This window comes from Streptomyces sp. AV19 (assembly GCF_015999245.1).
GTDB lineage: Bacteria > Actinomycetota > Actinomycetes > Streptomycetales > Streptomycetaceae > Streptomyces.
Window position 1 is genome coordinate 69,156 of the sequence record NZ_JAEAMR010000020.1, and the last position, 114,337, is coordinate 183,492.

Consider the following 114,337-nt stretch of genomic DNA (forward strand, 5'->3'; position numbering starts at 1 on the left):
GGGGGGCCCCCCGCGGGGGGGCGCCCCCCCCCCCGCGGGGGGGGGGGGGGGGGGGGGGGGGGCCCCCCCCCCGGGGGGGGCGGCCCCCCCCCCCCCCCCCCCCCCCACCGCGCGGAGCGCGGTGCCGGGCCCCGGGGCGAAGCCCCGGAGGAAACGGTGAAAGGGAGGGACCGGGGCAAACCCCCTACACCAACCGCCCCGCCACCTCCTCGACCACCGCCCGCTGATGCCGCGTCAGATAGAAGTGCCCCCCGTCGAAGACCCTGAGGTCGAACGACGACTCCGTATGCCGCCCCCACGCCGCCACGTCATCCACCCCCACCTTCGGATCCGCGTCCCCCGCCAGCCCCACCACCGGGCACCGCAGCGCCGGCCCCGGCTCGTACCGGTACGTCTCCGCCGCCCGGTAATCGGCCCGGATCGCCGGCAGGACCATCCGCAGGATCTCCTCGTCGCCCAGCAGCTGCGCGTCCGTCCCGCTCAGCCGCTGCATCTCGCGGACGATGCCGTCGTCGTCCCGCTCGTGGACGTTCTCGGCGCGGACCACCGACGGCGCCCGGCGGGCGGAGGCGAACAGGGCGGTCAGGACGATGTCCTTCTCCCGCTCCAGGCGCCGGGCCACCTCGAAGGCGAGCGTGGCGCCCATGCTGTGGCCGAAGAAGGCGAGCGGCCGGTCGGCCCAGGGCAGCAGGGCCGCGTACACCCGGTCGGCGAGGTCGGGGATGTTGTCGATCAGCGGCTCGGCGCGGCGGTCCTGGCGCCCGGGGTACTGGACGCACAGGACGTCGACGCCGTCGGGCATCGCCTTCGCCATGGGGAAGAAGAAGCTGGCCGAGCCGCCGGCGTGCGGCAGGCAGACCAGCCGGACGCCGGCGTCCGGGCGCGGCTGGAACCGGCGTATCCACAGACCGTTGTCGTCGATGCCACGGTTGTCGTTCACGAGCGGTGTTTCCTTCCCGATGGGGTCACGCATTCGATGACCGCGTGTCAGCCGTGCCCCGGGAAGCGCCGCCTCACACGCGATGCGACGGGCATCACGTCCGGCCGCGCAGGACGTCCTGCCGCAGGACGCGCTCGATGTTGCGCTCGGCGAGGGCGGTGATCGTCACGAAGGGGTTGACGCCGAGCGATCCGGGGACGAGCGCGCCGTCGGTGACGTACAAGCCGCGGTACCCCTTCACGCGCCCGAAGTCGTCCGTGGCCCGGCCGAGGACGCAGCCGCCGAGCGGGTGGTAGGTGAAGTCGTCGGCGAACGCCCGGGGTTCGGGGCCGAAGAGGTCGTAGCGGTAGTCGGTGCCGTTGGCCCGGTTCATCCGGTCGAAGAACGCCCGCGCCGAGCGGACCGCCGGCGCGCTCTGCCCGCGGTCCCAGCGCAGCCCCATCCGGCCCGTGGCCCGGTCGTAGGTGAACGTGCCGCGCTCGGGGTTGCGGGTGATCGCCAGGTAGAGGCTGATCCAGGTCTCGATGCCGGCCGGCACGGGGGTCACCTCCGCGAAGACCGGGTGCCGCGGGTCGTCCCAGGCGTCGATGCCGAGGACGGGGACGGTCGACTGGTGGCAGCCGGTGGGGTGCGGGGGCCGGTTGGCGCGCGCGGTCATCACATTGCCGTTGGGCCCCCAGCCCTCGCCGATCTCCCGGCCGAGCCGGGGCAGGGTGCCCGTCTCCCGCGCCCGCAGCAGCAGTTCGGTGGTGCCGAGGCTGCCGCCGCCGAGGAACAGGTGGCGGCAGGCGATCTCCTTGGTGCCGAGCGGCCGGCCGAGGGCGTCCGACCGCTCGACGGTCACCACGTAACCGCCGGCGTGCGGACGGATCGCGGTGGCGCGGTGCAGGGCGGCGACGGTGACGCGGCCGGTGCCGAGCGCGGCGGCGAGGTAGGTCTTGTCCAGGGACATCCGGCCGTGGTTGTTGCCGTAGATCAGCTCACCGGCCAGCGCGGACTTCGGGGCCGTCCCGGCCGCCTCCCGGCGCATGTGCCGGAAGTCGTAGATGTTGTCGAGGAAGACCGTGCCGTGCCCCGCCCGTCCCGCCTGCTCGCGCGCGACGCGGGAGTAGCGGTACCACTCGGTGGCCTCGAACCAGCCCCGGTCGACGCCGTTGACCCCGAGGCCGGCCCGGGCCCGGGGGAAGTGGCGCCGGTACATCTCCCCGGCGTCCACCCGCGGCAGCACCTCCCGGAAGTACGAGCGGCGCGGCGTCACCGCCATCCCGCCGTTGACGAGCGAGCCGCCGCCGACGCCCCGGCCCGCGTACACCGCCATCGCGCCGAAGTCGACGCGGTCCAGGATCCCGGCGTACGGCTGGACGGGCCGGTTGACGACGTCGAGCCAGAGGAACGACTCCACGGGCGCCGCGGTGCGCCGGCGGAACCAGGTGGACCGCCGGTCGGGGGTGAGCATCTTGCAGAACACCTCGCCGTCCGGCCCCGGGCGCGTCCACAGCTGCCCCGCCTCCAGCATCAGGGTGCGGACCCCGGCCTCCGCGAGGCGCAGCGCCGTCACGGCGGCGCCGTAGCCGGTGCCGACGACGAGGGCGGGGACGTACGCCCCGTCGCGGGCCCGGTCGGCGGCGTCCGCGCGGCCGGCGGGTCCGACGACGGTCTCCCCGGCGAGCGCCGCCGCCCCCAGGGCGAGGGCGCCGAGCACCCGGCGGCGGGACGGGGGGTGATGTGCTGACATGGTCTGCCTGGCCTCTCCGGGCCCCTTGCGGTGGGACGGTCTCCGGGGCCCGGCGGCCATGGAAACAGAAGTGGCGGGCGGGGAGGCCGAGTTCACCCTTCACTTCCCGGGTTTCCCCCGTATCGCTTGACGCGGATCAATCCGTTGCGATACGGCGCGGGACGTCACGTCAGAACGTCCCGTGGTGCGCCATGCCCTCCAGCGTCCGCACCAGGGTGCCGCCGAGCGCGGCCTTGGTGCGGCGGGCCTCGGGGGTGTCCGCGTAGAGGGAGTTCATGTAGAGCCCGGTGTCGTTGCGGTGGAACCAGAAGCAGATGCCGTTGGTCCGCGACGACCAGATGTGCTTGCGCGCCCGCCGGGCGGCGTGGTGCCGCGCCCCCGGCACCTTCCGGAAGTCGAGGTAGGAGAAGAAGTTCACCGCGAACGGCCAGGTGCGCAAGGAGAAGTGCTCCGGCGCCAGCAGGCTCCACGCCTTGACGAACGGCACGTCGACGTGGCGCCACATCTCGTCGATCGCGGCCGAGACCCCGGCCATCGTCTCGTCGAGGCCGCGGTCCTCCGCGACGGAGAACTCGACGGGCAGGGTGTTGATGAACCAGCCCATGGTGTGCGCGTAGGCGCCGCGGCCGCGTTCGTTGACGGGCATCAGCCCGCGGTAGACGTCGGGGCCGCCCTCCTTCCGCAGGGAGACCCCGACGGCCGCCAGCAGGCCCATGAACAGCCTGCCCTCCGCCTTGCGGCAGCTGGCCTCCAGCGCCTCCGTCCCGTCCGCGGTCAGCAGCGGGTCCAGCTCGTTGACCGTCGGGTACAGGCGGCCGGGTTCGAGGCCGAGGTCCAGGGGGAACGGCGGGAAGAAGTCGCCGTTGCGCGCCATGAACCCCTTCCAGTGGTCGAGCCGGCCGTCGTCGGCGTCCATCTCCCGGTAGCGCAGCCGCTGTTCGCGGCTGTAGCCGAGGTAGCTGCCCACCTCGGGCAGGTCGGGCCGCCGGCCGCGGGACAGTGCCGCGTAGACGGTGGCGATGTCGTGCACGGCGATCGGCGTCGACAGGCCGTCGGAGACGAGGTGGTCGCAGGAGAAGAACACCGTCGTGGAGTCGTCCCTGACCACGGCGCCCATGCCGATGAGCGGCCAGGAGAGCGTGTCGATGCCCCGGAAGAACTCGTGCAGGTACGACCGGACGCGCGCCGGGCTGTCGATGTGCCCCACCTCGACCATCCTGAGCCCGACCGCGTCCGGGTCCAGCGGCCCGCAGGAGACGTCGCCGGCGAGCTCCCCGAAGGTGCAGCGCAGCACTTCGTGGCGGCGCACGACGTGCAGGAGCGCGGACTCCAGGGCGCGCAGGTCCACCCGGCCGGGGATCTCGAACGTCCCGGCCACGTAGGAGGAGAACGCGTCGTCCGTCTCCCGGGCGTCCCGGGCGACGGTGAAGTGCCGCACCTGGTTGTACGTGGTGGCCTCGCGCGGTCGCGGGACCGGCCCCGCCGGGCCGTTCGTCCTCGTGGAGACGAGGTTCCACACGAAGACGCGCCCGGGCGCGATCTCCGTGGCCTCGATCGGTACTTGAAACACCTTGGCCTTTCCTCCTGTTCACCACCGGCACGTGCGCTGTTCGGAGCAACGAGCCGTACGGCCGGGCGGAAACGGATCAACCCCCGGGGCATCCGCGGGAGTCCGTGCAAGGGGCCGGGTATGCGCGCTCCGAGGAACCGGGCGTTCCAGAAGGATCGGAGGGCGGACGTGAACGACGAATGCGACCACGAGTGGGTGCTGTGGAGCGGGGCGAGCCGGTGCCGCAAGTGCGGCACGACGCAGTGAGGGCTCGCGCACGGCGGCGGCCGGGGGCTCGCGCCCCCGGCGCGTTGCGCTCGAGGCGGCGCGCGCTGCCTCGCCCTCCGCCAGGGGGCGGGGCACGAGGGCCGGCGGGGTGACACCCCGGGGCCCGGTGGTGGCCGGACGGGAGCCCGGGCCAACTGCGTCTGCTTCGCACGGCGGGCGCATGGACGGCCGGCCGGGGCCGCGCATCCGGCTGCCGCACGCGGACGGCCCGGGCGGGTCGGCACCGGTGGCGGTGCCGGTGGAGTGTGGCGGTGGCAGCCGGCCGGGAATCCGGGCCAACTGCGCCCGGCCCGCACGGCGTATGGACAGCGGACGCTTGGATGGCGGGCGAGCCTGGGCGGCGGGCTTTTGGACGGCGGGCCGGGGCCGCGCGCCCGGCTGCCGCGCACGGGCGCAAGCAGGAGCCGCACCGTGGCCGAGAACGCCCGGCTGCCTCACGCGGACGGGCATGGGCGGGCGAGTGCGCCGCTCAGGGCACCTCCGGGGGCAACAGCAGGAGACGGCAGGAGACTCCGATCCCCCGCCCGCTTGCCGCAACTCCCCTCCCCATGGCCGGACTCGGCCACGCCCCGGCGGAAAACCCCTCGACCGGGCGGACGGTCACAGGGCACGCTGCTGCCCTCGGCGCACCGCCGGGAGCGTGCGTCCACCCGCTACGGGGGTACGGGTGGACGCCCGCACCGGGCGCGCCGGGCGGCACCGCGCCCCATAAGGGGCGCGGGGAACTGCGCGACCGGCCACCGACGGCCCGCGGCCGCATGACCTCGCGTCCGGCCGAGCGCCTAGCGAATCGGCATTCCCGAGACCGCCCGCGCGATCACCAGCCGCTGGATCTCGCTCGTCCCCTCGAAGATCGTGTAGATGGCGGCGTCGCGGTGCATCCGCTCCACCGGGTACTCCCGGGTGTAGCCGTTGCCGCCGAGGATCTGCATGGCCTGGGCGGTGACGTCGCGGGCCGTCTCGCCCGCGAAGAGTTTGGACATGGAGCCCTCGGCCGCGGTGAAGGGCCTGCCCGTGGCGGCCATCCAGGAGGCGCGCCACACCAGCAGACGGGCGGCGTCGATGCGGGTGCGCATGTCGGCGAGCTGGAAGGCGACGCCCTGGTTGTCGACGATCGGGCGGCCGAACTGCACGCGGGTGCGGGCGTAGTCGAGCGCCGTCTCGTAGGCGGCGCGGGCGACGCCGACCGCCTGGGCGCCGACGGCGGGGCGGGACGCCTCGAAGGTGGCCATCGCGGCGTTCCCCGAACTCCTGCCGCCCTCGCGGGCGCGGGCCAGGCGTTCGTCGAGCTTCTCCTTGCCGCCGAGCAGGCAGTGGCCCGGCACGCGGACGCCGTCCAGGACGACCTCGGCGGTGTGCGAGGCGCGGATGCCGTGCTTCTTGAACTTCTGACCCTGGGAGAGCCCGGGGGTGCCGGGCGGGACGACGAAGGAGGCGTGCCCCCGGGCGCCGAGGCCGGGCTCGACGACGGCGACGACGACGTGGACGTCGGCGATGCCGCCGTTGGTGGCCCAGGTCTTGGTGCCGTCGATGACCCACTCGTCCTTGGCCCCGTCGTACACGGCGCGGGTGCGCATGGCGGAGACGTCGGAGCCGGCGTCGGGCTCGGAGGAGCAGAAGGCGGCGACCTTGACGTCCTGTGCGTCGCCGTACATCTGCGGGATCCACGTCCCGACCTGCTCCTGCGTGCCGTTGGTGAGGACGCCGACGGCGGCGAGCCCGGTGCCGGTGATGGCCAGGCCCAGTCCGGCGTCGCCCCAGAAGAGCTCCTCGACGGCCATGGGGATGCCGAGCCCGGTGGGGTCGAAGAACTGTTTCGCGTAGAAGTCCAGCGAATACAGGCCGATTTTCGCCGCTTCCTGGACGACCGGCCAGGGGAACTCCTCGCGCTCGTCCCACTCCGCCGCGGCGGGCCGCATGACGTCGGCCGCGAAGCCGTGGATCCAGTCCCGTACGGCCTTCTGTTCGTCGTCGAGCTCCATCGTGAACTCCGCCATGGTCCCCTCCCGGCGCGGCTTACTTGCGGTAACACGAGTCTGTTACCGGCCAGTAAGAGGTGTCAACTCCCTTCGCCCCGCCCCTCCGGTGCGTACCCCGGGTGTTACGTTGCGCGGGCATTACGCACAACGAAGGGCGGGGAGGCCCAGTCATGACGACCAGTCAGCGGGAAGACCAGCAGCGCGCCGCCGAACAGCGGCGCCGGGAACTGCTGGAGGCCGCGGACCGGGTGGTGCTCAGGGACGGGCCGCAGGCGTCGATGAACGCCATCGCGGCCGAGGCGGGGATCACGAAGCCCATCCTCTACCGGCATTTCGGCGACAAGGGGGGTCTCTACCGGGCGCTCGCCGCCCGGCACACGGACGCGCTGCTGGAGGGACTGCGGGCCGCCCTGGACGCGCCGTCCGAGCGGCGCGAGCGCGTCGAGCGGACGCTGGGCACCTACCTCGCCGCCATAGAGGCCCGGCCCCAGGTCTACCGGTTCCTGATGCACCCCGCCGAGGAGAACGGCCCCTCCGAGCAGGGCTCCGAGCGCGGCTTCGACGTGGGGCTGCACTCGGCCCCTCTGCTGCGGCGCCTCGGCGAGGAGCTGGCCGTCGTGGTGGCCGAGCGGGTCGAACTCGGGCCGGAGGGCACCGAACTGGCCCGGGCCTGGGGGCACGGCATCGTCGGGATGATGCACGCCGCGGGCGACTGGTGGCTGCGCGAGCGCCCGTTCCCCCGCGAGCACCTGGTCCGCCACCTCGCGGACCTGCTGTGGGGCCGGCTGGCCACCGCGGGCGACCGGGCCGACGGCCCCGGCTTCTGACCGTCCCCGCCGGGGACTTGACAACGAACGCGGACAAACCTGTCCCGACCCTCCCCCACGGCGTACCGTGCGCTGATCACACACGGCGGGCTGCGCGGGAGGACGGATGATTCCGGTACTGGCCAGGGTCTGGGCGGCAGGCTGGGCGGCGTCCCGCGGCACGCCCCCGCCGGCCGAGAAGCCCTGGGGGCTGTACATCGAAGTGGGCCTGCCGGGCCACGCGGGGCGGCACGTGGTGCCGCACGCCGCCGAGGCCGCGGTCCGGGCCGCCGCCGCGTCGGCGACCGTGCCGGACACCTGGCTCAAGGTGCCCGGAGATCCGGACACGGTCGGGAGCTGGCTCCCCGTCGGCTGGTCCGTCGACAAGGAGGACACGGGCCATCTCATGGCCGCGGTCCTGCACGTCACGGGCCCGGAAGCGCCCTCGGGCTACACCGTGTCCGTGACGGAGTCCGGCGGGGTCACCCGCGTCGACGTCGCGGGCCCGGCGGGCGAACCGGCCGCCCGGGGGCAGCTGGCGGTCGTCGGGGACGCGGCCGTCTTCGACCGCGTCGGGACCGAGGAGGCGCACCGCCGCCGCGGCCTGGGCACCCTGGTGACGCGCACCCTCGCCGACCGCGCCGTGGCCGACGGCGCCTCCTTCGGCGTCCTGGGTGCGACCGACGACGGGCGGGCACTGTACGAGACGCTGGGCTGGCGGGCGTACGCGCCGCTCGTGGCCTGCGTGTACCGGCCTTGACGCGAGGGCGCCGGTGCGGGTCCGGCGGTGGCCGGGGAGCGCACCCGTGTACCGGACGTATCCGGGTGACGCGACGACGCGGCGAGGTGCCGCCCCGCCCTACGGCGCCGTGCGCACCCCCGCGCCCGCCCACGGCGCCCGCCGGGCCGCGCGCAGCAGCCGCCGGCGGCCGAAGCCGGTCACCCGGTCCACGTACAGACCGCCGTCGAGGTGGGCGCACTCGTGCTGGAGACAGCGGGCGAAGAAGCCGGTGCCGGCGACCCGGACCGGGCTGCCGTCCACCCGGTGGCCCTCGACGACGGCCTCGTCGAAGCGCGGGGTGGGGGCCTCCAGGCCGGGCAGGGACAGGCATCCCTCCGGCCCGCGGATCTCGACGCCGTCGGTCTCCACGAGCCGGGGGTTGACGATGTGGCCGAGGTGCCGGACGTCCTCGTCGTCGGGGCAGTCGTAGACGAAGACCCGCAGCGGGACGCCGATCTGGTTGGCGGCCAGGCCCACCCCGTCGAAGGCGTACATGGTGGCGAACATCGACTCGACCAGCCCGGCGAGATCGGTGCATCCTCCGTCAAGCTCCACCGGGGCGGAGAAATCCGTGACCTCGGCGCACGGCGCCGCCAGGACGGGGTCACCGAGCAGCCGCACGGGCCGCACGCGTCCAGAACTTCCGGGAATGACACCTCTGCGCATGTGCCCAGCGTACGGGGCCCACGACGACGGGTTTCGGGCCCACGGGCGGATCTCGATAGGCTGATCCCCGACCGTAGCCTCCTGGCCGGCGACCCGGCACGGAGGGGGCGTTCCACCGGCGGACCAGGGCGACAGGCGACGGCGCCGGAACAAGGAGGATCTAGGACGATGGCAGGCAACTCGGGGCCGCTGTCCCCACGGGCCAAGCTGGCCGTGACGGCGGGCAAGGCCGCGGCGGCGGTGTCGCGGGCCGCGGGGCGTGGCAGCGGATCGGTGATCGGCGGCAAGGTCGCGCTCAGGCTCGACCCTGACCTGCTGGCCCGGCTGGCGACCCACCTCGACGTGGTCCTCGTCTCCGCCACCAACGGCAAGACGACCACGACGCGGCTGATCGCGGAGGCACTGCGCGCCAGCGGCCCGGTGGTGTCGAACGCGCTGGGCGCCAACATGCCCGCGGGCATCACCTCCGCCCTGGCCGGCGGCTCGGACGCCCGCTACGGCGTGATCGAGGTGGACGAGAAGTACCTGGCGATGGTCGCCCGGGACGTCGCTCCCAAGGCGATAGCGCTGCTCAATCTCTCGCGCGACCAGCTCGACCGCGCCGCGGAGACCCGCATGCTGGCCGAGAAGTGGCGCGAGGGCCTGGCCGGCTCCAAGGCCGTGATCATCGCCAACGCGGACGACCCGCTGATCGTGTGGGCCGCCTCCTCCTCCGCCAATGTGGTGTGGGTGGCCGCCGGCCAGGAGTGGAAGGACGACGCCTGGTCCTGCCCGTCCTGCGGCGGTGTGATGCAGCGCCCGGGCGACGACTGGTTCTGCGGCGAGTGCGGCTTCCGCCGCCCGACCCCGAGCTGGGCGCTGTCGGGCGACTACGTGCTGGACCCGCACGGCTCCGCGTGGCCGATCCGCCTCCAGCTGCCGGGCCGGGCCAACAAGGCCAACGCCACCAGCTCCGCCGCCGTGGCCGCCACCTTCGGGGTGCCGCCGCAGGTGGCGCTGGAGCGGATGTACCAGGTCCAGGCGGTCGCCGGCCGCTATGACGTGATCACGTATCTGAACCGTGAGATGCGGCTGCTGCTGGCGAAGAACCCGGCCGGCTGGCTGGAGACCTTCTCCCTGATCGACGGCCCGCCGGCGCCCGTGCTGCTGTCGGTCAACGCCCGCGGCGCGGACGGCACGGACACCTCCTGGCTGTGGGACGTGGACTACACCCGCCTCACCGGCCACCCGATCTTCGTCATCGGCGACCGCAAGCTCGACCTGGCGGTCCGCCTGGAGGTCGCCGGCCAGAACTTCCAGGTCTGCGAGTCGGTGGACGAGGTCGTGCAGAAGGCCCCGCCCGGCCGGATCGAGGTCATCGCCAACTACACCGCGTTCCAGGACCTCCGCCGCCGCGTCGGCAACTGACCCACGAAGGACCATCAGCATGAGCCAGAACAGTCTGCGTGTGGTGTGGGTCTACCCCGACCTGCTCAGCACCTACGGGGACCAGGGCAACGTCCTGGTCCTGGAGCGGCGCGCCCACCAGCGCCGCCTGGACGTCCAGCGCCTGGACGTCCGCTCCGACCAGCAGATCCCCACCTCCGGTGACATCTACCTGATCGGCGGCGGCGAGGACCGGCCGCAGCGGCTGGCCGCCGAGCGGCTGCGCCGCGACGGCGGTCTCAACCGGGCCGTGGCCAACGGCGCCATCGTCTTCTCGGTCTGCGCCGGGTACCAGATCCTGGGCCACGAGTTCGTCAACGACCTCGGGCAGCGCGAGCAGGGCCTGGGCCTGCTGGACGTGATCAGCACCCGCGGCGAGGGCGAGCGCTGCGTCGGCGACGTGCTCGGCGACATCGACCCCCAGCTCGGGCTGCCGCCGCTGACCGGTTTCGAGAACCACCAGGGCGTCACCCATCTCGGCCCGACCGCCCGCCCGTTCGCCCGGGTCCGCTTCGGCAAGGGCAACGGCACCGGCGACGGCACCGAGGGCGCGTTCAACGAGACCGTCTTCGGCACCTACATGCACGGCCCGGTCATGGCCCGCAACCCGCACATCGCGGACCTGCTGATCAAGCTGGCGCTGGACGTCAACGCCCTGCCGCCGGTGGACGACCGCTGGTACGAGGCGCTGCGCAACGAGCGGATCGCGGCGGCGTCCCAGCCCGCCTGAGCGCTCCGCTGGAAGTGCCGCGGTGGGTCGTCGATCGGCTGCGGCACCGTCGTGGCCGGTCGCGCCCACGCGGCGGAGCCGCACGGCGAAAGGGCCCCGCGCCCCTTCGAGGCGCTGCCGAACCGCAGCGGGCTTCACCCGACCCGCCTGGCATCCGCGCCGTCAACATCAAGTCGTCAACGTCAAGTACGGCTTTTCGGACGCCGGTGTTCCCCGTCACCCCCCATGGGTAGGGTGACGGGGAGTCCGCCGGACGACGGGGTCCGGTTCCCTGCCCTGTTGTAAGGCGGCCCCTGTCATGCGCATCGGTGTCCTCACCTCCGGCGGCGACTGCCCCGGTCTCAACGCCGTCATCCGCTCCGTCGTGCACCGCGCCGTCGCCGACCACGGCGACGAGGTCATAGGTTTCCGCGATGGCTGGCGCGGCCTGCTCGAGGGCGACCACCGTCCCCTCGACCTCGACGCGGTGGCCGGCATCCTCGCCGCCGGCGGCACGATCCTCGGCTCCTCGCGCGTCCGCCCCGAGCAGCTGCGGGACGGCGTCGGGCGCGCCCGCGAGCACGTCGCGGAGCTCGGGCTGGACGCGGTGATCCCGATCGGCGGCGAGGGCACCCTGAAGGCGGCCCGGCTGCTGTCGGACGCCGGGCTGCCGATCGTGGGCGTGCCCAAGACGATCGACAACGACATCGCCGCCACGGATGTGACCTTCGGGTTCGACACGGCGGTCGGCGTGGCCACCGAGGCCCTGGACCGGCTCAAGACCACCGCCGAGTCCCACCAGCGGGTCCTGATCGTCGAGGTCATGGGCCGGCACACCGGCTGGATCGCCCTGCACGCGGGCATGGCCGCCGGCGCCCACGCGATCGTGGTCCCCGAGCGCCCCTTCGACATCGACGAACTGACGGCGGTGGTCGGCAAGCGCTTCGGGGCGGGCAAGCGCTTCGCGATCGTGGTGGTCGCGGAGGGCGCCAAGCCGAGGAAGGACTCGATGACCTTCGAGACCGGAGGCACGGACGTCTACGGGCACGAGCGCTTCGCCGGGGTGGCCCGCCAGCTCGCCGTCGAACTGGAGCGGCGCCTCGGCAAGGAGGCGCGCCCGGTGATCCTGGGCCACGTCCAGCGCGGCGGCACGCCCACCGCGTACGACCGGGTGCTGGCCACCCGCTTCGGCCGGCACGCCGTGGAGGCCGCGCACCGCGGGGAGTTCGGGATGATGACCGCGCTGCGCGGGACGGAGGTCACGCTGGTGCCGCTGGCCGAGGCCGTGGCGCGGCTCAAGACCGTGCCGCACGAGCGCTACGCCGAGAGCGAGTGCGTGCTCTGAGCACATCGCCGTCCTCTGAGCACATCGCCGCCCGGCACCGGCACCCGCCCCGACCGTAACCGGAAACCCCGGCGCCTCTACTCTTGTCCCGGCGCTATTGGTGCGATATGGGAGAGACCGGATGGATCATCACGGCGGGCATGACATGGGCGGCATGCATGGCATGCACGGCATGGATATGAACATGCCACCGTTCACGCTGGGCCGGGGTCTGGAGTTCAGCGGCGACCCGTTCTTCGTGACCGGCTGTCTGGTGGCCCTGGCGCTCTACGGCTGGGGCGTGGTGCGGCTGCGGCGCCGGGGCGACCGGTGGCCCGTCGGCCGGACGGTGGCGTTCGTCCTCGGCGTCGCCACCGTGTGGCTGGTGATGAACACCAAGCTGAACGACTACGGCATGGTCATGTTCAGCGTGCACATGGTGCAGCACATGGTGATCAGCATGCTCTCCCCCATCCTGGTCCTCCTCGGCGCCCCGGTGACACTGACCCTGCGCGCCCTCCCCGCCGCCGGACGCGGGCGCAAGGGCCCGCGCGAGTGGCTGGTCGCGCTGCTGCACAGCCGCTACATGCGGATCATCACGCACCCGGTGTTCACCATCCCGATGTTCATCGCGAGCCTGTACGCCCTGTACTTCACCCCGCTCTTCGACTTCCTGATGGAGACCCGGACCGGCCACATCGCGATGATGGTCCACTTCCTCGCGGTGGGCCTGGTGTTCTTCTGGCCGATCATGGGCGTCGACCCGGGCCCGCACCGGCCGGGCTATGTGATGCGGATGCTGGAGCTGTTCGCGGGCATGCCGTTCCACGCGTTCTTCGGCATCGCGCTGATGATGTCGTCGGAGCCGATGATCGAGACGTACAGGAACCCGATGGCCTCGCTGGGCATCGACGCGCTGGACGACCAGAAGGCGGGCGGCGGCATCGCCTGGGCCTTCAGCGAGATCCCGTCGGTCGTGGTGCTGCTGGCGCTGGCGTACCAGTGGTACCGCTCGGAGCAGCGCCAGGCACGGCGCAGCGACCGCCAGGCGGAGCGCGACGGCGACAAGGAGCTCGCCGACTACAACGCCTACCTGGCCTCGCTCCAGGCGCGCGGACACTAGTTCCTTTCCTCCTCACAGCGCTGTGGCACCCGGGCCGCGACCGGGAGACGATGGTCTCCGGTCGCGGCCCGCGCATATGTACGCCTCGTCGGGGTGACGGGCCGCCGTGAGGAGGTGCGGGGTGCCCGGATCGACGAAGACGATGGCATGGCTCACCGTGGGCGGTCTGGTGGCCGTGACCGCTTACACAGTGGCGCTGGGCAGCAACGGCTGGCTGTGGTTCGCGTGGGTGGTGCTGGGGCTGGCGACGATAGGGGCCGTGGTGGCGAAGGGGACGTAGCGGCCACGGCTTCGCCACCGCGACGGACGGGCTGATTCGCGCGCCCTGGCTTGATACCCGGTGCGGGCCGCGCACTTCAGCCCGTCTGGGGGTTGCCCCCTCCGGGGAGTTTGAGGACGAGCGGCGAAGCCGCGATACGGGGTCCGGGGCGGAGCCCCGATCCAGCCCGTCTGGGGGTCGCCCCCTCCGGGGAGCTTGAGGACAACCGCGCGGAGCGCGGTTACGGGGTCCGGGGCAGAGCCCCGAAGCGGGTCCGGGCGGAACCCCGAACGGGGTCCAGGGGCGGAGCCCCGGTGGAGGTGTGGAGGGCGAAGCCCCCGCCCACCCGCATGGAGCGCGGTCGCGGGTCCGGGGCGAAGCCCCCAAGCGGGTCCGGGCGGAACCCCGAACGGGGTCCAGGGGCGGAGCCCCGGTGGGGGTGCAGGGGGCGCAGCCCCCGCTCACCGCACGGAGCCGCGGCCGCGGGTCCGGGGCTTGCCCCGGGAAACGGTGAAAGGGCGGGGCGGGGCGAACTCCGCAACCGACAACCACCAGTTGCCGGCGCTCAGAACCGGAACACCGCCCCCGTAGCCGCATCCAGCGCACACGCCCCGGCAAACGTCCGCTTCCAACGCACGGACGCCCCACCCCACTCCCCCTCCGCCGCCGCCTCGACCGGCTCGTCCTCCGCCGGGCACAGCCGTTCCGCGCGCGGCAGGGCATCGGGCCGTCCCCCCACCGCCGCCAGGCTCGCGCACGCCTCCGCGGCGTGCGGATGCTGCCGGCCGCCGGGCGCGGGGCACACCAGCCGCACGCCGCGGATCCAGGTGTGCTCCGCCCCGGACAGGGTGAGCAGGAGCCGTCCGCGCTGCGCCGGAGCGGCGGCAGCCGTCGGGGCGAACGGCGGGGCGAGCAGGGCGGTGGCGGCCGCCGCCGCGGCCACGGTGGTGCGTACGGACATCGCTGGGCCTCCTGAGACACGTGGGTGCGCGGTGCGCCGGTCAGGGCACCGCGCCCGGCCCTCTCCCGCAAGGGGCCGCACCGCCCGTGTCGCCCGGCCGGCCGCGCCCGGCCACCCGCCCGGCCCGCGCCCGCGGCCGATCCGCGGCCGACCCGCGAGCCGTGCGGAACGTCCCCCGCCGGCCGGGAAAACCGCTGGCCGCAGGCGCGCGAGCGACCTAGAGTCTCGCGCCATGACCAGCATGACCAGGACGGACGTATGAGCGCACGACTGCGCGGGATCGCGCGCGAGACGGAACGGATCGTCGCGGAGGGCGGCTACCGGACGCCCGGCGGCGCCACGGCGGACATCGCCGCGGCCGTGGCCGAGGCCCGCGCCGGGACGCGGCTGTACGGACCGGCGCCCGTCGCCGTCCCCGGGCAACGGGCCGAAGAGGCCGCGGAGGCCACGGTGTTCGAGGTGACCGCCGAGGGAAGCCTGGACGCGGCCCGCCGGCTGGCGGTCGCGGGCCCGGAGCAGCCGGTCGCCGTGCTCGACTTCGCCTCCGCCCGCAATCCCGGCGGCGGTTACCTCAACGGGGCGCAGGCGCAGGAGGAGGCGCTGTGCCGCGGCTCGGCGCTGTACGCCTGTCTGCGCGAGGTCCCGGAGTTCTACGCCGCCCACCGGGCGGACCCGAGCCCCTTCTACAGCGACCGGGTCGTCCACGCCCCCGGCGTTCCGGTCTTCCGCGACGACCGCGGCACACTGCTCGACACCCCGTACCGCGCGGGGTTCCTGGCCGCGGCGGCCCCCAACGCCGGTGTGATCGCGCGGCGGACGCCGGAGGAGGTCCCGCGCGTCGCGGCCGCGCTCACATCGCGCGCGGAGCGGGTGCTCCAGGTCGCGGCGGCGCACGGCTACCGCCAACTGGTGCTGGGCGCCTGGGGTTGCGGGGTCTTCCGCAACGAACCGCGCGACGTCGCCGGGGCCTTCGCGGACCACCTGACCGGAACGGGCCGTTTCGCGGGCCGGTTCGGCCGTGTCGTCTTCGCGGTCCTGGACCGCCGTGCGGACTCCCCGACCCGTGCCGCGTTCGCCGAGCGGTTCGCGGCGGGGACGTGACCGCCGGAGCCTGGATCAGCCCCGGGTCAGTCCTGGGGCTGCCTGCGCGACGGCGCGGAGCAGCCGGGGCACCAGTAGCCCTCGCCGCCCTGGATGAACACCCACCCGAGGTCGTCGATGTATCCGATGGCCTGGTGGGCCTCGTGGAGCAGGTGGCCGAGGAAGTCCGTCTCCCGGTCCGGTGGCGGCTCGGCGATGACCAGGTCGAAGCTCACCCGCTCCGTGCAGCCGCCGCGGTCGCAGGCGAGGCGGTACCGCACGGGGCCGGGTGCGCGCCCCTCGGTAGTCAGGCTCATGGGGGCATGTTCGCCGAGCCGGCGGCCGGCGACAAGGCTCCTGCTGCGGAGGGCGGTTTCCCGCCGCGACCCGAGTGAAACCGGACCGTCCGAGAGGCGGTCGGCGTTCCCGGGGTCACCGCTCGGAGGGGCCCCACTCCTCGACGACCACCTCGTCGCCGACGGAGAGCTTCCCGCACCGCACGACGGAGAACTTCGCGCCGAAGACGACGCCCCCGCCCCCGGCCCGCCGGTAGGCGGCCAGCGTGCGCAGCGGCTCGGGCCCCGCCTTGGCCCCGGCCTCCTGGTCGACCGTCGTCACGGCGCAGCGGACGGCGAGCTTGGTGTAGCCCAGCGCGGCGTCCCCGACGGTGACCCGGCGCAGCCGGTCCTCGGTGTGCGGCTCGTCCCAGCCGTCCACGACGGCGTTGGGCCGGAACCGGCTCATGGGCAGCGGCTCCGCGCCGCCCTCGGCGAGCTTGCGGGCCAGCAGGTCCAGGCTGGAGCGGGAGAGGAGGTGCAGGGCGGAGCTGTCGGCCCAGCCGGAGGTGCCGGGGGTCAGGCCGTCGGTCACGCGGTCGTGCTCCGGCGGGACGCGGACGAGGCGGCTCGGCGCGCCGAGCACCTCGGTGAGCCAGGCGGCGGCCGCGTCGCCCTGGTCGATGCCCCGGTACGGGTTCTTGAACAGCTCCACCGCGCGCCGCGGGCCGGTCGTGTCCACGGCGACGTCCAGCGCGTCCGCGCCGGGCGCGCGGAGGGTGATCACCGTGCCGTCGGCGCCGACGGCGGGCCGGATCAGCGCCAGCCGCGGATCGCGGCGTTGGGAGCGGAAGACGCCCTGCTCGTCGGTGACCATGAAGGTGCGGTCGTGCGCGAGCCCGGCGGGCGTCAGCTCGGCCGCGGCGACGGACGTCCCGGCGCACCCCTTGATGGGGTAGTACAGCAACTCGACGACCCTGGCCATGCGTTCCCCCCGTCATGATCGATTCCCACCGTACAGCAGGGGCCCGGCACTCGGCCGGGCCCCTGCTGTCCATCTCGGATGGTTCGCCTAGAAGTTCACACACCCGTCGATGGTGTTGGACTCCTTGACCGCCACCTCCCGTCCGCTGTTGTCGTAGGCGGCGACCACGGTCTTGTACCAGCCGACCTTGACCACGGCGAACTGGCAGGACGCGCGGTGGTCCGGGAAGCTGAACTCGCCGCTCTGTCCGGCGACGGTGTCCCGGCACTCGATCTTGCGTACGCCCCAGTCCCCGCGGACCGGCATGAACCCGGTGAACCGGAGGTAATCCTTCTGGTACAAGGCGACACAAACCGTGGCGTAGTCACCGCCGTTGGTGAAGCTCCCCGAGCCCTTGACGATGTTGTAGTCCAGCGTCATGCCGCTCAGGTGGTCGAAGTAGCTGTCGTCCTCGATGACGGTCACCCCGACATCGATGCGGCTGGCAGGCTTGCTCACGCCGCCCTTTCCGTCGTCGCGCAGGTCTCCACCGCCGGACGAACCGCTGCCGGTCCACGTGCCTCCGCCGGGAGCACCGCCGTCGTCGCGCAGGTCTCCACCGCCGGACGAGCCACTGCCGGTCCACGTGCCCCCGCCGGACGAGCCGCCGCCGGGCTTGTCCGTCCCACCGCCACCGCCGGTGGCGAACTCGGCGGGGTTACGGAGATGCCACCACTGGGCGGGCGACGCCTCGCAGCTCCGGATCGCCAGGTCGCCATCACGGTCGGCCGCCGTCAGACAGCCTCCGCCGGCTGCCGAGATCACCCGGTACCAGCCTCTCGGCCCTTCCCGGAACCGCCACAGCTGATTGGCGTTGCCGTCCTGCGACTTGATGAGATGCGCACGGTGGGTGTCCGGGTTGTGGTCCATGACCATCCCCCCGCCCAGCTTCGTCTCGATCAGCCACTGACCGTCCGGCTTCTCCCAGAACACCCAGCGCTGCGCGTCGTTGGCGTTGACGCCCAGCGCCTTGATCCGCGTACCACTGGCGGTCGACGCGCTGTCCACATCCGCCACCAGCTCGTTCCTGCCCGACATCAGCACGGCCGACAGCCCGTGCTTCGGGCTGTCACCGCCGGGAGCCTGGGGGTACCCCCCGTCGGGCACGTTGCCGCCGCCGTCTCCGGAGCCGCCCCCGGTGGGCTTGTCGGGCCCACCACCACCGGTGCCGGCCTCGGCGGAGTCAGTGAGCTTCCACCACTGGCCGGCCGACTCCTCGCACCTCCGGACCTCCAGGTCCGCACCGCCGTTGACCGCCGTCAGACAGCCTCCGTCGGCCGCCGAGATCACCCGGTACCAGCCCACCGCGCCCTCGTGCAGCCTCCAGAGCTGATTGGCGTTGCCGTCCTGCGACTTGATGAGATGCGCGCGATGGGTGTTCGGGTTGTGGTCCACGACCATCCCCCCGCCCAGCTTCGTCTCGATCAGCCACTGACCGTTCGGCTTCTCCCACAGCGCCCAGCGCTGCGCGTCGTGACCGTTGCGGCCCAACGCCTTGATCCGCGTACCCGAGTTGGTGGAGGCACTGTCCAGATCCGCCACCAGGCCGTCCTTGCCCGACTGCAGCACCGAGGACCGTCCGTGCTTCGGACTGTCCCCGCCGGGGGCCTGGGGCCGCCCCGAACCGGCGTCGGTACCGCCTCCGCCCGTCGGCTTGTCCGTCCCTCCGGTGCCGGTGCCGGTGTCGGGGACGTCCGGCAGGACGGGGTCCGGGTTGTCGGCGACGTCGGTCAGACGCCACTTCTGACCGCGGTCACCCGCGTCACAGGACCGGACCTCCAGATCGTTCTGGGCGCCGGTGGCGGTCAGGCAGCCGTTTCCTGCACTGCTCGTGATCGTGTACCAGCCCGCTCCCGCGTCCCGGAAGCGCCACAACTGGTTGGCGTTGCCGCTCATCGCCGGTATGAGGTGGGTGCGATGGGTGTCCGGGTTGTGGTCCATGACCTTGCCGCCGCCGAGCCTCGTCTCGATCAGCCACTGGCCGTCGGGCTTCTCCCACAGCACCCATCGCTGCGCGTCGTGACCGTTGCGGCCCAACGCCTTGATCCGCGTACCGCCGGCGTTCGACCCGCCGTCGACGTCGGAGACGAGGCGGTCCCTGCCGGACTGGAGGACCACCGTGCGATTGTGCTTCGGCCGTTCTCCCCCTTCGCCCAGCGGCGGTTGGTCTCCGCCGCCCTGTCCACCACCGTCGCCGGCGTCCGGCTTGATGCCCGACAGCTTCCACTTCTGCTGTTCGCTGCCGTCACAGCCGCGCACGGCCAGCGGCCGGCCCGCGCCGTCGAGGGTCAGGCAGCCCCCGCCGTCGCCGTTGACGAGGGTGGACCAGCCGCCTCCGGCGTCCTTGAACCGCCACAGCTGGTCGGTCCGTTCGGCCGTCGCGGACCGGAGCACCGTGTGGTGACGCCCGGTGTCATGGGTGACGGCCATCCGTTCCCCGGCCGCGCTCCGGCCGTAGGTCAGCCGGGTCTCGATCAGCCAGTTGCCGTTGCCACGGTCCCAGAAGACCCATTTCTGCGAGTCGGTGTCGTTCGGCTCGTAGCCCTGGACGGCGGTGTCGCTCGCCGTGTTCCCGCCGCGTACGTCGGGGACGAGCTTGTTGTCGCGGGCCGATTGGACGTAGACGCCATGCGAGGGGTCGGTCTTACCGCCGCCTCCGGGACCGCCGACGCTCGCGGGGAATGCGGGAAACGAGGGGAAGTCGGGCAGACGGATGCCGGGGAGAGCCGGGAACGACGGTCCACCGCCTCCTCCGCTGCTGCCACCGGAAGAGCTCCCTCCCGGCCCGCTTCCTCCCGAGCTGCTGCCGCCGGAGGTGCCGCCGGTGCTGCCACCGGAGGTGCCGCCCGTGGAGCCGCCGGAGGTCGGACCTCCGGTTCCGGAACCACCGCTCGCGGTCCCGCCGTCGGGGCCGGAGCCGTCCGGTTCCTTGGATCCATCGGGCTCATGGGGCTCATCGGGCTCATCAGGTTCCTCAGAACCGTCGTCCCCGTCACCGGAATCCGGTTCGTCCCGGCTGCAGCCGGCCCCGCCTTCCGGCTCCTCCGGCCCCCCGGTGTCCTTGCCGCCGTCGGATCCGCCACTCGTCTGACCACCGGTCTCTCCGGTCCCTCCGGAGCCGGAACCACCGGAGGCACCCGAGTCCTTGCCGTCGTCCTCGGCCTCCGGCAGCCGCCACTTCTGGCCGTCACTGCCGTCGCAGGGCGTGACCGTCAGCTCGGCGCCCGGGCTCGCCGCCGTCAGGCAACCGCGGTTGGCGGAGCTGACGAGCGTGTACCAGGGCCCGCCCGCCACCTCCTTGATCTCCCACTGCTGGTTGGCGTTCCCGTTGAGCTGCCCCGCCTCGTCCTTCGCCACGTGCCACAGGTGGGTGCGGCGGATGTCCGGGTCGTGGTCGAGGACCATGCCGTCGTCGGGCTGCCGGACCCCGTTCGTCAGCTGGGTCTCGATGAGCCACTTGTTCCCCGGCTTTTCCCACAGGACCCACTTCTGGGCAGGAGTTCCGTTGGGCCAGTACGCCTGGATCGGGGTGTCGTTGCGCACGTCCGAGGAGCGCAGGTCGGCGACGAGGTTCCCGTTCGGCGAGGTGATCGCCGACTGGAGGGCCGTCACCATGCCGTGCCGGGGCCCCTGGCCGCCACCGGCCGGGGGCGCGGCGGCCGTACGCGGCCTGCCGGCGGACTCGGCGCTCAGCGCGCGGCGCGCCGGTGCGACGGGCGTCCCGGGCTCCGGCGGCGGGCATTTCTTGTCCTCGCGGTCCTTCTTTTTGTCACCATCCTTGACCGGACGGAACACCACCGGGTAATGGTCCGACGTCTTGAGCCAGCTCTGGCGGAATCCGGTGTATTTGTCGGCCCCTTGCACATTGCGCGCAACCATGAAGTCGTATTGCTTAGTAGGGCGCTTCATGGTGTTACCCACTTTTTTCCACACATGATAGGTGGGCATGTCGGTCTGCACCACCCGCTCCCCGGGATCCAGTTCAATGGGGCCGTATTCTTTCCTCTTCCTCTTCTTGCCCTTGGACCCGGCCCCGGATTGCGGCTCGGATTCGGATTCGGATTCGGATTCGGGATCGCCCTCCGGAACGAGCACAGAGGGCTCACAGTTGAAGTCGCCCATCACCGCCCAGTGATCGGCGTCCCGGTGTGCCTCGTCGACAGCTACGACGAGATCTCCCGCATCTCCTTCGACCTTGCCCTTGTCGCACTTACCCGAGTCCGCATGGATGTTGTAGAACCAAGTGCTCCCGATACGGACACCGAAGGCCGGCCTCGGCGACTCACGGGAGGCACCGGAAGCCCTCAGCGCCAACTCGTCGGCCGGCACCTTGGTGACCATGGCCAGTCGCCGGTTATTGACGCCGGTGGCGAGGATGTAGACCTTGCGCTCGAACCCGTCGGCACACCTCCAGGTGAACTGCTTGATTTCATAGTTGTAACGGCCGGCCGGGAGGGCCGTGGTTTTCTCCAGTGTCAGGTGCTTCGGATCAGGATCGTTGTTCCCGACTTCCTGCAGGGCCAGGACGTCCAGATCCTGAGAGCGGATCAACCTCGGAACATCCTCATTCCAAACCACACCCTTGTACTGCGTGTTCCACGTCGCCGCACGGTATTCGTGCACGGCGGCGGACGCGGGCGGCGCCCCGACAGTCACGCCCGTGAGGAGCGCGGCCGTCAGCGTCCCCGCCACCGGGGCGGCCAGTCGCGCGGCGCGCCGTCTTCGTCTTGCAAACGCTATATAACCCATCAACACTTCCGGTCCTGGCGATGACGATCCCCGCAGCCACCCGGGCACCGCTCGAACCGGTTGAGAACCCGCCCCCACGGCCATCCCGGGGGTACGGGCCGTACGCGATTAAACGATCTTTATCCGGATTCGCGCAACCGTTCGCACGACTCCGCCCGCACAACGCACGGTGCCCCGGACCCATGAGGTCCGGGGCACCGCGTCGAACAGGGGTTGTGCGACGGCCTACTTGGCGGCCTTCGGCTGCGGGACGGCGTGCGGGGCGCACGTGACGTCCTTGGCGTCGACCTTGCCGGAGAGCAGGTAGGCGTCCACGCGATTGTTGATGCAGGGGTTGACCAGGCCGGTGACGCCATGCGAGCCGGCGTTCTTCTCGACGATCAGGCGGGAGCCCTTGAAGCGCTTGTGCAGCTCGACAGCGCCCTCGAAGGGGGTGGCCGCGTCACGGGTGGACTGCACGATCAGGGTCTGGGGCAGGCCCTTGTGGGTCTTGACCTCGAGCGGGGTGCCCTGGGGGCCCTTCCAGGTGGCGCAGGGGAGGTTCATCCAGGCGTTGGCCCAGGTCATGAAGGGGGCCTTCCGGTGGACGCGGGTGTTGTCCCGGTTCCACTTCGCCCAGCTGGTGGGCCACTTGGCGTCGGCGCACTCGACGGCGGTGTAGACGGCGTTGCCGTTCTCGGCCTCGACGGCACCGGCCACGTCCGGGCCGGCGGCCTCGACGAGGGCCTTCTTGTCACCGGCGCGGTACTTCGCCCAGGTCTCGGCGACCGGGACCCAGGAGCGGTCGTAGTACGCGGCGCTCTGGAAGAAGTTGATGAGCTCGGCCGGGCCGACGAGGCCGCCGATCGGCTTCTTCTTGGCCTCGGCGCGCAGTTTCAGCCACTGGGCGTGCACCTTGGCCTGCGAGTTGCCGAGGTGGTAGACGGAGTCGTGCTTGGCGACCCAGGTCTCCCAGTCCTTGAAGCGGCCCTCGAAGGCGATGTCCTGGTCCAGGTTGGCCTGGTACCAGACGTTCTCCTGCGCCGGGTTGACGACGCTGTCCACGACCATGCGGCGGACGTGGTTCGGGAAGAGCGTGCCGTAGACGGCGCCGAGGTAGGTGCCGTAGGAGACGCCCAGGTAGTTGAGCTTCTTCTCGCCGAGGGCGGCGCGCACCACGTCGACGTCACGGGCGGTGTTCATCGTCGTGAGGTACGGCAGCAGCTTGCCGCTGCGCTTGGCGCAGCCGTCCGCGTACTTCTTGGCGAGCTTGCGCTGGGCGCGCTTCTCGGCCTCGTTGGCCGGGACCGGGTCGGCCTTGGGGGCCGACACGAACTGCTTGGGATCCACGCAGGAGATGGGGGCGGACTTGCCCACGCCGCGCGGGTCGAACCCGACGAAGTCGTACGCCTTGGCGATCTTCGTGTAGAGGGGGTTCTTGGTGGTGACCCGGCGCGGGAACGGCAGGCCGGAGCCGCCGGGGCCGCCCGGGTTGTAGACCAGGGAGCCCTGGCGCTCCTTGGCGGTGCCGGTGGAGTGCACCCGGCTGACGGCGATCTTGATGGTCGGCCCGTTGGGCTTGGCGTAGTCGATCGGGACGATCACCGAGCCGCACTGGATGGGCTTCTCCAGGCCCCAGTCGGCGGGACAGTCCCGCCACTTGACGCCCGTCTTCGCCGCCCGCTCGGCGGCGACCTTCACACCCTTGGCCTCGGCCGCGCCACCGGGCACGCGCTCGGTGGCCCCGGCCGACGGGGCGGCCAGGACGCTCGCGACGAGCGCACCGGTCATCAGGGTGCCGGTCGCCGCACCGAGTATCGCTTTAGGTCTCACGTGGGAATCCCCCTGCTGGGAACGCCGCCTCGGTCGGGGCGGCGATGATCACAGAGCTGCTGGGTGGATACTTCCGTCTCTCCTGCTGTCATGGACAGGCTGTGCGAGTACTTCTTTACTAATCCGTAAGGATGCCGATATGCGCGGACCGTCTTTGTCCTCCTTCGTCCGGCTCACCCGGTTTTCCTCCGCTCGGAGCAGTCTGCGCAGTTCCAGGGCGTCGGGCGCCACGGCCGTGACGACCGTCGCCGGGCCGGCCAGCGCCAGGACGGCCGCGGTCGGCCCGATCCGCCGGGGCTCCTCCGGAGCTCCGGCCAAGTCTGGGTCCACGACGAGGAGTTGCCCGACGGCCCGGTGGCCGCCGAGGACGGCGCCGCCGTCCCAGCCCGGCGCCCCCGGTCCGTAGCGCAGCTCCTGGTCGTAGAGCGGGCGGCCCGCGCGGCACACGGTCAGCCGGGTCGTCAGCCGGCCCGGCCGCTCGCCCGCACGGCCCAGGACCTGCTCCTCGCGCAGCACCAGCCGGGCGGTGGGGGCGAGTTCGACCCGCGTCGTCATGCGCAGGTCGCTGCCGCGCGCGGAGATCAGCGGCTCGGGCAACCAGTGGAGGACGGCGCCCTCGCCGACGGTGATGCGGGTGTCGTACGTGGCCGGCGCGCCCGTCCGGCCGGGCAGTGCGAGGGTGGCGGCGGTGGTGCCGAAGCGCAGCGCGGCGCCGGCCTCGACCGTCACGGTGAGCGTGAGCCGGTCCCCGCCGAGTGGGGCGCTCATCGCGCCGACGAGCGTCACGCTCGCCTCCGGGCCGCCCCGGGGGCCGGTCCTGCGCAGGGCGAACGGGCCCTCGCCGGCCAGGACCGGCAGCGCCGTGCCGCCGCGGCCGTCCGGGACGGCGACGACGCGGGCGGCGGCGCGGACGCTCACGCCGCCGCCCACTCCGCGAGACGCTCGCGCACCCAGTCGCGCACCGGTGCCACGCCGTCCTCGGCGGCGAGGGACGTGAACGCCACCGGCAGCTCGCCGCGTTGCGCCTTGGCGTCGCGGGCCATGCCCTCCAGGTCCACGCCGACGTACGGGGCGAGGTCCGTCTTGTTGACCACCAGCAGGTCGGCGGTGGTGATGCCCGGGCCGCCCTTGCGCGGAATGTCGTCCCCGCCCGCCACGTCGATGACGAAGATCTGGGCGTCGACCAGCCCCCTGGAGAAGGTGGCGGTCAGGTTGTCCCCGCCGGACTCGACGAGGACGAGGTCGAGCGGCCCGACACCGTCCTCCAGATCCTCGATCGCCTCGAGGTTGGCGGAGATGTCGTCCCGGATCGCGGTGTGCGGGCAGGCGCCGGTCTCGACGGCGGTGATCCGCTCCGGCGGCAGAACGGCGTTCCGCAGCAGGAACTCGGCGTCCTCCCGGGTGTAGATGTCGTTGGTCACGACCGCGATCGACAACTCGTCGCGCAGGGCCCGGCAGAGGGCGGCGACGGTCGCGGTCTTCCCGGATCCGACGGGCCCGCCGAGCCCGATCCGGAGGGCTCGGCGGATGCCGTCGGGGCGGTGGGGGGAGGTGGGGGTGGTGGTGTAGGTGTGGCGGTGGGGGAAGGGGTTGGTTGAGTGGTCGAGGTGCATCGGTATCTCCTGGGGGTTGTTGGGTTGCTGTGGGGGTTTGGGTGTGCCCCGGACCCTCCCCCAGAGGGGGCACCCCCACTTTCACCGTTTCTTCCGGGGCTCCGCCCCGGGGGCCCGGCACCGCGCTGCGCGCTGCGCGCGGTGGGCGGTGGGCGGTGGGCAGTGGGCAGTGGGCAGTGGGCAGTGGGCAGTGGGCAGTGGGCGGGGCTGGGCCCCTCGGTCTCGTTCCGGGGGGCCTGCCCCCCTGACCCCCGCCCGCGCGGCGAGCGGGGCTCTGCCCCTGCACCCCGCCGGGGGCTGCGCCCCCTGGACCCCGAAGTTGCGTTCCGGGCGGCAGGGCAAGGGCTTCGCCCCGGCCCCCGCAACGCAGCTGCGCCGCGCACACCTCCGGCTCCGGCTCCGGCTCCGGCTCCGGCTCCGGCTCCGGCTCCGGCTCCGGCCAAGAACGGCACGTACGAGATCGTCCAGGGCCTGGAGATCAACGAGTTCTCCCGCACCCGCATCGACGCGACAGTGCAGGAGCTCGCTCAGGAACGCGAAGCGGTCCGCGCGCTCGGCCTCATCTGATCCGCTCTCCGCAAGCCGCCTCACCAGGGCTCCGGCTCCGGATGCACCCGCAGCAGAATGTGCAGGTCCAGCAAGCGCGGCGGTTCCCGCCATCCGGAGCCCAGACATTGGTCCAGGACGGCGAGTCGCTGATAGAGCGTGTTGGTGTGGATCCCCAGGGCCCTGGCCGCGGGTGCGGCGCGACATCCATGGTCCAGGAATGCCTTGACGGTTGCCAGCAACGGTACGCTGCGCCGCTTCTGTTCCCGTACCACAGGTCCCAGCAGTTCCTCGAACTGCGTCTGAAGCTCTTTCCGCCCTGTGTGCCGAAGGAGTACTCGGTAAATGCCCAGCTGATCAGCTGTGGCCGCGGCGCCGGTCCGGCTCAGGGTCAGCAGCGCGTCCAGGGTATGGACTGCGTCGCGGTAGCAGCGGTGGAGATCGGCCGGCCCCTTACTGGGTCCTGAGACACCGAGCGTCGTCGTGGGGGAACCGCCGCGGGCGCGCCATGCCCGCACGAGTGCCTCCGGATCACCGGTCGGCACCACCGCCAGAAGTCTCGCCCCGTCGACCGCGACCACAGTGCCCGTCGGCAATGTCAGCCCGTTGAGCCCCTGTCGTGCCTTCTGCAAGCCTTGGCCCGGTTGAGCGGCGATCAAGCAGTACGGCGCCGAAGGATCGAGACCGACACTGCGCATTCTCCGGCGCAGGATGACCGGATCGGGCTCCGGACGGTTCAGCAGGTTCAGCAGCAGGGCGTCCCGGTCCGCCCGGGTCGCCTGGACGACCGCTCGTTCGGCGAGAACAGTACGTGCAAGAACCGGTACGGCCCGTTCCAGGAACAGCTCGTGATCGTCACCGTGATCGCCCACGAGCACCAGGGCTCCAAGGACCGTCTGCCCGGCGGCCACCGTCCTCACCTGAACGGTTCCCTCGCCGGCCCGGAAGACATGGCACTCGTCCGACGGGTCGTCGGACCATGTCTCCAGCAGGGGCGGCAACCACGGTAGCCGTTCGGCCAGTTCGACCGGCAAGCCGCCCGCGGCGTCGACAAACGTCGCGTCTCCCGTGGTCGCCCCCGCGATCTCACTCACCAACTCGGCCACACCGCCGCCCCGCAGGACGACCGCGTTCAGTCGCTGGTCCCACTCCAGGGCGCGTTCCAGCTGCGTCTTCACCAGGAGGAGTTGCTCGGTCGCCGACCGGTACCGCTCCAGAGTCGTCGCAGTGTCCATGCTGACGGAGGCGTGCGAGGCCAGTGCCGACAGCAGGACGACCTCGTCATCGGCGAAGCGGCGTTCATGCCTCCTGCAGACGATCAACGCGCCCGCTGCCCGCCCCGGACCGGCCAGCGGAACGCCCAGCATGGAGCGGAACTGCTCAGCGTCGGCCAGCGCGTCGTAGGGCTGGTGCACGAACGCGGATTCCATGAAGTAGTCGCTGGTCCGCACCGGCTCGCCTCGGTGGACGACTGCGCCGAGCATGCCGGTGGTGCAAGGCACTCGCAGTCCGCGCAGTTGCGGGGTGCGGGCACCGCTCGCGACTTCCACCACCACCTCGTCCCTGCGCACCAGCCCGATGTAGGCGAGATCGGCCCCGAGGATTCTGCGCGCCTGCTCCGTGATCTCCCGCAGCAGGCGGTCGGGACTGCGTACGCCCGCCAGCTGTGTGGCCATGTCGTTCAGCAGGAGCAGCCCGGACGCCCAGTTGCGCTGCCGGTCGAGGAGTGATTTCAGACGCAGGGCGGCGCCGGCCTGCCGCTCCACGTGCAAGGCGTCCACGCCGTCATGTATCAGCGCATCCCGGTGCCGGCTGATCGCATCGGCCGACGCATCCGCCAACAGCAGCTCCAGCCAAGGCTCGGTCATCATGCCTCCTCACCCCCCAGGGTGAATGTATAGAACACACATTAAATGACTCCAAGTGGGATGGTTCATCCATGCCTTCCCTGCGCAGACGCCCATAGCGTGAAGTCATGAACGAAACACAGAGCGCACCCCAGAAGCAGCACGGCAAGTTCGGAGAAGTGAACGTCTTCCAGCCGGGGGCGAATGGTCTTCCCTGCCCGCCGCAGAACTTGCCCGTAGAGGAGGAGCGGGAGCTGCGCAAGCGTGAACTGGCGGCCACTTTCCGGCTGTTCGGAAGGTTCGGGTTCTCCGAGGGGGTCGCCGGACATGTCACGGCACGCGACCCGGAGCTGCCCGACCATTTCTGGCTCAACCCGTTCGGGATGAGCTTCAGCCAGATCAAGGTCTCCGATCTGATCCTTGTCAATGAGCAAGGTGAGGTGGTCGAAGGAAAAGGCACTGCCAACTGGGCCGCCTTCTGTATTCACTCAGAAGTTCACAAGGCCCGCCCTGACGTGGTGGCAGCCGCTCATACGCACTCTCTCTACGGCAAGGCGCTCGCGTCCCTGGGCAAGGGACTCGAACCGATCACCCAGGACGCCACGGCGTTCTACCAGGATCACGGGCTGTACGCCGAGTACGGCGGTCCGGCCGGTTACAAGGAGGAGGGAGAGCGGATCGCCACGGCTGTCGGCGGGAGCAAGGCCGCGGTCCTGCAGAACCACGGACTCATCACCGTGGGACACAGTGTCGGTGAAGCGGCATGGTGGTTCATCACCATGGAGCGTTCCTGTCAGGCACAGTTGCTCGCGATGGCCGCTGGCAAGCCCATCCACATCGATCACGAGACGGCAGAGTTCTCCCGCAAGGAGGTCGGCTCCCACTACGCCGGCTGGCTGAGCTTCCGGCCGCTGTGGGACCAGATCACCGCGGAACAGCCCGACTTGTTCGACTGAGCCCCCGGCGCTACTGAGCCCCGGTCCGCGTCCCTGAGTGCATGCCGAGAACTTCCGCACAACGAAGCTCGCCCCACGCACGGGACCGGACCGGGGCGCTTTGTCATCCGCCCTCGCCGTCCCTTCGTGGAGCGTCCTCGACGAGAACGAGGTCGAGGGTGCGCGGGCCGTGGGCACCCTCGACCCTGGTGAGTTCGATGTCGGCCGTTGCCGAGGGGCCGGCGATCCAGACCACGGGCCGGTCCGGGGTGAGCAGCGGGAGCGCCTCGGCCGGCGTGCCCACGACCTGGGACGCGAACAGCACGCAGATGTGCCGGTCCGGGACCAGGCTCAGGGCACGACGACCCTGCCGGGGGCCTGAGTTGACGGCCAGGCCGCCGGTCGTCGCCACAGCGGTGACGCATGCCGTGATCGAGCAGTCGACTTCGGCCAGCCGCTGGTACGACAGGCCGGGGCCGTCGGAGATCAGCCGGACGGCGGGTCCGAGGCCGTCGAGCCACGCGGCGGGCAGGTCGACGGGGACGGCGACCGTACGGGCTTCGTACCGCTGCGTGATCGCTGCCAGAGCGGCGGGCAGTTCCGCGGGGGCGACGCGATGGACATTGGTGTTGTACTCCCGCATGTACGCGACGAGCATGTCGAGGTCGGCGGGCCCCGTGCGCAGGTATTCGCGCGCCACCGGTGCCCCCGCGCTGCCCGGGGGCACGTCGGCGAGCGCCGCGTCGACGCGTTCGAGGATCCGGTTCCGGGCGCTCATCAGGCTTCTCCTTCGTCGGGCTGTCCGTGCTCCTTGCGCCACCAGCGGCGGAAGGAGGTGTCAGGAAGGTCGGGCAGGTCGCGGGTGCGGGTCCAGGCGGCGCTGGGCCCGGGCAGCGGCAGCGCGGCCGCTTTGTTGCCGAGGGTCCCGGCCATGCGCTGTACGGCGCCCAGTGCGTGGGGGTGCTCGAAGACGGCGCGGGACGCGCTCATGGCGACGCGTTCGGCGGCGTGTCCCTTGCCCTGTGAGGTCTTTGAACGCAGGTGAAGAAGGACCTCCGGGAAGTCGATCTTCACGGGGCAGACCTCGCTGCACGCTCCGCACAGCGTCGACGCGTACGGGAGGGACCGTTCGACCTCGTTGCTCAGTCCGCCCAGTTGGGGGGTGAGGATCGCACCGATCGGCCCCGAGTAGACGGCGCCGTAGGTCTGTCCGCCTCCGGCGTGCTCGAAGACGGGGCAGACGTTGAGGCAGGCGGAGCAGCGGATACAGCGCAGGGCCTGCCGGCCGACGGGGTCGGCGAGGGCCCGGGTGCGGCCGTTGTCGACCAGGACGAGGTGGAAATCACTGGGCCCGTCGCCCGGGGTGGGGCCGCTCCACATAGAGATGTAGGTGTTCTGCCGCTCGCCCACCGCGGACAGCGGCAGCAGTTGGAGGAAGACCTCCAGGTCCTGCCAGGTGGGCAGGAGCTTTTCGATGCCGATGACGGAGATGAGTGTGTCCGGAAGCGTGCTGCACATCCGGCCGTTGCCCTCGCCCTCGAAGATCAGGACGGTTCCCGTCTCGGCGACGGCGAAGTTGCCCCCGCTGATCCCCACCTTCGCCTTGAGGAACTTCTCCCGCAGATGCAGGCGGGCCGCCTCGGTCAGTTCCTCCGGGCTGTCCGTCAGTCCTTCGGGTGCGGGGCGCCCGTGCTTGTGCATCTCGCTGACGAACGTGTCGCGGATCTGGTCGCGGTTGAGGTGGATGGAGGGGGCGATGATGTGTGAGGGCCGGTCGCCGCGCAGCTGGTTGGCGAACGCCCCGAGGTCCGTCTCGATCGGCTCGATGCCTGCCTCGACGAGGGCCTCGTCGAGGCCGATCTCCTCGCTGACCATCGACTTGACCTTGACCACGTCGCGGGTGCCGGTGGCCTTCACCAGTTCGGTGATGATGCGGGAGGCTTCCTCACCGTCCTCGGCCCAGTGGACGTGCCCGCCCCGCGCCGTCACCGATTCTTCCAGCTGCCGCAGGTAGTGGCCGAGATGGCGGATCACGTCGTCCTTGATGGCGGCGCCGGCTTCTCTGAGCGCGGGTGCGTCGGGGACCTCGGCGAAGACCCGGGCCCGCTTGGCCCGGATCTTGCGGGTGGCGTGGGAGATGTTGTCGTGCAGGACGGTGTCGTTCTCCACCCGGTCCGCCATCTTGGCGAACTTGGGCATGCCGACGAAGGTACGGCTCATCGCGCTTCTCCTTCGGTCGCGGCGAGGATCTCGGCTATGTGCAGGGTCCGTACCGGAGCGCCCTGCTTGTGCAGGGTGCCGCCGATGTTCAGCAGGCAGGAGTTGTCGGCGCCACAGAGGAATTCCGCTCCGCTGGCGACGGCGTTGCGGGCCTTGGTGGCGGCCATCGAGGCGGAGACGGCGCGGTTCTTGACGGAGAAGGTCCCGCCGAAGCCGCAGCATTCCTGCGCGTCCAGCAGCTCGACGTACTCCAGGCCGCGCACCGCCTTGAGCAGTTGCTCCGGGCGGTCACCCAGCAGCAGCATCCGCTTGGAATGGCAGGAGGGGTGGTAGGCGACCTTGTGCGGGAAGTACGCGCCGACATCGGTCCGGCCCAGTACGTCGACGAGGAACTCCGTCAGTTCGTACACGCGTGGTGTCAGCCGGGCCACTTCCCGCGCCAGCGCGGGATCACCCTCGGCGAGCTCGGGATAGTGCTTGCGCAGAACGGTCGCGCAGGAGCCCGAGGGAGTCACGATCCTCTCGGCATCGGCGAAGTCCGCGACGAACTTGCGGGCCAGGGCGCGCGCGTCATCGGGGAAGCCGCTGTTGAGGTGCATCTGGCCGCAGCAGGTCTGGGCCACGGGGAAGTCGACCGTGTGGCCTAGGCGCTCCAGCAGGGTGACGGTGGCGCGGCCGGCGTCGGGGAAGACGGTGTCGTTGACGCAGGTCACGAAGAGTGAGACACGCATGGCGTCAGCCCCCGTAGTTGTTCTGCTCCGCGAAGCGGCGGCAGATCGCGGTCAGCAGTTCAGGGGAGTCGTCCTGGTCCAGGACCGCCTCGATCAGCACCAGCTTGTCCGGGTTGCTCCGGGCCTCGGCGAGGGCTGCGTCCAGTTCCTCGCCGTTCTGCGCCCGGACGGCGAGCGAGCGGTGGGCGGCGCCGAAGGCCGTCGGCAGCGCGGTGTAGTCCCAGGCACCGATGTCGTTGTACGAGGCGGTGGGGCCGTGAATGGCGCGCTCCACGGTGTAGCCGTCGTTGTTGACGACGATGACGACCGGGGCCGCGCCGTAGCGGGCCATCGTCCCGAGGGCCTGTGCGGTGAGCTGGAGCGAGCCGTCGCCGATCACCAGGACGCAGCGGTTCTCCGGCACGGCGAGCTGGGCACCGAGGGTCGCGGGCAGGGTGTAGCCGATCGAGCCCCACAGCGGCTGGCCGATCAGGCTGCCGTCCGGGGGCAGGGTGATCTCCTGGGCCGCGAAGAAGCTCGTGCCCTGCTCGGCCACGAGCACTTCTCCCGGCTGGAGGAAGGCTTCGACGCGCGCCCACAGCGACTGCTGTGTCAGCGGGCCCTTCGCCGGTTCCGGCCGGCGGTCCGGCGTGGCGGTCCCGTCCAGCGGTCGCAGGTCTGTGGCGCCGGAGAACAGTGCCGTGAGCCCGGCGAGCGCGTTGCCGAGAGTGACGCCCTCGTAGCGGGCGTGCCCCACCGTCGCGTACCCGTCGAAGAGCCCGATGGTGCGGCGGACGGGGAAGTCATGGGTGAAGCCGCCGGTCACCGTGTCGGTGATCTGGGCACCGGCGAGGACGAGCAGATCCGTGTCCTCGACCGCGGCCCTCGTCGCCTTGTCGCTGAACGCTCCCACGTACACACCGGTGAAGTACGGGGCGTCCTCGGCGACCGTGCCCCGCGCGCTGGACAGTACGCAGGCGCGTATCGGGGCCGACTCCAGCAGGACGCGCACGGCTCCGGCCAGGCCGTACCGGTCGATCTGGTGCCCGGCCAGCACTGTGGCACTCCCGGAGTCCGCCAGCAGCCGGGCCGCGTGCTCGAGGAAGGCACCGAGTCCGGGCCGGTCCGGCGAGTGCTCCCCCGCTTCCAGGAGCGGGGCTTCCGGCGCGGGGACGGCCAGGGCGACCAGGTCGGCGGGGAAGTTCAGGTGGACGGGGCGCTTCTCGCTCAGCATGGTGCGCAGCAGCCGGTCGATCTGCTCCGTCGGGGCCCGCGCGGTGAGCGTCTCACGGGCGGCGGTCACCTCCTGGAACATGCGGCCGAAGTGGTCGTAGTTCCCGTCGGCGAGGGTGTGGTGCAGGGGGGCTCCGGAGGCCGCGGCGGTGCTGGCCGGCATGCCCGTGATCGCCAGTACCGGCACCTGTTCCGCGAAGCTGCCCGCGATGCCGTTGACCGCGGAGAGCTCTCCGACGCCGAAGGTGGTGGCGAGGGCGGCCGCGCCACGACGACGGGCGTAACCGTCGGCCGCGTAGGCGGCGTTGAGCTCGTTGCAGTTGCCGACCCACTCGAGATCCGGGTGGTCCAGGATCCTGTCGAGGAAGCCGAGGTTGTAGTCGCCGGGAACTCCGAATATATGCCCGATTCCCAGCTCACGGAGCCGGTCGAGCAGATAGTCACCGAGCGGGACTAGGGCCATGAGTGATCACTCTCCACAATAGATAGGTCAATAATATTGACCCAAGTTGCACACTAATCCCCGTCCTGTAATATGTCAACATGGTTGACCTAAAGCGTCCGACTGCCGCCGACCGGGATCTCTGTCTGCTCTATCTCGCCTATCGCGAGTACAACGAGGAGCCCGATGCCACCCTCGCCGAGCACAGACTCAACCGGTCCCACCACCGGATCCTGTTCTTCCTCGCGCTCATGCCGGGCATGAGCGTCGGCGAGTTGCTCGGCATCCTCAAACTCAGCAAGCAGGCCATCAACGCACCATTGCGCGCCCTCTCCGACCAGGGGCTGATCGAGGCGACACCCGCCGCCGACGACCGGCGGCGCAAGGAACTCCGGCTCACACCCACCGGCGCAGAGCTGGAACGCGAACTCGCCCGGCAGCGCGGACGGTTGGGCGCAGCACTCGATGCTGTCGGCCCCGAGAAGGCCCGGGCCTGGCGCGAGGTCATGACCGTGCTCGCGGGGGAGGACTGGGCGGAGCTGGACGGCAGACTGACGGGAACGGATGAGCGGTCCGGGCCAACGGGCCCGTGACGGCTCTCCGACAGGCGCGGCGATCGCAAATTTCCGAGGCCTGAGCCCCTGTCGCCCGGTAGGCGAATCGCACGTCCGGGCCAGAGGCCGTCTTTACCGTTCTCTTGGAACTCTTCGCTATCGCTGCACCATGCGCAACAGCACCGCGAAGCCATGCATCGCGCGGCTGTCACGTCACTGCGGTCGGCACATCCTTCTGGCCTTCGCTGTGGCCACCGCTCCTCAAGGCAGGCCGGCGCAACCACCGGATCCGCCCGATCCAACCGGCATACGCCGTACCGACGGTGGCCGCGCCCTGCGGATATCGGACCGGCCGCCGACGACCCGGGCAAACCCAGCGACATCAGCGCTTCGGGCAACGGCGCACGATGGCGCCCGGGCCGGGGGCTGAAGGCCGAGGCCTGGATCGAGCACGGCCGGCTGCTCGTCCTGATCACCGCCGACCGTGACGCCGGCATGACTGGTCGCGGTACCAACCGGGCCGGCTTCGAGCTCCAGCTCCCCCGCGGCGAAGGCCCGTCTCCCCTATCGGCAACGCCTTCTGGAACTCCCGCGATGCCCAACTCTTCGGCAACGAGGGGAGCATGGCGTAGCAGCTCTCCCTGCTGATCCGGGCTTACAACCTCAGCCCCGGCCTCGGCGTCAGCAGCCAGCCTCTCATCCAAGACTGGCCGCTTGGCGGGTGTTTGTTTTCTTTGGTGAGCAGTGGTGGGCGAGGGCTGGGGGTGCAATGGGGAGGTCGGGTGCCTGTGTGCCTTTCTGTTCCGGTATTTGCAGGGGAGAGAGGGCTGGCGGGCGCCCAGGTTGTTGTTGTGATAGCCCGCCATGCTGAGCGGGGCGTTACATAGGAGTTGAGCTTGATAGTGATGCGCGCAAGCGGCACAGGTCCACGGGCGGGGATGGGCGACGGGGAGGACGCAGGGGCGCGGGAGCGTGACGGGAGCGGCCAGGTGCGGCGGTGGTCGCGTGTCGGCATGGGGGCGCTGCTGGTGGTCTCGATCATCGGCGGCGGCACTGCCGCCGCCGTGGCCGACACCCACGCCCCGCGCTCCTCCGCAGCGGCCCTTGGCGCAGGCAAGCGAACCGCGACGCTCCCCGCTCCTACGGTGACAGGGCCAACGGAGAACGTCACGGCGGCGAATGCCCGTCCGGACATCACCGGTACCAGTGAGAATGGTGCGACGGTGCAGGTGAAGATCAAGCACGGCCAGACCAGCGAACTGCTGGGCAGCGTCACAGCCGATAAAACAACGGGCAAGTGGACGCTCACCCCGAAGAATCCCCTCCCAGCCGGCAAGATCACCCTCGCCGTCACCCAGACCAAGGACAAAAAGACCTCGAAAGCGGTCAACTGGCCCTTCTCCGTACCGGCGAACCTCGCGCTTCCGGTGGTGACATCGCCGCATAAGGCGGCGAATGCCCGTCCGGACATCACCGGTACCAGTGAGAATGGTGCGACGGTGCAGGTGAAGATCAAGCACGGCCAGACCAGCGAACTGCTGGGCAGCGTCACAGCCGATAAAACAACGGGCAAGTGGACGCTCACCCCGAAGAATCCCCTCCCAGCCGGCAAGATCACCCTCGCCGTCACCCAGACCAAGGACAAAGACACCTCGAATGCGGCCAGTTGGTCCGTCACCGTACCGGCGAAGCTCAAAGAGCCCAAGGTGACGTCACCGGCGAAGGACGCCAAGGTGCCGACCGCCCGTCCGGTCATCGAGGGTACCGATGGTGTGAAGGGCGCGACGGTGCAGGTGAAGATCAAAAACGGCCAGACAGTGGGCACTGTCAAGGTCGGCAAGAAGGGCCATTGGACGCTCACCCCGAAGCATCCCCTTCCGGCCGGCAAGATCACTCTGACCGTCACCCAGACCAAGGGCAACGACACCTCGAAAGCGGTCGAGCTGCCCTTCACCGTCCCGACCAACAAGCCGGTCAACCCCTGGGACATGGACGAGGTGGTCCTGGCCGATGTCGACGGGGACCACCGCGCCGACGTCCTCGCCAAGCCCACCAGCGACAGCGGCCTGTACTGGTTCAAGGGAAACGGGAACAAGACCTACAAGCAGGGCGTAAAGATCTTCGACTCCTGGGACTACACCCAGACGGTGGCCGCGGACTTCGACGGTGACGGCAAGACCGACCTGGTCGCCGTCGACAAGAGCGGCAACCTCATGCTCTGGCGCGGCGAGGGTGGCGGGAAGTTCGCCTCCCCGACGCTCCTGACGAAGTGGGGTGGCAAGGAACAGACCACCGCCGGTGACGTCGACGGCGATGGCGTCGCCGACCTCGTCGCCCGTGACGCCAAGGACGGCGAGCTCAAGCTCTGGCGCGGCCAGAAGATCAAGGGGGGCAACCCCTTCGCCAAGCCTCTGGCCCTGACCAAGTGGTCCGGCTTCGCCCAGACCACCATCAGCGACGTCGACGGCGATGGCAAGGCCGACCTCATCGCCATGGACACCAACCACCTCCTCAAGTACTGGAAGTCCGACGGCAACGCCAAGGACAACCCCTTCCGCAAGCCCATCACCCTGACCAAGTGGGCCGGCTTCACCCACACCACCGCCGGCGACATCAACGGCGACCACAAATTCGACCTCATCGCCGTGGACACCAACAAAGGCCAGCTCAAGAACTGGACCTCCAACGGCAAAACCGAAGGCAACCCCTTCAGCAAGCCCACCGTCGTCAAGCTCACCTACTTCAAGAACTAGCACCGGCCACAGGCGAACAGTGCCCGCACACCAGTAACCCGGGCACCCTCACCCCGTGAACAAACGGGCCGGCAACACAAGGAAGGGCTGGGAACACGCACATCACACACGTGTCCCCAGCCCTTCCCGCACTCCCCACATCAACGGCCGACACGACCACCCAGGGGAGTACCGGAAAGGCGGCCCCTCCACGACGGGGAGCGCCCCGATCAACGAGCCCGGCCACTCCTGGCGACAGCCGAGAGCGATCGACAACACGCATGACCGCGACCAATGTCGCCTCCCCTGCCACCACGGCGTTTCCAGGACCCTCCCCCTCTTCACCGAGTCGGGTGGACGATGGCTACGGCGGCCTCGTGCCACATACCCCATCCGGAATACGCGTTCGCCGACCGACCCGCTGGAGGCCGCGATGTCGACCGCGTCGAGGTGTTCGGCGAGCTTGAACGACATATATCGCGTGCCCACATCCGAGTGATGTATCAGCTCGTCCGGGGCAGGGAGCCGTCCATGGCGGCCCCGCTGCCATAGCGCCATCTCCACGGCATCCATTACCAGTTGGGCCTACTTGGTGGTGGCCGCGGCCCGGCCGATGTGGTGCGCCGGAAGAAGGTGTCCACGACGAAAGCGACGCGGACGGCTCCGGACCATGCATGAGAAAAGCAGCAGGCCAAACGGGACTTGTGGGGCGCCCAGTGCTCTGTAAGAGGCACGCCGGGTGCGCAGGGCGGTCCAGGGAAACGGACTGGTTGGAAGATCAGTACCGCGCCCGGGCCGAACCGCTACACTGTCCGCGAGCACGAACGCCTCTATCCCACTCGCGACCAGCAGGGCTACGGCGCAACCGCTTCGACTTCCCTCGGAAGGAACCGCACCTCCCGCAGAACCGGCCGCAAGACGCCTGAGCATGCGCACAGGAGGAGAGTTCTTTCTGCTGTGCAGGGAACGCCTGTGCTGGATGGGCCGGCCAGCCGATGCTTCTCAGCGCCCCTTCACCTGCGCGAAAGCCTGGACCATGCGGGTCCTGAGCCAGCGCCCCGCGGGCCGCTCCACGTACCTGTGCACGAACCACGACACCACCAGCATCCCGGCAACCACCAGGGGCACGATGACGTGCGGCGGAACCCGCTCGCCCATGACATGCGTGATTTGCCAACCGATGCACTCATGCAGCAGATACAGCGGATAGGTCAACGCGCCCGCAACCGGCAGCCAGCGGCAGGTAACCCACGAAAGCCTCCCGGTCGCCAGAAACGCCATGAGAACAAACCACATGCCCACGACCACGACAACCGGCCAGTACGGGACAGTGTGCCCCAGGTAGGTCCGCAGGTGGCTCCACGTCGTATGCGCGAAGGGCAGGGAGGCGCAGAAGCACGTCAGCACCATGCCCGTCAGCAAGACGTTCGGGCGAAAACGGTACATGAGGTAGAAGGCCACCCCTGCAATGAAGTACCAGCTGCACTCGGGCATGACGAGCATCCGCAGCGGCCCGTCGCCGGCTCCCGCGCATAGGGCGCTGGCCGCCATCCACGCACCGCAGAAGATCAGCACGCGGCGATAGGTCAGTCCCCACCAGCACATCAAGGCGAACAGCAGGTAGAAGCGCAGCTCCGCGAAGAGCGTCCAGTAGACGCCGTCCACGTCCTGCACGCCCAGGGGCTCCTGCAGCATGGTGAGGTTGGTGAGCACATCCCACCACGGCCGGGGCTTCTGCGGACCAGGGATTACGGCGACCACAAGCGTCGTGGCGACAACACCGAACCAGTAAGCGGGAAAGAGACGTACGGCCCTGGACACGAAGAAGCCCCGCACGGGCTTCCCCCAGCAGCTCATGCAGATGACAAAACCGCTGATGAGGAAAAAGAGCTCGACGCCCAGCCAGCCGTACGCCGCGACGGGGAACGCCCGCGGGAACAGCTCCTTCGTATCCGTCCGCCATCCGCCGCCGAACGCGACATATTGGTACGCGATGTAGTGATACACGACCACGCAGAGCGCCGCGAACAGCCGGATGCCGTCAAGTGCGACGACGCGCCCGGGGTGGTCCTTCCCATCAGCGTCGAGGCCCTTCCGCCGGATGTTGATTTTCTGCTCGGCACAGCCAGCTTCGTCGACCATGACTCAAGGACTCCTGGTACTGGTGACATTCCTCCGGGAACGACCGTCGTCACGCGAAACGCGTCACGTCCGGTCCCGGCTGACGGGACGTAAGGAGCTTTCCCTCCGCCGTCAGCGTGGCGACCACCAGCCGGCCCTTGGCGTCCACAGCGATCGTCGGGGCACCCACGGCCTGCTCGCCGCAGACTGCCCATCTCGGGTGCGCGCCCCGGCCCAGCCCGCCGGCGCTGAGGCTTCCGGCGTCGTTCCGGCTGACGAGCACGGCCCGTTCGCCTCCCTCCGGATCCGCCGCGACGGCCATCACACCGTAGCCACAGCCCACGAGGCCCGGACCCAGTTCCTCCCACTGCCCGTCCTTGTCGTCCAGCCGGTAGACCAGCGGCCTGGCCGTCCTCGGCTGCCGGAACACCAACAGGAGCCCACCGTCGGGCTGGGCCACCAGCGTCGGCGGATCCGCCGGGACGGGCAGCCTGCCGTGGGCGGCCAGGGCGAAGTCACCGCCGGGACGTTCCTGCACCCAGTGGTGAACCGTGTCATGACCCGAACCGGCCACATGAATACGGCCGTCGGAACCCGTGACCGCGCTGAGGCCCTCCTGGACCTCGGCGCCGCCCAGATCCGTCCACTCCTCGCCCCAACGACCCTCCCTGTCCTGGCGCTTGGTGCTCACGCCCTTGGCCCAGGTGCGGACGAAGACCTGTGCGCTGCCGTCCGCGTTACGAGCTACCGCGGGGGCGCCCACGCGGCGGCCGCGGACCGGGTCCTCCTCGGGATTGCCCAGAGAGGTCCAGAAACCGAAGCGGCCACCAGGGCTCTCCTGCTCCAGAGCGACGATCTCACGACGGTTGCCCTCCGCGTCCGCCCCGAGCCCGGCGAATCGCTCGGCGAACAACTGCCAACGGCCGTCCTTGGTCTGCGAGATGGCGAGGGCGGGCGCGAGCATGCCGCCGCCGAGCAGCCGGGGCGCGTCGAAGCGGCCGCTGCCGGGAGCGCTCTCGATCCACATCGCGGCCTGCTGGTCGAGCACGCCGAACGCGGTCAGCCGACCGTCGTGCCCGCGCTGCAGCCACGTGGTGGTGCCGGGGTAACGGACATTGGTGCTCTCGATCCAGCCAGTGCCGTACGAACGGTCCCTGCCGACCTCGAAGTCGCCACAACCCGCGGCGAAACCACAGCCGAGAGCGGGATCGCCGCCATAGGCGTTGATGACATCTGCCTTACCGCGCACGAGGCCCGGCGGCAGGTTGAACGGCCAGCGCTCGTTGTAGTAGCCCCGGTAGGTGGTGACTATGAAATGCCTGCCGTCCCCGGGGCCACGATAACGCTCCAGAGCCGCATGGGTGAAAAGGGCGACCGCCGTGTGATCCGGATGATCGGAGTAACCGGACTGATCATGGTGCGGACGATGCTTCGCGCCGTGGACCTGCATGTCCGGGTCCGGGTCCATGGTACGGATCAGGGTCGGCCTGAACCGGTCCAGCACACCCGCCAGCGCATCGATGAGCCCGGCGCGGGTGACGGGATGAGCGCCACGGACGGTGGAGCCGGTGGACACACGGGTGCGGGTGACCACCTTCGGGTCGGACCACAGGTCCCCCAGCCTGGTGTCCTTCCGGTGGGGTGGCTCCCCTGTCCGCCCGGTCCGCGGCGTTCGCCGGGCGCCGGTGTCCTTCCGGCGGGACGGCTCCTCCTGCGCGGCGCACCCGTTCTTCCCGGCCGACCCCTCCCCGGCGCCGAGCAGATCCGCCGTGTGCTGGCAGATTCCGAGGAAGACCAGGGTGACGCCGGGGCGCTCGACCAGACTGTCCACCTCGCACCGCAGGCCGCCGGGCAGGTCCAGGACGCCGCGCTTCCACTTGGCAAGCGGCTTGCCGGTCGCCATCAGCGCGTAGGCCTGACGCAGGCCCTGCTGACGGGAGCCGGCGTAACCCGCGAAGTCGGGCCTGGGCTTCTTCTCGCCGGGCACCCCGTTGATGCCATTGGCCTCGCCGCTGGTCACATAGACAGTCACCACACGGTGGTTGGCGTCGATGGACTGGCGGACGTCAGGGTTCATGAAGTCCAGGTCGTCGTCCGGGTGGGCGACGACCTGCATGGTGACGGCACCGCCGGTGCCGCCGTTGTCGGCCGCCATCTTGGCACGCGCAGCCGGTCCGGTTCCCGCGGCCTCGGAGACGGGCCTGCAGCCCGCCGCGGCAAGCGCCGCCATCGCGGTCACCACCAGCCTCCTGCTCGGCCCGGTCCCCTGGCGTTGCCTCACGTGATCAGTCGTCCTCTCGTGCCAGGATCCGGTTCCGCACCGAGCCCTTCTCGTACTGGGAGGCGACAGGGAAGTAGCCGTCCAGGAAGACCGCGAGCGCGTCGGTCTGCTCGTCCTCCGGGACGTCCCCGTCGTGGTAGTCGTTGACGCAGAACACGTCATAGGAGCGCAGCGCCAGCAGGCGGCGCAGGCGCGCGTGGTGTTCGCGCAGACCCACGTTGACGAAGGCGGAGCTCAGCGACCCCGGGATGCTGGTTCCGGTGAAGAGGCCGTACCAGTGGTGCAGCGACGAGGTGATGGCCAGGTCGGTGCAGCTGCGGAACTGTGCCTCGGCGGTGCGGGCCACCTCTTCGGCGAAGCGTTCCTCCAGCTCCGCCAGGACGCTGCGGCGCAGCGGGTGCGGAGTGTGCAGGAAGGTGTTGGCGATGGTCTTGCCGAACTCCCGCTCCATCAAGGCTCGGCTGTTCTTCGCGGCAGCGAAGGAGGGGTCGCTCTCCAGCGACGGGTCACCGGCCGGGATCTTGGTGGACGATATGAAGCACTTGGCCGCGCCGGAGCCGTGGAAGAAGGACTCGGGCTTCATCGGACGGCCGAGGAAGACGTCATCGTTGAAATAGAGGATGTGCTCGGCAATGCCCTCGATGCGGTGGATCCGGCTCTCGATGGCGTGCGAGTTGAACGACGGCAGGCGTCCTGTGCCGCCGAAGACCTCCCGGTGGCTGACGACGCGCACCCGCGGATGGTCGGTGTCCAGCCAGTCGGGCGTCTGGTCGTCGGTGAGGAGGTAGACGTTGCGCACCCACGGCGCGTGCAGGTCCAGTGAGCGCAGGGAGTACCGCAGTTCGTCACGGCTGCGGAAGCGCGCCGAGTTGCTCGCGGACTCGGCGATGGGCATGCCGTGCTCGGCCTGTGCGCGTGTCTTGCGCTTCAGCCAGGCCTCGTCCGTGCCGTCGACCCAGGTGTAAACGACGTCGATCGGGAAGTCGATCTCGTCGGCGAAGGTCTTGGCGAATGCCTCGACGGTGCGGTACTCGCGCTCGCCGATCGTGGCGCCGGCCGTGTGCTCCAGCTCGGTGCGCGGGAACGTGGGGCCGTAAAGAGTGCCGGCCGGGACGGTCACCGTCGTCTCGTCGTCCTCGGTGTTCTGCCAGAAGACGATGTTGCAGCCGTAGACGCCGCTGATGCGCAGCTGCCCCTGGCCGGTGAGAACCGGACGGAAGACGCGCACGATGTTGCATCTGTCCGGGACTGCCGACGGGCCGGAGAACGAGGCGAGGGACGTGCGCAGCACTGCCCCGCGGTCGTTGAGGAAACCCGCGTAGACCGGCTCGTCGCGGTAGTACCCGGCGAAGGCGGTCAGGAACTCGTCGCGCCGCGCGCCGTCCACCAGAACGCTGTACCGCAGCTGCGGGGTGGGGAAGAGGGCGTACGGAATCCCGAGCTCATTCAGCACCGCCACCGTCAGGTCGAGGTTATCCTGCATGGCCTCGAAGGGCGTGGTGTTCTCGCGGATCAGGTTGATCTGTCCGCCGGCCCGCTTGATGTCGGGGCGGGCTGCCTCGATCCGGACTTCGTGGGCCTTGTGGGCCACGTCGGAGTACGGGCGGTCGATGCCCTGCGGGACTGCGGCGCCGGTGATGCCGCCCTGGGCGTCGGCCGCGGCCTGGAGGGTGCGGCGGCGGGCCTTGTCAGCGGTGCGCTGTCCCCCGGCGTGGTAGGCGGCCAGTTCCTCCAGCAGGCGGTTCCACTCCTGGGCGACCTGGCCGTCAGTGAACCGCTCGGAGGTCTTGAGGGCAGCGGCGCCCATCTTCTTGCGCAGTTCGTCGTCGTCCATCAGCTTGGCGAGGGCCGCCGCGAGTTCGGTCTCGTCGCCGAGCGGGACGAGGAAACCGTCGTGGCCGTCGGTGAGTACCTCACTGGGGCCGTTGGGACAGTCATAGGCGATGACCGGGACGCCGGCCGCTGGGGCCTCGACGAGCACCAGGCCGAAGGCATCGACGCGGGCGGTGAGCATGACGATGGACGCCTTGGCCCACTCTTCGGTCATGTTCGGGGTGCTGCCGACCAGTTGTACCTGATCGGCGACGCCGAGCTGGCCGGCGAGGCTCTTGAGCGCCCGCATGCGGGGGCCGTCGCCGAGGATGCGCAGGGTCCAGCGGGGACGGTCCTGAGCGACGGTGGCGAAGGCGCGTACCGCGTGCTCGATCTGCTTCTCTTCGGCCAGGCGCGCACCGATCACCACGGTTCGGGTCTGCAGAGTGGACCGTGGGCGGTAGCCGCTGGGCAGGGCGTTGCCGATGGCGGCAAGGCGGGGGGCGCAGGCGCCAAGGGTCTCGGCGAACCAGTCACGGGTGCGTCCGGTGAGCGCGACCAGGGCATCGATGGCGGAACTGTACATGCGCAGCGGCTCGCCGGAGGGGCCGCGCAGCTCCGAGACGCGGTGGTCGAGGTGGACGGTGAGCACGTGCGGCGGGGCGAGCCGGGCCATGCAGGCCATCAGCGCGGGGGTGGTGGAGATCAACACGTCCGTGTCGATCGTGCGCAGGGCTTCGGTGAGCTCCACGTCGGTGAGGCGGCTGAAGTCCGACTCCCAGGAGGTGCTGACCAGTTCGCTGGGGGTGGCGGCCAGGCGTCGGTGGGCGGCGGCCATGACTTCGGTCGTCTCGGCCTCGACGGGGCGCTGCTGGTCGCCCTTCTTCTCCACGAGGTAGCGCACGGGCACGGCGCAGTTGCCGAAGAACGTCTCGCCGGTGGTGCGAAAGACGCTGAGGATTTCCACGTCGTGCTGTTTGGTGAGCAGCTCGGCGAGGGTCATCGTGGCGCGTTCGGTACCGCCCATCTCGTCGGCGTAGGTCAGCAGAAAGGTGATTTTCACGTGCGGCTTTCGTGGTCTGCGGCGGTCCGGGAGGCTGGTGCCTTCATGGGGTGACGGAGGTGCGCGGGGTACAGACGAGCTGGAGCGCGCCGCGGCGGGTGTACTGAGGCCTGACTTGAACGAAGGCGCCGTCTGCGGCGCGCACGGTGAACGCGGCTGGGGTGAGCACCTTGCGGGGCGCGCGCAGGTCGTGGTCGCGGCGACCGAGGTCCAGCGGCTTGCCACGGCCGGCCTGGCCGGGCAGGCGGAACTTCCAGACCTGGCTGGAGGCGTCGACCATCTCCGCAAGCGGGACGGTAACCCGCCAGGCGTCGTCGTCGCCGGGCAGGGGCTCGGCGGTGCGCCGCAGCACGCGGCGGTGCCGCGGCTCGACCATCTCCACGACGGGCAGGGAGCCGCGCGTGCCGGCAGCGGCCGGACCGTGGATGGCGAAGAGCAGGCCGGCCCCGGTGAAGGAGCGCTCGATGCGCAGCACTTCGGCCCGGGACGGGGCGGGGGCAACGGTGAGCCGCAGCCGACCGGAGATGGCGAGGCCGAGGTGGTGGCGCTGTCCGGTGTACGGGCAGGCGGCACGGGCCCGGGTGGGGCCGGAGAGGCCGGGCGCGCCGTCGCCGAGCAGGCGCAGGCGCACGGCCGCGGGAGAGGCGTCGAGCTCAAGGGCGAGGGTCCAGCGGCCGGTGCCAAGGGGCAGGCCGCTGATCTCGTCACCGAGCAACAGGGTCGCGCTCACGCACGGTCGGCCTGCGTCGTCGCGGTGTGCCCGGGCCTCGGCCCGCAGTTCTGTCGCACCCCGGGTGAGGACCACCCGGGCGGGGGTGTCGACGGGGGTGTCGGCCGGGAGTTCGGCGTGCAGGTTCAGGGTGTGGCCGTCCAGGACCGCGGCATAGCGGACGCGGGCGGCGGAACCGTGGGCCGCAGGCATGAGGGCGGAGTCCACGAGGATGTCACGGCCGGTTGCGACTCCGGCGCGGACACTGTTGCGGACGGCGGCGCCGACCTTCAAAACCGGACTGCGGCGAAGGGCGATGTGCGCGGATTTCTTGATCACGCGGAGGGCGTGGCGAGGAGCGGTCACGGGCGTACTCCGTGCAGGCTCGGCCGGTGCTCGGGAGTCATGATCGGGAAGTGCACCCCGACAGGGTAACCAGACCTTCGATTGGAAAAGGAGTGGTTCCGACTGACGATCAGGATCCATTACGGGACAACAGGCAAAGGAAAGATCAAACTTTGCGGCAGGCGTTGCGGTCTGCGAATTCTCGCCGTAATGCGTCCACAGTTCCGTGGCAACTCGGCGTCATTTCACGGCCGTTTCTACGGGCCCCTGGTGATCTCAATGAACATTGCGCCCGGTTGAGCTTCTCTGATACTTGATTAGACACACCTTTCGCTGGCACAGACCGCTTCGGCATGCCGGGAAGTGAGAGAGCGCCCCTCCGTAGCGCACGGCCGCGGCTCACCACGGGAAGATCTGGAACAGCCATGACATCGGAAGCCAAGTCACCACCGCCCGGACGTGGTGCAGCTCTCGCCCCCGCGGCCTCTGCGAATCCCGAAAAGTCCGGCTTGGTCAGGGCCTACCGCCGCTTGCTGCCCGAGCGCGCCCGGCGCGCGATAGCCCAGCGGATCTCCGTAGAGACCCGTGGCGCCCTCATGCAGCACATGGCCAACTCGCTCGACTTCCAACAGCGCGGCCAGAAGCTCCGCGGAAAGGTCCTCCAACGCCGCTACGCCGCCCACTTCGACGAGGCCCTGCTCCGCGTGGTCCTCGTCGACGGCAAGGCCCGCATCGCCCTGGTCGCCCCGGCCCCTACCCCGCAGGCCGCCCGCGCCGACGCGCTCTCACTCATCTGCACTGCCCTCGAGCACATCGGCATCGCCTACTTCTGCGTCCGCACAGAGCCGGGCGAGGCCCCCTCCATCGCGGTCTCCGCCGCCGATCGCAGTCGGATCCAGCAGCAGTTGACCCGCTTGTGCCGTCGCATACCCGGTTACGCTGCCCCGGTCGACCGCGAGGGTGTCCCCGGCGCTCCGCACCCCGGCTTCGTCCACCACACCTGGCGCCGGCTCCGGTCCGCCTCCGTGACGCGGGTCACCTGGTACCGCACCGTCGCCGACGGCGAGCTGATCCTGGGTCAGGAGCACGGCGTCGACATCGAGTACTGGAAGCCCGAGGACGGCCCTGAGGGCGCCGTGCTCGCCGCCCCGCGCCGCAACGTCGTCACCACCGAGGTCACCGCGGACGCCACCCCCGTGGACACGCCCATCGAGCTCTTCACCGGGCCGCTCGCACCCGGCGACGAGGCCACGGCCGCGCCCTGCCGCACGGTGCGCACCCGCCCCGAGTTCACCATCCGGCTGCCGCAGGACATCCACTTCCCCATCGACGTCGTCTACACCTGGGTCGATGGCGCCGACCCCGCCTGGGCCGAGCGCCGCGCCCGTGCCCTGCACGAGGCCGGCAGCACCCGATCCCATCACGTCGAGGCGGTGAACGCCGCCCGCTTCCTCAGCCGCGACGAGCTCAAGTACTCCCTGCGCTCACTGCACCAGTATGCCCCCTGGGTGCGCACGGTCTTCCTGGTCACCGATGACCAGACCCCCGCCTGGCTGGACACCTCCCACCCGGGCATCCACGTGGTCAGCCACAAGGAGATCTTCTCCGACCCCAAGGTGTTGCCAACCTTCAACTCGCACGCCATCGAGAGCCAACTGCACCACATCGAAGGTCTGTCGGAGCACTTCCTCTACTTCAACGACGATGTCTTTCTCGGTAACCCGCTGACCCCGCGGATGTTCTTCTTCTCCAACGGCCTGACGAAGTTCTTCCTCTCCCCCGCCCTCGTGTCGCTGGGCGACCGCAGCCCGGCAGACGCGCCGGTGGCGGCGGCCGCCAAGAACAACCGGGCCCTGGTGGAGAAACGCTTCGCTACCACGCTCACGCAGAAGATGTGCCACGTCCCGCACGCGCTGCGGCGCTCCGTGCTGGATGAGATCGAGGAGCGCTACGCCGAGGCCCACGCGGCCACCGCCGCGGCCCGCTTCCGCAGCCCCGACGACCTGTCGGTCGTTTCCTCACTGCACCACTACTGCGCGTACCACCAAGGCCGGGCCATACCGTCCGACCTGCGCTACAAGTACATGGACCTGGCCCACCCCAGCACGTCCCGCCGCCTCAACCGGCTGCTGGCCAACCGGGACCTGGACATCTTCTGCATCAACGACACGGTGTCCACGGAGAAGGACCTGGAGCGCACGAACGCGCTCATCATCCCCTTCTTGGAGGGCTACTTCCCGGTGCCGAGTCCGTTCGAGAAGCGGGGCTGACAACTCACCCGACGGCTGACGGTACAGCCCGGTTCTGCTCAGTCATGGCTTCGCTCCGCGTTCCTCGCGATGTGGTGCCCTCTGCTTTCCGGAGGACACCACACGCGGTTCTACCGGCCCAGGAGTCCGCTCGCCGCAGCGACTTCCGCTCCGGACAGCGGCACGCCGTCCAGCGGCCCGTCCTCCTCCGCCCTCGCCAGGATCTCGACCACGTGCAGGTTCCGCATGGCGCGGCCGTCCCTCGCCGACCAGGTGCCGGTGTGCAGCAGACAGGAGCTCTCGACGGCGACCACGACATGCGCCCCGGTGTCCAGCGCGCGAGAGCCGTCGTCCCCTCCCCCGGGCGTAGGGAAGTCGCCGCACTCTCCATGAGCCGAGAACTCGACGAGATCGATACCTTTCACCTGCCGCAGCAGCTCGTACGGACGCTCGCCGGGCCCCGTCGCACGCAGACCGCGGCATGCCCGGTGGTACGCCACACGGTGCGGGAAGAAAGCGCCCAGGTCCGGCGCTCCCATCCGGTCGGTGAGATATTTCGTCAGCTCGTGCATGCGGGAGGCGATCCCCTGGACATCCATGAGCAGTCCCAGGTCTCCGACGGAGTCGGCAGCGACCTCGTACGCCTCCGACGGCAGCCCACCGCGCGAGGCGGACGGGACGATGATCTCGTCGTAACCGTCGAAGGTTTCCACGAAGTGGTGGATCAGTCTGGCCATTTCGTCACGGTGACCGAACTCGGACCGCTTCCAATGACGACAGTCCTGCTGCGCCGGAAGCTCCGCGTCCACTCCCAGCCGGCGCAGCAGCTTCATGGCCGCCTGCGCGAGGCCGGGATGAAGCATGTCGTCAAGACCGGTCACAAACAACGCGGAGCGCATCGTCTTCGCCTTCCGTTCGCTCTCATGAGAAGCCCATGGGTATCCGTGACGCGGTTCAGGAAGCCTGTGCTCCCCCGGCAATAGCCGGTCCGCGACGCCGTTGCGGCCAGACGAGGCAACAGAAGACCAGGACGATCGCGCACGCGATGAGCGTGTCCACCAGGCGCTCCGCGATCGTGGCCGGGGCTGTGCGCGTCGTCGGATGCGCGAGCACCAGCACGATCACGCTGACCAGCGCGGTGTGCAGCGCGTATGCCTTGTCGGTCGCCCCGGGCAGGACGGCTCCCACCAACAGAGCGAGGAGCAGCAGCGCCCAACCTGCGGGGAGTTGGACCAGCACTGCTGCGGCAAGAACCCCGATGACGGTACCGACCGCCCGGTGCATCGTCCGGGGAACGACCGAATCGTCCTCCAGCCTGAAGACGAGCGCCGCGGTGAGCGGCAGCCAGGCGGAGTGGTCCGGGTGGAGAAGGGCGGCCGCCAGTGCGGCGAGAGCCATACAGATCGACAGCCGGATGCCGTTCCTCCAGCGGTGCGCGCAGCGCAGATGAGCCGAGAGGGACACACGAGGCGCTGCCTTCGTGGCGCCGGGTCTCCCGGGGCCCGCCCCGGCGAGCAGCAGAGCCATCGGGACACAGCCCAAGGAGTAGAACAGGACCGCATGCCCCACAGGGACCGAGCCACCGAGGCTGAACCCCATGGCGGTGAGGACCATCAGCTTGAGGCCGGCCAGCGTGCCGCCGGGACCCCAGCCGGTGAAGAACCCCGCGGCCAGACCCGTAACAGCCATGGCGAGAATTTGGGCCCAGCAAGCGGTCCCGGCCAGGCAGCCCACCGCCGTGCCCACACAGCCCGCGAGGACCACAGCCGCCAGTCGTTCGCAGCGCAGCACAAACGATCCACTGCAGTCGGCGTTGATCGAGCACACGGCACCTATGACGACGATCGTCGAACTGGCCGGGCCCGCGCAGACCACGGCGCCGACGAGAGCCGCCGCGAGGACGAGTCCACTGCGGACCGTCCGATCCCACGGAATGGCACATGTAATGGACATATCGACATGATAGATGCATGGTAGATACAAATAGAACGATTGGTCGCGCGCTTCCAAAAGACGGCGGGTCAATGACCGGCAATCGCGCGCCAGGGCGCGTCTTCGCGGGTGGGCCGTGCGTCGGCCGACAGTTGCAAGGCGTACACGCAGCAATCACCGTGGGCGCCGGGGACAGGACCGAGATATGTGTGACCGGTCAGATGGCACCAGGCAGGCAGATCGAGGGGCGCGGCCGGGTCGGTGGCGACGACCTGGATGACGGCGCCGGGCGCGGCATGCCGGATCCGTCCGGCCAGACGGAGCAGAAGCGTCACGCACAGCAGCCCGGTACCGTCCACGACGACGTCGGGAGACGCGGCAACACCGCCGGCCGCCGCCGTCACCTCGCCTCGACGCAAGGGATGTTCACGGTTCAGCACGCGGCCGCCAGCGGGGCCAGCACACGTCGCAAGGTCGCCTCGTCCCGCGCCGCGCCGAAGGGCAAGGTGTTGCCGCCGGCAATGCGGAACGGTTCGTCGGCGACAGTCGCGCTCACGCCGCCGGCTTCGGCGACCAGGAGCAACCCGGCGGCATGGTCCCAGGCGTTTTCCCAAGTGAAGGCCACGGCGTCGAGGGAACCCCGTGCCACTTCCAGATAGTCCCAGCCGGAGGAGACGCAGGGGTGAGACGTGATGTCGCCGGTCGACAGCGCCGCGAGCGTGCGCTTTTGCTGTTCGGTGGTGAAGTCCGGGTGGGTGATGGAGACTTCAAGATGCTTGCCGGGATCGGGGGAGCCACAGCGCAGCGGCTCACCGTTGAGCACCGCTCCCCCGCCCCGCCGGGCGACGGCCATCAGGCCCAGACCCGGCGCATACGTCCAGGAGGCGAGCGACTCCCCACGATGTGCGAGACAAACGAGAGTGGTGAAGCCGAGGTCTCCTTGGACGAACAGACGGGTCCCGTCGATCGGGTCGACGATCCAGACGGGTTCGTCACCGCTCAGGGCCCCGAGGACACCGGCATCGGCATATACGGATTCCTCGCCCACCACCGCGGATCCGGGCAGCAGGGCGATGAGCCCGGCCGCGAGACGCTCCTCGGCGATCCGGTCGGCGACCGTCACCAGATCATGCGGACCGCGCTTCTCGGCTATCTCGCCCCCGACGAGCTGCCGGAAACGAGGCATGGTTTCGGCAGCGGCCACATCATGGATCATTCCTGCCACACCGCTCAAATGGCCCGAACTGAACTCATTGATCACTGGGACATCGAACCACATCGGGTGAACAACCATCGGTGATCGAACACGATCCAACCACATGGAATAGGGCTTCGTGTATTCCTGAAAGGCGGCGGCCCGATCGCAGGTCTTCGATACGGGCCACCGCCTGCGGCCTGATAACCCCGGACGCCAACGGGCACGTCCCAACCCGCGCCGTCCTCAGGCCGCACGTACGTCTCTCCCGAGCCGGAACAGGCAGGGTAAACGTACAGGTGCAGCCCAAGCCGCCGGCCTCCGGAACCGAACCCACCGAAGCGGCAGGGCTGCGTCTTCAACGCTACGCTCCCGAGTCCCCGGATTTGTAGCCCATAGGTATGCCGAAGCACATTCCTTGGTCGTTTTCCCGGAACTCCCATAGGAGATCTCCCTCTCCCGCGAACCCGGGTTCGGAAATGTTTCGAATCGGCCCTACTCTGATCCGGTCGCATGGGTGCGAACTTGGAGAACGCGAATGGATCACAGTGGGCACGGCATGGCCGGTATGGAAGGCATGACGGGCATGGACGGCATGGTGATGGACATGCCGCCGTTCACCCTGGCGCGGGCTCTGCAGTTCAGCAGTGAACCGTTCTTCATGACCGGCTGTCTGCTGGCGCTGGCACTGTACGGCTGGGCCGTGCTGCGGCTGCGGCGGCGCGGTGACCGGTGGCCGGTGGGCCGGACGATCGCCTGGGTCCTCGGCGTGCTGACCATCGCTCTGGTGATGTGTACGAGGCTCAACGACTACGGCATGGTCATGTTTAGCGTGCACATGGTGCAGCACATGATCATCAGCATGCTCTCGCCGATCCTCCTGCTGCTGGGCGCCCCCGTGACGCTGACGCTGCGGGCACTTCCAGCGGCCGGGCGGGGCCGCAAGGGGCCGCGCGAGTGGCTGGTCGCCCTGCTGCACAGCCGCTACATGCGCATCATCACGCACCCGGCGTTCACGATCCCGATGTTCATCGCGAGCCTGTACGCGCTCTACTTCACCCCGCTCTTCGACCTCCTCATGCGGAACATGACGGGGCACATCGTGATGATGGTGCACTTCCTCGCCGTCGGCCTGATCTTCTTCTGGCCGATCATGGGCGTGGACCCCGGCCCGCACCGGCCCGGCTACGTCATGCGGATGCTGGAGTTGTTCGCGGGCATGCCCTTCCACGCGTTCTTCGGCATCGCGCTCATGATGGCCTCGCAACCGATGTTGACGACGTACATGCATCCGCCGGCCTCACTGGGCATCGACGCCCTGTCCGATCAGACAGTGGGTGGTGGAATTGCCTGGGCGTTCAGTGAGATCCCGTCGGTGGTGGTGCTGTTGGCCCTGGCGTATCAGTGGTATCGCTCCGAGCAGCGGCAGGCGAGGCGCTCGGACCGGGCGGCGGGCCGGGACGGCGACCAGCAACTCGCCGCGTACAACGCCTACCTGGCCGCGCTCGATACGCACGCACAGAATTACTAGCCAGTACAGGTGGGGCCAGGTTTGCTTCACACGTGAGTGGCGTACGGACGAACAGCCGGCAAGGCTCCCCTGCCGAAGAGTCGGAAATCACCGAGCGGCGAGACATCCGGCCCGACCGCCGGGGAGCCCTGAGGCCGGTTCATCCAGTGGTCAGGTCAGGCCGTCACTGGTCGACGACAACGTCCTGGCCGTTGACGGTCACGTGGCTCATTCCATCGGAGGTTCCACTGGCAACGAAGCCGATGGTGCAGCTCTGGCCCGGAGCAATGGAAGTGTCATAAGTGGCGGGGTTGGTGGCGACGACGTGGTTGCTGTTCTTCGGCGAGACGAGAACCCCGTCCCACAGAGAGGACACCGCGTTGCCTTTGCCCATGTCGAAGGCCAGCTTCCAGCCATCGATGGTCTTGTCACCGTTGTTGGTGATGGTGACGTTCTCCTGGTAACCGGTGCCCCAGTCCCCGGTCTTCTCGAATTTGACCTTGACGCCGCCGGTCGTGGTGGCGTCGGTCGTGGACCGCGTCGACTCGGTACCCTGCTTGTCCACCGCGGTCACACCGAAGGTGTATTTCGTGCCAGGCTTCAGCCCCTCAAAAACATGGGAAGTGCCATTCGCCGGGCTCTGGCCGACCTTCTTCCCGTCCTGGTAGACATTGAAGTGATCGACACCCTTGAGCGCCACGGGCGACTCTCGCCACGTGATCACATCCGCCTTGCCGTCCGGGCTGGAGTTGGCTCCGACGATCTTCGGGGCCTCGGGAGCGGTGGTGACGTCCACAGTGCTCCGGTCCGACTCGATACCGCCCTTGTCGACCGCGCTCACACCGAAGGTGTACTTCACACCCGGCTTGAGACCTTTGAAGACGTGATCAGGAACGTCCGCCTTGACATCGGGATCGACCACCCGACCATCCTGGTAAACCTTGAAGTGGTCGATATTCTTGCCCGATTCCGTCCAGCCGACGAGGGCCATTTTGCCGTCGTCGCTGGATTTCGCAGCATTGATCTTCGGAGCGTCGACCGAACCCCGGATCTGGGTACCGCCCTGGTTCACCGTGGCGCCGGCAGCAGCAGCCGGCTTGCCGATGTGACCATCGGCGGCGAAAGCAGGACCAGCGACCGCCACGCCGCCAAGAGCGACAAGGGCAGAAGCGCAGACAGCGGCCAGGTGCCTACTGATAGGTCGTCGATTCACTGAAGCAAGAATCCTCTCGTCTCATTCACGTTCCGGGCGCACCAAACGTTGTGTGCGCCCGCCGATAATCCCGCCAGGAGGAACCCCCGACGGGTCCCGCATCCCCATGCCACAACAGAATCCAATGACGCACTGTCACCTAAAGTGTGATCACTATCGCCAAGGTATACATTCCGCCGCCACTGGTAGAATGCCACTCATGCGGCCGTGGCACTCGGGCCAACTCCCGGGAAAGACCGGGTGTTTAGCACGCACGCGTGGAAAGCCGATCCGCCTTCCGGGACTTGGTCCCACCGACCGTCGGTCCTTGTCTCCGGACGTACCTCACAGCGTTGCCGTCGTACGTCGCTCGTTGTTCAGCCTGACACGAGCCCGCCTCCACGCAAGGACCGGCGGTCCGTACGTCCACAGCATGAAGAACGGAAATCCATCCATGACCACCACCACCCAGAGAGCGGAGGTGATCGCAGAGAACCGCACCCGCAAGGGTCTGCTGCCGCTGTGCCTGAGCGAAGCAGCGGAGCGGTTCTCCTTAGCGGTCCTTCTACGGGATGCGGGCGGTGCTCGCGCTGTTCCTCGTGGACTCCGCCCACGGGCTCGGCATGACCGCAGGCACGGCTACGGCGCTGGTCGGCGCCTATATGTCGGCTTGCTACCTCACGACCTTGCCCGGTGGCTGGGTGGCCGACAGAGTGCTCGGCCCGCGCAGGACAGCCCTGACCGGCGGCTCCGTCATCCTCCTCGGCCACCTCTGCCTCGCCCTCGACCTCGGTGCCGGCACGATCTTCACCGGCTTGTTCCTCATCGCGATCGGCACCGGGCTGCAGAAGCCGAGCATGACCGCGATGGTCGGCACGCTCTACGCGCGGCGCAGTGACCGGGAACGGGACGCGGCGTACAGCAGGTTCTACGCCAGCATCAATATCGGTGCGCTGGTGTCGACCCTGATCGTCGGCTGGTTCGGGGTGCGGTTCGGCTGGAGCGTCGCTTTCGGCTCCGCCGCCGTCGGGATGACGCTCAGCCTCGTTGTCTTCGTGCTCTCGAGCAGTCTGAAGGCGCTCGACAAGCCGCCTTCCAGGCCGCTTTCCCGCAACGAGGCCCAGCGCATTCGCACGCGCTGCCTCAGCGGTGCGGTCTGTATGCTTGTACTCGGTCTGCCGGCCTGGGGCATGGGCGTTCTCACCCTGACGCGCTGCCTCGCCGCGTTCACGGTTCTGGCCGTGCTCGTGCCGGTCGGCTACTTCACGAAGCTGCTACGCCGCAAGGACCTCCACGCCCGTGACCGTTCCGGTCTACGCGCCTATGCATGGCTGTTCGCTTCGGCCGTCGTCTTCTGGTGCATATCCGACCTCGCGGCCTCCAACGTGCAGCTCTTCACGAACGACCATGTGGACATGATGGGGATGCCGATGACTTGGCAGTCGGCCCTGAATCCACTCTTGATCATCGTCTCCGGCGGAGCGCTGTCCGTGGTGTGGCGGCGTGTACATGTCTCGGCCCCGGCGAAGTTCTCCACCGGTCTTCTCCTGTGCGGAGCCTCGTTCCTTCTGCTGTCCGTCGCGGCGGCGCAAGCCGCCGGAGGCGCACGCGTCTCTCTGCTGTGGCTGTTCGGGCTCTATCTCCTGCAGACGCTCGGTGAGTTGTTCCTCGGTCCCACAGGGCTCTCCATCAGTCACAAACTGGCCCCGGCCGGCATGGGCTCACAGCTCGCCGCGCTGTTCTATCTCGCGGAATCCGTAGGCGACGCGGTCGGCGGCCAAGTGGCATCGCGCCTCAACGGCACGACGCTCTACCTGACGCTCGGCGGCCTCGCCGTCGGCGTCGGCCTCGGTATGGCCGTGGCAGCCCCCAGGGTCCGGGCACTGACCGGCGAGTGAGCCCCGGGCCGGCTCAGCAGACTTCTTCATGGAAATCGCCGCCGAGCCGGCCCAGGAATTCTTTCAGGCACTCAGCGCCTGGATCGCGCCGGAATCCGGATAGGCCACGGACGGCACGAGCCGGGTGTTCACATCCACGACAACCAGCGCGTCCGGCGCCAACCGGTGGCGCTGGCCGAGCCCCGCAGAGCCGGAACCACGTAGGGGGATCAACCTCCCGTCCGCGATCCACAGCTCTTCGATCACTCCGGCCGGCCTCTGGGCCGGTTCGACCGCGAGAAACGGCCCGAGTCGTTGGATCACCCGGTGCACTGTGGACACCGACACGCCAAACAGCGGGGCAAGTTGACGCATACTCAGGTTTGTTCGGTAGTACGCCGCCACCAAGAGGACCCGGTTCTCCAGGGGCAGGTACCAGGACCGCCCGACTGCCGGCCCGTCCGCGTTGCACTCCCGTAGAGAGCGCATCAAACAGCCGAACTGTCTCATGTTCAGTCCTGTGAGTATCTCCACCCACATGGTGTCGGGCCTCAATTCCCCTGCCACGGAGGGGAATCGACCGTTCACAACGTTCTGGCACATGCCTCATTCACCCCTCTGGACAGAGCTGACGTCCTCGGCGGGGGTTGCCGGGAGTTTGGTCTGGATGAGGTCCATGACCGAGGAGTCGGTCAGGGTGGTCACGTCGCCGGGCGTGCGGTGCTCGGCGACGTCGCGCAGCAGTCGGCGCATGATCTTGCCGGAGCGCTCCGGCTCCGGCTCCGGCTCCGGCTCCGGCTCCGGCTCCGGCTCCGGCTCCGGCCGGGCAACTCCCGGGCGGGCTGAACGACTCGCCCAGGCGCCAAGCCCGTACCGATCGAATCCAGCAGGCGCGCAACCCGACCCAGCCCGTCCGGCGTTTGAGGACAGCGCCCGAAGGGCGCTTCGGGGGTGCAGGGGGCGGAGCCCCCGGCGGGGTGCAGGGGCAGAGCCCCGCTCGCCGCGCGGGCGGGAGCCCCCAGGGGCAGCCCCCCGGAACGAGACCGAGGGGCCCAGCCCCGCCCCATCGCGCAGAGCGCGGTGCCGGGCCCCGGGGCGGAGCCCCGGAAGAAACGGTGAAAGGGCGGGCCAGGGGCACACCCCCCTCACGACGCAAACAACCGCACCGGCCACCCCGCATGCCCCTCCGCCATCACATCCAACAACGGCCCCGCCCCCGCCGGCAGCACATCCACACACCCCTCCACCAACGCAACCCCGGCCGCCTCCGCCGCCGCACCGGCCACCCCGTCCACGTCCGCCGCCAACCGCGCCAACACCCCCGTCGCCTCGAACGGATCGAGCCCCACCAGCCGTACCACCGCCGTCGCGGGCCCGCTCACCGCCTCGTACGCCACCGCGTACGCCGCCTCCAGCGGCCCCAGCCCCGCGGCGGCCGCCGCGACGCCCAGCACCACCGGCTGGTGCGCGCCCCGCGGCCGGGCCGCGGCCAGCGCGTCCAGCGCCGCGGACGGCCACGCCGCCCGCGCGGCGCGCATCATCTGCCGGCCGAGCCGGCGCGCGCAGGCGCGCAGCACCGCCGAGGGCGTGCGCGCGTCCGCCGCCTCGTCCAGCAGCAGCGGGTCGAACCCGGCCGCCGCCGCGGCCGCGAGCGCGGCGGACGTCAGCCCGGCCGTGTGCAGCCGGCCGCGGCAGAAGGACTCCAGCGAGGCCGCGTCCCGGATCCGCCCGGCCTCGACGGCCGCCTCCGCGCCGCCGGAGTGGGCGTGCCCGCCCGCGGGGAAGCGCCCGTCGGCCAGGACGAGCAGGGGTGCCAGCCCGGCAGCCGTGGCCATCAGAAGAGGAAGTACCGCTGGGACATGGGCAGTTCCTCCGCCGGACGCGGCTCGACGGGAACGCCGTCGATCAGCACGGTGAACGTGTCGGGATCGACCTCGACGCGCGGCCGGGCGTCGTTGTTGCGCATGTCGGCCTTGGTCACCCCCCGCGTGTTCCGGATCGGGACGAAGCGCTTGCCGAGGCCGAGCCGTTCGGGGAGCCCGTCGTCCAGGGCCCACCGCGTCACGAAGTTGAACGAGTTGGCGGCGGGAGCCCGCCCGATCGCGCCGAACATCGGGCGCGGCAGCACCGGTTGAGGCGTCGGGATGGAGGCGTTCGCGTCGCCCATCTGCGCCCATGCGATCTGCCCGCCCTTGAGGACGAGCAGCGGCTTGACGCCGAAGAAGGCGGGGTCCCACAGCACCAGATCGGCGAGCTTGCCCTCCTCCACGGAGCCGATCTCGCGGTCGAGCCCCTGGGCGACGGCCGGGTTGATGGTGTATTTGGCGACGTAGCGGCGGGCCCGCGCGTTGTCGGCCGGCCCGTCCCCCGGCAACGGCCCGCGCAGCCGCTTCATGGCGTGGGCGGTCTGCCAGGTGCGCAGCACGGTCTCGCCGATGCGTCCCATGGCCTGGGAGTCGGAGGAGACGATGGAGATGGCGCCCAGGTCGTGCAGGTGGTCCTCGGCGGCGATGGTGCCGGGGCGGATGCGGGACTCGGCGAAGGCGAGGTCCTCCGGCACCGTGGGGTTGAGGTGGTGACACACCATCAGCATGTCGAGGTGCTCCTCGACCGTGTTGACGGTGTGCGGCCGCGTCGGATTGGTGGAGCTGGGAAGGACGTTGGCCTCGGAGACGACGGTGATGATGTCGGGCGCGTGTCCGCCGCCGGCCCCTTCGGTGTGGTACGCGTGGATGGAGCGGCCGCCGATCGCGGCGAGGGTGTCGCCGACGAAGCCCGCCTCGTTGAGGGTGTCGGTGTGGATGGCGAGCTGGGCGCCGCTCTCCTCGCAGACGGCCAGGCAGGCGTCGATGACGGCGGGCGTCGCCCCCCAGTCCTCGTGGATCTTGAACCCCACGGCCCCGCCCCGCAGTTGGGCGCGCATCGCGTCGTGCGAAACGGTGTTGCCCTTCCCCAGCAGGCCGATGTTGACGGGGTACGCCTCCAACGCCTCGAACATCCGGGCGAGGTGCCAGGAGCCGGGGGTGATGGTGGTGGCCTTGCTGCCTTCGGCCGGCCCGGTGCCGCCGCCGACGAGGGTCGTGACGCCGGAGGCGAGCGCGGTCTCGGCGGCCTGCGGACAGATGAAGTGGACGTGGGCGTCGACGGCCCCGGCGGTGAGGATCCGCCCGTTGCCCGCGATGATCTCGGTCTCGGGCCCGATCACCAGGTCCGGGTGGACGCCGTCCATCGTGTCGGGATTGCCCGCCTTCCCGATGCCGGTGATCCGGCCGTCGCGGATGCCGACGTCCGCCTTGACGACGCCCCAGTGGTCGAGGATCAGGGCGCCGGTGACGACGGTGTCGGGGGCGCCCTGGGCGCGGGTGACCCGGGACTGGCCCATGGACTCGCGGATGACCTTGCCGCCGCCGAAGACCGCCTCGTCCCCGGCGTGCCCTGGCCCGCCGGACCGGTCCTCCTCCACCTCGATCAGCAGATCGGTGTCGGCGAGCCGGACGCGGTCGCCGGTGGTGGGCCCGTACAGCCCGACGTAGACGGCCCGGTCCAGGCGCGGAAGCTCAGGCCGTGGAAGTTCGGGTCGCGGAAGCTCAGGCCGTGGAAGTTCAGGCATCGAGCTGTCCCCCGCACTCTCCCCGCAGCCCCTCGACGATCCGCTTGCCGCCGATCGGGACGAGGTCCACCTCGACCGGGATGCCCGGCTCGAAGCGCACGGCGGTGCCGGCCGCGATGTCCAGCCGCCTGCCGCGGGCGGCCGCGCGGTCGAAGTCCAGGCCGGGGTTGGCCTCGGCGAAGTGGTAGTGGGAGCCGACCTGGACGGGCCGGTCGACGGTGTTGAGGACGGTCAGCCGGGTGCGGTGCAGCCCCTCGTTGAGCCGGACCGGGGCCTCCGCGTACAGGACCTCTCCGGGAATCATGCGCGTCCGCCCTCCTTCAGGCTATGGGCTCGTGGACGGTGACGAGCTTGGTCCCGTCCGGGAAGGTGGCCTCGACCTGGACGTCGTGGATCATCTCCGGGATGCCGGTCATGACCTCGTCGCGGGTGAGCACCTTGCGCCCGGAGGCCATGAGTTCGGCCACGGTGCGGCCGTCGCGGGCGCCTTCGAGGATGTGCGCGGTGATCAGGGCCACGGCCTCGGGATGGTTGAGCAGCAGCCCGCGCGCCCGGCGCTTCTCGGCGACGTCGGCAGCCACGTGAACGAGCAGGCGCTCCTGCTCGTGCGGGGTCAGTTGCACGCGTCCCACCTCACTGTCGTCCGAACGCAGCGGGACATTACCCCAGTTCAGCACGGTGCCGAGCCGGTGGCGTCCCCCTGGGGACCGGTGATTGCAGATTAGGGCGCAAGCTTTTCCAACGCGTTAACTGGCCCTTTGCGCGGGCATGGGTGAACGGCGGTAGCAGGCCATCCCTCGCGGGTCATCCCTCGCAGGACAGGCCGTCGCGGTCGCGGTTGCGCATCCAGAGGGCGTAGAAGATTTCATCCGGATGCCCCGGGCTGTCCCAGTTGCTGCACACGAGACGGTGGTCGATCCGGCACTCCTTGCCCATGGCGTCCCACCATCCCCTCACGGCCCACCCGTCCGCACCGATGACCCACCGGTGTTCATCGGGTACGCAGCCGGCCGGCACCGGCTCGGGTTCGAGGAGGATCCAGCGCCGGCGCCCCACTTGGCGCCGGTCCTGTCCGTGCCCGCAGTACGGACATAAGGCATTCGTCTCGTTGACCCCCATGGGGACAGGTTGACCCGTCACGGGACCGGGAGGTCAGCGGTCGGCAGGCCGTTTGTCCTGGCGGCGGGCGATGCGGCTGCGCACGGGGGCGGCTTGGGGGGCTTCGGCCGGCCCGGGAACGCACAGCGGCACTGGCCGGTGGGACGGTCTTGCGGCCGTTCGCGGGTGCGGACCCCGTCGGCAACCAGCCGGGCGGGGTCCGCGCCCAGACCCCGTCAGCAGCCGGCCAGGATGTCGACGAGCTTGTCCTTCTCCGCCGTGTCGGCGCTCAGCTTGTAGTCGTGCTTGACCGTGACCCACATGCGCGCGTAGGTACAGGCGTAACCTTTCAGCGGCGGCATCCACTTCGCCGGATCCTTGTCGCCCTTCGCCTGGTTGACGCGGTCGGTGACGGCGATGAGCTGCGAGCGGCTCAGGTCGTTGGCGAACTTCTGGCGGTCGGCCTTGGTCCACTTGTTGGCGCCCGAGCGCCACGCCTCGGCGAGGGGGACGACGTGGTCGATGTCGATGTCGGAGGCGTCCTCCCAAGTGGCGCCGTCGTAGGGCGACTTCCACGTGCCGGAGACGGCCGCGCACTTCTCGTCCTGCTCGATGTCCTGGCCGTCGCGCTGGAGGACGACCTCTCGTGTGTTGCACGCCCCGTGCTGCGTGATCCAGTGCGGGAACTGGGTCCGGCTGTACCCGTCGAGGGACCCCTCGGCCTGGACGGTCAGCGCCTCGGCGTAGGCGCGGGCGGTGGCGGCGTCCACCGGGGCGGGCGGCGCGGCCTGGGCGGTGGGTCCGGTGAGGACGACCGTGCCGACGAGGGCGGTGAGGCCGGCGGCCATGGATATTCGACGCGCGTAGACACGCATGCGCAACTCTCCTGGTGGGTGGGATGGCTGATGTCGCATCAGGTTGCCGGCACTCGGTGAATGGGGGGTGAGTGCCAGGCAACACGATGACGACATGCTCATGCCAACACAAGAGTTACGACAGTGATCTCTCTCTCGGACGAGAGGACAGGACGAAGAGGGATCCGCCTACGGACCCCCGCCTACGCGGCCCCCGCTACCCACTCCCGCACCCCGTCGGGCGGCGCCGGATCGACGATCCTCACGATCGCCCCGACCCGCTCGGGCCCGGCCGCGGCCCACAACACGTCACGCGCGGCGGGGCACTTCGCGGCCGGCCGGGCGCCGCCCCTCGGGAAGCCGCGCGCCGCACGCCGGCCCCGCCACGACCGCCCCGACGCGCTCGGCGCACTTGCACGCCGATCCGGTCGCCCCGCCCGGCGTGCGCGCGGACCGCCGGCGCGTCCACCCGTGCGCCGGAGGCCGCGGGCGCCGTCAGTGCCGTTCCCGGTGCTCCGCCGCGATGCCGAAGCGCCGGGGTTCGCCGGGAGCGGACGACAGGGGACGGGCCGTCGAGACCGTGCTGATCACCGTCTCGCCCTCCGCGGCCCCGTCCTCCTCCAGTCGCTGCAGGTCAGCAGCGGACACCAGGGCGACCAGCGGCTTCCCGTGGCGCGTGACGACGACCCGCTCGCCGCCGTAGACGACGCGGTTGATCAGGTCCGCGAGCTCCGCCCGGGCTTGCGTCACAGGAATCTCGTAGGTCATGCTCCCCATTCTAACGGGATGTACGTCCTGTACATTTTTTACAGACAGCTTCGGACCAAGACGGCTTCGGACGGACCGAGACGGCTTCGGACCGCATGATCGGACCCGCACGTGAGGAGCACCCCTTGAACCTCCACGCCACCGCCCGACACACCCTCCCCGAGTTCACCGAGCGCACCAGTTACGGCCACCGCACCCTCGACCCCTACTCCAAACTCCTGGAGGGGCGGATCGTCATGCTGGGGACGGCGGTCGACGACACCGCCGCCACCGATGTCATCGCCCAGCTGATGCAGTTGGAGCACGCGGGGCCCGGTCAGGACATCGCGCTCTACCTCAACTCCCCCGGCGGCTCCTTCGCCGCCCTGTGTGCCGTGCACGACACGATGCGCTACATCGACTGCGACATCGAGACGGTCTGCCTGGGCCAGGCAGGGACGGCGGCCGCGCTGCTGCTGGCGGCCGGTACGCCGGGCAAGCGGTCGGTGCTGCCGCACGCGCGGGTGGTCGTCGGCCCGCCCGGGCTGCCCGAGCCGGTGCGGGGCCAGCCCTCCGATCTGGCGCTGCACGCCGAGGAGTTGCTGCGGCAGCGGGACCTCCAGGCGGAGCTGCTGGCCCGGTACACGGGACGGAGCACCGAGCAGGTGCTGGCGGACACCGAGCGGGAGACCGTCCTCGACGCGGCCGGTGCGGTCGCCTACGGGCTGGCCGACCGGATCGTCGACCACCGTGTCCCGGACTGGCGGTGACCTGCGGTGCTGCCCGAACTCCCGCCGCTGCCCGGGCTGACGCGCGCCGAGGGCGAGTTGCTGGACCGGTATCTGGAGGTACTGGATCTCCTCGGCCGGATCAATCCCGCCCGCGGGCGCGACACGTACGGCGGACTACGAGCCGCGCAGGCTCTGGTGGTCGCGGCCACCGGCCTGCGGGACGCGTTGACCGTCATGTTCGAGCGAGGTGAACGGGAGGTGTACGCGGGGACAATGGCGCGTGCGATGCGCGTTCTGGACGGGGAGCGGCGCGCCGCACGGCTGATGTTGCCGCCGCCGTCCGCGAGTTGAGGAACGGAAACGCTTTTCACTTGGATTCCGTCAGACGGCGGACGCGATCGTGGACACCGCGCAGTGATCACTCTGCGCGGAACGCGCACGCGGCGCGCGAGTGATCGGTAACCGGCGCAGGTGGCGGACTCAGCCCGGGCGGCCTATGAGGGTCAAATCGCCGCGCGTCCACCTGAATTGCCCAGAGGTGACGAGGCTCACATAGCGCGAGTTCCGCTCGGCTTCGGCGCCGCCGCTGCGCCAAGATCCTCGGGACGACAAGACCCCGCCACACGGCGGGGCGGTCCGGGCGGACGCCGAACCCTGCCGCCGCCGGGACGACGGGTCGACTCAGGGAGTGATCGGCAGGGATGGAGGACCCGAGCACGACGGGACGGCTCCCCGGAGCCGGCCCTTGGGGTGAAGCCGCCGACCGGCGGCCGGGCATTCTTCGCCTGCCCGAACCCGACAGGCAATCCTTCACAGGCGGCTGACGAAGGGTATGCGACATGGGCGCGCACAAACGTCCCGCAAGGCTGTCCAAAGCCAAGGCCGCGTCGGCCCTGACCCTCGCCGCCGTCGGCGTCACGGTGCTGACGCCGGGCGGAACCTCCAAGGCGGAAGCGGCGTCCGTCTCGGTCAGGGCCCTGCAGATCGCCGCATCCAAGCAGGGCTCGCCCTATCGATGGGGCGCGACGGGCCCGTCCAGCTTCGACTGCTCGGGCCTGACCCTCTACTCCTTCAAGCGGGCCGGCAAGCAGCTGCCCCGCACGGCCGCTGCCCAGTACAACCGCAGCCACCACATTCCCCGTTCGGCGCGCGAGCGCGGTGACCTGGTGTTCTTCCACTCGGGGCGGGGTGTCTACCACGTCGGGATATACGCGGGGAACGGCAAGATCCTGCACGCCCCCAAGACCGGTTCCGTCGTCCGCTACGAGCGGATCTGGACGAACAAAGTCTGGTACGGCCGGGTGAAGTGACGGCGCCGACGGCGCGCCCCGAGGGGAGCGTCCGCCGGGCGGTGCGGAGTCCCGCGCCGCCCGGGCCTCGGCGCGCCCGCTCACAGCACGGGCACGGTCCACGGCAGGCGGATCCACACCGTCTTGCCGCCGTCCGCGGTCGGCGTGACGCAGAGCCGGCCGCCGCGCTCGGCGGCGAGCCAGCGGACGATCACCAACCCCCGTCCGTTGTCCTGCTGGACGGCCGCCGGCAGCCGCCGGGGGTAGCGGAAGTGGCTGTCGGTGACCCCGATGCGCAGTTCCTCGTCCCGTTCCAGGAACAGGTCCACGGTGAAGACGGGCGACTGGCCGCGGGTGTGCAGCACGGCGTTGGTGGCGAGTTCGGAGACGATCAGCCGCACCGCTTCGGCCTCGTCGGTGCCTTCCGGCAGCCCCCATTCCGCGAGCACGGACGTGACGTGGCGGCGGGCAGTGGCGACCGAGGCGGGGGCGCTCGGCAGAGTGACGGATGCTTCCTGGTGGTCTGCCATGGCGCTGTCCCTTTCCCGCCCGGGCCGTTCACGGAAGGAGCCCGGCGGCTCTGCCCGACAGGGTGCCACTGATAACGACCGGGATGGGAACCATCGACCGAGATATGCATATATCTGTCGCTCAAAGCGGTGAACTCTGCGACGGGAGACCGCCCGCGGTCGGCGCCATGGTCTATTGACTCCCGTGGACACGGACGGCTCCCGTGGGCACGGACGGCTCCCGCGGGCCCTGGACGAGGGGAGGGGCGGCCGATGCGGTACGGACCCGCGGTGCGCCGCCGCAAGCTCGGCGCCGAGCTGCGCCGCCAGCGCGAACTGACCGGAATGACCAGCAGGCAGGCCGCCGACGTGGTCGGCTGGCACCAGTCGAAGGTGAGCCGGATCGAGACGGGCAGCAGTGGTGCCAAACCCGCCGACGTGGCCCGGCTGCTGGACGCCTACCGCGTCTCGGATCCCGAACTGCGGGCGTTGCTCGGCGCGTTGTGCGGCGCGGACTCCGCGGAGCCGGGGGACGGCCGGACGGGGGCGCGGCGCGGCTGGTGGTACGCCTACCGGGACCTGCTGCCCTCCGCCTACCTGGACTTCATCAGCCTGGAGTCGGAGGCCTCGCGCTCGCGCACCCTGGAGACCACCGTGGTGCCGGGCCTGTTGCAGACGCCGGAGTACGCGCGCGCGGTGACCCGGGCCGCGCTCGCCGACCCGCCCGCGCACCAGGTCGACGAACTGGTCCGGGTGCGCATGGCCCGGCAGGCGGTGCTCCATCGCGAGAAGCCCCGAAAACCCCTGGAGTTGTGCGCGATCCTGGACGAGGCGGTGCTCCGTCACGAGGTGGGCAGCCCCGAGGTGATGGCGGGGCAGCTGAGCCACCTGCTGGAAACGGCGGCGCTGCCGAACGTGCGGCTGCACGTTCTCCCCTTCTCCCGGGGCAACCACATCGGCATCACCGGCCCCTTCGTCATCTTCTCCTTTCCGCGCATCGCCGATCTGGACGTGGTGGTGCTCGACCACTTGACGAGTAGCCTCTACCTGGAGCGGAAAGAAGACCTCCGGGCGTACGCCTCCGCGTTCGCCATGCTCCGGGCGCACGCCCTCCCGCAGGAGAAGTCCCTGGAATACATCGCGGGGATCCACCACGGCACGCAGTGACGCGCAGGGAGGCATCATGTCCGCACCGCCGCGGTCCGCACCCTCTCGTCCGGCTTCGTGTCGCGCCCGGTGGCGGCGCAGCAGTCACAGCACGGGGATGAACAACTGCGTCGAGGCGACCGCGCTGGGCCCGGACCTGCTGGCGGTGCGGGACTCCAAGCGGGCGGCCGGACCGGCGCTGTTGCTGCCGCCCGGGGCCTGGTGCCCGTTCGTCGCCCGCCTCCGCGGGGACGGCTTCACGCCCTCGTGCCGCAGGAGTTGAGCTTCTTCCCCTCGCCCAGGGGGAGTTGACGAGTGCTCAGGTGGAGTTGACGAGTCCGGCGGTCACGGCCGTCTCCACCACGATGTCCGCGGCCCGTTCCACCTGCTCGTCCGTGAGGTCCGCGCGGGCGGTCAGCCGCAGCCGCGAGACGCCGTCCGGTACCGACGGCGGCCGGAAGCAGCCCACTTCGACGCCCGCCGCCCGGCAGTCGGCCTGCCAGCGCACCGCCGCCCGGGGCGAGGGCGCCCGCACCGAGACGACGGCCGCGTCGGGACGGACCGCCGTGAGGCCCGCAGCGGTCAGCCGGGTGTGCAGCCGGGCGGCCACGGCGCGGACCCGTGCCGCGCGCCCGGGTTCGCGACGCAGCACCTCCAGGGCCGTGAGCGCGGCGGCGGTTGCGGCGGGGGCGAGGCCGGTGTCGAAAATGAACGTCCGGGCACTGCTGACGAGATGGCCGATCACCCGGGCGGGGCCGAGCACCACACCGCCCTGGGCGCCGAGGGACTTCGAGAGGGTGACGGTGGTGACGACGTCGGGGGCACCGGCGAGTCCGGCGGCGTACGGGGCGCCGCGCCCGCCGTCGCCCAGGACGCCGAGCCCGTGCGCGTCGTCCACCAGGAGCCCGGCGCCGTGGCGGCGGCACTGCCGGGCGAGAGCGGCGAGCGGGGCCGCGTCGCCGTCCACGGAGAAGACCGAGTCGGTCACCATGAGCGCCCGCCCCTGGTGGGCGGCCAGTGCCTTGCCGACCGCCTCGGGGGCGGAGTGCGGGACGACGGCCCGGCCGGCACGCGCGAGGCGGCAGCCGTCGATCAGCGAGGCGTGGTTGCCCTCGTCGCAAACCAGCAGGCCGCGGGCACCGGTGGATTCGGGGGGCGGGGCGAGGGCGGTGACGGCGGCGAGGTTGGCGGCGTAGCCGGAGGAGAACACGAGGGCGGCCTCGAACCCGCAGAACTCGGCCAGGGCCTCCTCCAGCCGGGCGTGCAGCGCGGTGCTGCCGGAGACCAGGCGCGAACCGGTGGACCCGGCGCCCCAGAGGCGCGCGGCGTCGGCGGCGGCGCGGGTGACTTCCAGGTGGCGGGAGAGCCCCAGGTAGTCGTTGCCCGCCAGGTCGAGCGGGGCCGGCTCTCCGGCGCGGGGCTCGGGGCGGGGGCGCAGCGTCCGGACGAGCCCGGCCTCGCGGCGCAGCCGGTGCTGCTCGTCGAGCCAGTCGAAGGTCGAGCTGGATGTCGAGCTGGATGGGAAAACCGCGTCGTGGGGCACCGCGTCGTGGGGCATCGGCCGTTCCGGTTCCTGTCAGGGGTCGTTGGCAGGACGAACTGTGGGGTTCGCATAAATCCGTGCACGGGTCCCTCCGGTACGGCACGGACAGCCTGCCCCCAAACTAGCCTTTTCGGGCCCCTGAACAGCATGTCGTGATCCACCCACGTCACCGGGCCGGTGTTGTGAGATCCCCACCTTGGCCAAGGGTGGCCGGGTGAGCGAGGATCATGGGCCATGGACCTGTTGAACACGTTGGTGGACAAGGGGCTGCGGCGCGAGCTGCCGACCCGCGAAGAGGCGCTGGCCGTGCTGGCGACCTCCGACGACGCCCTGCTCGATGTGGTGGCCGCGGCCGGGAAGGTGCGCCGCCAGTGGTTCGGGCGGCGGGTCAAGCTCAACTACCTGGTCAACCTCAAGTCCGGCCTCTGCCCCGAGGACTGCTCGTACTGCTCGCAGCGGCTCGGTTCCGACACCGGGATCCTCAAGTACACCTGGCTCAAGCCGGAGGACGCCTCCAGGGCGGCCTCCGCGGGGGTCGCGGGCGGTGCGAAGCGGGTCTGCCTGGTCGCCAGCGGACGCGGTCCGACGGACCGGGACATCGACCGGGTCGCGCGCACCATCGAGGCGATCAAGGAGCAGAACACCGACGTGGAGGTCTGCGCCTGCCTGGGCCTGCTCTCCGACGGCCAGGCCGAGCGGCTGCGCGACGCGGGGGTGTACGCGTACAGCAACAACCTCAACACCTCCGAGGCCACGTACGCGGACATCACCACCACCCACACCTACCAGGACCGCGTGGACACCGTGCGGCGCACCCAGGAGGCGGGCATGTCCGCCTGCTCCGGGCTGATCGCCGGCATGGGCGAGTCCGACGAGGACCTGGTCGACGTGGTCTTCGCGCTGCGCGAACTGGACGTGGACTCGGTGCCGGTGAACTTCCTCATCCCCTTCGAGGGGACGCCGCTGGCCAAGGAGTGGAACCTCACTCCGCAGCGCGCGCTGCGCATCCTGGCGATGGTCCGCTTCGTCCACCCCGACGCGGAGGTGCGGCTGGCCGGCGGCCGCGAGATCCATCTGCGCTCGCTCCAGCCGCTCGCGCTGCACCTGGCCAACTCCATCTTCCTGGGCGACTACCTGACCAGTGAGGGCCAGGAGGGGCGGGCCGACCTCGACATGATCACCGACGCGGGCTTCGAGGTCGAGGGCGTGGAGACGAGCACGCTGCCGGAGCACCGGCGCGGGGGCGGCTGCGGCGGCCCGTGCGGGGACGCGGCTCCGGCCGGGGCCGCGGCGGAGGCCGACGCGCCCGCCGCGGCCCGTACCGACCTGGTCGCCGTGCGCCGCCGGGGCGCGGGAACGGACCTGCCGCCCAATGCGTGAACCCCTGGGCGTGGAGCGGCTGTTGGAACTCGACCGGCAGCACGTGTGGCATCCGTACGGGCCGATGCCCGGCCGGCGCGACCCGCTGGTGGTCGAGTCGGCCTCCGGCGTCCGGCTGCGGCTGGCCGAGCCGGTCCACGGCGTGCGCGAGCTGGTGGACGGCATGGCCTCGTGGTGGTCGGCGCTGCACGGCTACAACCACCCTGTGCTCAACGAGGCGGCGCGGGCGCAGCTGGACCGGATGAGCCATGTGATGTTCGGCGGGCTGACCCACGAGCCGGCCGTCCGGCTGGCCGCCCGGCTGGTGGAGATCACCCCCGAGGGGCTGGAGCACGTCTTCCTCGCCGACTCCGGCTCGGTGTCGGTCGAGGTGGCCGTCAAGATGTGCCTGCAGTACTGGCGTTCGTCCGGCCGGCCGGAGAAGCGGCGGCTGATGACCTGGCGCGGCGGCTATCACGGGGACACCTGGACCCCGATGTCGGTCTGCGACCCGGACGGCGGGATGCACTCCCTCTGGGCCGGGGTGCTGCCGGAACAGGTCTTCGCGGACGCCCCGCCCGCCGGTTTCACCGCCGAGGAGGACCCCGCCTACGCGGCGCACCTGCGGGAGCTGCTGGAGCGTCACGCCCATGAGCTGGCCGCGGTGATCGTGGAGCCGGTGGTGCAGAACGCCGGGGGCATGCGCTTCCACTCCCCCTCCTACCTGCGGCTGTTGCGGCGGTTGTGCGACGAGTACGACGTGTTGCTGGTGTTCGACGAGATCGCCACGGGTTTTGGCCGGACGGGCGCGCTGTTCGCGGCGGACCACGCGGGGGTGACCCCCGATGTGATGTGCGTGGGCAAGGCGTTGACGGGCGGCTACCTGACGATGGCGGCGGCGTTGTGCACGTCGCGGGTGGCCGAGGGCATCTCCCGGGGGGAGGTGCCGGTGCTCGCGCACGGCCCGACGTTCATGGGCAACCCGCTCGCGGCGGCGGTGGCGCTGGCCTCGATCGACCTGCTGCTGGGCCAGGACTGGCAGGCGGAGGTGAAGCGGATCGAGGCCGGGCTGCGGGAGGGGCTGGCCCCGGCGGCCTCGCTGCCGGGCGTACGGGACGTGCGCGTCCTCGGCGCGATCGGCGCGGTCGAGCTGGACCGCCCGCTGGACGCGGCGGGCATGGCGGCGGCGACGGAGGCGGCGGTGCGGGAGGGGGTGTGGCTGCGGCCGTTCGGCCAACTCGTGTACACGATGCCGCCGTTCGTGACGGGGGACGGGGATGTGGGGCGGATCTGCGGGGCGGTGCGGGCGGCGGTGGAGGCGGGGGCCGGGGTGTAGGGGGGGTTGTGCCCCGGTCCCGCCCTTTCACCGTTTCCTCCGGGGCTCCGCCCCGGGGCCCGGCGTGCGGCTCCGCCGCGCGGGCCTCTGAACCGCGCTCCGCGCGGTGGCGGGGCTCCGCCCCCTGCACCCCCATCGGGGCTCCACCCCGGACCCGCAACGCGGCTGCGCCGCGTTGACCGGGGGCTGCGCCCCCTGGACCCCTACCAGGGCTGCGCCCCTGGACCCAGCTTCCGGGGGCTTCGCCCCCTGGCCCCCGAAACCGCGCTCCGCGCGGTTGTCCTCGAACGCCGGACGGGCTGGATTTCGCGCCCGCGCTGGATTTTCGACCCGCGCTGGACATCGGGCCCGGGCGCGCACTTCAGCCCGTCCGGCGTTTGAGGACGAGCGGCGAAGCCGCGATAAGGGGCCCAGGGGCGAAGCCCCCGGCGGGGTGCAGGGGCGGAGCCCCGCCACCGCGCGGAGCGCGGTTCAGGGGCCCAGGGGGGCGAAGCCCCGCCTCTGCGCGGCGGAGCCGCGCCCGGGCCCCGGGGCGGAGCCCCGGAGGAAACGGTGAAAGGGCGGGACCGGGGCATCCTCCCCAACACCCCGCACACCCCGCACACCCGACAACCCACGGAAGGACCCACCCCCCATGCCCACCCTCCTCATCACCGGCACCAACACCGAAGTCGGCAAAACCATCACCACCGCCGCCATCGCCACCGCAGCCCTCGCCCAAGGCCACTCCGTAGCCGTCCTCAAACCCGCCCAGACCGGCGTCGCCCCCGGCGAACCGGGCGACGTCGCGGAAGTGCGGCGCCTCGCCGGCCCCGCCGTCACCGCCGTCGAAATCGCCCGTTTCCCGGAGCCCTTGGCCCCCGCCACCGCCGCCCGCCGCGCCGGCCGCGCCCCCGTCCGCCCCCGGGAGATCGCCCACGAGGCGAGCCGCCTGGCGAAGGAGCACGACCTGGTGCTCGTCGAGGGCGCCGGCGGCCTGCTCGTGCGGATGGACGACGCGGGCGGCACGCTCGCCGACGCGGCCGTCCTCCTGGACGCGCCCGTCCTGGTCGTCGCCGCCCCCGGCCTGGGCACGCTCAACGCGACCGCCCTGACCGCGGAGGCGCTCCGTTCGCGCGGCCTGCGCAGCCCGGGCGTGGTGATCGGCAGCTGGCCGGCGGAGCCGGACCTGGCGATGCGCTGCAACCTGGCGGACTTCCCGGAGTCGGCGCAGGCCCCGCTGCTGGGCGCGCTGCCCGAGGGAGCGGGGAGCCTGGCCCCGGAGGACTTCCGCGCCGGGGCGGCGAGTTGGCTGGCCCCGGAGCTCGCCGGCACCTGGGACGCGCGGGCGTTCGCCGCGGGCCTGAGCACAGCGCGGGCCTGAGCACAGCGCGGGAGGGGAACAATCGCGGTAGCCGTCGTCCCCCGGAAAGGGGCCCGCGCCATGCCACTTCACTCCTCCCCCGTCCACCACCCCCTCTTCGCCCGCTTCTGCCTGAAGGCCGGCCCGGCCCTGGACCGCAGGGCCGGGCCGGCGGCGCACCGCAGAGAGCTGCTCGCCGGGCTGTCCGGGCGGGTGATCGAGATCGGGGCCGGGCAGGGCCTGAACTTCCCGTACTACCCGGACGCCGTCTCCGAGGTGGTGGCGATCGAGCCCGAGCGCCTGCTGCGCCGGCAAGCCGCGCAGGCCGCGGTGCGCTGCGGCGTTCCGGTGGACGTCGTCCCGGCGGTGGCCGAGGCGCTGCCGGTCAAGAGCGAGGCGTTCGACGCGGCCGTGGTGTCGCTGGTGCTGTGTTCCGTGCGGGACGTCCCGAGGGCGCTCGCGGAGCTGCGGCGCGTCCTGCGGCCGGGCGGCGAACTGCGTTTCTTCGAGCACGGGATCGCCGAGGGCGGCGCGCTGCCGGCCGTGCAGCGGGCGCTGGACCGCACCGTGTGGCCGGTGCTCTTCGGCGGCTGCCACACGGCCCGCGACCCGCTGACCGCGATCCGGGCGGCCGGATTCGCCCTCGGTACGTGGCGGCGGCTGCGGGTGCCGGAGGGCCCGGTACGGCTGCCGTCCTCGCCCTGTGTGACAGGGGTCGCTGTCCGTCCGGCCTAAAACGGAGGTACCCTCCGGATCGAAGATCGAAAAAGATCGAGAGATCAGGACCCAGATCCGAGGGGGAAGCGTGTCCCGTCCGTTCCGATTCGCCGTCAACATGCTGGACATCGGCACGGCCGCCGAATGGCGGCAGAAGTGCCGCAGGGCCGAGGCCCTGGGCTACGACGTCATTCTCGTCCCGGACCATCTGGGGATGCCGGCGCCTTTTCCCTCGCTGGTGGCGGCGGCCGAGGCGACGGAGCGCCCGCGCGTGGGCACGTTCGTCCTCAACGCCGGGTTCTACAGCCCCGCGCTGCTGGCCCGCGAGGTGGCCACCACCGACCGGCTCACCGGCGGCCGGCTGGAGCTGGGGCTCGGCACCGGTTACGTCAAGGCCGAACACGACGCCGCGGGGCTGCCGTTCGGCTCGCCGCGCGAGCGCGTCGACCGTCTGGAGCGCACGATCACCGAGCTGAAGCGGCTGCTGGACGACCCGGAGCACGCCCCGCGTCCCGCGCAGAGCCCGCAGCCGCCCCTGCTGCTGGGCGGCAACGGCAACCGCGTCCTGCGCCTGTCCGCGCGGCACGCGGACATCGCGGCCTTCACCGGCGGGATCGTCGGCGCCGACGGCGCCCTGCGCCTGACCACCCCGGACGAGCTCGACGAGCGCGTCGCCGCCTACCACTCCTTCGCGGCGGACCGCACGGCCCCGGTGGAGCTCAACTACCTCGTCCAGCACGTGACGCCCGGTCCCGACCGGCACGCTGCGGCGCGCGGGTTCGCCCCCGACACGCCGGGGCTCACCGACGACGAGCTGCTGTCCCACCCCGCGCTCCTCAGCGGCACGACGAAGGACATGGCCGAGCAGCTCCTCGCGCACCGCGAGCGGTACGGCTTCAGCTACTACACCGTCCTGGAGCCGGCCCTGGACGCCTTCGCCCCGGTGATCGAGGAGCTGCGCGGGGCCTGACCCACGGACCTGACGCATGGCGGAGGACGCCCACTGCTTTGCCTTTCCTTTACCATGGACGGCCCCAGCCTCTCGGGGTACAGACCACAACGAAAGGTGTGAGCGTCCTCCATGGGCGAGCCTCCCAGTAGCCCCCTCCGTCGGCACCGCGCGCCGCTGCGGCCCGTGCACGACCATGGGACGGAGGTGACCACCCGATGACCGAAGCGCTCCTGCTGGCACTGACCGTGCTGCTGACGCTGGCCTGCGCCGTCTTCGTCGCGGCCGAGTTCTCGCTCACCACCGTGGAGCGCGGCGAGCTGGAGAACGCCGCCGAGGCCGGCGACCGGCGCGCCCGCGGCGCGCTGCGGGCCGTGCGCGGCCTGACCTTCCAGCTGTCCGGCGCCCAGCTCGGCATCACCGTCACCGGCCTGGTCATCGGCATGATCTCCAAGCCGTCCCTGGCCAAGCTCCTCACCGGACCCGTCGAGGCCGTCGGCCTGTCCGCCGGGGTCGCGTCCTCGGTGGCCCTCGCTCTCGGCACCCTGCTGTCCACCGTGGTGCTGATGGTCGTCGGCGAGCTGGTGCCCAAGAACTGGGCGATCTCCCGGCCCCTGCCGGTGGCCCGCGCCGTCGCCGGTCCGCAGCGCGCCTTCTCCCACCTGTTCCGGCCGCTGATCCGGCACCTGAACAACACCGCCAACCACGTGGTACGCCGCATGGGCCTGGAGCCCGCCGAGGAGCTGGCCACCGCCCGCGGCCCCCGCGAGCTGGCCGCCCTCGCCCGGCACTCCGCCCGGCAGGGGGCGCTGGAGGCGGACACCGCCGAACTGTTCGTCCGCACCCTCAACCTCTCCGACCTCACCGCGGGCCATGTGATGACCCCGCGCGTGCAGGTCACCGCCCTGGAGGCCCGGGCCACCGCCGAGGACGTGGCCAACGCCACCCGGGCCACCGGCCTGTCCCGCTTCCCCGTCTACCGGCACAGCCTGGACGCCGTGGTGGGCGTCGCCCACATCAAGGACGTGATCGCCGTACCCGCCGGCGAACGCCCGCACCGGCCCGTGACCGCGCTGCTGCGCGAGCCCCTGTTCGTCCCCCAGTCCCTGACCGTCGACCGGCTGCTGGACCGGCTGTCCGCCAAGCGCAGCATGGCCGTGGTCATCGACGAGTACGGCGGCACCGCGGGCGTGGTGACCCTGGAGGACATCGTCGAGGAGGTCGTCGGCGAGGTCCGCGACGAGCACGACCCGGCCGAACGGCTCGGCCTGGCCCCCGTCGGCACCGACGCCGCGGGCCGCCGGGTCTACGACGCCGACGGCGCCGTCCGCACCGACGACCAGCTGGAGGCCATCGGCCTGCGCGCGCCCGAGGGCCCCTACGAGACGCTCGCCGGCCTGATCGCCACCGGCCTCGGCCGCATCCCCGTCACCGGGGACGTGCTGGAGGTGGCGGGCTGGCGCGCCGAGGTGACCGACGCCTCCGGGCGGCGCGCGGCCCGGGTGCGGCTGACGGCCCCCGCGAACGGCACCTCCGACGGCGGGGAGGCCGGCCGATGACCGCCGTCCAGCTGCTGATCGGCCTGGCGACCCTGGTCGCCAACGCCTTCTTCGTCGGCGCCGAGTTCGCCCTGATCTCCGTGCGCCGCGACCAGGTCGAGCCGTACGCCGAGCGGGGCGACCGGCGGGCCCGCTCGGTGCTGTGGGGCCTGGAGCACATCTCGGCGCTGATGGCCGCGGCCCAGCTCGGGATCACGCTGTGCACCCTGGTCCTCGGCGTCGTCGCCGAACCGGCCTTCGCCACGCTGCTGGAGCCCGCGCTGCACGCGGCCGGGGTGCCGTCCGGCGGCATCCACGCGATCGCGTTCGCCTTCGCGCTGGCCGTGGCCACCTATCTGCACATGCTCTTCGGCGAGATGGTGCCCAAGAACATCGCGCTCGCCGAGCCGGTGCGCACCGCGCTCCTCCTCGGCCCGCCGCTGGTCGCGCTCTCGCACGCCCTGCGCCCGGTGGTCTTCACGATCAACCGGCTCGCCAACGGCGTGCTGCGGCTGCTGCGCGTCGAGCCCAAGGACGAGGTGGCGGCGGTCTTCTCGGACGACCAGCTGGCCCGGATGGTGACCGACTCCAGCGCCGCCGGGCTGCTCGACGAGCGCTCCACGGAGCGGCTGCGCGACGCGCTGGAGCTGGGCAAGCGCCCGGTCGGGGACGTGGTGCTGCCGGTCGACCGGGTGGTCTCGGCCCGCATCGGCGTGACCCCGGAGGGCCTGGAGCGGCTGTCGGCCGGCTCGGGCTTCTCCCGCTTCCCCGTCGTCGACGGCACCGGCCGCATCCTCGGCTACCTGCACGTCAAGGACGCCCTCGACGCGAGCCCGCGCGACGTCCCCTTCCCCACGGACTCCATGCGCCCCATCGCCCGGGTCCGCGCCGACACCCCGCTCGACGACGTCATCACCGCGATGAGCGGCACCGGCGCCCACCTGGCGGCGGTGGTCGGGGCGGACGACCGGCTCACGGGCCTGGTCACGCTGGAGGACGTGCTGCGCCGGCTGGTCGGGCAGCGGCTGTGAGCCGGGCCATGGGCCGTTCGCCGGGCGGGAGCGGGCGGGCGGAAGCGGGCGGGCGGAAGCAGGAGGACCGGAGTAGGATCACCGCGCCATGCCGATGAATGCCACATACACCAGTTTTGTCGCGGTCGGGGACTCCTTCACCGAGGGCATGTCGGACGGCCTGCCCGACGGCTCGTACCGCGGCTGGGCCGACCTGCTCGCGACCCGGCTCGCCGCCCGTACGCCCGGCTTCCGCTACGCCAACCTGGCCGTGCGCGGCAAGCTCATCGGGCAGATCGCCGACGAACAGGCGGCCCCCGCGGCGGCGCTGGGCGCGGACCTGGTGACGCTGGTGGGCGGGCTCAACGACGTCCTGCGGCCCAACTGCGACGTGGACCTGGTGTGCGCCCGGCTGGCCGCGACCGCGGACCGGCTGGCGGCCGGGTCCGGGCGGCTGGTGCTGATGCGCAGCCCGGGCCGGCGCGGGCCGGTGCTGGAGCGCGTCCGGCCCCGGATGGAGCGGCTCTTCGGCTTCGTCGAGGAACTGGCCGGCCGGCACGACGCCGTGCTCGTCGACCTCTTCGGCTCCGAGGCGCTGGGCGACCCGCGGATGTGGGCCGAGGACCGCCTGCACCTCAACGCCGAGGGGCACCGGCGGGTGGCCGAGGCCGTCTGGCAGGCGCTCGGCCACCCCGCCGAGTCCGACTGGCGGGCACCCCTGCCGCCGGCGGCGCGCCCCGGCTGGACCGCCCGGCGCGGCTCGGACCTGCGCTTCGCCCGCGAGCACCTGGGCCCGTGGATCGGCCGGCGGCTCACCGGCCGGTCCTCCGGGGACGGCCGGGCGGGCGCCCACTTCAGCGCCGAGCGGGGCGAGGCGTTCTTCGTCACGCCGGTGACGGACCCGCCGGGGTGCGTGACCGGGTGGCGTCCGGCGGTGTCGTAGGAAGACCGGTGTCGTACGAACGCACGATCCGCACCGCGGCACGGAGCTGCGCGAACCGCCAGTAGACTTCCGACACGTGACTGCAAAGCCTCGTATCCCCAACGTCCTGGCCGGCCGCTACGCCTCCACCGAGCTGGCCGTCCTGTGGTCCCCCGAGTACAAGGTGACCCTGGAGCGCAAGCTGTGGCTCGCCGTGCTCCGCGCCCAGAAGGACCTGGGCATCGAGGTGCCGGACGCCGCCCTCGCCGACTACGAGCGGGTGCTGGACCGGGTGGACCTCGCCTCGATCGCCGAGCGCGAGAAGGTCACGCGCCACGACGTGAAGGCGCGGATCGAGGAGTTCAACGCGCTGGCCGGGCACGAGCACGTGCACAAGGGCATGACCTCCCGCGACCTGACCGAGAACGTCGAACAGCTGCAGATCCGGCTCTCCCTGGAGCTGGTCCGCGACCGCGTCGTCGCCGTCCTGGCCCGGCTGGGCAAGCTGGCCGCCGACCACGCCGAGCTGGTCATGGCCGGCCGCTCGCACAACGTCGCCGCCCAGGCCACCACGCTCGGCAAGCGCTTCGCGACCACGGCCGACGAACTCCTCGTCGCCCACGGCCGGGTGGAGGAGCTGCTGGCCCGCTACCCGCTGCGCGGGATCAAGGGCCCGGTCGGCACCGCCCAGGACATGCTCGACCTGCTCGGCGGCGACGCCGCGAAGCTGGCCGAGCTGGAGCAGCGGATCGCCGAACACCTCGGCTTCGCCCACGCCTTCACCTCGGTCGGCCAGGTCTACCCGCGCTCGCTGGACTACGACGTGGTCACCGCGCTGGTGCAGCTGGCCGCCGCGCCGTCCTCGCTGGCCAAGACGGTCCGGCTGATGGCCGGCCACGAGCTGGTGACCGAGGGCTTCAAGCCCGGCCAGGTCGGTTCGTCCGCCATGCCGCACAAGATGAACACCCGCTCCTGCGAGCGCGTCAACGGCCTGATGGTCATCCTGCGCGGCTACGCCTCGATGACCGGCGAGCTGGCGGGCGACCAGTGGAACGAGGGCGACGTCTCCTGCTCGGTCGTGCGCCGCGTGGCGCTGCCGGACGCGTTCTTCGCGCTCGACGGCCTGCTGGAGACCTTCCTGACGGTGCTGGACGAGTTCGGCGCCTTCCCGGCCGTCGTCGCCCGGGAGCTGGACCGCTACCTGCCCTTCCTCGCCACCACCAAGGTGCTGATGGGCGCGGTGCGCGCGGGCGTCGGGCGCGAGGTCGCGCACGAGGCCATCAAGGAGCACGCGGTCGCCTCCGCGCTGGCCATGCGCGAGCAGGGCGCCGAGCGCAACGAGCTGCTGAACAAGCTGGCCGCCGACGAGCGGATCCCGCTGGACCGTGCCGCGCTGGACGCGCTGATGGCCGACAAGCTCTCCTTCACCGGTGCCGCCGCCGACCAGGTCGCCTCCGTGGCCGCCCGGATCGAGGAGATCGTCAAGTCCCGTCCGGAGGCCGCCGGTTACACGCCGGGGGCGATCCTCTGACGCGCCGCCCGACCCCTGAGGAACTGGAGGCCGCCCGCGACCGTCTCGTCCCCGACGTGGTCGCGGACGGCCTGCGGGTCCTCTTTTGCGGCATCAACCCCGGTCTGATGACGGCCGCGACGGGCCACCACTTCGCCCGCCCCGGCAACCGCTTCTGGCCCGTGCTCCACGCCTCGGGCTTCACCCCGCGCCTGCTGCACCCCTCGGAGCAGGGCCTCCTGCCGGAGTACGGCCTCGGCATCACCAACGTGGTGGCCCGTGCCTCGGCCCGGGCGGACGAGCTGACCGACGAGGAGTTCCGCGAGGGCGGCCGCGTCCTCGTCGAGAAGGTGGAACGGCTGCGCCCGCGCTGGCTGGCGGTCGCCGGGGTGACGGCGTACCGGGTGGCCTTCGGCGACAAGCGGGCCCGCATCGGGCCGCAGGAGCGGACGATAGGCGGCACGCGGATCTGGGCGCTGCCGAATCCGAGCGGGCTGAACGCGGGTTGGTCGGTCGGGAGGATGGCGGAGGAGTTCGGGCGGCTGCGGGTGGCGGCGGAGGCGGAGGCGGAGGCGGAGGCGGAGGCGGGCGAGTAGGGGGGTTTGCCCCGGTCCCGCCCTTTCACCATTTCTTCCGGGGCAAGCCCCCCGGGCCCCCTCGGGCCCGTAACGCGGCTTCGCCGCGTTGACCGGGGGCTTCGCCCCCCTGGACCCCTGGAACCGCGCTCCGCGCGGTAGGCGGGGGCTTCGCCCCCTGACCCCCCGAAGCGCCCTTCGGACGCTGTCCTCAAGCGCCGGACGGGCTGGTTTTCGCGCCCGGGCCGGATATTCAGCCCGGGCGGATGTCCGACCTGGGCAGGAGGTCCGGCCCTGGATGGAGATCCGCCCGGGATGGAGGTCCAGCCCGGGATGGATGTTCAGCTCGGGATGGAGATCCGGCCCGGGATGGATGTTCAGCTAGGGCAGGATGTTCGGCTCGGGCGGGATGCCCAGCCGGGGTGCGCCACTTCAGCCTGTCCGGCGTTTGAGGACGAGCGGCGGAGCCGCGACAACGGGGTCCGGGGCGGAGCCCCGAAGCGGGGCGCGGGGGCGCAGCCCCGCAAAGAGGTCCAGGGGCACATGCCCCGGTGGGGGCGCAGGGGGCGAAGCCCCCGCACCACCGCGGCCGAGGGGCGCAGTCCCGGTCAACGCGGCACAGCCGCGTTGCGGGCCCGGGGCGCAGCCCCGGAAGAAACGGTGAAAGGGCGGGACCGGGGCAAACCCCCTCCCCCACCCCGCACCCCCCGGGCTACGATCCGGTGCGGCAAAAGCCACGCAAAAGCACGAGGAGGCGGCAACGTTGGGGCGGCTCACCGGCGGGGACCCGTCCCTGCTGCGGCGGATCAATTCGGCCGTGGTCCTGCACGCGCTGCGCGCCTCCGCGCCCCCCGCGTCCCCCACGCTCACCGACCTGGTCAAGGTCACGGGCCTGTCCCGGCCCACCGTCGAGGGCGTGGTCGAGGGCCTGATCGAGTCCGGGCTCGTCGAGGAGGCCGCCGCCGAGCAGAACACGGCACGGCGCCAGGGACGCCCGGCGCGCCGGTTCCGCTTCCGGGTGGAGGCCGGCCACCTGCTGGGCATCGAGATCGGCGCGCACCGGGTCGCGGTGCTGCTGGCCGACCTCAGCGGCCGGGTGACCGGCGCGGCGTCGGCGGAGGTCGCCGAGACGGCGTCGGCGGACGAGCGTCTGGCACAGGCGCGCACCGCCGTCGCGGACGTCCTGCGCCGCTCGGGCGTGCCGCGCGACGCGCTGCGCGCGGTCGGCGTGGCGAGCCCGGGCATCGTGGAGGCCGACGGAACGATTCGGCTGGGCACCGCCCTCCCCGGCTGGACCGGGCTGCCACTGGGCGACCGGCTCCGCCGCTCGTTCCCGTGCCCGGTCCTGGTGGAGAACGACGCGAACGCGGCCGCCGTGGCGGAGCACTGGAAGGGCGCGGCCCGGGAGTCGGACGACATGGTGTTCGTGCTGGCGGGCCTGAGCCCGGGCGCCGGTTCGCTGATCGGCGGGCGGCTGCACCGGGGGTTCGGCGGCGCGGCCGGGGAGATCGGCGCGCTGCACCTGCTGGGGCGGGAGGCCACGCCGGAGGAGGTGCTCTCCCCCACCGACGTACCGTTGCAGCCGCTGGACGAGGCCCAGGTGGTCCGGGTGTTCGCGCTGGCCAGGGAGGGCTCCGAGCCGGCGCGCGCCGCCGTGGACCGCTACCTGCGACGGCTGGTGCACGACGTGGCGGCGCTGGTGCTGGCGCTCGATCCCGAGCTGGTGGTGGTCGGCGGCTGGGCGGCCGGGCTGACGGGCATCCTGGAGCCGCTGCGCACCGAGTTGGCGCGCTACTGCCTGCGGCCGCCGCGGGTCGCCCTGTCGCTGCTGGGCGATTCCGCCGTGGCGACGGGGGCGCTGCGGCTGGCGCTGAACCACGTCGAGGAGGAGCTCTTCGCGGTGAACCGGCGGACGACGCCCGGTATTTGACGGCCCGTCAGGCCGCCGGCAGCCCCACGGGGTCGCCGTCACCGAAGGTGAGCCGGCAGGTGTCGGCCCGGTAGGTGGCCACGGCCACGGCGGCGGTGCCGCCGTCCACGACGTAGCGGGTGGTGACCAGGAGGACGGGCGAGCCGGGCAGCCGCTCCAGCTGCTTGGCCTCGTCGGCGCGGGCCGAGCCCAGCTCGACCGCGCGGTCCGGGCTCGCCGGCCGCAGGCCCTGGAGCTCGCGCAGGACGGCCCGGGCGCGGGCCGGGCCGGACGCCGTGGCGGGCGGCGCCAGGGCGGGGACGCGGGAGACCGGCACGTACAACGACTCGGCGGCGACGGGCCGGCCGTGGCTGCTGCGGGTGCGGCGCACGGTGTGCACGGCCTCGTCGGGGGCGGTGCCCAGGAGCAGGGCGACGGCCGCGGGCGGGGCGGCGAGGCCGGCGTCCACCGGCTGCCAGTCGTCCTCGGCGCCGCCGGGCCGGGCGTGCCCGGCGTCGGCGACGGCGACGCCCACGCGGGGCGGGGCGACGGTGGTGCCGACGCCGCGGCGGCGCTGGAGCCGTCCTTCGAGTTCGAGCTGCTCGAGCGCCTGGCGGAGCGTGGCGCGGGCGACCCCGAAACGGGCCGCGAGTTCACGCTCGTTGGGCAGGATCTCCCCCACCGCGAACTCCGAGTCGAGCGCGTCGCCGAGGACCGTCTTCAGGTGCCAGTACTTCGGTTCCGGCACCGTTTCCAGCTGCGTCGTCCCCACCCTCATCCTCCGCAGGCTTTTCGCGCGCTTCTTTATTAAAGGTTGTTGCAGTATGCCTGTGACCATAGGACGGTGTGCGGACTTGGTCAAGACCAATGCAGTACACCTGGCGCACGCACCCGGTGCGCGGGGAGCACGGAAGGGCGCGCGGCGGACACGCACTCCCGTACACGGACCGGGAGTTGGGGCTCCGCGCACGGAACCCCCGGACGGGCGCCCGCCGTTGCGCGGGGAGTGCGGCCCGTCGAGCCCTTCCCGGGTCTACCCCCGGGTAACCATTGCTGACATCCTGTCCAAGGAACTCCGAGGAACCCTTCCGAGGAAGCCCTCAAGCCCTCCGAGGACGAGCAGGAGCCGCACCGTGGCCGAGAGCGCCGAGAAAGCCGAGAGCACCGAGAAAGCCGAGAACGTGCAGACCGTGTCCTTCCCCGTCGACACCCCCTCCGGGCGGCGCAGAGCAGAGGTGGCCTACCGGCGGACCGGGGCGGGGGAGCCGCTCGTGCTGCTGCACGGCATCGGCCACCACCTCCAGGGCTGGGACCCGGTGCTGGAGATCCTCGCGGCCGAGCACGAGGTGATCGCCCTCGACCTGCCCGGCTTCGGCCGCTCCCCCGCCCTGCCCGCCGGACACCCCTACGACCTGCCGAGCACGGTTTCGGCCCTGCGCGCCTGCTTCGAGGCGCTGGAGCTGGACCGCCCGCACATCGCGGGCAACTCGCTCGGCGGCCTGCTCGCGCTGCAACTGGGCCAGGACAAGCTCGCACGGACCGTCACCGCCCTCTCCCCCGCCGGGTTCTGGACGGAGGCCGAGCGGCGCTGGGCCTTCGGCGTCCTGCGCGGCATGCGGGCCACCGCCCGCCGGCTGCCGCCGGAGCGGATGGCCCGGCTGGCCGCCACGGCCGCCGGCCGCACGGCGATGGGCTGCTGGGTCTACGCCCGTCCCGCGCGGCGTGCCCCCGAGTCGCTGGTCGCCGAGACGATGGCGCTGCGCGAGGCGACCGGCTTCGAGGCCACCCTCGCGGCGGGCCGCTCCGTGCTCTTCACCCACGAGGTCGCCGGCCTGCCCGTCACCATCGCCTGGGGCGACCGCGACCGGCTGCTGCTGCCCCGGCAGGGCGTCCGCGCCAAGAAGGTCGTCCCGGGCGCGCGGCTGGTCCGGCTGCCCGGCTGCGGGCACATCCCCATGAGCGACGACCCGGCGCTGGTGGCCCGGGTCATCCTCGACACCGCACGCTGAGCGGCTGCCGGGACGGCGGGACGGGCAGCCCGCCCCGTCTCCGCCGCCCCTCCCGCACACCCCCGCCGACCGGCCGTCACACCCCCGCTGACCGGCGGGTACGCCCCGCCGACCACATAGGATCCCCCGGACCAGCACTTACGATCATGGGGGATTTCGCAGTGGGTTCCACCGCGCGCACCGTCCTCGTCCCGGCCGCGACGGTCGTGACGCTCCTCGCCGGCCTCACGGCCTGCGGCTCCGGCTCCGGCTCCCCGGACGCCCCGTCGAAGGCGAAGTCCACCGCGTCCCCGCGGACGGCGGCCTTCCCCGGCAAGCCGCCGGCCGGCCTGGCCGGGTCCCCGGCCTGGACCGTGCCCGCGGCGCCGGGCGGCGCCTCGGTGTTCGCCCTGGGCGACGCCTTCGCCGTCGTCACCGGCGGCCCCGGGGCCGCCCGCCCGGCGGGCGGCCCGAACGCCGACGCCACACCCGCCGAGCGCGAGGGCGCGAAGGTCGTCGAGTTCCGCGACGCCCGCGACGGCCGCGTGCGCGCGACCGTGAAAGCGGGCGACGCCCGGGTGTACGCGGCGACCTGGCATGGCGCCCCGGCACTGCGCGTGGACGTTGCCGACAAGACGGCCTCCGACGGCATGACCTCCGACAAGACCTCCACCGTCTCCGACGTCTACGACAACCGGGGCAAGAAGCTCGGCAGCGTGCCGAAGGACGAGCAGCACGACCTGTCGGACGGCTGGGTCGTCACCGGCAAGGGCGAGAAGGTCGCCCCGGCCGAGGGCGGCGGCCCGAAGACGCTCGAAGCCCATGACGACGTCCGCACCCTCCAGGCGCCCAGGAACCGTGAGAAGGGCAGCGAGCTGCGCGGCCCCCGCTTCGCCGGCGGGTACGGCTTCTCCCGCGAGGAGGCGAGGACGGGCCCGTACAGCCACACCAAGCGCCTGGTGGTCACCGAACTGGCCACCGGTAAGAAGGCATGGACCTCCAGCGAGGCGGGCCGCCCCGACGGGGCGGTCCCCGAGGACAAGTCCAAGGCCACCAACGCCGTCGCGGTGACCGTGCTCGGCGGCGACCGCGTCGTCCTCGCCTGGCAGACCGAGGGCAAGGACGGCGGGACCGAGCCCTGGGTGCTGTCGGTCAACGACCTCAAGACCGGCCGTCTGCTCGCAACGGGCCCCGTCGTCAAGGCCATTGCCTCCAGCAACATGCGGGAGATGTCCCTGTCGGACAGCGACCCGGTCTTCTACGTGACGCACGACCCGTCCACGGACGTCCTCACCGTCTCCGGCGACCGCTCCCCCAAGTGGCTGGCGACCGCCTGGGACGCGAAGACCGGCAAGCAGCTGTGGACCCAGGCCGACGACGAGAACCTGTTCGCGCCGGTGGCCTCCGGCAACGGCGTCGTCTACGGCTTCACCGACCGCTACGTGCAGGACTTCTCCAAGCCCATCGCCGTCGACGTGAAGACCAAGAAGGTCCTCGCCAAGGACTTCGAGGCGGACCGCGTCCCGGTCTTCAGCGCCGACGGTCACGGGGCCGTCGCCCTGGACGAGGGCGTGTTCGTCTTCGCCAAGGGCTAGCCGGCCAGGGGTCCGTGGCGGAACCGGTCGACGAAGCACACCCGTTCCGCCACGGTCCCGCGCGGCAGCTCCACCACCTCGTACCCGAACTCCCGGTACGCCGCGGCCACCGCCTCGTACGTCCGCACCGCCTCCGCGAAGGACTGCCGCCGCTCGGCGTCGCGCTCGTAGATCTCCGGCCACGGAGGTGCGGCGAGCACCCGCCGGTGGTAACGGAAGCGCCGCGCCGCCTCGCGCAGATGCTCCGGCACCGGGCGTCCCTCCAGTCGCAGGTAGCCCACGATGTCGGGCACGCCCCGGTCGAAGAAGACCGTCCCCGGCCAGCCGGCCGCCTCGTGGTGGGAGCGCAGCTCCCAGCAGAGCATCAGCTCGGCGAACAGCTCCGGGTCCGTCCACGGCAGGGCCCGTCCGCCGAGCGCCGCCTGGTCCTGGATCACGCCGCGCCCGGCCTCCCGGGACCGCGCGTACCCCGCCTCCTGCAGGGCGTCGATCAGGGTGCTCTTCCCGGCCCCCGGCCCTCCGGTCACCACGATGTAACGGTCATGGCCCATTGGCCCACCGTACACATGTGGCGGGTCGTTCCCCCGCCTGGCAGGGTGGATCGGACGTCGGTGTACGCGACGGAAGCGGGGTGCGGCGTCATGACCGAGACCGGGCAGACCGAGAAGGCCGAGCAGGTGGACGTCGTCGTCATCGGCATGGGACCGGGCGGCGAGCACATCGCGGGACGTCTGGCGGAGGCCGGGCTGCAGGTGGTCGGCGTGGAGGCGGAGCTCGTCGGCGGCGAGTGCCCGTACTGGGGCTGCGTGCCGAGCAAGATGATGATCCGCGCCGGGAACCTGCTGGCCGAGGCCCGGCGGATACCCGGCATGGCGGGCCGGGAGCAGGTCGCGCCCGACTGGACGCCGGTCGCCGACCGGATCCGGGCCGAGGCCACCGACGACTGGAACGACCGGGTGGCCGCCGACCGCTTCACCGGCAAGGGCGGCCGCCTCGTGCGCGGCCGCGGCCGGCTGGCCGGGCCCGGCCGGGTCACGGTGGACGGGCCGGACGGCCGCAGCACCTTCGCGGCGATCCGCGGCGTGGTGATCGCCACCGGCTCCCGCCCGCAGATCCCGCCGGTGCCCGGGCTGGCCGACGTGCCGTTCTGGACGAACCGGGACGCCGTCGCGGCCAAGGAGCCGCCGCGTTCGCTGCTGGTGCTCGGCGGCGGCTCGATCGGCGTCGAACTCGCCCAGGTCTACGCCCGGTTCGGGACGGACGTGACCATCGTCGAGGCGGCGGACGGCCTGGTCCCCATGGAGGAGCCCGAGGCCGGCGAGCTGCTCGCCGGGGTGCTGGCCGCGGAGGGACTGACCCTGCGGACCCGCGCCCGGGCGGCCTCGGTGCGGTACGCGCACGACGCGTTCACCCTCGCGCTGGAGGACGGCGGCGAACTCACGGGCGCCCGGCTGCTGGTGGCGACCGGCCGCCGCCCGGACTTCTCGGACCTGGGCCTGGAGACCGTGGGCCTCGACCCGGACGCCGTGTCCCTGCGGACGGACGGACTGATGCACGCCGGACACGCGCTGTGGGCGGCCGGGGACGTGACCGGGCACGGCGCCTTCACCCATGTCGCCATGTACGAGGCGGAGATCGTGATCCGGGCCGTGCTCGGCGAGCCGGGCCCGGAGGCGGACTACCGGGCGCTGCCCCGGGTGACCTTCACCGACCCCGAGATCGGCGCGGTCGGCCTCACCGAACGCGCCGCGCGGGAACAGGGGTTGACCGTCCGCACCGGCCTGTCCCGCGTCCCGTCCTCGGCCCGCGGCTGGATCCACAAGGCGGGCAACGAGGGCTTCGTCAAGCTCGTGGAGGACGCGGAGCGCGGGGTGCTGGTCGGGGCGACGACGGCGGGGCCGATGGGCGGGGAGGTGCTGTACGGGCTGGCGGTGGCGGTGCAGACGGAGGTGCCGGTGGAGCGGTTGCGGCACATGATCTTCGCGTATCCGACGTTCCACCGGGGGGTGGAGGATGCGTTGCGTGCCCTGTTGCCGGCCGAGGCACGACCTTGATCACCGGGCACACGACGGGCACGACGATGTCTCATAAGCAACCGATGACGCTCTTGTCGCCGGGGCGCGCTCTCTCGTAGCCTCTCGAAGCGTTCGAAACGTTTCGAAGCGTTTCCGAACAGCACCTATGACACACGCCGGCGCCACCACGGACCGGCCTCCAGGCATAGGGGGTTGGCGCGCCATGAAGCCGATCGGTGTCCGTGCGGCGGCCGCCGTAGCCGCGGTGGTGATGACCGCGGGACTGGCCACCGCGTGCAACCGCGGAAGCGACGAGGGCGATGGGAAGGCCGGTGCCCCGATCGGCGTCGACCTGCCACGCGCCGACTCCGACTTCTGGAACTCGTACGCCAAGTACATCGCCAGGCGGGATCCCTCCGCCGAGGTGCGGCTGCTGCCGGTCAGCAACTCCCGGAACGACATCGACAGGCTGGTCGCCAACGCCCTGGTGTTCGCGAACACCGGCGCGAAGGCCGTCGTCATGGCGCCGCAGGACACGGGCGCGGTCTCCGGGGCGCTGAAGCGGCTGGAGGAGAAGCGGATTCCCGTCATCAGCGTCGACACCCGGCCCGACGCCAAGGCGGGACGGGTCTACATGGTCGTCCGCGCGGACAACCGGGCCTACGGCACCAAGGCGTGCGAGTTCCTGGGCGGGCGGCTGGGCGGCAGGGGCAAGGTAGCCGAGCTCCAGGGCGACTTGAAGTCCATCAACGGGCGGGACCGCTCGGAGGCGTTCGCCGACTGCATGCGGAAGCGGTTCCCCGGCATCACCGTCTTCCCGCTGCCCACCGACTGGAAGGGCGACGTCGCCTCCAACAAGCTGCAGACCCTGCTGACCCGGCACCCCGACATCAACGGCCTCTACCTGCAGGCCGGCGGGGTGTTCCTCGACCCCACCCTCACGCTCCTCAGGCAGAAGGGCCTGCTCAGGCCCGCGGGACGGCCGGGACACATCAGCATCGTCTCCAACGACGGCATCCCGCAGGAACTCGACGCCATCCGCAGGAAGGAGATCGACGCCACGGTCTCCCAGCCCGCCGACCTCTACGCCAAGTACGCCCTGTACTACGCCCGGGCGGCGGCCGCGGGGAAGGAGTTCCGGCCAGGACGGACCGACCACGGCTCGACCGTCGTCGGCCTGCCCAACGGTCTGGAGGACCAGCTCCCGGCGCCGCTGGTGACCGCCGAGAACGTCGACGACCCCTCGCTCTGGGCCAACGGCGCCAAGTGACCGGCGTTCTCAAGACCCTCGAGACCTCCCCGGTCCCGGTGGCCGAGGCGGACGGCGTCTCCAAGCGCTTCGGTGCCACCGTGGCGCTGCGCGACGCCCGGATCGCCGTCCTCCCGGGAGAGACACACGCCCTGGTCGGCCGCAACGGCGCCGGGAAGTCCACGCTCGTCTCCCTCCTCACGGGCCTGCGGAAGCCGGACTCCGGCACTCTGTCCTTCGCCGGCGAACCCGCCCCCGCCTTCGGTGACACCGACGCCTGGCGGTCCCGCGCGGCCTGCGTCCACCAGCGCTCCACGATCCTCCCGGACCTCACGGTCACCGAGAACCTCTTCCTCGGCCGCCAGAGCGCGTCGGCGCTGCGGCCCATCCGCTGGCGGCGGCTGCACGACCGGGCCGGGGAGCTGCTGGGCGCCTACGGCGTGGACCTCGACCCGAGGGGCCGGGCCAGTGATCTCACCGTCGAGCAGCGGCAGTTCGTGGAGATCGCCCGCGCGCTGTCCTTCGGGGCGCGGTTCGTCATCCTGGACGAGCCGACCGCCCGGCTCGACGCCCGGGGCATCGAGCGGCTCTTCGCCAAGGTGCGGGAGCTCCAGGGACAGGGTGTGGCGTTCCTGTTCATCTCGCACCACCTGCGGGAGGTCTACGAACTGTGCGGCCGCGTCACGGTCCTCCGGGACGCGCGCCACGTCGTGACCGCGCCGGTGTCCGAACTCGGGCACGCCGCACTGGTGGAGGCGATGACCGGAGAGCCGGAACCCGCTGCCGCGAGGGGCCGGCCCGCGTCCGTCCGTACGCCGGGGCGGGTGCTGCTGTCGGTCGACGGGCTGACGCTGCCCGGGGCGTACGACGGCCTCTCGTTCACCGTGCGGGCCGGGGAGGTCGTGGGCCTGGCGGGCTCCGCGTCGAGCGGGAACGTCCGCGCGGGCGAGACCGTCGCGGGGCTGCACCGCGCCGTCGCGGGACGGATCGAGGTGGCGGGCCGCGCGGTGCCCGGTGGCGACGTGCCGGCCGCGCTGGCGGCGGGCGTCGGGTTCGTACCGGAGGACCGGCAGGCGCAGGGGCTGGTCGCCGGCCGGAGCGTGGCGGAGAACGCCACGCTCACGGTGGGGGATCAGCTCGGTCCGTTCGGCACGGTCCTCCCGTCCCGGTCCCGGGCGTTCGCCGAGCGCGTGATCGAGGACCTGGACATCACGACGCCGGGTCCGCGAACGCCCGTCGTGGCCCTGTCCGGTGGCAACCAGCAGAAGGTCGTCATCGCCCGGGCGCTGGCCACCGACCCCCGGGTGCTCGTCGCGATCCGCCCGGCCAACGGCGTCGACGTCCGGTCGAAGGAGTATCTGCTCGGCAGGATCAGGCGGGTCGCGGACGAGGAGAAGGGCGCGCTGATCGTCTCCGACGAGCTGGACGACCTGCGGGCGTGCGACCGGGTCGTGGTCATGTTCCACGGCCGGACCGTGGCCGGGTTCGCGGCCGGCTGGAGCGACGAGCGACTGGTGGGCGCGATGGAGGGGCTGTCCGGCACGGACGAGGAGGGATGCTGATGCCGCGCACGACCGGCGTCCGGCCCACGGAGGGCGCCCCTCCGCCACCCGCGGCGGCCGGGCGCGGGCGGCGGCGCCTCGGCCTCGCGCACCACCGCGGCCTCTCCCTGCTCCCGGTGCTGCTGGTCCTGGGGGTGACCGGCTTCGTCGTCTCGCCCGCGTTCCTGACCGCCGACAACATGGTGAACGTCGCCCAGAGTTCGACGGAGCTCGGCCTGCTGGTGCTGGCCGAGGCGATCGTCCTGATCGCCGGGCGCATGGACCTCTCGCTGGAGTCCACGGTCGGCGTCGCGCCCGTCGTGGCGATGTGGCTGGTCCTGCCGTCCGCCGAAGGGCGGTTCGACACCGTCGGGCTGCTGCCGGGGGCGTTCTCCGTCCCCGTGTGCCTGCTGGCCGGGGCGCTGATCGGCGGCCTCAACGCCTTCCTGATCCTGGTGTTGCGGCTCAACGGCTTCATCGTCACCCTCGGCGGGCTGACCATGTGGCGCGGTCTGCAGATCGCCGTCTCGGAGGGCCAGTCCGTCGTCGGCCTGCCCGGGTCGTTCACCTACCTCGGGCGGGCCGACTGGCTCGGGGTGCCCGCCGCGATCTGGGTCACCGGCCTGCTGTTCGCGGCCGGCGGCTGCGCGCTGGCCTGGCTCCGGCACGGGCGGGCCCTGTACACCATCGGCGGCAACCCCGAGGCCGCGCGGACGGCCGGCATCCGCGTCGACCGCGTCCTCTGCGTCGTCCTCGTCCTGGCCGGGGTGCTCGCGGCGTTCGCCGGCGTCCTCTACGCCGGTCACTACGGCTCGGTGTCGGCCGGCCAGGGAAGCGGCTGGATCTTCCAGGTGTTCGCCGCCGCGGTCATCGGCGGAGTGAGCCTCGACGGCGGGAGGGGCACCCTGTTCGGGGCGCTCACCGGGGTGCTCACCCTCCAACTGGTCGTCAACATCATGACCTTGGCGGGGGTTCCTCCGTTGTGGAACCAGTTCCTCGACGGGGCGATCATCGTCGCCGCACTGGTCGTCTCCCGCTTCGCGTCGGGCGAGCGGCAGGAGTGAGACGCGACCAGCTCCCAACTACGCTGATTGTCAAGGCGATTCGCTTCTTCTTACGCTTGCCGCACTGCTACGGTGCCCCACGTCGTCAGCGGCTGCCGGACGGCAGCCGCGTCACGGCACGCGGCGGCGCAGGACGTGAAGGTTCGCCACCCCGGCCCTTTCGGCTCTTCCCTGTGCGGAGATTCTCGATGCGTATGCGTACATCAGCACATGCACGATGGCAGCGGTCCGAGCCGCTGGACGACGAGGAGCGCATACTCAAGGAGCTCGGCTACACCCAGCAACTGCACCGGCGCATGGGCGCCTTCGGCAACTTCTCCGCTTCCCTGTCAGTCATCTCCATCATGTCCGGGACACTGCTGCTTTTCGGCTACGGCCTGAACAGCGGTGGGCCCGCGGTGGTGGTGTGGGGGTGGCTCGCCGTGGGGCCGCTGGTGCTGTGCCTGGCCGCGGCGCTGGCCGAGATCACCTCCCGCTATCCCACCAGCGGTGGTCTGTACTACATGGCCCGCCGGCTCGGCGGTGAGCGGTGGAGCTGGTACACCGGCTGGCTCAACCTGCTGGGGCTGCTCGGCGGGATCGCGGCCCAGGACTACGGCATCGCGACCTTCACCGCCGCCTGGGCGAACCTGCAGTACGGCTACGAGCCGACACCGAGGTCCCTGCTCGTCCTGTACACGGTCATCCTCGCGCTGCACGCGGCCCTGAATCTCCTCGGCAGCCGGCTGATGAACATCCTGACCTCCCTGAGCGCGTGGTGGCACCTGGCCGGGGCCGTCGTCATCATCGGCGCCCTGATGCTCGTCCCCTCACACCATCAGCCGACCGGCTTCGTGTTCTCCGAGTTCACCAACAACACCGGCTGGTCGAACCCCCTGTACGTGATCCTGCTGGGCATGCTGCTGCCGTGCTTCGCCCTGGCCGGCTACGACACCTCGGCCCACCTGAGCGAGGAGACCAGTGGCGCCTCCGTGGCCGCGGCGCGCGGGATCATCCGCTCGGTAGTGGTGTCCTGGATCGCCGACGGAATCCTGCTGGCCGCCCTGCTGTTCGCCATCCAGGACTACACCGGGACGCTGGGCAGCAGGACCGGGGTGCCGGTGGCACAGATCTTCCTGGACGCCCTGGGCGTGGCGACGGCGAAGGCGTTGCTGCTGGTGATCATCGTGGCGCAGTTCCTGTGCGGCTACACCGTGACGGCCTCCGCGAGCCGCATGATCTACGCCTTCGCCCGGGACGGCGCCCTGCCCGGCTCGGCGCGTTGGCAGAAGGTCAGCCGCCGTACGGCCGTCCCGGCCAACGCCGTCCGGCTCGCCGTCGGTGTCGCCTTCGTACTCGCCCTGCCATCCCTGTATTCCGCCACGGCGTTCTCGGCGGTGACCGCGATCTCCGTCGTGGGATTCACCCCGGCCTACGCCATCCCCGTGCTGCTGCGCCTGCGCCACCGGGACCGGTTCACCCCCGGGCCCTGGCACCTGGGCCGCTGGAGCCGGCCGATCGGCTGGGTGGCAGTGCTCTGGGCAGCCGGGGTCACCGTGCTGTTCCTGCTGCCGCAGTCCGGCCCGGTCACCGCCACGAGCTTCAACTACACGCCCGTCGCCCTGCTGATGGCCCTCGCCATGGCCGCCGCGTGGTGGCGCGTCGGACACCGCTCCTACAGGGTGCCGCGCTCCGGCACCGCGAACCCCCACGACCAGCTCGAAGAGGCCGAGAACATCAGGGAGGTATCGTGACCGTTTCCACGGAGTCCATCGAATCGGTACAGCAACTCACCACGGTCTGGCGGACCCTGGTGCTCGACCATGACGCGGAAGCGGACGTACGCGATCTTCCAGGCATCGCCGTTCGCTGGGCCGACAGCCGCTTCGGGTTCTGGAACTGCATCACCTTGACCGACAAGGGAGCGGGAGCAGAGCTCCTCAGGAACCGCCTGGGCCAGGCCGCGGACATCATGCGGGCAAAGAAGCACCCGGGCTTCCTGTGGCTCTTCGAAGACCTCCTCGACGACAAGGCCCGCTCCGCGCTGGAGACGACCGCCGAGCAGACCGGCCTCCAATACGCCTTCCCCGGAACGGGCATGGCCGGCGACCTCCTCCCCCTCCCCGAACCGGCCCACCCCGACCTGACGTTCACCCGCGTACGCACCGACGAGCAGTTGCTGGCCTACGCCGACCTCCAATCACGCGCCTACGGGTTCCCGCTGGAGGAGGGCCGCGACGGCCTGACCGGATCCACGCTCTGGAAGAACGAGATCTACGCCTACCTGGCCATGCGAGGCGACCAACCGGTAGCGTGCGCCGCCACGATCGAGGCACAAGGCCGCCTGTTCGTCGCGTACGTCGCCACGGACCCACAGTGGCAACGTAAAGGCTACGGCGAGGCAGTCACGCGCAAGGCGCTCCGCGAAGGCGCGCGCGCCACCGGACTGACCCGCGCCACACTGCACGCCACCGCCGCCGGAGCCCCCGTATACCCGCGCATCGGGTTCAAGCCGAACACCCGAATCCACTTCTACACCCTGAAAGGCTGATCCAGTGAGCCGACTCGTCAGACCGGGCATGCGACTTGCGACTGACGAGAGCTGCTACCGCCTTGCCACAGCACAGCGACAGCTTCCCTTTTGGGAATCCAGGAAGCACTCGCGGAAGTACCCATGCCCGAGGGTCGAGGGCCGAGCCCCTGGGGAGTTCGAGGACAACCGCGCGGAACGCGGTTCCGGGGGGCCAGGGGGCGGAGCCCCCGGTGGGGGCGCAGGGGCGGAGCCCCCGCCTCACCACGCGGAGCGCGGTGCCGGGCCCGGGGCGCAGCCCCACCCCCTGCCCCGGGGCGCAGCCCCGGGAGAAACGGCGCAATGGGGGTGCCTCCTCCAGGGGAGGGTCCGGGGCAAACCACCCCCCACCCCACCAGCCGCACCCTTAACCCCCCGGACACAACCAGTTCGTGATCGTGCAACACGACTCCGTCAACGTGGGTCCATGACCACCAAACCGACGACCGACCCAACGGCCCACCACCCCTGGCGACGCGACCTCACGGAGATGGCCGCCCTGTTCGCCGCCGTCGCCACCGCCGACTGCGTGGCGGACACGGTCGTCCACGGTCCCGACGGCCCGGCCCTGCTCGTCGGCTCGGCCGTCGCCCTGCTGGCCACGGCCGGGTTCCACACCTGGTGGCAGCGGCGCGGCAGGCGCAAGCAGAAGACGACCGCCACCGAGCCCACCACAACCACCACCCTCTGGCGCATGCGCACCACCGTCCGCGACGAGCCCGGCGCCCTCGCCGCCCTCTGCCACGCCCTCGCCGCCCGGCAGGCCGACATCCTCTCCCTCCAGACCCATCCCCTCCCCACCGGCACCGTGGACGAGCTCCTGCTCCGTGCCCCGGCCGCCCTCGCCCCGGCCGAGCTGACGCGCGCGGCCACCGACGGCGGCGGCAGCGACACCTGGCTCGAACGGGCCGACGCCCACGACCTCGTGGACGCCCCGACGAGGGTGCTGCGCCTGGCCGCCCGCACCGCCCTGGACGCCGCCGAAATCCCGCTGGCCCTGCGCCAGTTGCTGGGACGCTGCACGATCCGTTCGGCACCGGCCGACGTCTCCGCGGCCGCCGCGGAGACGAAGGAGGACGACGGCGCGGCGACCACGATGCGCCTGCGCGACCCGTCCGGCGGCACGATCACCGTCGAGCGCCCGTACCTCCCGTTCACGCCCGCCGAGTTCGCCCGCGCCCGCGCGCTCGTCGAGCTCGACGCGTGCCTGGGGCCGCGCGTCGCACAGAACGACAACGTGCTGACGCTGCCGGAGGGCGACGAGGTGACCGTCCGCAGGGCGGGCGCCGACGACCTCGGCGCGGCCCGCGCGATGCACGAGCGCTGCTCGGCGACGACGCTCGCCCTGCGCTACCACGGCCCGGTCCGGGACCCGGCCGCCGCCGACCGCTACCTCGCCCACCTGCTGAGCCCGCGCTTCGGTCGCACCCTGGCCGCGTACACCGCCTCCGGCCGCCTCGTCGCCCTGGGCCACCTGCTGTGGGACGGCGAGGAGACGGAGGTCGCGCTGCTCGTCGAGGACGCGTGGCAGCGCCGCGGCGTCGGCGGCGAACTGCTCCGCCGCCTCACGGCCCTCGCCCGCGAGGCGGGCTGCGAGAGCGTCTACGCCGTGACACAGGCGTCCAACACGGGCATGGTGGCGGCGATGCGCGCCCTCGGCCTGCCGCTGGACTACCAGATGGAGGAGGGCACCCTCGTCGTCACGGCCCGCCTCGCGCCGATGCCCGTGGCCCTGACGAAACGCCCGTGACGCGACCGGCCCCGGCATACGAGGATGGGCGCATGCCGAACACCACGAGCACCGCCCCGTCCCAGCCCCTGCCCCGCCAGGTCGCCGACGCCTACGTCGACGCCGTCACCGGACTCGACCCCATCACCGGCACGTACCTGGGCGTCGCGGCCTGCGCCCGCCGGCTGCCCGACTTCTCGCCCCGGGGGCAGCAGGCGCTGGCCGACCTGGCGCGCACCACGCTGGAGGAGCTGGCCGGGGCCGAGAAGCGGCCGGGCGGGGACGACGACGCCGAGCGGCGCTGCGCGCGGCTGCTGCGCGAGCGGCTGACCGCCGAGCTCGCGGTGCACGAGGCCGGCGAACACCTGCGCGCGATCAGCAACATGCACAGCCCGCTGCACGCGGTGCGCGAGGTCTTCACGCTGATGCCGCTGGAGACCGCCGAGGACTGGGACGCGGTCGCCGAGCGGCTGCGCGCGGTCCCGGCGGCGCTGGAGGGCTGGCGGGTCTCGCTCGCCGAGGGCCTGGAGCGCGGCCTCAAGGGCGGCCCGCGCCAGGTGGCGACGGTGCTGGACCAGCTCGCCGAGTGGACCGGCGCGGACGGCCGCGGCTGGTTCGCCGACTTCACCGCCGAGGGCCCCGAGGTGCTGCGGGCGGAGCTGGACGAGGCCGCGGCGCAGGCCACCGGCGCCCTCGTCGCGGTGCGCGACTGGCTGCGGGACGTCTACGCCCCCGCCGTCGAGGGCGCCCCGGACGTCGTGGGCCGCGAGCGCTACGCCCGCTGGTCGCGTTACTGGAACGGCACGGACCTCGACCTGGACGAGGCGTACGCCTACGGCTGGGCCGAGTACCACCGGCTGCTGGGCGAGATGCGCGTCGAGGCGGAGAAGGTCCTGCCGGGCGCGGGCACCCCGTGGGAGGCGCTGGCGCACCTGGACGAGCACGGCACCCACATCGAGGGCGTCGAGGAGGTCCGGGAGTGGCTCCAGGGGCTGATGGACGAGGCGATCGAGGCCCTGGACGGCACGCACTTCGAACTCGCCGAGCGCGTCAAGCGCGTCGAGTCCCGCATCGCCCCGCCCGGCGGGGCGGCGGCGCCGTACTACACCCAGCCGTCGGAGGACTTCTCCCGCCCCGGCCGCACCTGGCTGCCGACCATGGGCCAGACCCGCTTCCCCGTTTACGACCTGGTGTCGACCTGGTACCACGAGGGCGTGCCCGGCCACCACCTCCAGCTCGCCCAGTGGACGCATGTCGCGGACCGGCTCTCCCGCTACCAGGCCACGATCGGCATGGTGAGCGCCAACGCCGAGGGCTGGGCCCTCTACGCGGAGCGGCTCATGGACGAACTGGGCTTCCTGACCGACCCGGAGCGGCGGCTGGGCTACCTCGACGCCCAGATGATGCGCGCCGTCCGCGTGATCATCGACATCGGCATGCACCTGGAGCTGGAGATCCCCGCGGACTCGCCGTTCCACCCCGGCGAGCGCTGGACGCCCGCGCTGGCGCAGGAGTTCTTCGGCCTGCACAGCAGCCGCCCGGCGGACTTCGTCGAGAGCGAGCTGGTCCGCTATCTGGGCATGCCGGGCCAGGCGATCGGCTACAAGCTCGGCGAGCGGGCGTGGCTGACGGGCCGGGAGGCGGCCCGGAAGCGGCACGGCGACGCGTTCGACGCGAAGGCGTGGCACATGGCGGCGCTGTCGCAGGGCTCGCTGGGGCTGGACGATCTGGTGGACGAGCTCTCGGCGCTGTGACGGCGCACCGGTGGGCGGCGGTTCAGCAGCCGCAGTCGCCGCCGTCCACCGGTGCCGTCAACGGGTCCGCGGGCTGCTGCTGCCGGCCCTCCCAGGTCTCGACCTCGTACCCCTCCCGGATCCAGTACTCGATCCCGCCGAGCATCTCCTTCACCCGGTACCCCAGCCGTGCCAGCTCCAGCGCCGCTTTGGTCGCGCCGTCGCACCCCGGCCCCCAGCAGTGGACGACGACCGGCCGGGCCGGGTCGAGGAACTCGGCGGCCAGCACCGGGATCTGTGCCGTGGGCAGGTGGACGGCGCCGGGCACATGGCCCTGGTCCCACGCCTGGGTGGACCGCGAGTCGACGACCGTGAAGTCCGCGGTGCCGGCGGCGAGCGCGGCGTGGACGTCGGCGGCGTCGGTGTGGAAGGCGAGGCGGGCGGCGAAGTAGGCGGCGGATGCGGTCGGTTCGGCGAAGGCGCTGATCGTCATGCCCAGAAATCTATGCGACCCTCTTCCGGCCGGGAACGGCCGATCCCCGGCACATCGGGCTCCACTCCGTGGATTCCCCGGCGCTCCGCTCCCGTTATCGATGAATCCCCGGGCGTAGCGGCGCGGTCACGTGGTGGCGTTAGGGTGCCCTCATGGCGGACAACATCACGGCGGTCGTCACCGGCGGCACGCGCGGCATCGGGCGGGCGGTGGCGGCGGAGTTCGCGCGGCGAGGGGTCCGGGTCGTGGTCGTGGCCCGGGACCGCGAGCGGGGCGAGCAGGCGGTCGCGGAACTGGGCAACGGCGCGGAGCTGGTGACCGGAGACCTCTCCCTCCTCTCCGACGTCCGCGCGGTCGCGGACCGGCTGCTGGAACGATGCGACCGGATCGACGTCCTGGTGCACAACGCCGGCGTCTGGCCGACGCGGCTGGTGCGCACGGCGGACAAGTTGGAGGAGTCCTTCACGGTCAACCACCTCGCCCCCTTCCTCCTCAACCACCTCCTGGAGGAACGCCTCGTAGCCGACCGCACCCGGATCGTCCAGCTCACCGCCGGCCTGTACGCCAAGGGCCAGCTGGACCTGCGCCGCACGCCCATCGGCGCCGACTTCCACCGCGTCCGCACCTACGCCACCACCAAGCTCGCCAACCTCCTCACCGTCCCGCTGTTCGCCCGCCGCTGGGAGGACACCGGCATCCGTATCGACGCGATCCACCCCGGCGTGGTCAACACGGCCCTGGGCGCCGGCGGCGGCCTGCGCGGCCTGGTCCTGAAGGGCATCAAGCGCGCCTGGGCCCCGCCGGAAATCGCCGCCCTCCCCGTCGTCCGCCTCACCTTCGCCCCCGCCGACGGCCCCTCCGGCCGCTACTTCGACTGCGAGCGCCCGGTGGACCTGGCCCCCGTCGCCACGGACGAGGGCCTGGCCCAAGTGGTATGGGAACAGGCCGTGGACCTGACGGACCTGGGCCCCTCCGCCGCGCCCCCGCCCCTCCCCGACCCCGTCGCCCCGGTCACTCCCCCTGAGGCCCCTGAGCACGAGGAGTGAACACGCAGAACTCGTTCCCCTCCGGATCTCCGAATACGCATGTCTAGCGGTTCTGGAGATGCGTCCCGATGGTGGCAACAGCGCAGGTCAAGGCCGGTGCGGCGTTCGGCGCTCTAACCGGGGGTGTGTACCCGGAAACCGATCAGCCCCGTGCTCTGTCCGCAATCCGTCTGTCAGTCGAGACCGACGAAACCACGTCCCCTGGCCGTCAGCGCGAAGCCAACGAGAGGGCCGCCGCATCCATCGGCGCGCGGGTCATCGGCCAGGCCGTAGACCTCGGGGTGAGCGCGTCCAAGACGACGCCGTTTGAGCGGCCCGAGCTGGGTGAGTGGCTGGCCCGCCCCGATGACTTCGACGTGATCTTGTTTTGGAGGCTGGACAGGGCCGTACGGTCCATGGCCGACATGTCCGCGCTGGTGGGCTGGGCGCGCAAGCACGGCAAGCGGCTGGTCTTCGCCGAGGGGCCCGGCGGGTCACGCCTGGAACTCGACATGTCCAACGTCGTGGGTGAGCTGATCGCCACCCTTCTGGCGTTCGCAGCGCAGATGGAGGCGCAGAGCATCGCGGAGCGCGTCCTTGGGGCACAGGCCGCCATGCGCGTCATGCCGTTCCGCTGGCGCGGTTCCCGTCCGCCGTACGGCTACGTGCCCGCTGAGCTGGACGGCGGGGGCTGGACGCTGGTGCAGGACCCGGAAGCCGTGGCGGTACTGGAGCGGATCATTCGTGACCTGTTGGGCGGCGCTACGGTCAGCGCGGTAGCCGCTTCGCTGAATGCCGAGGGTGTCCCGTCCCCGCGCGATCACTGGGCGCTGCGCAAGGGCCGGACGACGGGAGGCCGAACCGGTGGCGCCAAGGGGCAGAAGGCCGTGATGCGGGAGCGCTTCAAGTGGACCCCGAACGCGATCACGAAGCTGTTGCGCTCCCCGGCGTTGCTCGGCTGGAAGATGCACGACGGCAAGCCCGTCCGGGACAGCGAGGGTGCGCCGATCATGTCGACCGCTGAGCCGGTCCTGACCCGCGCCGAGTACGACACCGTGGGCGCGCTGCTCGACTCCCGCGCGCTGGACAACAGCCGTGAGCGCAAGGACACCAACGCCCTGTTGCTGGGCGTCATTCACTGCGTGAGCTGCGCCGGGCGTATGTACCTCAACAAGCAGGCCAGCAAGGCGAATCAGGCCCCTACGTACAAGTGCAACAGTCACGCGCGGGGCGACCTGTGCGAGGCCCCGGCGAACGTGCGCGGGGACTGGGCGGACGAGTACGTGACCCGTGAGTTCCTGGCGCTTGTCGGCGCGCTGCCCGTGACGCACGTGATCGAGACACCCGGCTACGACCCCGCCCCGGAGATCGCCGCCACGCTGACGGAGTACGAGGAGCACCAGCGCCAGGAAGGGCGACAGCGGAGCAAGGCGGCACGGGAAGCCTGGCAGCGCCGAGCAGACGCCCTTGACGCCCGCCTCGCTGTCCTGGAGGAGACGCCGAAGGTGGAGCCACACCGCGAGGTCATCAGCACGGGACGCACGTACGCCGACGAGTGGTCGGAAGCGGACACGACACAGCGGCGCCGGATGCTCACCGGGGCGGGGGCGCACCTGACCGTGAAGCGGGGAACACGCGGCGGGTGGCGACGGCTGGACGAATCCCGCGTGATGTTCAGCGTGCAGGACGACGCCCTGACCGAAGCAGCCGACTACGTGAACGCCGCTCTTGAGGACGCCGGGGGCTTTGCCATGCCCGCTCACGGCCGCTGAGCATCCGACTCGCTTGAGGACATCGAAGGCACCTTCCCCGCCGGAGGGTGCCTTTCGTTTGCCCCTGATTCCGATGCAACGGAGGACAGCGCCCATGCGCACCAAGTGCGACTGCGGACAACCCCTCAAGACCTACTGCGGACGAGGACAGCGCCCCCGCTGGTGCTCCCGCTCATGCCGTGACGCCGCCTACTACCGGCGCAGCCGATACGGCACCCCCAACCACTGACAAGCCACACCGACAGAAAGACAGCACCATGACCGAGTACAACCCCCTCGCGGACGAAGCCCTTGCCTGGGCACTCACCCAGCAGGCCGCCCCACTCGCCGACGCAGCCCGCCTGGGCGCACAGCGGGCCAGGGACGCCTACGAGAAGCGCGAGGAGTACCCCGGACTCGCCGCCCTGCTCGCCACCTGCAACCAGGTTCAGCGGCAGGCCAAGGAACGAGAGGCAACACCGGCCAAGCCCGCTCGCAAGACCCGCGATCAGCGGCAGGCTGAGGCCGCAATGAACCAGGCCCGCCACTTCACGGGCGGTGCCCAGTGACCCGACTTGACCCGAGCTGGGAATCGCGGCTGTCCAGTAACGCAGACAGCCCCATCCGACACGTGGACTACGCCGAGTTCGTCGCTGAGCAGTCTGCCGGACGCCTCAAGTTCGTGCCCGAGCTTGGATGGCTCACGTTCAGCGGCAAGGTATGGGAGACCGGCCACAAGGACGACCCCGCCCTACAAGCGTGCACCGAAGCGTCATTGCGCCTGTTCAAAGAGGCTGGCAACGGCTCCATGTGGGCGGCGGGGGCAGCGCTGGAACTCCGCCGTACGTTCAACCGAACGCACATCGCGCGAGAACTCCGGGCACTTCCCCGCATGACAGCACGAGTTGAGGACGTGGACGGGGCGTCACACCTGGTGGCGTTCCAGAACGGGACCGTTGACCTGCGGACCGGCGAACTCCGCCCGCACGATCCGGCAGACCTCATCACGCAGGCAGCACCCATCGACTACCGGCCCGACGCCGAATGCCCGACATGGGAACGGTTCCTCGCCGAGGTGTTCCCGAGGACCCCGGACGTAATCCCGTACATGCAAACCCTGTTGGGCTATGGAATCAGCGGCGAGAACCGAGAACACGCATTCGCCGTCTGGTTCGGCGACAAGGGCCGGAACGGCAAGGGCACCATCATGCGCGCCATGAAAGCCACGTTCGGCACAGGTCTTGTCCGTGACGTGGCGTTCTCCGTGTTCGAGAAAAACAGCGGCGCACACACAGAGGACATGGCCCGACTGTACGGGGCGCGCATCGTCACGGCCTCCGAGGGTTCCGAGGGTGTACCCATGGATGACGAGATGCTGAAACGCCACGCGGGCGGCGACTCGATCACAGCAAGGCACCTGTACGCCAAGACATTTGAGTACGTGCCCCGGTATCTCATCGTCCTTCAGTCCAACTACCTCCCCGAGTTCCGCAGCGCCGGTAACGCAATCTGGGCCCGAGTGCGGGCCGTTGAGTTCACCGAGACGTTCATGGGCCGCGAGGACCGGGGCCTAGACGCCAGCTTGACGGCGGAGGCCGAGGGCATAGCCGCATGGGTCATCCGGGGAGCTGTCCGGTACTACAGCGAGGGACTGAGGTCCCCGGAATCGGTGGAGGCTACGACGCGGGAGCACCGCGAAAAGGTCAACCCGCTTGCCCCGCTGATTGACGACCTGTTCACGTTCGACAGCGAGGCCAAAACCAAACGCTCTGACTTCAACCGCGAGTTGAAGGACTGGAAGCAGCAGAACGGCTTGGCAACCAATCGGTTCACCCCACAGTTCGTAAAATTCCGACTTCATGAGAACGGCTGCGAGGAAGTCAAGGTGCAGGGAACCAAGTTCCTGAGGGGAATTCGGTTGATGCCGGAGTACGGGGGCCCGGTGCAAGTTCCCGACACCCCCGCCGGTATCAGCGGGCCGGGCATCTTCAGCGAGTAGCGCCGTAGACCGAGCAGGGGGCAAAAAAGGGACCCCTCATACAAACCTCTCTATACGTATAGGGAGGTTTAGAGAGGCGACCACTTTTTTGCCCCCACCCGGGAGACGATGCCCCCTCGCTGTAGGCGCGCGGGCATCCCACTCGTTAACTCGTAGGTGAGGGCATGTAACAGACTCACTCTCTGGTCTGTGGGCATTCCTTCCTTGCTGGGTGCGCCTGGTGAGTCCCGGCGGTTAGCCATGCCTCCGGGGCTCGCTCGCCCACCCATCGCGGCTGCCTCCGCGAACACCTCCCATTCTTCGGCAGCGAGTTGCACGCGCTTTGGCGGTGCCCCTGTCGAGTAGCCCCCTTACGCGCTGTGGTCTAGGCAGAGACCCGGCACGTAAGGGGGCTTTTTCGTACCCGGATATTCAAGGACAAGCGATGGTAACGACAGCACAGAAGGACGCCTGGAAGCAGAATTGGAAGCTAGCCGCAGAAACCCTCAAGGCTTACCAGCAAGCGGGAGTTGAACCGCCAAGAGAGCTGATAATTGTCGTGCACGGCCTGGAGAAGGCCAGGGCAATTCTCGACACGCGCGCTGACATTCAGGCCAAGACGGCAGCAAAGCAGAGGACCGAGAGCCCGCGCGAACTCGCCCGCCGTGTCGCTGAGTCAGGCCGAGTCGAGGACCCCGAGGTTCGCCGCATCCTGCGCGCTGCCGCCATCCGAAATGGCGGGAGTACAGAGGGACTTGAGGCGGATGACTCCGAACCGACACCTGGACCCAGCAAGGCGGATTCCAGCACCCCCGCCAAGCCCGCCAAGCCGCAGGAGGCCGAGAAGTACGACCCTGCCGCGCTGGCCGCTGAACTGATCCAGCGGACACGGGGCGGACTGGTCCGAACTCGCGGAGGAAGCGGGACCGTAACCCGCTCCGAGAAGACGGACGGCACTCACGTAACCCGCGTCAGGAATGGCCGGGAAGTCACAACGATTACCCCCTCCAAGTAGCAAGCAAGGAACCGAAACTATGACTGCAACGACCGATCACAACAACGTCCCGCTTCCCTGGGATTCCCCGTGGAACTCTGACGTAGACAGCATCCCTACCCCTGAACATGGCCTCCCCCTCTCACTGGCTCCCGAGTCGGTGACCGATGCGCTGACCGAACTTCGCGCAGGACTGGACCAGTTGGAGGCAGCGGAGGACGCCGCCTATGAGCTGGCTTGCGAGTACCACGCCATTCCGGAGGAAGCGGAGCGTGAGGTTGCCGAGGCCGTGAATGCCGGTAAGCCCGCTCCCGCTGTTTCGGCGCGAGTGGACAAGGAGCAGCGAGCGCTAGCGCCGAAGGTGCGGGACGCCATTGCGGAGCGGGATGCCCTCTGGTCCCGCGCCATGCGTCTCCGGGGCGTGTACGAAGCCCGCCTACACAGCGAGCGGCACGACTGGCGGGACCGTACGGCCGCCCACGTGGTCACTGAGCTGCCGAATGCGAAGCGGACGCTGGAGAAGGCCGCCGACGCCATTGAAGCGGCTCAGGCTGCCGCTGACGGCCTTGAGGCCCTTCGCGTCGCCTGTTTCCGCATAGACGAGGAGTGGATTACGGCACGGGCCAAGAAGCTCACTCCACGACGGACCACCATGGATGTGCTGGTACCCCCCGATTACGTGCGCGGCACTCCAGAAGTATTCAAGGAGGATATCCGGATTTTGGAACGGCGTCGGAATTCTTGGGATCGCCGTGATCGGCAGGACCCGGTTACGGAGACTCGAAATGCTGCCCGCAGGTGCGCCCTTTACCAGGACAGCGGGGGCTATCAGAATGCGCTGACTGTACGCCTTTCTGACTTCCCGGATGTTGAGCCGCCCAAGTAATTCAGGTGGGGGGGGTGTCATCGCGGCACCCCCCTACCCCGCCCCCTGCCCACTCGGGGGCCACCCATAGAAGGACTATCAAATGCCCAACATTGCTGCCTGTTTTCGCCATGGCTGCAACCGTCCTCGCGCTGTTCGCACTGCTGGCACATTCCATATGTTCTGTGGCGCTGCGTGTGATGCATGGCTTTCAGTTGCACACGCCGTATCCCGCCGCCCTGATGGAGAAGCGGACGCTAAGCGACTGCTAGAGATCGAAGCCGAGTTGACCGATTCGGCTTATCTCTCGCGCGACCACAAGAAGGCTCTCGGCGAGATGGCTGACCGTCATGGTGTCGTCATCTCTGCTCGCTCTTACAAGCGCCTCAAGAAGGACGTATCTCACAACTACCGCACACCACAGGCGAGTTGAAGACACGCTGAGGTTGCTAGCCCCCCTGTACCACCTGGGGAGGGACCCCTTCGACCTCTTACCCAGAGCGGTAGCAAATAACAAAAGTCTCCCGCTGCGCATGCGGAATGCGTCCCGTTTTTCCCTGACACTCAATTAGGACCCATGAACCATGACCAGATATCAACCCGAGTTCGCCGCCGAGTACGAACTTGAGCCCGCTCACCGCGCGCTGCTCACCATCGCTGACGCCCTGATGGCCGAGGCTGACGAGTCGGACGCGCAGGTACGTGCTGACGGCCGGATGATCCCCGGCAGCACAGGCCAGATGGTCGAGCATCCGGGCGTACGGACAGCGATCGTCGCCCGCGAGAAGGCAGCTCGGATCTATCGGGACCTCTTCCCCGACGAGGGGCCCTCAGCGGGCGTTGACGCCGCTTCACTGGGGCAGTCGGCCAGCGGGCAGGCTCACCGGTCGGCGCAGTCCGTGAGGGCAAGCGAGGCGGCCCGCAAGCGTTGGGACCGTGCCCGCGCTGTCGAGGCGGCGCTGTGAGGCGTGGCCCCCGCCGAAAGCGGGATGCGGCGCCCCTCACTGAGATCGTGTGCAACTGCCGCCGGACGTACGACGTGCGGCGCTGCCCGGCGACGGCCCATGAGGTACTGCCCCTCGCCGATGACCCGCTACTCAGGGAGCGGTACGGGTGGCTGTTCGCGGGAGGTGGAGCGTGACCACGAAGCCCTGTTGCCGGTGCGGGGCGTATCGCCCCCGCTCGGAGTTCTACGCGCTGTCCCACGCTCCGGACGGGCTCCGGTACGACTGCAAGGCGTGCGTCCGGGCCTCCATGCGGGCTCACTACTGGCAGAACCGAGACACGGTCCTCGCCCGGAAGCGTGCCCGCTATGCGGCTCGTACTGCCTGACTGACCCCCGTTGGCCGCTCCCTCGCTGGGGTGGCTGACGGGGGCTTTCGGGCCGGCTGCGGGGTCCGCCCAAGCAGCGCACGGGAGTTGGGCCCCTGCGATTCGTAGGCCCGTTCCCGTTCCCGACGCCCTCTTGCGCTGATCAACCGGAGGGGTGACGCTCGTGCACACCTGTGCAACCGACTCGACAGCGGGAGCGAACGTGACTCTAAGGTTCCTGGGGATCATCCCGAACACTCCGGTTGATGACTCCCCCACGATCTGGCTGGACGAGGAGACGGGGGATCTCCTGATCCAGTCGTACAAGGCGACCGAGGAAGAGGTGAAGGCGTGCCAGGAGATCGGTTCGGTCCCCGGTCACTCCACGGATGTGCCGGATCACGAGACGATCATCCGGCTCCCCAAGGTCATGCTCCAGTACATCCCGCGACCGGAAGGCAGCACCGGTGAAGTACCCCGTACGTGAGGGGCTGGCCAAGGCTCAGCACTCCGCCGTGCATCTGGAGATGCGCGACGGCTACACCCCGGATGACGCGGAGTTCGCCCGTTGGCGCGCTGGCCACCGGTACGACGGCGATCCCGCCAAGTTGCCTGACTGGTGGGGAACTTGGCATGACTTGGTAGGCGAGACGACAGCGCGCGGTGTGGTGATGCGGCGTGCCCGGATCGTGTCCGAGCCCGTCACGGACTACATCCGGTATGAGCACGACATGACGTTCGCCAACGTGGCGGCGGGTGAGCTGGTCCGCTGGCTGCCCCGACGCAGAGCGGCAGACATTGCGTTGCCCGGTACTGATCTGTGGATGTTCGACGGCACGTCGGTGCTGTTCACGTACTTTTCCGGCGTCGGGGATGTCGTTGACCGGGAGTGGTGCACCGAACCGGCCGTCGTGGAGCTGGTGAGGTCGGCGTTCGAGGCCGTGTGGGAACGGGCGACTCCTCACGAGGAGTACCGGCCCCGCTGACCCATGGCCGTCTCACCCTCTTCAAGCGCTCAGCAGGCCCGGCAGGCTCTCGCGAATCGTCTCGCTGAGCTGTGCCGGGATGCTGGGATGACCGGCCAGGACATCGCGGATCGCTGCGCGTGGAGCCGTTCCAAGTCGTCGCGGATCATGAACGGCCGTACGCCCCCCTCCCCTGACGACATTCGGGCGTGGTGCCGGGCGACCGGCGCAGAGGACCAGACAGAGGACCTGCTTGCCTCGCTCCGGGCAGCCGAGGGCATGTGGGTGGAATGGCGCCGGATGGAGCGTGCGGGGCTCCGACGCGCCCAAGAGGCCGTCCTACCCCTGTTCGAGCGGACGCACCGTTTCCGTGCCTACTCCTCGTGGCTCGTGCCCGGCCTGATCCAGACCCACGGCTACACGGAAGCCGTGTTGCGCGCTGTCCAGCGACGGCGGGTCACGGTCGATGACGTGGCCGATGCCGTGGCCGTCCGCATGGAGCGTCAGCGCGTGTTGTACGAGGGTGACCGCCGCTTCGCGTTCCTGGTGGAGGAGTCGGTTCTACGGAACAGCCTGGGTAACGCGGACACGCAGCTTGAACAACTGGAGCACCTGCTTGCGCTCACAGGCGGCTCACTACCTAGCGTCAGCCTGGGCGTGGTGCCGACACGGCTTGGCCGGTCCCGGATGCCAGTAGAAGGGTTCTGGATCTACGACACGACACAGGTCATGGTCGAGCTGGTCTCTGGTCACCTCACGCTGACGCAGCCAAGCGAGGTCAAGGCGTACGCCGACACGTTCGCGATGCTGGCCGACATGGCGGTACACGGTGCGAAGGCCCGAGCGCTGATCACGAGCGCCATGGGCCGACTCCGCTAATTGGCGTGCAACATCGTGCACGGTGCTGGGAGTTGGGGTTCCACTGTTCCTAGCGTGGTCGTCATCGGACCATGCGAGGGGACGGCGACACGATGGCAGCGAAGACGGCCGACACAGACGCACGGCAGGACGAGTACACGACGTATGCGCCGAAGGGTGAGACGTGCCCCGCGTGCAGGAAGAAGATCCGACCGTTGGAGCGCTGCCGCCGCTCCAGCGTGGAACGGTCGTCCGGGTCCCCCGTCGTGGCGTACCGGCATGTGAACTGTGACGACCCCACGGAGGCCGGGAGCGGGCGGGACAAGTGAGGGCCCCCGCGAGGGTCCACAGACGCGCTGAGAGCCACTTACCGCCCCCGAAGCTAGTCAGCCTCATAGACATGCCAGACGGCCCGTACGCGGACTCGCCCGAGGGTTGGTGGACGGAGTGCGGCGGGGCGCTGGATAGGCGCTCAGGGGTCGTGTACTTCCCGCCGGGCAGCAACCCGCCACGTCGCCAGTTCCCCGACGAGTGACCCCCTAGGTTCCGCCCCTTCCGTGCTGACGGCGAATCGCACGGTGGGGGCGGGGACAGCCTCCCGATCGGACAAGCCAGAGCGAAGGGGTAGCCGTGCCCCATCTGAGAGACGTACTCAGGCTCTCGCCCCGGTCCGCCCTCGTATGCGGGGTGCCGCTGGAATGCCCCAGCGGTGAGAGGACGAGCCCCGGTCGGTGCTCCCCCCGAGTGCTGGCCGGGGCTCTCTTACGCGCTGACCAGGGCTGACCCGTAGAATTGGTAGTCCGGCGTATTCGGGTCCGCCAGCACGTCCCACTCGATCTCGTGATCCCGTCGGCGTATCACCGTCGCTCCGAGCCCGACGAGCCGCTCCGTATCACCCCATACGTCAAGGTGCATACGGTTCTTGACCGTCTTGCGCTCGGGCACCGGAACGATCCAGATCAACGGGCCGGCACCCGCCGGATCGACGATCGGCACGGGCCAGTGCTCCGGCCGCTCCGCGCCGTCGGGCTCGGCGCGCTGTGCGTAGCCGATGGCCGTGCACCACCAATCGGCCAGGGCATGGTGATCGACGGCGTCCAGGCAAAGGTCCTTGAAGCGGGCGGGTGCCGCGGTCGTGTCGCTCATGGACGCCATCCAAGCACGGGCCACTGACAATCCGGGGGCACCGAGTCGGAGCCCGCTTCCGGGACGACGCGGTCGAGAACGGTCGTGGTGCCCCCTTCCCCCAAGACATGGTGCACAAGGAACTGGGGATGCTTCTTGGTGGGCACAACCACATCCGTCCTGATCGGGATTCCCTTCGAAAGGACACCGCTCATGTCCTCCGGCCGTCGCCTGCTCGGCGTCCTCGTATCCGCCGGCGCTCTCCTCGCCACCGCCGCAGTGCCCGCCTCCGCTTCCGGCGCCGCCCCTTCGCGCGCCGCGGAAGGCCCCGCTCCGGGCAGGACTCCGGTCCTGGTCGACTGCCTGCGCCACGACCGGGTCGCGCCACGTGAGTACCTGCTGGCGTGCGGGGACGGAAACAACGGCCTGCGCACGCTGCGTTGGTCGGACTGGAAAACCGACATCGCGCACGGCGTGGGCAGGCAGGTCGCCAACGACTGCGTGCCGGACTGCGCTCGGGGCCGCTTCCACACGTTCCGGGTGCGCGTGGAGGTGTACCGGCCGGTGCCCCGGGCCGGAAAGGCTCCGTACTTCTCCCGGCTGAAGGTCATCTACCCCGGCCAACGCCCGCCGGGCTCCGGGCCGTCGGAGACCTACCCGTTGAGCTAGGACGACACCTGCCGCGCAGGTGTTCCTCCGGGGTGGATCCCTTTCACGAGCGGACCTGAACTACAGCGTGGGTGCCGGAAGTCCGCCAGTCCGGCGTGGTGCCGAGCTCCGCGAGAGTTCCTGTCCCGAGGCCGACGATGACGTCGGACTTCAGCGTGCGCAGTGCCGCGATCCGGCCCGGGAAGTGACCGGTGGCCGCGGCGAACGGGGTCGTCGGGTCCCACCAGCGGTCGCCGGCCAGCCGACGGTAGTTCAGGTCGCCCTTCAGGATCGTCACCGCGGCCGACGCGAACTCGTGCCGCAGGGCTTCCGGCATGGCGGTGTAGTCGAACGGTGCGCAGAAGAACGAGTCCGCCCGCACGCGCAACCGTCCGAGGGCGGCTGCCTCTCGCAACCGTTCCCCTGCGGCTCGGGCCTCGCCCTTGCTGAGCAGGAGCGCGCGCAGGCCGTCGGCGACGTCCGCGAGCGTGGCGTCGGAGACGTAGTACGGCGACGGCTTCACGTGCAGCACGACCTCGCCGGCCAGACCGTGCGCGAGGAGATGGTCGATGAGGGCCAGGTCCGCGACCATCTCACTGCCTGCGTTGTCGGCGACCACGGCAACCGTTCCGCCGGCCTCGGATCGGAGCAGCTCCCACAGGCGTGCGCTGTCGTCGGCCACCAAACCGGAGGCTTCGGTCCCCTGCCCCGCGGTGATCTGGAAGCCCAGGTCGGCGCGGTTGCCCCAGAGGCTCGACAGCAGCAGGGCCCGGCCCTGCTCCTCCTCGGCCAGTTCGACGACCTCACCGAGCCCGGCGATCTCCGCCGACACCGCCTCACCGGCGAGCTCGGCCTGCTTGAAAGGGGCGAACGGATCGACGCCCAGCCATGGCCCGGGCCTGAAGTAGCCGGTGGCCTCCAGGAGGCGTCGGTAGAAGAACGACTCCGCCCACAGGAACGGCACCTCCGCCCATGGGCGGCCGTACAGGCCGCTCCCCCGGTCGAGCCAGAGCCGGGCGTCAGCGGCGCCGTCCGGAAGCGGCCGGATCACGCCGTGGACGTTCTCCTCCGCGAGCACGGACAGCGCCCGGCGCTGCTCGGGGCCGAAAGGCCAGGCCTCCACCAGCCGTCCGATCAGCGCCGGATGCCGCTTGGTGAAGACGTCCCTGGCGAAGGGCGACTCGCTGGAAACGATGACCGGGGCTTGCTGGGCCATGAGCGTCTGTTCCTCTCGGAGCGGGATCGGGTCGAGGACGAGCATGCCGCGCCCCTGCCGATGGGAGTGCGACCGAGCCGAGGGGCGGCGAGGGCGGGGGCAAAGCCTTGCGGGCCCGGCCCGGCCGCCGCTCGCACAGGTTCATCGGCCATACTGCCGCCGTGGAGCACCACATAAGTCAGAACAGCCCGCCCGTACACGCCGCCGGGACCGATCCGGCGTTCGTCCCCGGCCTGCCCCCACCGCGCCCTGCCGAGGCGGAGGAGTCTCCCCCGGTACCGGCGGACGCCGTGCCGGATACTCGCGCCGCACCGGAACCGACGGCGGAAGCGGAGGCGGCTGTCGCCGAGGAGGAGCCGCGGCCGGTGGCCGACGGCCCGGTCTTCGAGGTGTCCGACCGGCGCGGTTCGATCACCGTCGACAGCACCGGCGTCACGTTCCGGCTGGACGACGAGACGGCCGGGTTCGGCTGGCCGGAGATCGGCGCGGTGGAGATGAGCGTCCCCCGGTTCGGCCGCCGGCTCACCGTCACCGTCCATACCACCAGGCGCCGCAGCTACGACGCCGTCGTCGAAGCGCCCAACCGGAGTCTGCCCAAGCAGTGGGCGACGGAACTGGACGCCGTGCTGGACTCCTACTTCGAGGACACCGGGACCACGGACTGACCGGCGATCAGACGAAGTACGGCCAGGCACGGGGCCGGACCTGAAAAAGCGCGGTCGTTGTTCACTCGTTGTCCACCAGGGACGGCAGCGCGTCGTCTCCGGTGAACAACGGCGTCGCCGGCTGATGGACGGCGTGGTTCCGGATGTGGTCCTCGCGGACGGCCTCTCCACGCCCTCCGGTGGATTGTGCGGTTTCTCCTGAAAGGAAATCCTTGCACCGCAGCGTTCGGCATCTCCGAAATATCCGAACGTGCGCGAAAGGAGAAGCAATGACGCACCATGGCCCGACTCACCGACGGACCTGGCGAACCGTTGTCGCCACCGCCGCCCTGGCGGCCGGCTTCGGTTCGACGGCCGCGGCCCCGACGGCCTGGGCCGCACCGTCGGCGGCGGACCAGGCGGTCCAGGTCTCGGACGGCACCGGCCACCGGAGGGCCGAGCGGTCCCTCGCCCCCGATCCGCAGGTGACGTTCTCCGGCATCGGCAGCAACTCCCCGTACCAGTACATGGCGTTCGTCAACCAGGTACGGGATGCCGTGAGCGAGGAGATACCTCGCGGCACCGTCACCGACAGCTCCGGCATCCGCCGGACCAGAGCGGACCGGAACCCGCTCGCCGTCCGGCTGAGCCCCGGCGAGAACGCCGACGCCGCGGCCATCGACCTCATGATCCGCCCCGACACCCTCTATGTGGTGGGCTGGCGCACCCGGAACCAGAACTACTGGCTCCAGGACGACCACGCACCCCGCCCCGCGGGATACGCCGACGCGGGCTTCGGCGGCAGCTACACCGAACTCGCCGGCGCAGCCGGGCAGGGGCGCGGTGAGATCCGCCTCGGACAGCCCGCGATGGAGGACGCCGTCCGCACGCTGGCCCGGGACAACGCGTCGGCCCGCGACCGCGCCCACGCCATGACCGTCCTGGTCCAAATGGTCAGCGAAGCCGCCCGCTTCAACGGGATCGCCCAGTCCATCAGCGGAACCGCCTCGGCGGAACCACCGCGCCGTGGCGGTTCCCGGGACCTGAGGTGGTACGAGGGAACGCAGCCGAACGCCGCCGTCCTGGACATGGAGAACAACTGGGGCGCCCTGTCCCGGGTCCTCGCCGAACTGGGCAACCGGCAGCCGGTGACCAACCCCGTCCGCATCGGCAACCTCCAGGTTACCGAACTCGAGCAACTGCGACGCCTGTTGACCGTGGCCAACCGCACCGACATCGCCAACGCCGGACCGGCGCTGCCCCGGCAACCGGACGTGCACCTGCTCGACGGAGGGCCGACGTCGGGAAGCCACTACAAGCACGACGAGCTGTAACCACCGTGTCCGCCGGGCCGAAAGCCGGGACATGGCCAGACGGGTCGGATCCGGGCGTGCAGGAGGCGGAATCCGTTGCCTTCCGGGTCGGCCAGGACGTACCGGCTCTCGGTGCCGGTCCGGCCGACGTCGACGGGCCGGGCGCCGGGAGCGAGCAGCCGCTCCAACTCGGCGGCCTGGTCGCGGTCGGTGGCGCTGACGAAAAAGTTCGGCCCGGCGCATGCCGGATCCTCAGCAGGAGACTTTGGGCTGATCGGCCTCAAGGACGCCGAAGGATGGGCCGTCACCGGGCACCACAACGACGTCCTCATCCATATCGGCCCCGATGAACCTCAGGATCAGTCGGAGATCACTGTCGGGCTGTCCGGACGTTCCAAGCGCCACCGGGACGGCACTGACCTTCACACCGTCCACGTGGAGGACAAGCGAGGCTCAGGCGGGCTCCGGCTCGGCGGCACGGAGGAGGGCGGCGATCTTGCCCGGTATGCCGAGGGTGACCGGCAGCTCCGGGTCAGGTGCGTCTGCGTTGACCGCCGCGATCCACGCACCTGAATGGACAGATCGACGTGCCGGATCAACCTGCGAACGGTACCTTATTCCTCAACACCATAAGTTGGCCATCCGTTTCGCCTTCATCGGCCGCGCAGCCATCGCATTGCCACCAGGGTTTTCGGAGGGTGATGAAAGAAGGTCGTTACCATGTCGCACCTCGTAGACGATCCGAGCAAAGACCCCGCGCCGGATCCGGCCGAGGACAACGCGTATTTCCCTTCGCCGTATTCGCTGAGTCGGTACGTGTCACCGAAGACCGACTTCGATGGGGTGCGACATCAGGGCGCCTACACTCAGGGGAGGTGGAAGGTACTGATGATTGCGGCCGAGGAGCGCTATCTTCTGCTGAAGAACGGGAAAATGTTCTCCACGGGAAATCATCCGGTCGAAACGCTTCTCCCGCTTCATCACATGATGGAGGCAGGCTTCGACGTTGACGTCGCTACGGTGGGGGGCTACCCGGCGAAGCTGGAGCTGTGGGCCATGCCGCGGGAAGACAGAGCGGTGCTGGCAGCATACGAATCAGTCAAGCCGAGACTCAAGCAGCCGAAGAAACTTTCCGATGTCACCGCCAACAGCCTCGGAGAAGACTCGGACTATATCGCCGTTTTCATCCCTGGAGGACATGGCGCTATGGTCGGTTTGCCGACCAGTGAAGCGGTGGGTCAGACGCTTGACTGGGCCCTGGAGAATGACAAGTTCGTCATCACCTTGTGCCACGGCCCGGCTGCACTGCTGGCTGCCTCACTGGGTAAAGACGAATCACCCTTCAAGGGGTACTCGGCCTGCGTCTTCCCCGACGCGTTCGATGAGGGGCCGAATATCGAGATCGGCTATCTTCCCGGCCGTTTGCAGTGGCTCGTCGCCGATCTGCTGAGCAGGCAAGGGCTGAATGTCATCAACGAAGACATGACGGGCAGGACCCACCAGGACCGCAAACTCCTCACGGGCGACAGCCCCCTCGCCTCCCATAAGCTCGGTCTGCTCGCAGCTGACGCCCTCATCGAAGCGGCCCAAACCGCCGGCTGAACTTCTGGCGGGGCTGCCCGGATAGATCACTCGGCGCGGCTGTACGGCTGGCGACCGGGGAGGACGCGACACGGCCGCACCTGACGCCAGTGCTCTCGTCGAAGACGAGGCGTGGTACGCGACTGGCGGGAGCGAGAACCGGGCGCCCGGGCACCAGTCAAGGCGGTAGCCGAGCAGCGCGGCCGCCAGGACCGCGCCAAGCGAGGTCTCCATGCAGGCGGCTCTGCCAGGCCACCAGCATGCGCTGTGCCGACGGCGGCGCCCGGTGCCTCGCCCTTCGCCGCGGTGAGCGGGCGACGCCCGATCCGCCGGGCGGCCCGGGCGGTGTGGCGGAAGGGCAGGTGCAGCAGCACCAGGGCGAGCGCGAACCCGGCCGCTGCGGCCGGCCGCTCGCCCAAGGTGCCGGTATGGACGGTGGAGTACGCCTCCATGCTGGTCACGACCACCACCTCCACCACGGCCGACGTCCCGGTGCCTGCCCGTCGTGGGCAAGGCCCTGGGCGGCCGGCGCGTCCACGACCGCGTGAACGTCGGCGGCGGCCTGCCCGCCTCCCGCGTGCCGCGGTTGTTGTCGGCCGATGTGGCTTCAGCGCCTGCCGGCGGCGGTCGCGCCTCGTTCAACTGCCCGCCGCACAAGGTGATCCACCCCTGGTCCTTTGTGGTTCCGGAGATCAGGGGCGGGGCAGCGGCAGGCCGGGGTGCCGCAGGCGCTGGCCCCGTATGCGTGCAGGGTGAAGGTCTCCGGCCCGGGGGCCCCGGCGGTGTCGGAGGCGTCCAGGACAGGCCCGATCCGCTCCCACAACCGGATCGGGCCGCCTTGTGGACCTGTCATCCGCCTCCTCGGCGTGCTCGGCGCGAGCATCGGCACGGTCATGGGCGTCTTCCTCGGCTGGGCGATGGTACGCACCCTCCAGGCGAACGTCGCGGGCTACGAGTTGGTCCTGCCCTGGGGCCGCCTCGCCCTCACCATCCTGATCGCCCTGGCAGGCGCGCTGCTCGCATCTCTCCGGCCCGCCCGCAGGGCCGCCCGCCTCGACATCCCCGCCGCGACAGCAGCCCCGTAAACCCCGCCACCCAGCAGACGCGTCCCCGGTCTGCCACCATGATCGGCTGCGCAGCCTCACGGACTGCGCAGCCGATCATGGTGGCAGCGAGCAGGCCAGGCATGACAGACCAACCCCAGTGGCACAAGAGGCGAAAGAAGCTCCCCCTCCACATCGGACAGATCCGTCACATACGCAGCACGCCGACCAGCCACCGCCCGCCTCCCCCGAAGGAGCGACCACCAAGTCAGCTTCCCCGCAAGGGACTTCTCAGACACCCTCCAGCCTCGCGCAGACGCGGGAGCAGGCACAGCAGGAAACCGGCACGGCTTCGGCGGTTCTCAGGGTGGCGCCAACCACCAAGATCAGGTGGTTACCTGTCTCGACCGTACCCGAGTGGCCTTTCGGGCGAGGAGTGAGAGCCCGTCCCTGCTCTGCTTCGATCGCATCGTGGCTGAATCTGTGCGTACTGGAATGTCCGGATAACGCAGGGTTCAACTGGAGTTTCCCCATGGGAAACTTGGCCGTCTTTTGGATCTTTGAAGGGACTTCCATGCCTCGAATTTCCCCTCGCCATGTCCGTATCGGGCCAAGACGGCGGCTGCGCCGGCTGACACACTTGGTCACGGTTGGTGCCGCCATGAGTGCGGTACTGCTCGCGCCCGGTTCCGCCGGGGCAAGCGGGACCACCTTCACCGACGCCTACCATGACCTCGGGCCGGCGTCGAAGGCGGACTGGATGAAGGACCTCGCGGGCAGCACCTGGCTGGCGGGACTGTCCCTGCCCGGCACCCATGACACCCTCTCCATTCACGGAGCGGCCATGACGGAGACTCAGGAGAACTTCGGCGACAGCGCGAACACGCTGACAGCGCAGTTGGAGCGGGGCATCCGTGCTGTCGACATCCGGGTCCGTGTCACCGAGAACCGGTACTTCACGGTTCACCACGGAAAGGTCTACCAGAAGGCGAATTTCGATGACGTCCTGAAAAAGGCCCAGAACTTCCTGGGCCAGCACAAGAACGAGACGATCGTCATGCGATTGAAGGCCGAATGCTCGCGCGGGAACGAGAAGGTAGGCATCGGCGACTGCGAGAACGATCCGAAGACCGTTGACAGCGCGAAGATCGAATCGATCTTCAAGGACTATGTATCCCGGTACCCCGACCTCTTCTACCGCCCGTCGGTAGAGGGGAGAGCGGGGGTGCCCCGCCTCTCACAGGTCCGCGGCAAGATCGTGCTGGGCAGCTTCGACCACGTCGACGGCCAATACGGGATCAACTCCTTCAACAACCACCAAGAGGATCACTGGAAACCGGCCAACATTCCGGAGAAGTTCGACCTCGTCAAGGCGAACATCGAGCGGGCCGTCCGTGACGGCAGCGGTGAGATGTACGTGACGTACACGTCCGCATCCACGGTTCCCGACCTGTCGCCCGCCGGGTTCGCGGGCGGATACGGGTGGCACAGAAACCAGCCCGCCGTTCCCGGCGTCAACGTCCGGCTGATGCAGTACCTGAACGACGGAGGGGGCAATGGCCGCCTCGGTGTCGTCATGATGGACTTCCCCGGCTGGGCCCTGGTGGAGAACATCATCGCCCGGAACCAGGGCAATGTCGTCAAGGGCAGCCACCAGGCGATCTGGCTGGTCAACGCCGACAAGACCTATGTCGACACCAAGTACAACCGGTGCATGGTGCGGGGACCCGAGTTCGACAGTTCCAAGACCGGCGGCCTGGTCACCCAG

At 70.7% G+C, this 114,337-nt stretch carries 102 protein-coding genes, 2 pseudogenes and 1 riboswitch (1 of these 105 running past the window's edge); of the genes and pseudogenes, 61 read left to right on the top strand and 43 right to left on the bottom strand.

Features of this window, described 5'->3' with window-relative positions; all coding sequences use genetic code 11:
* Positions 1-184 precede the first annotated feature (184 nt).
* From I5Q34_RS27230 to I5Q34_RS27240, 3 genes are all read right to left on the bottom strand, one after another.
* Entirely contained in the window at positions 185-940 is a 756-nt protein-coding gene (locus I5Q34_RS27230) for a thioesterase II family protein (protein ID WP_277965737.1), read from the bottom strand.
* A gap of 94 nt (positions 941-1,034) precedes the next feature.
* Positions 1,035-2,675 carry a GMC oxidoreductase gene (locus I5Q34_RS27235; protein ID WP_199895089.1) on the bottom strand — a complete coding sequence of 547 codons (1,641 nt, stop codon included), beginning with the start codon at positions 2,673-2,675 and terminating at the stop codon, positions 1,035-1,037.
* A 169-nt stretch (positions 2,676-2,844) separates the two neighbouring features.
* Positions 2,845-4,245, bottom strand: a complete 1,401-nt coding sequence (locus tag I5Q34_RS27240) for a condensation domain-containing protein (RefSeq protein ID WP_199895090.1) — start codon at positions 4,243-4,245, stop codon at positions 2,845-2,847.
* Between the two features lie 120 nt (positions 4,246-4,365).
* Between I5Q34_RS27240 and I5Q34_RS35610 the strand changes: the two genes are divergently transcribed.
* On the top strand, positions 4,366-4,491 hold the full coding sequence (locus I5Q34_RS35610; RefSeq protein ID WP_267912034.1) for a hypothetical protein: 126 nt from the start codon (positions 4,366-4,368) through the stop codon (positions 4,489-4,491).
* A gap of 803 nt (positions 4,492-5,294) precedes the next feature.
* Here the strand turns inward: I5Q34_RS35610 and I5Q34_RS27245 are convergent.
* Complete coding sequence (locus tag I5Q34_RS27245) at positions 5,295-6,509, bottom strand: acyl-CoA dehydrogenase family protein (protein WP_199895091.1); 1,215 nt, start codon at positions 6,507-6,509, stop codon at positions 5,295-5,297.
* A 152-nt stretch (positions 6,510-6,661) separates the two neighbouring features.
* On the opposite strand from I5Q34_RS27245, the gene I5Q34_RS27250 reads away from it, so the two are divergent.
* Both I5Q34_RS27250 and I5Q34_RS27255 read left to right on the top strand, forming a co-directional pair.
* Positions 6,662-7,318, top strand: coding sequence for a TetR family transcriptional regulator (locus tag I5Q34_RS27250; RefSeq protein ID WP_199895092.1), 657 nt, complete (start codon positions 6,662-6,664; stop codon positions 7,316-7,318).
* A 106-nt stretch (positions 7,319-7,424) separates the two neighbouring features.
* Positions 7,425-8,057: a GNAT family N-acetyltransferase gene (locus I5Q34_RS27255; RefSeq protein ID WP_199895093.1), complete on the top strand. Its 633-nt coding sequence runs from the start codon at positions 7,425-7,427 to the stop codon at positions 8,055-8,057.
* A 99-nt stretch (positions 8,058-8,156) separates the two neighbouring features.
* Here I5Q34_RS27255 and def read toward each other — a convergent pair whose 3' ends face one another.
* On the bottom strand, positions 8,157-8,744 hold the full coding sequence (def, locus tag I5Q34_RS27260; protein ID WP_199895094.1) for a peptide deformylase: 588 nt from the start codon (positions 8,742-8,744) through the stop codon (positions 8,157-8,159).
* Between the two features lie 168 nt (positions 8,745-8,912).
* Here def and I5Q34_RS27265 point away from each other — a divergent pair, with 168 nt between their 5' ends.
* The 5 genes from I5Q34_RS27265 (at position 8,913) to I5Q34_RS27285 (ending at position 13,605) form a co-directional block, all read left to right on the top strand.
* Positions 8,913-10,151, top strand: a complete 1,239-nt coding sequence (locus I5Q34_RS27265; RefSeq protein WP_199895095.1) for a MurT ligase domain-containing protein — start codon at positions 8,913-8,915, stop codon at positions 10,149-10,151.
* A 19-nt stretch (positions 10,152-10,170) separates the two neighbouring features.
* Positions 10,171-10,899, top strand: a complete 729-nt coding sequence (locus I5Q34_RS27270; protein WP_199895096.1) for a type 1 glutamine amidotransferase — start codon at positions 10,171-10,173, stop codon at positions 10,897-10,899.
* Between the two features lie 298 nt (positions 10,900-11,197).
* Entirely contained in the window at positions 11,198-12,223 is a 1,026-nt protein-coding gene (locus tag I5Q34_RS27275) for a 6-phosphofructokinase (RefSeq protein ID WP_199895097.1), read from the top strand.
* Between the two features lie 121 nt (positions 12,224-12,344).
* Positions 12,345-13,325: a cytochrome c oxidase assembly protein gene (locus I5Q34_RS27280; protein ID WP_234429617.1), complete on the top strand. Its 981-nt coding sequence runs from the start codon at positions 12,345-12,347 to the stop codon at positions 13,323-13,325.
* A gap of 121 nt (positions 13,326-13,446) precedes the next feature.
* Positions 13,447-13,605, top strand: a complete 159-nt coding sequence (locus I5Q34_RS27285; protein WP_199895098.1) for a hypothetical protein — start codon at positions 13,447-13,449, stop codon at positions 13,603-13,605.
* Positions 13,606-14,149: 544 nt separating this feature from the next.
* Here the strand turns inward: I5Q34_RS27285 and I5Q34_RS27290 are convergent.
* The gene (locus tag I5Q34_RS27290; protein WP_234429618.1) at positions 14,150-14,545 is read right to left on the bottom strand and encodes an SSI family serine proteinase inhibitor; all 396 of its coding nucleotides are present in this window, start codon (positions 14,543-14,545) and stop codon (positions 14,150-14,152) included.
* Positions 14,546-14,803: 258 nt separating this feature from the next.
* Between I5Q34_RS27290 and I5Q34_RS27295 the strand changes: the two genes are divergently transcribed.
* Positions 14,804-15,646, top strand: a complete 843-nt coding sequence (locus tag I5Q34_RS27295) for a TIGR02452 family protein (protein ID WP_199895099.1) — start codon at positions 14,804-14,806, stop codon at positions 15,644-15,646.
* Between the two features lie 26 nt (positions 15,647-15,672).
* Here the strand turns inward: I5Q34_RS27295 and I5Q34_RS27300 are convergent, their stop codons facing one another.
* From I5Q34_RS27300 to ureG, 6 genes are all read right to left on the bottom strand, one after another.
* Positions 15,673-15,942 (bottom strand): hypothetical protein, encoded by a 270-nt coding sequence (locus tag I5Q34_RS27300; protein ID WP_199895100.1) that lies wholly within the window; start codon positions 15,940-15,942, stop codon positions 15,673-15,675.
* A 115-nt stretch (positions 15,943-16,057) separates the two neighbouring features.
* Positions 16,058-16,885, bottom strand: a complete 828-nt coding sequence (locus I5Q34_RS27305; RefSeq protein WP_199895101.1) for an MOSC domain-containing protein — start codon at positions 16,883-16,885, stop codon at positions 16,058-16,060.
* 87 nt (positions 16,886-16,972) lie between these two features.
* Entirely contained in the window at positions 16,973-21,475 is a 4,503-nt protein-coding gene (locus I5Q34_RS27310; protein WP_199895102.1) for an RICIN domain-containing protein, read from the bottom strand.
* Positions 21,476-21,898: 423 nt separating this feature from the next.
* Positions 21,899-23,443: an alpha/beta hydrolase gene (locus I5Q34_RS27315; protein ID WP_199895240.1), complete on the bottom strand. Its 1,545-nt coding sequence runs from the start codon at positions 23,441-23,443 to the stop codon at positions 21,899-21,901.
* A 90-nt stretch (positions 23,444-23,533) separates the two neighbouring features.
* A complete protein-coding gene (locus I5Q34_RS27320) occupies positions 23,534-24,439 on the bottom strand; it encodes an urease accessory protein UreD (RefSeq protein ID WP_199895241.1) in 906 nt (301 codons plus the stop codon).
* Positions 24,400-25,098 (bottom strand): urease accessory protein UreG, encoded by a 699-nt coding sequence (gene ureG / locus I5Q34_RS27325; RefSeq protein ID WP_199895103.1) that lies wholly within the window; start codon positions 25,096-25,098, stop codon positions 24,400-24,402. Before ureG ends, I5Q34_RS27320 begins: the two co-directional genes overlap by 40 nt.
* 441 nt (positions 25,099-25,539) lie before the next feature.
* Here ureG and I5Q34_RS27330 point away from each other — a divergent pair.
* A pseudogene (locus I5Q34_RS27330) lies at positions 25,540-25,665 on the top strand (malate dehydrogenase); the annotation flags it as partial.
* A 20-nt stretch (positions 25,666-25,685) separates the two neighbouring features.
* Here the strand turns inward: I5Q34_RS27330 and I5Q34_RS27335 are convergent.
* On the bottom strand, positions 25,686-27,515 hold the full coding sequence (locus tag I5Q34_RS27335; RefSeq protein ID WP_199895104.1) for a GAF domain-containing protein: 1,830 nt from the start codon (positions 27,513-27,515) through the stop codon (positions 25,686-25,688).
* A 104-nt stretch (positions 27,516-27,619) separates the two neighbouring features.
* On the opposite strand from I5Q34_RS27335, the gene I5Q34_RS27340 reads away from it, so the two are divergent.
* Positions 27,620-28,447: a class II aldolase/adducin family protein gene (locus I5Q34_RS27340; protein WP_199895105.1), complete on the top strand. Its 828-nt coding sequence runs from the start codon at positions 27,620-27,622 to the stop codon at positions 28,445-28,447.
* Between the two features lie 103 nt (positions 28,448-28,550).
* On the opposite strand, the gene I5Q34_RS27345 is transcribed toward I5Q34_RS27340, so the two are convergent.
* The 4 genes from I5Q34_RS27345 to I5Q34_RS27360 are packed head-to-tail and all read right to left on the bottom strand — an operon-like array spanning position 28,551 to position 33,052.
* Positions 28,551-29,204, bottom strand: coding sequence for an LUD domain-containing protein (locus I5Q34_RS27345; RefSeq protein WP_199895106.1), 654 nt, complete (start codon positions 29,202-29,204; stop codon positions 28,551-28,553).
* Complete coding sequence (locus I5Q34_RS27350) at positions 29,204-30,646, bottom strand: lactate utilization protein B (RefSeq protein ID WP_199895107.1); 1,443 nt, start codon at positions 30,644-30,646, stop codon at positions 29,204-29,206. Before I5Q34_RS27350 ends, I5Q34_RS27345 begins: the two co-directional genes overlap by 1 nt.
* Positions 30,643-31,377, bottom strand: a complete 735-nt coding sequence (locus I5Q34_RS27355; protein WP_199895108.1) for a (Fe-S)-binding protein — start codon at positions 31,375-31,377, stop codon at positions 30,643-30,645. The genes I5Q34_RS27350 and I5Q34_RS27355 overlap by 4 nt, the downstream gene beginning before the upstream one ends.
* A 4-nt stretch (positions 31,378-31,381) precedes the next feature.
* Positions 31,382-33,052, bottom strand: coding sequence for an alpha-keto acid decarboxylase family protein (locus I5Q34_RS27360; protein ID WP_199895109.1), 1,671 nt, complete (start codon positions 33,050-33,052; stop codon positions 31,382-31,384).
* A gap of 80 nt (positions 33,053-33,132) precedes the next feature.
* Here I5Q34_RS27360 and I5Q34_RS27365 point away from each other — a divergent pair, with 80 nt between their 5' ends.
* Together I5Q34_RS27365 and I5Q34_RS27370 are read left to right on the top strand one after the other, a co-directional pair.
* Positions 33,133-33,624, top strand: coding sequence for a MarR family winged helix-turn-helix transcriptional regulator (locus I5Q34_RS27365; RefSeq protein ID WP_199895110.1), 492 nt, complete (start codon positions 33,133-33,135; stop codon positions 33,622-33,624).
* Between the two features lie 974 nt (positions 33,625-34,598).
* Positions 34,599-36,338, top strand: a complete 1,740-nt coding sequence (locus tag I5Q34_RS27370; RefSeq protein WP_199895111.1) for an FG-GAP-like repeat-containing protein — start codon at positions 34,599-34,601, stop codon at positions 36,336-36,338.
* A 981-nt stretch (positions 36,339-37,319) separates the two neighbouring features.
* On the opposite strand, the gene I5Q34_RS27375 is transcribed toward I5Q34_RS27370, so the two are convergent.
* From I5Q34_RS27375 to I5Q34_RS27390, 4 genes are read right to left on the bottom strand one after another with little or no spacing between them, the layout of a single operon-like run.
* Positions 37,320-38,459, bottom strand: a complete 1,140-nt coding sequence (locus tag I5Q34_RS27375; protein ID WP_199895112.1) for an acyltransferase — start codon at positions 38,457-38,459, stop codon at positions 37,320-37,322.
* 49 nt (positions 38,460-38,508) lie between these two features.
* A complete protein-coding gene (locus I5Q34_RS27380; protein ID WP_234429640.1) occupies positions 38,509-40,668 on the bottom strand; it encodes a PIG-L family deacetylase in 2,160 nt (719 codons plus the stop codon).
* A gap of 55 nt (positions 40,669-40,723) precedes the next feature.
* On the bottom strand, positions 40,724-43,594 hold the full coding sequence (locus I5Q34_RS27385; protein ID WP_277965769.1) for a stealth conserved region 3 domain-containing protein: 2,871 nt from the start codon (positions 43,592-43,594) through the stop codon (positions 40,724-40,726).
* 43 nt (positions 43,595-43,637) lie between these two features.
* The gene (locus I5Q34_RS27390) at positions 43,638-44,669 is read right to left on the bottom strand and encodes a hypothetical protein (RefSeq protein ID WP_199895114.1); all 1,032 of its coding nucleotides are present in this window, start codon (positions 44,667-44,669) and stop codon (positions 43,638-43,640) included.
* Positions 44,670-45,157: 488 nt separating this feature from the next.
* Here I5Q34_RS27390 and I5Q34_RS27395 point away from each other — a divergent pair, with 488 nt between their 5' ends.
* Positions 45,158-46,918, top strand: coding sequence for a stealth family protein (locus I5Q34_RS27395; RefSeq protein WP_234429619.1), 1,761 nt, complete (start codon positions 45,158-45,160; stop codon positions 46,916-46,918).
* A 110-nt stretch (positions 46,919-47,028) separates the two neighbouring features.
* On the opposite strand, the gene I5Q34_RS27400 is transcribed toward I5Q34_RS27395, so the two are convergent.
* From I5Q34_RS27400 to I5Q34_RS27415, 4 genes are all read right to left on the bottom strand, one after another.
* Positions 47,029-47,634: a (Fe-S)-binding protein gene (locus I5Q34_RS27400; RefSeq protein ID WP_234429620.1), complete on the bottom strand. Its 606-nt coding sequence runs from the start codon at positions 47,632-47,634 to the stop codon at positions 47,029-47,031.
* Between the two features lie 217 nt (positions 47,635-47,851).
* Positions 47,852-48,850 (bottom strand): FUSC family protein, encoded by a 999-nt coding sequence (locus I5Q34_RS27405; protein WP_199895117.1) that lies wholly within the window; start codon positions 48,848-48,850, stop codon positions 47,852-47,854.
* Positions 48,851-48,918: 68 nt separating this feature from the next.
* On the bottom strand, positions 48,919-49,269 hold the full coding sequence (locus I5Q34_RS27410) for a sulfurtransferase TusA family protein (protein WP_307811744.1): 351 nt from the start codon (positions 49,267-49,269) through the stop codon (positions 48,919-48,921).
* A complete protein-coding gene (locus I5Q34_RS27415) occupies positions 49,263-50,045 on the bottom strand; it encodes an inositol monophosphatase family protein (RefSeq protein WP_234429643.1) in 783 nt (260 codons plus the stop codon). Before I5Q34_RS27415 ends, I5Q34_RS27410 begins: the two co-directional genes overlap by 7 nt.
* A gap of 517 nt (positions 50,046-50,562) precedes the next feature.
* On the opposite strand from I5Q34_RS27415, the gene I5Q34_RS27420 reads away from it, so the two are divergent.
* Positions 50,563-51,555, top strand: coding sequence for a cytochrome c oxidase assembly protein (locus tag I5Q34_RS27420; protein ID WP_199895119.1), 993 nt, complete (start codon positions 50,563-50,565; stop codon positions 51,553-51,555).
* A 163-nt stretch (positions 51,556-51,718) separates the two neighbouring features.
* On the opposite strand, the gene I5Q34_RS27425 is transcribed toward I5Q34_RS27420, so the two are convergent.
* A complete protein-coding gene (locus I5Q34_RS27425; RefSeq protein ID WP_199895120.1) occupies positions 51,719-52,678 on the bottom strand; it encodes a cellulose binding domain-containing protein in 960 nt (319 codons plus the stop codon).
* Positions 52,679-53,298: 620 nt separating this feature from the next.
* On the opposite strand from I5Q34_RS27425, the gene I5Q34_RS27430 reads away from it, so the two are divergent.
* Positions 53,299-54,624 carry a peptide MFS transporter gene (locus tag I5Q34_RS27430; protein ID WP_267912035.1) on the top strand — a complete coding sequence of 442 codons (1,326 nt, stop codon included), beginning with the start codon at positions 53,299-53,301 and terminating at the stop codon, positions 54,622-54,624.
* 63 nt (positions 54,625-54,687) lie between these two features.
* Here the strand turns inward: I5Q34_RS27430 and I5Q34_RS27435 are convergent, their stop codons facing one another.
* From I5Q34_RS27435 to I5Q34_RS27475, 9 genes are all read right to left on the bottom strand, one after another.
* Complete coding sequence (locus tag I5Q34_RS27435; protein WP_199895122.1) at positions 54,688-55,113, bottom strand: transposase family protein; 426 nt, start codon at positions 55,111-55,113, stop codon at positions 54,688-54,690.
* Positions 55,114-55,209: 96 nt separating this feature from the next.
* Complete coding sequence (locus I5Q34_RS27440) at positions 55,210-55,356, bottom strand: hypothetical protein (RefSeq protein WP_199895250.1); 147 nt, start codon at positions 55,354-55,356, stop codon at positions 55,210-55,212.
* Between the two features lie 392 nt (positions 55,357-55,748).
* Positions 55,749-56,438 (bottom strand): urease accessory protein UreF, encoded by a 690-nt coding sequence (locus tag I5Q34_RS27445; RefSeq protein ID WP_199895123.1) that lies wholly within the window; start codon positions 56,436-56,438, stop codon positions 55,749-55,751.
* On the bottom strand, positions 56,438-58,213 hold the full coding sequence (locus tag I5Q34_RS27450) for an urease subunit alpha (RefSeq protein ID WP_199895124.1): 1,776 nt from the start codon (positions 58,211-58,213) through the stop codon (positions 56,438-56,440). Before I5Q34_RS27450 ends, I5Q34_RS27445 begins: the two co-directional genes overlap by 1 nt.
* Positions 58,206-58,517, bottom strand: a complete 312-nt coding sequence (locus tag I5Q34_RS27455) for an urease subunit beta (RefSeq protein WP_199895125.1) — start codon at positions 58,515-58,517, stop codon at positions 58,206-58,208. Before I5Q34_RS27455 ends, I5Q34_RS27450 begins: the two co-directional genes overlap by 8 nt.
* Positions 58,518-58,533: 16 nt before the next feature.
* Positions 58,534-58,836 (bottom strand): urease subunit gamma, encoded by a 303-nt coding sequence (locus I5Q34_RS27460; RefSeq protein ID WP_199895126.1) that lies wholly within the window; start codon positions 58,834-58,836, stop codon positions 58,534-58,536.
* A 181-nt stretch (positions 58,837-59,017) separates the two neighbouring features.
* A complete protein-coding gene (locus tag I5Q34_RS27465; protein ID WP_199895127.1) occupies positions 59,018-59,332 on the bottom strand; it encodes a DUF6083 domain-containing protein in 315 nt (104 codons plus the stop codon).
* Between the two features lie 215 nt (positions 59,333-59,547).
* The gene (locus I5Q34_RS27470) at positions 59,548-60,186 is read right to left on the bottom strand and encodes an HNH endonuclease family protein (RefSeq protein WP_199895128.1); all 639 of its coding nucleotides are present in this window, start codon (positions 60,184-60,186) and stop codon (positions 59,548-59,550) included.
* Between the two features lie 474 nt (positions 60,187-60,660).
* Positions 60,661-60,933 (bottom strand): type II toxin-antitoxin system Phd/YefM family antitoxin, encoded by a 273-nt coding sequence (locus I5Q34_RS27475; protein ID WP_199895129.1) that lies wholly within the window; start codon positions 60,931-60,933, stop codon positions 60,661-60,663.
* A gap of 125 nt (positions 60,934-61,058) precedes the next feature.
* On the opposite strand from I5Q34_RS27475, the gene I5Q34_RS27480 reads away from it, so the two are divergent.
* The 3 genes from I5Q34_RS27480 (at position 61,059) to I5Q34_RS27490 (ending at position 62,953) form a co-directional block, all read left to right on the top strand.
* A complete protein-coding gene (locus tag I5Q34_RS27480) occupies positions 61,059-61,682 on the top strand; it encodes an ATP-dependent Clp protease proteolytic subunit (protein ID WP_234429621.1) in 624 nt (207 codons plus the stop codon).
* Between the two features lie 6 nt (positions 61,683-61,688).
* Positions 61,689-61,994, top strand: coding sequence for a hypothetical protein (locus tag I5Q34_RS27485; protein ID WP_199895131.1), 306 nt, complete (start codon positions 61,689-61,691; stop codon positions 61,992-61,994).
* A 284-nt stretch (positions 61,995-62,278) separates the two neighbouring features.
* A riboswitch (cyclic di-AMP (ydaO/yuaA leader) is annotated at positions 62,279-62,477 on the top strand.
* Between the two features lie 5 nt (positions 62,478-62,482).
* Positions 62,483-62,953: a C40 family peptidase gene (locus I5Q34_RS27490; protein ID WP_199895132.1), complete on the top strand. Its 471-nt coding sequence runs from the start codon at positions 62,483-62,485 to the stop codon at positions 62,951-62,953.
* Positions 62,954-63,033: 80 nt separating this feature from the next.
* Here the strand turns inward: I5Q34_RS27490 and I5Q34_RS27495 are convergent, their stop codons facing one another.
* Positions 63,034-63,462, bottom strand: a complete 429-nt coding sequence (locus I5Q34_RS27495; RefSeq protein ID WP_199895133.1) for an ATP-binding protein — start codon at positions 63,460-63,462, stop codon at positions 63,034-63,036.
* A gap of 252 nt (positions 63,463-63,714) precedes the next feature.
* Here I5Q34_RS27495 and I5Q34_RS27500 point away from each other — a divergent pair, with 252 nt between their 5' ends.
* Both I5Q34_RS27500 and I5Q34_RS27505 read left to right on the top strand, forming a co-directional pair.
* Positions 63,715-64,608 carry a helix-turn-helix transcriptional regulator gene (locus I5Q34_RS27500; protein ID WP_199895134.1) on the top strand — a complete coding sequence of 298 codons (894 nt, stop codon included), beginning with the start codon at positions 63,715-63,717 and terminating at the stop codon, positions 64,606-64,608.
* A gap of 16 nt (positions 64,609-64,624) precedes the next feature.
* A complete protein-coding gene (locus I5Q34_RS27505) occupies positions 64,625-64,870 on the top strand; it encodes a DUF397 domain-containing protein (protein ID WP_199895135.1) in 246 nt (81 codons plus the stop codon).
* Between the two features lie 36 nt (positions 64,871-64,906).
* On the opposite strand, the gene I5Q34_RS27510 is transcribed toward I5Q34_RS27505, so the two are convergent.
* Positions 64,907-66,145 carry an 8-amino-7-oxononanoate synthase gene (locus I5Q34_RS27510; RefSeq protein WP_199895136.1) on the bottom strand — a complete coding sequence of 413 codons (1,239 nt, stop codon included), beginning with the start codon at positions 66,143-66,145 and terminating at the stop codon, positions 64,907-64,909.
* A 219-nt stretch (positions 66,146-66,364) separates the two neighbouring features.
* Between I5Q34_RS27510 and bioB the strand changes: the two genes are divergently transcribed.
* The 11 genes from bioB (at position 66,365) to I5Q34_RS27565 (ending at position 79,318) form a co-directional block, all read left to right on the top strand.
* Positions 66,365-67,510: a biotin synthase BioB gene (gene bioB / locus I5Q34_RS27515; RefSeq protein WP_199895137.1), complete on the top strand. Its 1,146-nt coding sequence runs from the start codon at positions 66,365-66,367 to the stop codon at positions 67,508-67,510.
* Positions 67,503-68,825, top strand: coding sequence for an adenosylmethionine--8-amino-7-oxononanoate transaminase (locus I5Q34_RS27520; protein WP_199895138.1), 1,323 nt, complete (start codon positions 67,503-67,505; stop codon positions 68,823-68,825). Before bioB ends, I5Q34_RS27520 begins: the two co-directional genes overlap by 8 nt.
* A gap of 634 nt (positions 68,826-69,459) precedes the next feature.
* Positions 69,460-70,188 (top strand): dethiobiotin synthase, encoded by a 729-nt coding sequence (bioD, locus tag I5Q34_RS27525; RefSeq protein ID WP_199895139.1) that lies wholly within the window; start codon positions 69,460-69,462, stop codon positions 70,186-70,188.
* 60 nt (positions 70,189-70,248) lie between these two features.
* A complete protein-coding gene (locus I5Q34_RS27530; protein ID WP_199895140.1) occupies positions 70,249-70,902 on the top strand; it encodes a class I SAM-dependent methyltransferase in 654 nt (217 codons plus the stop codon).
* A 70-nt stretch (positions 70,903-70,972) separates the two neighbouring features.
* The gene (locus I5Q34_RS27535; protein ID WP_199895141.1) at positions 70,973-71,854 is read left to right on the top strand and encodes an LLM class F420-dependent oxidoreductase; all 882 of its coding nucleotides are present in this window, start codon (positions 70,973-70,975) and stop codon (positions 71,852-71,854) included.
* 197 nt (positions 71,855-72,051) lie between these two features.
* Positions 72,052-73,392, top strand: coding sequence for a hemolysin family protein (locus I5Q34_RS27540; protein WP_199895142.1), 1,341 nt, complete (start codon positions 72,052-72,054; stop codon positions 73,390-73,392).
* Complete coding sequence (locus I5Q34_RS27545; RefSeq protein ID WP_199895143.1) at positions 73,389-74,402, top strand: hemolysin family protein; 1,014 nt, start codon at positions 73,389-73,391, stop codon at positions 74,400-74,402. Before I5Q34_RS27540 ends, I5Q34_RS27545 begins: the two co-directional genes overlap by 4 nt.
* 88 nt (positions 74,403-74,490) lie before the next feature.
* A complete protein-coding gene (locus I5Q34_RS27550; protein ID WP_199895144.1) occupies positions 74,491-75,324 on the top strand; it encodes an SGNH/GDSL hydrolase family protein in 834 nt (277 codons plus the stop codon).
* Positions 75,325-75,400: 76 nt separating this feature from the next.
* A complete protein-coding gene (gene purB, locus I5Q34_RS27555) occupies positions 75,401-76,834 on the top strand; it encodes an adenylosuccinate lyase (protein WP_199895145.1) in 1,434 nt (477 codons plus the stop codon).
* Positions 76,831-77,409, top strand: a complete 579-nt coding sequence (gene mug, locus I5Q34_RS27560) for a G/U mismatch-specific DNA glycosylase (protein ID WP_199895244.1) — start codon at positions 76,831-76,833, stop codon at positions 77,407-77,409. Before purB ends, mug begins: the two co-directional genes overlap by 4 nt.
* A gap of 742 nt (positions 77,410-78,151) precedes the next feature.
* Positions 78,152-79,318 (top strand): ROK family protein, encoded by a 1,167-nt coding sequence (locus I5Q34_RS27565; RefSeq protein ID WP_199895146.1) that lies wholly within the window; start codon positions 78,152-78,154, stop codon positions 79,316-79,318.
* A gap of 7 nt (positions 79,319-79,325) precedes the next feature.
* On the opposite strand, the gene I5Q34_RS27570 is transcribed toward I5Q34_RS27565, so the two are convergent.
* On the bottom strand, positions 79,326-80,069 hold the full coding sequence (locus tag I5Q34_RS27570) for a GntR family transcriptional regulator (protein ID WP_199895147.1): 744 nt from the start codon (positions 80,067-80,069) through the stop codon (positions 79,326-79,328).
* 361 nt (positions 80,070-80,430) lie between these two features.
* Here I5Q34_RS27570 and I5Q34_RS27575 point away from each other — a divergent pair, with 361 nt between their 5' ends.
* Positions 80,431-81,306, top strand: a complete 876-nt coding sequence (locus tag I5Q34_RS27575) for an alpha/beta fold hydrolase (protein ID WP_277965739.1) — start codon at positions 80,431-80,433, stop codon at positions 81,304-81,306.
* Between the two features lie 161 nt (positions 81,307-81,467).
* On the top strand, positions 81,468-82,880 hold the full coding sequence (locus I5Q34_RS27580) for a PQQ-binding-like beta-propeller repeat protein (protein WP_199895149.1): 1,413 nt from the start codon (positions 81,468-81,470) through the stop codon (positions 82,878-82,880).
* Here I5Q34_RS27580 and I5Q34_RS27585 read toward each other — a convergent pair.
* A complete protein-coding gene (locus I5Q34_RS27585) occupies positions 82,877-83,431 on the bottom strand; it encodes an AAA family ATPase (protein ID WP_199895150.1) in 555 nt (184 codons plus the stop codon). The genes I5Q34_RS27580 and I5Q34_RS27585 overlap by 4 nt on opposite strands.
* A 90-nt stretch (positions 83,432-83,521) precedes the next feature.
* Here I5Q34_RS27585 and I5Q34_RS27590 point away from each other — a divergent pair, with 90 nt between their 5' ends.
* The 8 genes from I5Q34_RS27590 to I5Q34_RS27625 all read left to right on the top strand — a co-directional run bounded on the left by I5Q34_RS27590 (position 83,522) and on the right by I5Q34_RS27625 (position 94,780).
* Entirely contained in the window at positions 83,522-84,934 is a 1,413-nt protein-coding gene (locus I5Q34_RS27590; protein WP_199895151.1) for an NAD(P)/FAD-dependent oxidoreductase, read from the top strand.
* 184 nt (positions 84,935-85,118) lie between these two features.
* The gene (locus tag I5Q34_RS27595) at positions 85,119-86,165 is read left to right on the top strand and encodes a sugar ABC transporter substrate-binding protein (protein ID WP_199895152.1); all 1,047 of its coding nucleotides are present in this window, start codon (positions 85,119-85,121) and stop codon (positions 86,163-86,165) included.
* Positions 86,162-87,706, top strand: a complete 1,545-nt coding sequence (locus I5Q34_RS27600) for a sugar ABC transporter ATP-binding protein (protein WP_199895153.1) — start codon at positions 86,162-86,164, stop codon at positions 87,704-87,706. The genes I5Q34_RS27595 and I5Q34_RS27600 overlap by 4 nt, the downstream gene beginning before the upstream one ends.
* A complete protein-coding gene (locus I5Q34_RS27605; protein WP_199895154.1) occupies positions 87,706-88,749 on the top strand; it encodes an ABC transporter permease in 1,044 nt (347 codons plus the stop codon). The genes I5Q34_RS27600 and I5Q34_RS27605 overlap by 1 nt, the downstream gene beginning before the upstream one ends.
* Before the next feature lie 194 nt (positions 88,750-88,943).
* Positions 88,944-90,482, top strand: coding sequence for an amino acid permease (locus I5Q34_RS27610; protein WP_199895155.1), 1,539 nt, complete (start codon positions 88,944-88,946; stop codon positions 90,480-90,482).
* On the top strand, positions 90,479-91,279 hold the full coding sequence (locus I5Q34_RS27615; RefSeq protein WP_199895156.1) for a GNAT family N-acetyltransferase: 801 nt from the start codon (positions 90,479-90,481) through the stop codon (positions 91,277-91,279). The genes I5Q34_RS27610 and I5Q34_RS27615 overlap by 4 nt, the downstream gene beginning before the upstream one ends.
* A 445-nt stretch (positions 91,280-91,724) precedes the next feature.
* Complete coding sequence (locus I5Q34_RS27620) at positions 91,725-93,047, top strand: GNAT family N-acetyltransferase (RefSeq protein WP_199895157.1); 1,323 nt, start codon at positions 91,725-91,727, stop codon at positions 93,045-93,047.
* Between the two features lie 32 nt (positions 93,048-93,079).
* Complete coding sequence (locus I5Q34_RS27625) at positions 93,080-94,780, top strand: DUF885 domain-containing protein (protein ID WP_199895158.1); 1,701 nt, start codon at positions 93,080-93,082, stop codon at positions 94,778-94,780.
* Positions 94,781-94,802: 22 nt separating this feature from the next.
* Here the strand turns inward: I5Q34_RS27625 and I5Q34_RS27630 are convergent, their stop codons facing one another.
* Positions 94,803-95,252 (bottom strand): rhodanese-like domain-containing protein, encoded by a 450-nt coding sequence (locus I5Q34_RS27630; RefSeq protein ID WP_199895159.1) that lies wholly within the window; start codon positions 95,250-95,252, stop codon positions 94,803-94,805.
* Positions 95,253-95,404: 152 nt separating this feature from the next.
* On the opposite strand from I5Q34_RS27630, the gene I5Q34_RS27635 reads away from it, so the two are divergent.
* From I5Q34_RS27635 to I5Q34_RS27685, 12 genes are all read left to right on the top strand, one after another.
* Positions 95,405-96,298 (top strand): SDR family NAD(P)-dependent oxidoreductase, encoded by an 894-nt coding sequence (locus I5Q34_RS27635; RefSeq protein ID WP_199895160.1) that lies wholly within the window; start codon positions 95,405-95,407, stop codon positions 96,296-96,298.
* A 68-nt stretch (positions 96,299-96,366) separates the two neighbouring features.
* Positions 96,367-98,049: a recombinase family protein gene (locus tag I5Q34_RS27640; RefSeq protein WP_199895161.1), complete on the top strand. Its 1,683-nt coding sequence runs from the start codon at positions 96,367-96,369 to the stop codon at positions 98,047-98,049.
* Positions 98,050-98,143: 94 nt separating this feature from the next.
* A complete protein-coding gene (locus tag I5Q34_RS35615; protein WP_267912036.1) occupies positions 98,144-98,278 on the top strand; it encodes a hypothetical protein in 135 nt (44 codons plus the stop codon).
* A 28-nt stretch (positions 98,279-98,306) separates the two neighbouring features.
* The gene (locus I5Q34_RS27645) at positions 98,307-98,597 is read left to right on the top strand and encodes a hypothetical protein (protein ID WP_199895162.1); all 291 of its coding nucleotides are present in this window, start codon (positions 98,307-98,309) and stop codon (positions 98,595-98,597) included.
* Between the two features lie 62 nt (positions 98,598-98,659).
* Positions 98,660-100,027: a phage/plasmid primase, P4 family gene (locus I5Q34_RS27650; protein WP_199895163.1), complete on the top strand. Its 1,368-nt coding sequence runs from the start codon at positions 98,660-98,662 to the stop codon at positions 100,025-100,027.
* 424 nt (positions 100,028-100,451) lie between these two features.
* Complete coding sequence (locus tag I5Q34_RS27655) at positions 100,452-101,021, top strand: hypothetical protein (protein ID WP_199895164.1); 570 nt, start codon at positions 100,452-100,454, stop codon at positions 101,019-101,021.
* Positions 101,022-101,040: 19 nt separating this feature from the next.
* Positions 101,041-101,886 carry a hypothetical protein gene (locus I5Q34_RS27660; protein ID WP_199895165.1) on the top strand — a complete coding sequence of 282 codons (846 nt, stop codon included), beginning with the start codon at positions 101,041-101,043 and terminating at the stop codon, positions 101,884-101,886.
* Positions 101,887-101,968: 82 nt separating this feature from the next.
* Entirely contained in the window at positions 101,969-102,298 is a 330-nt protein-coding gene (locus I5Q34_RS27665) for a hypothetical protein (RefSeq protein WP_199895166.1), read from the top strand.
* A 151-nt stretch (positions 102,299-102,449) separates the two neighbouring features.
* On the top strand, positions 102,450-102,830 hold the full coding sequence (locus tag I5Q34_RS27670; protein WP_199895167.1) for a hypothetical protein: 381 nt from the start codon (positions 102,450-102,452) through the stop codon (positions 102,828-102,830).
* Between the two features lie 569 nt (positions 102,831-103,399).
* A complete protein-coding gene (locus tag I5Q34_RS27675) occupies positions 103,400-103,663 on the top strand; it encodes a hypothetical protein (protein ID WP_199895168.1) in 264 nt (87 codons plus the stop codon).
* Entirely contained in the window at positions 103,644-104,162 is a 519-nt protein-coding gene (locus I5Q34_RS27680) for a DUF6879 family protein (protein ID WP_199895169.1), read from the top strand. The genes I5Q34_RS27675 and I5Q34_RS27680 overlap by 20 nt, the downstream gene beginning before the upstream one ends.
* A 3-nt stretch (positions 104,163-104,165) precedes the next feature.
* A complete protein-coding gene (locus I5Q34_RS27685; protein ID WP_199895170.1) occupies positions 104,166-105,020 on the top strand; it encodes a helix-turn-helix transcriptional regulator in 855 nt (284 codons plus the stop codon).
* Positions 105,021-105,761: 741 nt separating this feature from the next.
* On the opposite strand, the gene I5Q34_RS27690 is transcribed toward I5Q34_RS27685, so the two are convergent.
* Positions 105,762-106,145, bottom strand: a complete 384-nt coding sequence (locus I5Q34_RS27690; RefSeq protein ID WP_199895171.1) for a VOC family protein — start codon at positions 106,143-106,145, stop codon at positions 105,762-105,764.
* A 192-nt stretch (positions 106,146-106,337) separates the two neighbouring features.
* Here I5Q34_RS27690 and I5Q34_RS27695 point away from each other — a divergent pair, with 192 nt between their 5' ends.
* The gene (locus I5Q34_RS27695; protein ID WP_199895172.1) at positions 106,338-106,793 is read left to right on the top strand and encodes a hypothetical protein; all 456 of its coding nucleotides are present in this window, start codon (positions 106,338-106,340) and stop codon (positions 106,791-106,793) included.
* 43 nt (positions 106,794-106,836) lie between these two features.
* On the opposite strand, the gene I5Q34_RS27700 is transcribed toward I5Q34_RS27695, so the two are convergent.
* Positions 106,837-107,988, bottom strand: coding sequence for a damage-control phosphatase ARMT1 family protein (locus I5Q34_RS27700; RefSeq protein WP_199895173.1), 1,152 nt, complete (start codon positions 107,986-107,988; stop codon positions 106,837-106,839).
* A 161-nt stretch (positions 107,989-108,149) separates the two neighbouring features.
* On the opposite strand from I5Q34_RS27700, the gene I5Q34_RS27705 reads away from it, so the two are divergent.
* Together I5Q34_RS27705 and I5Q34_RS27710 are read left to right on the top strand one after the other, a co-directional pair.
* Positions 108,150-108,653 (top strand): hypothetical protein, encoded by a 504-nt coding sequence (locus tag I5Q34_RS27705; protein WP_199895174.1) that lies wholly within the window; start codon positions 108,150-108,152, stop codon positions 108,651-108,653.
* A 269-nt stretch (positions 108,654-108,922) separates the two neighbouring features.
* Positions 108,923-109,966: a ribosome-inactivating family protein gene (locus I5Q34_RS27710; RefSeq protein ID WP_199895175.1), complete on the top strand. Its 1,044-nt coding sequence runs from the start codon at positions 108,923-108,925 to the stop codon at positions 109,964-109,966.
* On the opposite strand, the pseudogene I5Q34_RS27715 reads toward I5Q34_RS27710, so the two are convergent.
* Positions 109,945-110,166: pseudogene (locus I5Q34_RS27715) on the bottom strand (VOC family protein); the annotation flags it as partial. The gene I5Q34_RS27710 and the pseudogene I5Q34_RS27715 overlap by 22 nt on opposite strands.
* Here I5Q34_RS27715 and I5Q34_RS35110 point away from each other — a divergent pair.
* The 4 genes from I5Q34_RS35110 to I5Q34_RS27740 form a co-directional block, all read left to right on the top strand.
* Entirely contained in the window at positions 110,156-110,518 is a 363-nt protein-coding gene (locus tag I5Q34_RS35110; RefSeq protein ID WP_234429668.1) for a hypothetical protein, read from the top strand. The pseudogene I5Q34_RS27715 and the gene I5Q34_RS35110 sit on opposite strands and share 11 nt — an antisense overlap.
* 147 nt (positions 110,519-110,665) lie before the next feature.
* Positions 110,666-111,547, top strand: a complete 882-nt coding sequence (gene hchA / locus I5Q34_RS27725; protein WP_199895177.1) for a glyoxalase III HchA — start codon at positions 110,666-110,668, stop codon at positions 111,545-111,547.
* 845 nt (positions 111,548-112,392) lie between these two features.
* Complete coding sequence (locus I5Q34_RS27735) at positions 112,393-112,611, top strand: FtsX-like permease family protein (protein ID WP_199895178.1); 219 nt, start codon at positions 112,393-112,395, stop codon at positions 112,609-112,611.
* Between the two features lie 619 nt (positions 112,612-113,230).
* A protein-coding gene (locus I5Q34_RS27740; protein ID WP_199895179.1) for a phosphatidylinositol-specific phospholipase C domain-containing protein crosses the window boundary here: on the top strand, positions 113,231-114,337 show its 5' portion. The gene runs 354 nt beyond the window's last position; only the first 1,107 of its 1,461 coding nucleotides appear in the window; the start codon lies at positions 113,231-113,233; the stop codon falls past the right edge of the window.

Bases quoted from the DNA above. Each gene is read 5' to 3' on its own strand.
- I5Q34_RS27340 (WP_199895105.1), top strand. From the start codon at position 27,620: ATGAACGAAACACAGAGCGCACCCCAGAAGCAGCACGGCAAGTTCGGA.
- I5Q34_RS27455 (WP_199895125.1), bottom strand. From the start codon at position 58,517: ATGATTCCCGGAGAGGTCCTGTACGCGGAGGCCCCGGTCCGGCTCAAC.
- I5Q34_RS27505 (WP_199895135.1), top strand. From the start codon at position 64,625: ATGTCCGCACCGCCGCGGTCCGCACCCTCTCGTCCGGCTTCGTGTCGC.
- I5Q34_RS27245 (WP_199895091.1), bottom strand. From the start codon at position 6,509: ATGGCGGAGTTCACGATGGAGCTCGACGACGAACAGAAGGCCGTACGG.
- I5Q34_RS27295 (WP_199895099.1), top strand. From the start codon at position 14,804: ATGAGCGCACGACTGCGCGGGATCGCGCGCGAGACGGAACGGATCGTC.
- I5Q34_RS27610 (WP_199895155.1), top strand. From the start codon at position 88,944: ATGCGTACATCAGCACATGCACGATGGCAGCGGTCCGAGCCGCTGGAC.
- I5Q34_RS27465 (WP_199895127.1), bottom strand. From the start codon at position 59,332: ATGGGGGTCAACGAGACGAATGCCTTATGTCCGTACTGCGGGCACGGA.
- I5Q34_RS27315 (WP_199895240.1), bottom strand. From the start codon at position 23,443: ATGACCGGTGCGCTCGTCGCGAGCGTCCTGGCCGCCCCGTCGGCCGGG.
- I5Q34_RS27355 (WP_199895108.1), bottom strand. From the start codon at position 31,377: ATGCGTGTCTCACTCTTCGTGACCTGCGTCAACGACACCGTCTTCCCC.
- I5Q34_RS27335 (WP_199895104.1), bottom strand. From the start codon at position 27,515: ATGATGACCGAGCCTTGGCTGGAGCTGCTGTTGGCGGATGCGTCGGCC.
- I5Q34_RS27370 (WP_199895111.1), top strand. From the start codon at position 34,599: ATGGGGGCGCTGCTGGTGGTCTCGATCATCGGCGGCGGCACTGCCGCC.
- I5Q34_RS27420 (WP_199895119.1), top strand. From the start codon at position 50,563: ATGGATCACAGTGGGCACGGCATGGCCGGTATGGAAGGCATGACGGGC.
- I5Q34_RS27550 (WP_199895144.1), top strand. From the start codon at position 74,491: ATGCCGATGAATGCCACATACACCAGTTTTGTCGCGGTCGGGGACTCC.
- bioB (WP_199895137.1), top strand. From the start codon at position 66,365: ATGGACCTGTTGAACACGTTGGTGGACAAGGGGCTGCGGCGCGAGCTG.
- I5Q34_RS27645 (WP_199895162.1), top strand. From the start codon at position 98,307: ATGACCGAGTACAACCCCCTCGCGGACGAAGCCCTTGCCTGGGCACTC.
- I5Q34_RS35610 (WP_267912034.1), top strand. From the start codon at position 4,366: ATGCGCGCTCCGAGGAACCGGGCGTTCCAGAAGGATCGGAGGGCGGAC.
- I5Q34_RS27415 (WP_234429643.1), bottom strand. From the start codon at position 50,045: ATGATCCATGATGTGGCCGCTGCCGAAACCATGCCTCGTTTCCGGCAG.
- I5Q34_RS27530 (WP_199895140.1), top strand. From the start codon at position 70,249: ATGCCACTTCACTCCTCCCCCGTCCACCACCCCCTCTTCGCCCGCTTC.
- I5Q34_RS27250 (WP_199895092.1), top strand. From the start codon at position 6,662: ATGACGACCAGTCAGCGGGAAGACCAGCAGCGCGCCGCCGAACAGCGG.
- I5Q34_RS27350 (WP_199895107.1), bottom strand. From the start codon at position 30,646: ATGAGCCGTACCTTCGTCGGCATGCCCAAGTTCGCCAAGATGGCGGAC.
- I5Q34_RS27685 (WP_199895170.1), top strand. From the start codon at position 104,166: ATGGCCGTCTCACCCTCTTCAAGCGCTCAGCAGGCCCGGCAGGCTCTC.
- I5Q34_RS27450 (WP_199895124.1), bottom strand. From the start codon at position 58,213: ATGCCTGAACTTCCACGGCCTGAGCTTCCGCGACCCGAACTTCCACGG.
- I5Q34_RS27585 (WP_199895150.1), bottom strand. From the start codon at position 83,431: ATGGGCCATGACCGTTACATCGTGGTGACCGGAGGGCCGGGGGCCGGG.
- ureG (WP_199895103.1), bottom strand. From the start codon at position 25,098: ATGCACCTCGACCACTCAACCAACCCCTTCCCCCACCGCCACACCTAC.
- I5Q34_RS27520 (WP_199895138.1), top strand. From the start codon at position 67,503: ATGCGTGAACCCCTGGGCGTGGAGCGGCTGTTGGAACTCGACCGGCAG.
- I5Q34_RS27430 (WP_267912035.1), top strand. From the start codon at position 53,299: ATGCGGGCGGTGCTCGCGCTGTTCCTCGTGGACTCCGCCCACGGGCTC.
- I5Q34_RS27500 (WP_199895134.1), top strand. From the start codon at position 63,715: ATGCGGTACGGACCCGCGGTGCGCCGCCGCAAGCTCGGCGCCGAGCTG.
- I5Q34_RS27265 (WP_199895095.1), top strand. From the start codon at position 8,913: ATGGCAGGCAACTCGGGGCCGCTGTCCCCACGGGCCAAGCTGGCCGTG.
- I5Q34_RS35615 (WP_267912036.1), top strand. From the start codon at position 98,144: ATGCGCACCAAGTGCGACTGCGGACAACCCCTCAAGACCTACTGCGGA.
- I5Q34_RS27280 (WP_234429617.1), top strand. From the start codon at position 12,345: ATGGATCATCACGGCGGGCATGACATGGGCGGCATGCATGGCATGCAC.
- I5Q34_RS27510 (WP_199895136.1), bottom strand. From the start codon at position 66,145: ATGCCCCACGACGCGGTGCCCCACGACGCGGTTTTCCCATCCAGCTCG.
- I5Q34_RS27665 (WP_199895166.1), top strand. From the start codon at position 101,969: ATGCCCAACATTGCTGCCTGTTTTCGCCATGGCTGCAACCGTCCTCGC.
- bioD (WP_199895139.1), top strand. From the start codon at position 69,460: ATGCCCACCCTCCTCATCACCGGCACCAACACCGAAGTCGGCAAAACC.
- I5Q34_RS27380 (WP_234429640.1), bottom strand. From the start codon at position 40,668: ATGGCGGCGCTTGCCGCGGCGGGCTGCAGGCCCGTCTCCGAGGCCGCG.
- def (WP_199895094.1), bottom strand. From the start codon at position 8,744: ATGCGCAGAGGTGTCATTCCCGGAAGTTCTGGACGCGTGCGGCCCGTG.
- I5Q34_RS27590 (WP_199895151.1), top strand. From the start codon at position 83,522: ATGACCGAGACCGGGCAGACCGAGAAGGCCGAGCAGGTGGACGTCGTC.
- I5Q34_RS27445 (WP_199895123.1), bottom strand. From the start codon at position 56,438: ATGGCCACGGCTGCCGGGCTGGCACCCCTGCTCGTCCTGGCCGACGGG.
- I5Q34_RS27235 (WP_199895089.1), bottom strand. From the start codon at position 2,675: ATGTCAGCACATCACCCCCCGTCCCGCCGCCGGGTGCTCGGCGCCCTC.
- hchA (WP_199895177.1), top strand. From the start codon at position 110,666: ATGTCGCACCTCGTAGACGATCCGAGCAAAGACCCCGCGCCGGATCCG.
- I5Q34_RS27630 (WP_199895159.1), bottom strand. From the start codon at position 95,252: ATGACGATCAGCGCCTTCGCCGAACCGACCGCATCCGCCGCCTACTTC.
- I5Q34_RS27625 (WP_199895158.1), top strand. From the start codon at position 93,080: ATGCCGAACACCACGAGCACCGCCCCGTCCCAGCCCCTGCCCCGCCAG.
- I5Q34_RS27365 (WP_199895110.1), top strand. From the start codon at position 33,133: ATGGTTGACCTAAAGCGTCCGACTGCCGCCGACCGGGATCTCTGTCTG.
- I5Q34_RS27255 (WP_199895093.1), top strand. From the start codon at position 7,425: ATGATTCCGGTACTGGCCAGGGTCTGGGCGGCAGGCTGGGCGGCGTCC.
- I5Q34_RS27495 (WP_199895133.1), bottom strand. From the start codon at position 63,462: ATGGCAGACCACCAGGAAGCATCCGTCACTCTGCCGAGCGCCCCCGCC.
- I5Q34_RS27475 (WP_199895129.1), bottom strand. From the start codon at position 60,933: ATGACCTACGAGATTCCTGTGACGCAAGCCCGGGCGGAGCTCGCGGAC.
- I5Q34_RS27640 (WP_199895161.1), top strand. From the start codon at position 96,367: ATGGTGGCAACAGCGCAGGTCAAGGCCGGTGCGGCGTTCGGCGCTCTA.
- I5Q34_RS27690 (WP_199895171.1), bottom strand. From the start codon at position 106,145: ATGAGCGACACGACCGCGGCACCCGCCCGCTTCAAGGACCTTTGCCTG.
- I5Q34_RS27375 (WP_199895112.1), bottom strand. From the start codon at position 38,459: ATGGTCGACGAAGCTGGCTGTGCCGAGCAGAAAATCAACATCCGGCGG.
- I5Q34_RS27700 (WP_199895173.1), bottom strand. From the start codon at position 107,988: ATGGCCCAGCAAGCCCCGGTCATCGTTTCCAGCGAGTCGCCCTTCGCC.
- I5Q34_RS27635 (WP_199895160.1), top strand. From the start codon at position 95,405: ATGGCGGACAACATCACGGCGGTCGTCACCGGCGGCACGCGCGGCATC.
- I5Q34_RS27440 (WP_199895250.1), bottom strand. From the start codon at position 55,356: ATGCGCCGACTGCTGCGCGACGTCGCCGAGCACCGCACGCCCGGCGAC.
- I5Q34_RS27660 (WP_199895165.1), top strand. From the start codon at position 101,041: ATGACTGCAACGACCGATCACAACAACGTCCCGCTTCCCTGGGATTCC.
- I5Q34_RS27290 (WP_234429618.1), bottom strand. From the start codon at position 14,545: ATGTCCGTACGCACCACCGTGGCCGCGGCGGCGGCCGCCACCGCCCTG.
- I5Q34_RS27275 (WP_199895097.1), top strand. From the start codon at position 11,198: ATGCGCATCGGTGTCCTCACCTCCGGCGGCGACTGCCCCGGTCTCAAC.
- I5Q34_RS27540 (WP_199895142.1), top strand. From the start codon at position 72,052: ATGACCGAAGCGCTCCTGCTGGCACTGACCGTGCTGCTGACGCTGGCC.
- I5Q34_RS27305 (WP_199895101.1), bottom strand. From the start codon at position 16,885: ATGGCCAGGGTCGTCGAGTTGCTGTACTACCCCATCAAGGGGTGCGCC.
- I5Q34_RS27435 (WP_199895122.1), bottom strand. From the start codon at position 55,113: ATGAGACAGTTCGGCTGTTTGATGCGCTCTCTACGGGAGTGCAACGCG.
- I5Q34_RS27710 (WP_199895175.1), top strand. From the start codon at position 108,923: ATGACGCACCATGGCCCGACTCACCGACGGACCTGGCGAACCGTTGTC.
- I5Q34_RS27620 (WP_199895157.1), top strand. From the start codon at position 91,725: ATGACCACCAAACCGACGACCGACCCAACGGCCCACCACCCCTGGCGA.
- I5Q34_RS27670 (WP_199895167.1), top strand. From the start codon at position 102,450: ATGACCAGATATCAACCCGAGTTCGCCGCCGAGTACGAACTTGAGCCC.
- I5Q34_RS27405 (WP_199895117.1), bottom strand. From the start codon at position 48,850: ATGTCCATTACATGTGCCATTCCGTGGGATCGGACGGTCCGCAGTGGA.
- I5Q34_RS27595 (WP_199895152.1), top strand. From the start codon at position 85,119: ATGAAGCCGATCGGTGTCCGTGCGGCGGCCGCCGTAGCCGCGGTGGTG.
- I5Q34_RS27345 (WP_199895106.1), bottom strand. From the start codon at position 29,204: ATGAGCGCCCGGAACCGGATCCTCGAACGCGTCGACGCGGCGCTCGCC.
- I5Q34_RS27545 (WP_199895143.1), top strand. From the start codon at position 73,389: ATGACCGCCGTCCAGCTGCTGATCGGCCTGGCGACCCTGGTCGCCAAC.
- I5Q34_RS27400 (WP_234429620.1), bottom strand. From the start codon at position 47,634: ATGGCCAGACTGATCCACCACTTCGTGGAAACCTTCGACGGTTACGAC.
- I5Q34_RS27655 (WP_199895164.1), top strand. From the start codon at position 100,452: ATGGTAACGACAGCACAGAAGGACGCCTGGAAGCAGAATTGGAAGCTA.
- I5Q34_RS27490 (WP_199895132.1), top strand. From the start codon at position 62,483: ATGGGCGCGCACAAACGTCCCGCAAGGCTGTCCAAAGCCAAGGCCGCG.
- I5Q34_RS27360 (WP_199895109.1), bottom strand. From the start codon at position 33,052: ATGGCCCTAGTCCCGCTCGGTGACTATCTGCTCGACCGGCTCCGTGAG.
- I5Q34_RS27270 (WP_199895096.1), top strand. From the start codon at position 10,171: ATGAGCCAGAACAGTCTGCGTGTGGTGTGGGTCTACCCCGACCTGCTC.
- I5Q34_RS27300 (WP_199895100.1), bottom strand. From the start codon at position 15,942: ATGAGCCTGACTACCGAGGGGCGCGCACCCGGCCCCGTGCGGTACCGC.
- I5Q34_RS27470 (WP_199895128.1), bottom strand. From the start codon at position 60,186: ATGCGTGTCTACGCGCGTCGAATATCCATGGCCGCCGGCCTCACCGCC.
- I5Q34_RS27695 (WP_199895172.1), top strand. From the start codon at position 106,338: ATGTCCTCCGGCCGTCGCCTGCTCGGCGTCCTCGTATCCGCCGGCGCT.
- I5Q34_RS27605 (WP_199895154.1), top strand. From the start codon at position 87,706: ATGCCGCGCACGACCGGCGTCCGGCCCACGGAGGGCGCCCCTCCGCCA.